We start from the raw sequence: 101,515 nt of genomic DNA, 5'->3' as shown, positions 1-101,515 counted from the left end.
GGGGGTGCCGCCGCCCCGCTTTGCTGTTTCATTATTCCGCTTCTTTGGCGTAGTTGTCAAAGTAGCCCTGAATGAAGATGATGGGCGTGCCCTTGTCGCCGGAACCGGAGGTCAAATCGCACAGACTGCCAATCAGGTCCGTCAGGCGGCGGGGCGTGGTGCCCTGGCTGGCCATCTGGCCCTTCAGGTCCGCCTCTTTGTGAGAGATGCTCTCTTTGATGGCGCTGGTCAGCGCTTCACCGGATAGATCCGCAAAGTCGTTGTCCGCCAGATATTTCAGTTTCAGCTCATTGGGCTGGCCTTCCAAACCACTGGTATAGGCGGGGCTGACCACGGGGTCCGCCAGCTCCCAGATTTTGCCCACGGGATCCTTGAAGGCGCCGTCGCCGTAAATCATGGCTTCGATGTGTTTGCCGGTGGCCTTGTACAGGCTTTCGGCCAGGGCGTTCACAAAGCTCTGGCAGTCGCGGGGGAACAATTTTACGCTGTCCTCGGTGGCTTTGTTGGAACCCAGCAGACCATACTGCTCGTTGCAGCCGGAACCATCCACCGGAGCATTCATAATATCGCTCAGCAGCAGCACTTTCTCCGCACCGGCTGCCAACAGGCGGCGTTTGGAGCGCTCGCGGCTGTGGATGTCGCAGCAGAGCACATTCTTGGTGTAGGGCAGAATGGCGCGCACGTCATTGGCGAACACAAACTCCACTTCGCAGCCCTCGGCACGGAACAGCTCACCGTAATACTCCACATAATCCACACCGGTAAAGGGATGCTTCACATAGCCGAACAGTTCACGGTACTTTTTCTCGTCCAGCACGTCGCTCCAGGGATTGACGCCCTTCTCGTCCAGCAGATCCTCATCGAACAGGTGATTGCCCACCTCATCAGAGGGATAGCTCATCAAAATGTATGCCTTTTTAAACGCTTTGGCGATGCCCTTCAGGCAGATGGCAATGCGGTTGCGGCTCAAAATCGGGAAAGTCAGGCCGATGGTGTCCGTGCCGAATTTGGCGCGGCAGTCCTTGGCGATGGCCTCAGTGGTAGCGTAGTTGCCCTGGGAGCGCGCCACGACCGCCTCGGTCACAGCAACGATGTCCCGGTCGTTGAACGCAATGTTCTGCTCTTTTCCGCACGCAACAATAGCGTCCGTCACGATTTTTACCAGATCGTCGCCCTCGCGGATGACCGGGCAGCGCACACCTCTGGACACAGTACCGACAGTTCTCATGATGCACAATCTCCTGTTCTGTTCATTGTGATAAAATGTTCGCGCGCCCTTGCGCGCAGAATCCTTCTCTATTATAATGGGCCTATATCCATAAGTAAAATTATTATTTATTATATTTTACATAAGTGAGGTTTATATTATGACAACCGACCTGGAACTTTACAAGATTTTTGTGACGGTGGCACAGGCTGGAAGTTTCAGCGCAGGTGCCAAAGAGCTGTTTCTGACCCAGCCTGCCGTCTCCCAGGCGGTGCAAAAGCTGGAACAGCAGCTGGGCGCGCGGCTGTTTGTGCGCGGCCGGAAAGGCGTGACTCTGACGCAGGAAGGGCAAATGCTGTTCCAGCATGCGCTGAGCGCTTTGCAGCTTCTGGATGCGGGGGAAGAAAAATTGCGGCGTGTGCAGACCCTGAAGGACGGGCAGCTGCGCCTGGGGGCAGCCGACACCATCACCAAAGAATTTCTGCTGCCTTATCTGAGTGCGTTCCGCCAGCTGCATCCGGGCATTCAGCTGAAGGTGACCAACCGCACTTCCCGCCAGCTGACCGAACTTTTAAAACAGGGACAGCTGGACATTGCCATTGTCAACCTGCCCATTCTGGACGAACGGCTGATCGTACAGCCCATTTTGGAAGTGCACGACATTTTCGTGGCCGGTCACCTTTTTGCCGAATTGGAAGGTCAGTTTCTCACCCTGCGTGAGCTGGCCGGATATCCTCTGGTGATGCTGGAACGGGAAGCCAACAGCCGGCGTTATGTGGATGACTGGTTCGCCGAACAGGGCGTGCGTCTGGCTCCGGAGATCGAATTGGGCGCGCACGAACTGCTGCCCAGTTTTGCCGCGATCGGCTTCGGGCTTGCCTGTGTGGTGCAGGAGTTCTGCCAGAAAGAGCTGGCGGAGGGCGTGGTCTTCCCCCTTCACCTGGTGCCGCCGGTTCCCGCCCGCAGCATAGGCGCCTGCTGGGTGAGAGACCTGCCCCTCTCCAGCGCCGCCGGAGAGCTGATGCGCCTTCTGCACAGCGAGCGAAACTGAGTCATTAAGCCTGGTTTAAACTTACACTGATAAAGTAGAAACAGAAAATGAGGTGTATGGGAATGCGGTTATTACTTGCGGAAGATGAAAAAGCGCTCTCACGGGCTTTGGTGGCCATTCTGGAGCGCAGCAGTTACTCTGTGGACGCTGTTTTCGACGGGCAAACTGCGCTGGAATATCTGGAGAGCGAAGAATACGACGGTGTGATTCTGGACGTAATGATGCCCCGCCTGGACGGGTTTGAAGTTTTGAAAGCCCTTCGGCAGGCAGGCAATCTGGTCCCGGTTTTAATGCTGACCGCCAAAAGCGAAGTGGATGACAAAGTATTGGGGCTGGACCTGGGCGCCAACGATTATCAGACCAAACCCTTTCACACCCGGGAACTGCTGGCGCGGGTGCGTGCCATGACCCGTACACAAATTGCCCGGCCTGACACCCGCCTGTGCATGGGAAACCTTACACTGGACCAAGCGACGATGGAACTTTCTTCCCCCTTCGGCAGTTTTCGGCTGGCCAACAAAGAGTATCAGGTTCTGGAGCTGCTGATGAGCAATCCTCGCCGCCTGATTCCCACCGAACGCTTTCTGGAGAAAATCTGGGGATATGACAGTGACGCGGAATTAAACGTGGTCTGGGTCTATATCTCTTATCTGCGCAAGAAGCTGGCGGCGCTGCACGCTACCGTTCAAATCAAAGCCACCCGGAATGCGGGTTACACTCTGGAGGAAACCACATGATTCGAAAGCTGCGTTTCAAGCTGATCGGAGTTTCCATGCTGTCGATTTTTCTTGTGTTTTCGTTGATTCTGGGAACCATTGCTCTGATCAGCTTTCAAAAGGTAACGGCCGACGCCGACAGCACCCTTTCCATTCTGGCTGCCAACGACGGACTTTTTCCAAAGCCGGAAGACGAGGAAGCGCCGCCTTCATTGGATGCGCATCCAGGCGGCGGGCACAAAATGTCACCGGAACTCCCCTACGAGTCCCGCTTTTTTTCTGTTCTGTTTGACTCGGACGGAAATCTGATTTCCGTCAACACCGCCCGGATCGCCGCAGTGGACACCGATGAAGCCATTGTTTTCGGGCAGGAAGTATTGGCATCGGGGAGTACGAAAGGCTATCAGCACGCATATCGGTATGTGGTCACACAAAGCGCGGAAGGCATTCGCGTGATTTTTCTGGATTGCGGACGAAGCCTTTCCAATCTGCGCTTTTTTGTGGGAATCGGTCTGCTTGTATTCTTTCTGGGATTACTGGCGGTCTGGCTGCTGACCATTGTGCTTTCCCGCTACATCGTTCGCCCCATTGCGCAAAGCTACGAGAAGCAGAAGCGTTTCATCACCGACGCCGGTCATGAAATCAAAACCCCGCTGACCATCATTGACGCTGACGCCGAGGTGCTGGCCATGGACCTGGGCGAAAATGAGTGGATCAACGATATTCAGGAGCAATCCCGCCGTCTGGCTGCGCTGACCAACGATTTGATCCTTCTCTCCCGTCTGGAAGAGGACAACACACAAATGCAGCTGCTGGATTTTCCCATCTCGGATGTGGCGGAAGAGGTTGCCCATTCGTTTCAGGCCCTTGCCATTACACAGAAAAAAGAATTTTCTGTTTCCATTCAGCCCATGCTGACATTGTGCGGCGACGAAAAGATGATTCGCCAGCTTTTGATGATCCTTCTGGATAACGCGCTGAAATATGCTCAGACCGGCGGGCGCATTTCTCTGACGTTGGAAAAAGCAGGAAAAGCCTTGAATCTTTCCGTCTTCAACACCACAGAGCACATTGAAAAAGCGCAGCTTCCCTGCTTATTCGACCGTTTTTACCGCACCGACCGGTCCCGCAATTCCCAGACCGGCGGCCACGGACTGGGCCTTTCCATTGCCGCAGCGATCACGGCTGCTCACAAGGGAAAAATCACAGCTTCCACAGAGGATGAGAAGTCGCTGCGCATTCAGGTGAGCCTGCCCGCCTGATTTTTAAGTTCGTTTAAAGTGACGGTTTAAGTTCTGTTAAGTTTGGTCCTGTAAGATAGCAAACATAAAATTGCACACAAAGGATGACTGCCATGAACTATCAAACCACCTTTAAGCGATATGAACTGAAATATTTGCTGACGCCTGCGCAAAAGGCGCTGATCCTGCAGGTGATGCAGCCCCATATGGCGCTGGACCGGTACGGCCGCACCGCCATTCGGAACATTTATTTTGACACAGAGAATTTCCGGCTGATCCGCCGCTCGCTGGAAAAGCCCGCTTACAAAGAAAAGCTGCGCATTCGCAGCTACCGTGCCGTAGGCCCCTGCGACGATGTCTTTGTGGAATTGAAGAAAAAATACCGGTCGGTGGTGTACAAACGCCGGCTGGTCCTGCCGCAGAACACAGCGATCTCCTGCTTTCGCACCGGAACCTCTCTGCCCGTACACTCGCAGATCGCCTCGGAAATCGACTATTTCCGCAGCTATTATCAGCCGCTGTTCCCCACTGTGTTTCTGTCTTACGAACGCGAGGCCTACGCCCCGCTGGAAGACGGTGATTTTCGGGTTACATTTGACGAAAACATCTTATACCGCACTCATCACTTTTCCCTGAGCTCCGAATTGCGGGGCACCCCGCTGCTTTCGCCGGGCCAGACGCTGATGGAGCTGAAAACATCCGGCGGCATTCCCCTTTGGATGAGTCACGCACTGACCGTGGGAAAAATCTATCAGACTTCCTTTTCCAAGTACGGTTCGGCCTATCAAAATCTTTTGGCGCAAGGAGGAATTCAGTATGCTTGAATCACTGTTTCGGGGACTGTTTGACACCGAGATGACCACGGTGATCCCGGTTGCAGATTTTCTTCTGTGCGTTGCCAGCGCACTGGTCATCGGCCTGCTGCTGGCCTGGATGTATATGTATAAAACCCGCTACACCAAAAGCTTTGTGGCCACGCTGGCCCTGCTGCCCGCAGTGGTGTGCGTGGTCATCATGATGGTAAACGGCAATGTGGGCACCGGCGTTGCCGTAGCAGGCACCTTCAGCCTGGTGCGATTTCGTTCCATTCCCGGCACTGCCCGTGAGATCGGTGCTATTTTCCTCGCCATGGGGGCCGGTCTGGTAGCGGGCATGGGCTATCTGGCCTACGCTTTTCTGGTGGCAATCGTGCTGGGTGGTGCCGGCGTCCTGTTCACCCGTCTGGATCTGGATCGAGGCAAAAAAGCCGCCCGCTACAAAACACTGCACATTACCATTCCGGAGGATTTGGACTACGAAGGTGTGTTTGACGATTTACTGAAACAATACGCCGCGGAATATGAACTGACCCAGGTGAAAACCACCAACATGGGCAGCCTGTTCCGTCTGACATACGACTTGACTTTGCGCCGCACCGGCACGGAAAAAGATTTGATCGATCAGCTTCAGTGCCGAAACGGGGACCTGGAAATTACGCTTTCCAAACAGGAAACCGTAGTGGGCGCGCTTTAACAGGAAGGAAGAACCATTATGAAACGAGCCATTGCGGCCATTGTACTCTCAATGGCCATTCTGCTCACCGGGTGCTCACAAACCACCGCCTCCAGCGAAATTTCCGAACCGTCTTCGGGAGCCACCCTCTCGGTCGACGACGGAATGTTTACTTCCAGAGACATGGAGATCGGATACGATGAAAGCACCTGCGTGCACATTGAATTGAACGGCGACGCTGTTTCCTGCAATTCCGACGCAGTGACTGTTTCCGACGGTACCGTCACCATTGCCGACGAGGGAACCTACCTTCTCACGGGCACACTGAACGACGGCATGATCCTTGTAGACGCGGAAGACAGCGATGACGTGCAGCTGGTGCTGGACAATGTCAGCATTGCCAATGAGGACGGCGCTGCCCTCTATGTGCGCAGCGCCGACAAAGTCGTGGTGACAACCGCAGCCGACTCGGAAAATACATTGTCCAACGGCGGCAGCTACACCGCCATCGATGACAACAACATTGACGCGGTTGTATTCGCTAAATCCGATCTGACGCTGAACGGCGCCGGCACGCTGAATATTCAGGCTGCAGCCGGGCACGGGATCGTCTCCAAAGACGATTTGGCCCTCACCAGCGGAACATACAGAATCACAGCTGCCAGCCACGGACTTTCCGGGAAAGACAGCGTGCGCATCGCCAGCGGCACCTATACCATCACCTGCGGAAAAGACGGCATTCATGCCGAAAACACCGATGACGCCTCTTTGGGCTTTGTCTACATTGCGGACGGCACTTTCTCCATTGTCGCCGATGGAGACGGCATCAGCAGCGGTGCTGATCAGCAGATTTTAAACGGAACCTTCTCCATTACAGCCGGCGGCGGAAGCGGCGAGGCCGCAACGGCTTCTTTCCCGACTGAAGCCGAACCGTCCGCATCCTCTTCGGAAGAGGATGCCACCAGCACGAAAGGCATCAAGGCCAGTGGAAACCTCACCATTCAGAGCGGGACTTTCACCATTGACAGCGCAGACGACGCCATCCATTCCAACAGCGATATTGTCCTTTCTTCCGGTACCTATCAAATCACAACCGGAGATGACGGCGTACACGCAGACGGAGCCGTGCAAATCACAGGCGGTACTCTTGCCATTGCACAAAGCTATGAGGGCATTGAAGGACTGACCGTCGAAATCTCTGGCGGTGAAATCTCCATTGTCTCCAGCGATGACGGGTTGAATGCAGCCGGCGGAACAGATGGCAGTGGCACCGGATTCCGGGGCGACAGCTTTTCCGCAAACGCAGACGCCTGGATCACTCTTTCCGGCGGTGTGATCTCCATTGATGCCGAGGGAGATGGCATTGATTCCAACGACTCGCTGACCGTGAGTGGCGGCGAGATCTATGTCTACGGACCTGAGCGCAGCGGCAACGGTGCGCTGGATTATAACGGAGAGGCTTCCATTACCGGCGGCCTGGTGGTTGCCTTCGGACCATCCGGAATGGCACAAAACTTCGGCACTTCTTCCACGCAGGGGGCCATGCTGGTATCCATCAGCGGCAGTGCCGGAGATACAGTCACACTGGCCGCATCCGACGGTACAGAACTTGTCTCCTGCCAAAGCCAAAAAGCTTATTCCAGCGTGGTGATCAGCTGCCCTGAGCTGGTGCAGGGTGAAACCTATACCCTGAACGCAGGCGGAACATCCACGCAAATCACGATGGACAGTCTGATCTACGGTGAGACAGGCGGGTTCGGCGGTGGCCGGGGCGGAATGATGCCTGACGGAACATCCCCCAATGGGACCCCGCCCGACGGGACAGCGCCGAACACCGCCCCCGATGCAATGCGGGGTGGACAGCGTCAGCCCGCTTGAGCACTTGAAATAAAAAAACCGCCCGGCAGTACCGGGCGGTTTTCGTTTGTATTTTACTTGTTGTAAGTGCGCAGTGCAAACTCGGTCAGATCGTTGTTGTCTGCAAAGTTCTCTTTATACAGCGCACCTGCAATGCCGATGTCCGTGGAGCCCATGCCGATGATGCAGGCGCAGATGATTTCGTCATGGCTCTCACGGCCAGCCTTTTTGCCCACGACAATGTCGGGCATTTCCGCATGCACATTTGCCTCGGTCAGACGGCCGGCCTTCACCAGTTTCAACAGTTCGCCGCGATGAGCGTTCTGCGCCCAGCTGTCCACCACCAGTTTATCGCAGCTCAGCGGGATCTGCTCATCCAGCTCCTGGAAGGAACCCAGGCTCATCACGGTGCAGCCGGGTTTCAGCCACTCGTTCATCACCAGCGGCTCATCCGCGATGGTGACCGTGATGATCACATCCGCGCCGCGGCAGGCCTCTTCATTGGTGGCGCAGGACACTACGCGAATTCCCAGCTCCTCGCTCATCTCGCGGGCATATTCTTCCGCAGCGCCGGGGCGGATATCGGTAATGCGCAGCTCTTCAATGTCCAGTTCTTCCAGAATGGCTCTCGCGTTCATACGGCCCTGTACACCGGCGCCGATGATTGCAAGCACCTTGGAGTCCTTATTGGCCAGATAGCGCGCCGCCACGCCTGCGGATGCGCCGGTGCGGATGTCGGTGATGTAGCTTCCATCCATGATGGAGAGCACTTCGCCTGTGCGCGCCTCATTCAAAATGATCACGCCGCCGATATAGGGAATTCCCTTTGCACGGTTGTCGTTGAAGCCCCAAACCCATTTGATGCCGGAGATATCAATGTCGCCGCCGATGTACGCAGGCATGGCATTGTACGATCCGCCATAGGGGGGCCAGTCGTTGCTCTCGCCGGTATCCAATGTAATTTTTGCCGGCATCAGCACCTGATCCTTGCCGTGGAGCTCGTACACTTTCTCCACCATATCAATGGTGCGCTTCATATCCAGAATTTTTTCAATTTGCTCTTTTGCGATCATCTTCACATGATCCATGAACCAGTTCCTCCTCATGTCAAAAAAACGAACCGGCGCCGCCGGCCGTCTGATCTATAAAAATTCGCGAGCATTTAGCCGCTAAATATAGTTTAGTGAAAAACGCCGTCCCTGTCAACCGCCCGGCCGATAAAATTTCAATTTTATGAATATTTATTCATAACCAACAAAAAGACCCGCCGAAGCGGGTCTTTTTTCAGTGGTCTTCTTCCGGCACAATGTTGTTCCAGCGCAAATCAGGCCGGGCCTGCAGTGCATCGGTATAGTGGCCCATCACTTTGTAGAAGGCCTCCATCTCTTCCTTGGTGCATCCGCGGTCCAGCAGTTCCTGATACAGCATGGCATGATACTCGCCTTCATTGTCCTCCATGACCTGACGAAGCTGCATGCCCTTCACCGTGGGATACAACAGCTGCATGCGGTCATGATCCTCGCATTTTTCCCGGCAGATGAAGCCTTTTTGCTCCAGTTTTTTCACGAGCTGCGACAGCGCGCCCCGAGTTCGATTCCACTTTTTGCAAAGCTGTGCGGCCGTCACGCCCGGATGCTCGGCAATCTCCTCAACGGTGCTTGCCTCGGTCATGGTCAGCGTCACGCCCGGCGCATACTGTTTTGGGATGGCGTTCATCGAGCTGCACACCGTGACGAAATCGTACACCAGACCAGGCCGGTGCGTGGACAGCTTGATCGAACTGGCGGAACGTTTTTGTTCCATAGGCACATTTCCCCCCCTTGTCCTTTTAATGCGACATGTTTATTATCTATTATAACGATACATGGGGCGAAAGTCAAAGAAAATGCGCATTTGTATGCACTGTTTGCTTGTTTTTTGTCGTTGACGCAGTGCGGACGCACGTGCTATCATGGCAGCAGCAATGTTTAACAACATAACACAATACAATCGGAGGCTTTTTCATGCAGGATTACAGCAAATTGTACCAGTACATTGATGACCACGCCGAAGAATACATTGCGCTTTTGCAGCAGTTCTGCCGCCAGCCCAGCATTTCCGCACAAAACATGGGCCTGCGGGAAATGGCTCAGCTGATCATGCAGACGCTTCAGAACATGCATGCGCAGACAGACCTTGTGGAAACCGGCGGAGCCCCCATTGTATATGCCGAATGGGCCGGGCGCAATCCGTCGCGCACGGTAACCTTCTACAATCACTACGATGTGCAGCCTGTGGAACCGCTGGATGAATGGGAAAGCGACCCTTTCGGCGCGCAGATTCGAAACGGCAAGCTGTATGCCAGGGGTGCCACCGACAACAAGGGAAGCCTTCTGAGCCGCCTGTGTGCCGTAATGGCCTGTCAGGCCGTTTACGGGCAGCCGGCGCTGAACGTCAAGCTGATTTATGAAGGAGAAGAAGAGATCGGCAGCCCGCATCTTGCCGAATTCGCCCGGCGCTATCCTCAGCGCCTTCAAACCGACGGGTTCGCCTGGGAGGGCGGGTCCAAACAGCTGGGCGGACCGTTGGAAGTGTGTTTCGGCACCAAAGGCATGCTGTTTGTGGAGCTGCGTTGCCGCACTGCATCAGCAGACCAGCATTCCTCCAAAGCCGCCATTGTGAAGAATCCTGCCTGGCGGCTGGTGCAGGCGCTTGCCACCATGAAGGATGCGCAGGACCACATTACCATCGACGGTTTTTATGATTCCGTGCGCCCGCTGACCGACTACGAGCGGGAATGCCTGAAAACGCTTTGTTTTGACGAGGCCGCCAACCGGGAACGCATGGGCCTGGACGAATACATCAACGGTTTGACCGGCCTGCCCTTGCTGGAAAAATTTTATTATGAGCCCACCGCCAACATTGCGGGCTTCCGCGCGGGAGAAACAGGCCCGTCTGCCAAAACCGTTCTGCCCGCCTCGGCATCCGTTGCCATGGATTTCCGTCTGGTGCCCGATCAGATGCCACAGGAGATTTTCCAGCGCATCCGTGAACACCTGGACCGCCGGGGCTTCACCGATGTGGAGCTGGTCCTTCGCTCCGGCGAACCGCCCTACCGGGCTGACCCGCTGAGCCTGTTTGGCCGAACTGTCATCCGGTGTGTAAAACCCGTCTACGGCATGGAGCCGGAAGTGTTCGCCGGTGCGGCAGACACCACCGCCCTGTATCAGTTCTGCCACGGAACCGGGCTGGATGCGGTGCTGTTCGGCGCAGGCAACGATGGCGCCAACATTCACGCACCCAATGAAAATATTATTCTGGAAGATTACATCCACGCCATCAAGCTGGCCGCCACGGTGATGGAAGAATTCGCTCTGGCAGACACAGAAGCCGCAGCGCGCATTTAACAACGCAAAAAATACCCGGATGAAACCATCCGGGTATTTTTGTTTTACTTCGCCGCATTGATAAAAGAGCGGTTGTCCCACAGGTACTTGGCGCCGGAGATCAGCGTCACGGCCGCCACGATCCAGCAGAGAACGAAAGAGATCACCTGGGTGGTGTACACGCTGGTGGCACCGGTGCTCACCGCCTGTTCGATTGCATAACCGAAATAGTAGAAAATAATGGTCAGCATTTGCAGTACGGTTTTCACCTTACCCCACATATTGGCTGCGATGACCTTGCCGCCGGGCGCGCCCGCGGCCACCATGCGCAGGCCGGACACGGCAAACTCCCGGGCCAGGATCAGCACAATGACCACCGGGTGGCACACGCCGTCCGCCATCATATACACAAAAGCGGTAGTGGTCAGCAATTTATCGGCCAGCGGGTCGGCAAACTTTCCGAAATCGGTGACCAAGTGATATTTCCGGGCCAGATTGCCATCCAGAAAATCGGTAAAACTGGCCACCGCGAACACCACGCCCGCAGCCAGCATCCAGTGATAAGCAGCGCAAACCATAAACACCGGCACCAAAACAATGCGCAGCATGGTCAATTTATTCGGCAGATTCATCTTTTGGTCCTCCCTTTACTCTTCCACAACTTCCGCGTACAGATCGTACACATCGCTGTCTGTCACCCGCACACGCAGCATGGTACCCGGCTCAATGGGCGTCTCGCTTGCCACGCACACCACTGCATCGATATCCGGTGCATCCGCTTCGCTGCGGCACAGATACAAATCATTTTCATCATCATATTCATCGCACATGACCGTGAGCACACGCCCCACTTTTTCGGCCTGTTTCTGAGCCATGATCTCGGCCTGAATGCGCATGATGATGTCCGCGCGCTGCTGACGCAGCTCCTGCGGCAGCTGCTCCATACGGGCTGCCACCGTTCCCTCTTCCTCGCTGTATGCAAAACAACCCAGACGGTCAAAGCGATACTGGCGGACAAACTCACACAGCTCCTCAAACTGCGCTTCGGTCTCTCCGGGATACCCGGCAATCAGCGTTGTGCGCAAAGTGAGGTCCGGCATGGCGGCGCGCAAACGATCCAGCGCGTCCAGAACCGTCTGCCGGTCGCCCTGACGGTTCATGTTTTTCAAAACCTGAGAATTGATGTGCTGAATGGGAACATCCAGATAAGGAAGAACTTTTTCGTTGCGCACCATGGCATCGATAAACTCATCGGTGATGCGCTCGGGATATGCATACAGCAGACGGATCCACTGGATGCCTTCCACGCGGTTCAATTCGTCCAGCAGACGCCCGATCTCCACCTGTCCGCGATCCGCGCCAAATGCCGTTACATCCTGCGCCACCACGATCAGTTCCCGAACACCTTCGGATGCGAGGAAGCGCGCCTCCGCCGTCAGGTCTTCCACGGTGCGGCTGCGCAGCCTTCCACGGATCATGGGAATGGCACAGTAATAGCAGCCGTTGGAGCACCCCTCGGCAATCTTTAAGTACGCGTAATGATGAGGCGTGGAGATGACGCGCCGGCCGCCCAGGGGCAGAGCCTCTTTGGCGCCGTAGCTTTCAATGTGCTCTTCCCCGGCCAGACGCTCCAGAATCTGCACGATGGCTGCGTTGGAGCCGATGCCCACCACCGCGTCTACTTCCGGAATCTCCTTGAGGATCTCCGACCGGTACCGCTCGGCCAGGCAGCCGGTGACCACGACCTTCAAAGCCGGATTGTACTGCTTGAAGCTGCAGGCTTCCAGAATGTTTTCAATGGCCTCCTGCTTGGCGCTTTCAATGAATCCGCAGGTGTTGACCAGAATCACGTCCGCCTCGCTCAGGTCCGCTGTGGTGGTGTGCCCGGCACTGATCAGCGCGTGGCACATCACATCCGCGTCCACCTGATTTTTGGGGCATCCCAGTGAAATCATGGCAATTGTCATTCAAAATCCTCTCTTTCCTCTTCCAGTTCCAGCAGACAGCGCTCCACTGCCTCTTTTGCTGCTCCGTACCCGAAGCCCCGGCGTGCCAAAGCCGCCAGAACCTTCTCCCGTTCACCGCCGGCCAGCTTGCGCAGGTAACTTTTCCGCACAAGCGCACAGCAGGCTTCGGTCTCATCCGGCGCAAGCTCGTCCATCACCCGGTCCACAATGTCCCGGTCCACGCCTTTGCGCTCCAGCTGAAACCGAATCTCCCGCTCGGATTTGTTTTGGCCGGCCAGCCACACGGCACGGCTGCGGGCAAAACGCTCGTCGTCCAGCAAACCCAGCCGCCGCATTTCCGCCACAGCCGCCGCAGCGGAAGGCGCGTCAAAGGTACGGCACAGCTTTTCGTACAGTTCTCCCGAAGAATGATCACGCAAAGAAAGATACCCCAGGGCCTTTTCCTTGGCCCTGCGGGTATCACTTTGCCGCTGCAGTTCCGCCAGAGCGGACGCGTCCAGCGTCAGCCCTTCCCGGAGATGATTTTTTACAAAAGTCTCATCGTCCACGGAGAACAGGAACTGATCCGATTCATCGAACAGTGCATACCGTCCCCGTTTTGTTTCGCTGATGCGGCCAATGGTCATGCGTCGTCGTCCTCAACCATGATGTCGATGTCCGCTTTGCCGGCGCGTTTTGCCGCAGGCTTGACCTCAATTTTGTCATCGGCCGGTGCGGCAGCCGCAGGGGCCGCTTTGGCAGGCGCATCATCCAGATTGGCCGGCCGTTTGAGCACCTCGCCTTTTTTCAGGGTATACAGCTTGTCGGCGTTGTCGCGCACCAGCTTTTCAATCTCTGCGAACAGTTCGGGATGCTCATCCAGATAGACCTTGGTATTGTCCCGGCCCTGTCCCAGACGGGTGTCCCCGTAAGAGAACCAGGCGCCGCTCTTCTGGATAAAGCCCAGTTTGACCGCCAGATCCAGCAGTTCGCCGGTTTTGGAAATGCCCTGCCCGAACATGATGTCGAATTCCGCCTCTTTAAACGGAGGCGCCACTTTGTTTTTGACCACCTTGGCGCGGGTGCGGTTGCCGATAAATGCGCCGGTGGAATCTTTCAACCCTTCGATCCGGCGCACGTCGATACGCACAGAAGAGTAGTATTTCAGCGCGCGGCCGCCGGGCGTCGTCTCCGGGTTGCCATACATCACGCCCACTTTTTCACGCAGCTGGTTGATGAAAATGGCAATGGTGCCGGTCTTGCCGATGACGCCGGTCAGCTTGCGCAGAGCCTGGCTCATCAGGCGCGCCTGCAGACCCACGTGGGAATCGCCCATCTCGCCCTCGATCTCCGCACGGGGCACCATGGCCGCCACCGAGTCGATGACAATGGCGTCAATGGCACCGGAGCGCACCAGCGCCTCGCAAATCTCCATAGCCTGCTCGCCGGTATCCGGCTGGCTGACCAGCAGAGAGTCGATGTCCACGCCCAAGGCCTTGGCGTACACCGGGTCCAGCGCATGCTCTACGTCAATGAAAGCCACTTCGCCGCCGTTTTTCTGTGCCTCGGCAATGCAGTGCAGAGCCAGCGTGGTTTTACCGGAAGACTCCGGGCCATAAATCTCTACCACACGGCCGCGGGGCAGGCCGCCGATGCCCAGCGCCAGGTCCAGCGACAGACTGCCGGTGGAAATGGCGTCCACGTTCATGGTCACGTTCTGGCCCAGCTTCATCACCGCGCCTTTACCGAACTGTTTTTCAATTTGAGAAAGCGCCGTCTCCAGCGCCGTTTTTTTATCGCCCGCCGCCTTTTTGGTGGGGGACACGATCGCTTTTTTCTCTGCCATTGTTTCCTCCAAATCGATTACTGTAACTTCAGTATATCATCTCATCCGTCCCATAAACCGGACTTTCGCAAAAATCCGGCAGAGAACGAAAATAGTATACCCCAAACCGCCGAAAAATGCAATTTTTCAGGGGCGCCGGGCACGCACGCAGCGGTCCCGTCCCTCCAGATCCTGCACCAGTTTCACGTTCGCATAGCCTGCCTGCCGGCAGATTTCGGCCACCGCCTGCCCCTGCCGCCATCCAATTTCGAACACAAGTTCTCCGCCGGGAGAAAGCTTTGAAAAATAGGCCGGTGCAATGTGCCGGTAAAAGGCCAGGCCGTTTTCCGGTGCTTCCAGAGCCATGCGCGGCTCAAAATCAAGTTCCGGGGCGAGCGTTTCCATCTCCGAAGCGGTAATGTAGGGCGGGTTGGACACGATCACGTCAAAACTTTCGTCCCGCACGGCTTCCTGCCAGCAGAACACGTCAGCCTGAACCACCGCCAAAGGAGAGCCGCAGCGCCGATTGTTCTCCTGAAGGTAGGCCAGTGCCTGCGGCGAGAGTTCCACCGCCGTGACCTGCGCCCCCGGCACATGACGCGCCACGCCCAGCGCAATGGCGCCGCTGCCGCTGCACAAATCGGCCACGCGGGGCGCTTCAAACGCACCGGCCGCTTCCATGGCCTGCTGTGCCACCAGTTCTGTATCCGCCCGCGGGATCAATACGCCCGGGCCTACCGTCAATGTCAGATCCAGAAAATCCCATTCACCCAACAGATACTGAAGCGGCTCTCTGGCACAGCGGCGGTCAACCAGCTTCTCCAGCGCCGTCAGCTGTTCCGACGTCACTTCCGCCTCGCTTCGCCCGTCAAAACCGGTGACAAAACGCACCAGCTGAACCGCGTCAAAATCAGCGTCCTCCACGCCCGCTGCCCGCATACGCTGCGCCGCGGCGCGCCAGGCCTCGCGTGCGGTCACCACTTGCCCTCGTCCGGGTCTTCCGGCAAAACCGGCAGAACTGCCGCAATGGCACACTCGATCATGCTGTCGTCCGGCTCGTTGGTGGTGATGTGCTGCAGCCACAAACCCGGCGCACTCACCGCACGGGTAAGTGCATTGTCGTGCCGGCCGCAGAACTTGATGATCTCATAACCTACGCCCATGACCACCGGCAGCAAAAGCAGCTTCAATACAATGCGCAGCAGCGTATTGGTACTGGTGATCAGCGCACCCACCAGAATGCTCAGCAAAACCACGATCAGCAAAAAGCTGGTGCCGCAGCGCGGATGGAACCGGGAGCACGGACGCACGTTTTCCACCGTCAGCTCCAGCCCGGCTTCATAACAGGCAATGGTTTTGTGTTCCGCCCCGTGATAGGCGAACATACGCTGGATGTCCTTCATGCGGCTGACCAGCGCCATGTAGCCCACCAGCATAACGATTTTCAGAACGCCTTCAATGAGCGCGCGCCAGAGCCCCAGCTCCACGAAACGTCCCAGCAAGCCGGTCATCGCCGTGGGAATGACCAGAAACAGCACCAGCGCCAGTGCACCGCCGGCCACTGCGGCCAGCGCCATTACAAAATTGCCCGCCTTCTCGCCGAATGTATCGTTGATCCATTTGTCAAACTTGCTCTCTTCCTGCTCAAAGGCCTCTTCCCCCATGGAGACTTCCGCGCTCTTCATCAGGCAGTGATAGCCGGTGACCAGACTGTCTACAAACGAACACACGCCGCGCACCAGTGGCCATTTCTGCCACGAATGGGTCGTAAGTTCTTTGGTTTCGATGTACATTTCTCCGTCGGGCTGACGCACTGCCATGGCCATTTTTTTCGGGCCGCGCATCATGACCCCCTCAATGAGCGCCTGACCGCCCACACTGGTTTTAAATTTTTCTTTGGGTGTTTGTTGTTTCAAATTGAAGTTCCTTTCCCTTCCTCTGTTTCTTTTTCCCTGTGATAGATTGGCAGGCGAAGTGTTACGGTCGTGCCGTGGCCCACTTCGCTTTGAATGTCCAGCGCGCCGCCATGGGCCTGCATGATCTCATCCACCACTGCCAGACCGATGCCGGAACCGCGCACAGCCCCCTTGCCCTTGTAAAACTTGATGCGCACATTTTCCAGATCTTCCGGCGAGATACCCGGGCCCCGGTCCGTGATGCTCACATAGGCGTTGCTGGCGTCGGTCAGCAGTTCGATGGTGATGACACCGCCCTTGGGAGAATACTTGATGGCATTGTCCAATACGTTGACGAACACCTGGCGAAGCCGCGCCGGGTCACCTGATACCGGCACCGGCTGGGCCGGTTCTTCCCAGACAAGGCGCAACCCTTCCAGCTCGACCCGCCGCTCCACCATGATGGCCGCATCGGTGAGTTCCGCCGCCAGATCCAGCAGCTGCGGCTTCAACGTCAGGCCGTTCTGCATACGGGAAAAGTCCAGCAGCTCTTCCACCATGGCGTACAGCCGGTCTGTCTCCTCCGCGATGACCTGCACACCGCGCTTGTAAACCGGATCTTTGGGATCCTCCACCGCGGCAATGGTCTCCACCCATCCTTTGATGGACGTCAGCGGCGTGCGAAGTTCATGCGAGACCGAAGAAATGAAATCGTTTTTCATGCGCTCGGTCTTGTCCAGCTCACCTGCCATATGGTTGATGGCCGCGGACAATTTGCCGATTTCGTCGTCGGATTTCTGCTCCAGGCGAATGGACAGATCGCCCAAAGCAATTTTTGCAGCAGTGGCCTCGATTTCATTCAGCGGACGCACGATGCTTCGAATGAAGAACATGCCGGACCACACACTGAACAGAATGATGGCCGTGACCAGTGCCAGACTGATCACCACCATTGTTTCAATGCTGCGGTCCACCAGCGCCAGACTGGTGACCAGCCGGATCGCCAGCAGATCTCCGGACGGGTACGGCAGCAAAGCTGTCATGGCCATCACTTTTTCGCCCATTTCGCTTTGATAAACCGAATACCCCGTGCCGTCTTCACTGGACAGCGCTTTCACCAGATCGTTGCCTGCAACCGTTTCCCTGGAAAAGCCTGTGGTGGAAACGGCAACGCGGCCGCTGTTGTCCACCAGCATCAGTTCAAATTTATCTTTTTCGGAGAACTGCTCCACCATGCGGCGAAGCACATTTTCGCGGCTTTCGCCCGTCTGGCTGCCCGAAGCGGACAGCTGCGTTAAAATTGTGCTGCTGCGCGAAGAAAGCGCGCGGCGCGCGCCTTCGTAATAATTGGAGATGGAAAAATAGAGAAACACAGCCTCTGCCATCAAAAGTACCACAATGGTGATGAGAAGGCTGCCGCGCACCCAGCGCTTTGTGATGCTGTTCAACTCCGGGCTGCCTCCTTCTTTGTTCTTTGCTTCAGCTGTTCCAGCGGTAACCGTACCCCCACACCGTCATGATGTGCTTGGGAGCCGACGGCTCGTCCTCGATTTTCATGCGCAAACGCCGGATGTTCACGTCCACGATCTTCACATCGCCAAAATAATTTTCGCCCCACACGCCTTCCAGGATTTTCTCCCGGACCAGCGCCACACCAGGATTGGCGAAGAACAATTCCATGATTTGAAATTCCACCTGTGTCAAATCAATGGGCTGCCCGTTCTTGTACAAAACACGGCTTTTCTGGTCCAGTACGAATACGCCGGATACCATGCGGCCGTCGTCTTCGGCCTGCTCTTCAGGCGCGTTGTGCGTCACCCGGCGCACCAGAGCGTCCACTCGGGCCAAAAACTCGCTGATGCTGAAAGGCTTTGTCATATAATCGTCCGCGCCGATGGAAAGGCCGCGGATCTTATCGGTTTCCTGGCTTTTTGCACTGAGCATGATGATTCCCACCGTGGCGGAATCCCGGCGAATGTTTTCGCACAGAGAAAAACCGTTCATGCCCGGCAGCATAATGTCCAGCACCGCCACATCAAAGGGTTTGCACTCCTTGAACACCGTCAGCGCTTCTTCCGCGCTGGCCGCTTCGTACACCTCATATCCCGCCATCCGCAGATTCAGGCCGACGACCTCGCGGATTGCTTCTTCGTCTTCCACTACCAGTATTTTTCTCATACCGTTTCGCCTTCCTCTTCATTCAATCACACACACGCCCCGCTGAATCGTGCGGGCGTCCTGCGCAGAACAATCATCGCCGAAATAAAGCATCACGTACTGATCACCGACCCGCGCCCCCTGGACATAGGCATCGGTCAGAGCGCTGGGACTCTCCACCACCCGCACGCTCACCAGCAGCTGCTGCGTCTCTTTGCTGATCACGTTCCACGCATCATCCGTGGCATTGCTGATGGAAACATCCACCGTATCTTTCCAGGTGTCCGGCAGGCGCACAAAATAGCTGTATTCTGAATCGTAAACGCCATACTGAAGCGCCGGCTCCATGGCCAGATAGTTGTTCCACTGCACGTAATACAGCTGACTGACCAGCTGTTCCGTGGCAGCGCTGCCCAGCACCTGCGGCACCAGAACCAAGCCGTTGTTGCCCAGGTCCGTCGAGTTCAAAGACGCCATATACCGAACGGACTGGCGCGGTATATCATCGGTTGTATCGCTGGCGCATTCCACCAGCCCCTTGCCCATCACACGCCAGACCTGGCTGGCATGTGCACCGGAAGAAAACGTTCCATCCACCACCAGGCCGCGCACTTTTCCGTAAATGGAAAGCATCAGCCCGGTGCAGGCGGTGAACCGCTCGTCCATCTGCGCCGTATGCCATGTTTCCAGCTGGCCGCTGCTGACGCCAATCAGTTGAACTCCCAGAGCTCCGGATTCGGCCACAGTGGGGACCAAAACCAGTTCCGGAACACCGCTGCCTGTAAAATCCGCAATGACATAAGAGTCATACGCCTGGGTATACATGGTGCTTACCGTCTGGCCGTCGTAGGAGTAAACAGCCAGGTACTTGTCCGCCAGGTTGGAGTTGGCATATCCCACTGCGAACTGCACGCCTGTTTCCAAAAAAGAGACACGCTCCACGCTTGCCACTTCACTGGACAGGCCGCTGACCTGCTGGGTGACCACCCACTCGCCATCCTGCTGTTCCAGCAGGGCAAAATCCACATTCTGGCTTTTATTTTTCAGCGTATAAAACACCAGTGCCTCGGTTTCACCGTCGCCATCGAAATCATCCAAAAGCAGAGGCGCCATTTCGTCGCCGCCGCGGGGATATTTCAGCTGAAGGGTGTCGCCCATGGTGGCGGTGAGCGCCTTCTGTACGGCGCTTTGCTGCTGCGTGGCCTGAGGCGCGCGCAGCATTTCTTCCACGTCGTCTCCGGGCGGGAAGCCCCCACACCCGGTCAGAAGCGCCATTGCCGACACCAGAGCGGCCAGCCGCTTCCAAACAGCCATCGCGGCCCCTCCTTTTCTGAGTATGGAATTATGAAAAAATAATTACAATTAGTATACCACACACCGTGTTTTTAAACAAGATGAATGCCAATGCTCATGACCAAAATCCCCACGCACAGGCCGGCTGCCGCGCCGCCATGCCGCGAGGCGGAAAACCCCTGCGGGATCAATTCGCTGACGGAGACGTACAGCATCACACCGGCGATCAGTGCAATCAGACCATTCAGAAACAAGGGCGACAAAAAGCCCCGCAGAAGGGAGAAGGCCAGCACCGCCCCCGCCGGTTCCGCCAGCCCGGACGCCAGCGCATACCACACGCCCCGCGCTCTGCTGCCGGTTGCATAGTAAACGGGAACCGAGATGGCAAATCCCTCCGGGATATTGTGCAATGCAACTGCCGCAGCCAATGTGAGCCCCAGCGAAGGGTCCGCATAACTGGTGAACAGCGTGAGAATGCCCTCCGGAAGATTGTGCATAACGATCGCCGCCGTCGTCACCATGGCACTGCGCAAAGCGCCGGCCGGCACACCGTCCCTCCCGGTTGCCATCTCACTCTCCGACGGAATGCAGCGTTCCAGCAGCATCGCCGCCACCATTCCCATCAGGCACAGACTGGTCGAGCACAGCGCCGCAGTGGTGACCGGCATGGTCTGACAATACGTTTCCACCGTATGAGGCAGCATATCCGACAGAGAGACCGTCATCATCACACCCGCGGCAAACCCCATGGAAAAAGACATCATTCTTTCGCCCGGACGGCGAAAGAATAAAACAGCCAGACCGCCGATTCCTGTGGACAGGCCCGCCAGACCGCTGATCAGCAAAGCAAACAGCATTTCCATTCCCTCCTCGGAAAATAGATATGCCGCTGTCCGGCCGGGTTATGAAAAAGGGCGCGCCGGGCGGGCTTTCAACCCGTCCGGCGCGCCGAACCATGCTTATTCGGGAGCTTTCATACTTTCCACCATGCTGATGGACCGCAATTTGCGGTGCATCACCAGGTTTACCAAACAGCTGAATACCATGGTCAGCAGCGCACTGTAAACGTAGCTCATGGTCTTGATGGTGCGGCCGAACATGACCGCGTCCACCTCAGCGGTTCGGATGACGAACATGTGCAGGAAAATGCCCAGCACAAGCCCTACCAGAGTGCCGATGATGCTCAGCGCGATGGACTCGCGGTAAACATAGGCCGAAACCTCTTTGTCGTAGAAGCCCAGCACCTTGATGGTGGCGATCTCCTTAACGCGTTCCGTAATGTTGATGTTGGTCAGGTTGTACAAAACCACAAAGGCAAGCACGCCCGCCGACACGATCAGTACCACTACAATGGTATCGATCTTTTCCAGCATATTGGAGAACGTCTCCTTCAAGTCTTCGGTGAAGCTGACGGAAGAAACACCATCCACGCTCAAAAGAGCCTCGCTCAGCGCGTCCCGGCCTTCCTGGCTGGCATCGGCCGAACGCGCATAAACCGTGTTGAATTCCGGTTCCTGGCCAAAGCCGTCCCGATAGGTGTTGGCGGTCATATACACGTAGTTCTCCACGTAGTTTTCCACTACGCCGCTGACGGTAAAGCTGCCCTTTTGTCCGTCGCTGTTTTCCAGTTCCACCGTGTCGCCCACATCCACGTTCATCCGCTGAGACATTTTCTCGGTGATAACCACCTCGCCGTCGGCAGGCACATCCACGGGTTCACCGCTCTTGCGGGTGTGCAGATCGACAAAGTTCGGCAAATCTTCCATGGTCTGGGGCACCAGCAGATACGTTGTAAAGCTGTCGGAACCCATGGAATTGGTGCTTTGCTCCTGATGAATGGGCAGGTAATCTTCCACCAGTTCCGAATCGTTTAGAATGTCCTGCATCTCTGCTTCGTTCAGCGAGCTTTCGTTTTTCAGCGAAATGGACACATCGTAGGTGAACACCTCGCCGAACTGTTTATAGACGATGTCGCTGATGGAATCATGCAGGCCGAAGCCCGTCACCAGAAGAGCCGTGCAACCCGCAATGCCCACCACGGTCATGAAAAACCGCTTTTTGTAGCGGAACAGATTGCGCGCCGTCACTTTGTAAGTGAATTTCATTCGTTTCCACACGAAGGTCACACGCTCTAAAAGAATGCGTTTTCCCGCTTTGGGTGCCTTGGGCAGCATCAGCTGTGCCGGTGTTTCCTTCAGGGTGGCCCATCCGGCGTTCAACGTGGCCAGCAGCGTACAGGCAATGGCTGCCACAGACGAGATGACGGCGTATTTCACATTGAATTGACAATACAAATCCGGCAGGTTATACATCATGGAATAAGCGTTCCAGATCACCGTGGGGAACAGCCGGAAGCCCACTGTCAGGCCCACAATGCAGCCCACGATCGATGCGGTCATCGCATACAGAACGTATTTGAGCATGATGGCGCGCTTGGTATATCCCAAGGCTTTCATCGTGCCGATCTCCAGCCGCTCTTCCTCCACCATACGGGTCATGGTGGTCAGTGCCACCAGTGCGGCCACCAGGAAGAAGAATACCGGGAACACTTTGGCGATGGCGTCCACCTTCTGCACGTTGGACTCAAAGGAAGCAAAGCTGACGTTTTCATTGCGCGTGAGCACATACCACTCCGGCATTTCGATTTCGTCAATCTCCGCCTGGGCATCGTTCAGTTCCTGCTCGGCATCGGCCAGTTCCTCTTCCGCATCCTGCTTCTTTTCCGCGTACTCGGCCTCACCCTCTTCCAGTTCCTGCCGGGCGTCTTCCAGCTCGGCAACCCCTGTTCGATATTCTTCCCAGGCCTCATCCAGCTGCCGGCGTGCCTCATCAAATTCCTTCTGGGCCAGACCCGGAGCAGCCTGCAAATCAGCTTCGCCGGCCGCGATCTGTGCCTGCGCGCTGTCAATCTGGGCTTTCGCCTGCGCAAGCTGCGCCTTACCTGCCTCCAGCTGCGCTTCACCGTCCGTCAGCTTCTGTTCTTCCTGCTCCAGCAGTTCACGGGCTGCCTCCAGCTGCGGACGCCCCGTGGTTACTTTTTCGGACGTCTCTTCATACAGCTTTTGGGCGCTGTCCGCTTTTGCTCTTGCTGTGGCAGCAGCCTCGTCCAAACCGTCCAGCCGCGCCTGCTCATCGGACAGCTGCTGCGAAGCCGTTTCCCAGGCGGACTTTTTCTCAGACTCTTCGTTTTGCGCCTGCTCCAGCTGCTGCTGCACCGTGCTGTAGTCCGGGTCGCTGGGGTCCATGCCCGCCAGCTGCTCTTCCAGTCCGGCGCGAACGTTCTGCGCCTCTTGGTAGGCAGCCAAAGCATCGCTTTCAGCCGTCTTCAAATCCTCAATGGGGCTGGTGTCATGCGCGTCCTGCGCAGCTTGTTCCGCAGCCTGCGCGGCACTTTCCAGCATCTGGCTCTGTTTTTCCAGCAAAGGCAGCATCTGTTCGGCCTGTTCCAGCTGTTCTTCTTTCTCCGCAAGCTGGGCCTTGCTCTCTTCCAGAAGCACCTTGCCGTCTTCCAGTTCCTGTTCCTTGGCGTCCAGCTCTGCCACGCCGGCCTCATACTGGCTGACAGCGTCCGCCAGGCTGGCCTTTGCCTGATCCAGCTTGGCCTGCGCCGCACTCAGCGTGCCCGGAAGATTTGCCTGGTTTTCTGCCAGTTCCTGCTCTCCGCTTTCAAGCTCGCTTTTGGCATCGGCCAGTTCTTTTTCACCGTCTTCCAGTTCTGCGCGCCCGTCGTCCAGCTCCTGCTGTGCATCGGCCAGCTGCTGTTCCGCATCCGCTTTTTTCTCTTCGTATTCTGCCCAGGCGTCATCCAGTTCCTGCTGCGCCTCACCGTGAATCTCATCGTACCGGATCTGGCAGCGTTCCCCGCTGATGTCTTCCAGCCGGTCCACCACCACGTCCACCACATCGTCGTATTCATCCAGCAGAGAATCTTTTTCAGCCGCACCTTCCACGGTCAGATACGCTACTGAGTAGGCATCCTGAACAAAGTTCTCACTGCCCACATACATGATGAGCGACAGCGTTCCGTTTCCCACCGAGGCAGGTTCCCGCTCCAGAGAGAAATAATAGCTGGAACGCACCACGCCCACCACTTCAAATTCCCGGCGGGCCAGCGTATCGTCCACATCTTCGTTGTCCGCCGAAACCGTCAGAACCGACCCTACGGAAACCGATTCAGAAGTGAGCGTTCCCTGCTCCACCACGCATTCGTTTGCCGCTTCGGGCAGGCGGCCTTCCACCACCTCCAGCCGGTTCAGGTAATTTTCCGGTTCTTCCTGATCCAGCTGATCCAGCTGATCCAGCGGAAGGCTGTGGATCCGTGTGACCAGACTGTCTCCGTTCGGAGTGTCCACCATCACGTCCGTGGACCAGGCCGCCATGACCTCTTCCACGCCTTCTGTGTTGCGAAGCGTTTCAATATCGTCATCCGACAGGCCTAAATCACTCATCAGGCGAATGTCGAACAGCTTCGTCTCATCAAAATATTTGTCGCCGGAATAGCGCATATCCGGTGTGGTTGCCAACAGACCGGCCAAAAAACCCACGCCCAGCGCCACAATAGCAAATATGGCCAGAAACCGGCTCATGGTCTGCCGCACAGTGCGCAGCACGACCTTGCGATATGTTCTGCGCATTTACCACTCGATCCTTTCCACGGGAATCGGCTCGGCGTTCATCTCTACGGACTGCACCATGCCGCTTTTGATCCGGATGACCCGGTCGGCCATGGCGGCCAGAGCCGAGTTGTGCGTGATGACGATCACCGTTCTGCCCATTTGGCGGCAAGTGGCCTGAAGCAGTTTCAGCACCTGCTTGCCGGTGTTGTAGTCCAGCGCGCCGGTGGGTTCATCGCACAAAAGAATTTTCGGGTTTTTGGCCAGTGCCCTTGCGATGGAAACACGCTGCTGCTCGCCGCCCGAAAGCTGTGCCGGAAAGTTGTCCATGCGGTGTTCCAGGCCCACCAGCCGCAGTGTTTCGTCCGCGGGAAGCGGGTCCTTGCAGATCTCGCTGGCCAGCTCCACATTCTCCAGCGCCGTCAGATTCTGCACCAGGTTGTAAAACTGGAACACAAATCCCACGTCGTACCGCCGGTAGGTGGTCAGCTGTTTGCTGCTGTATGCGCTGATTTCCTGGCCGTCCAGATAAATGCGGCCCTCGTCGCAGGTATCCATGCCGCCCAGCATGTTCAGAACCGTCGTTTTGCCTGCGCCGGACGGTCCCAAAATCACGCAGAATTCCCCTTTCTCAATGGTGAAACTGATATGGTCCGCCGCCGCGATCCGCGTTTCGCCCATCTGGTAATACTTGCAAACGCCATCAAACTCCACAAAATGGCCTGACATATTTCTCTCTCCTTAAAAAAACAGTACGTTAATTAATAAACGTACTGTTGATTAATCAACCGCAATTCTATTATAATGGTATCAGTGAAATGGAGCAATCGTCAAAGACAAGGTTTTTGTGGAAAAATAGACAGTAGTATGCTCTTTTGTCGATTTTCTCTGTGAAGAGTTTGTGAAGTTTTTTTGTACAGGGAGGCGACCTTTCATGCCGCAAAAAAATGACCGTCGTGTGCGCAAAACACGCAGCCTTCTGCGCCAGGCGCTGGTGCGTCTGATGAATGAAAAAAGCATTCAGGAAATTACGGTGACGCAGCTGTGCGAAGCCTGTGACATCAACCGGGGAACGTTCTATTTGCATTATACGGATGTGTACGATCTGCTGTCGCGCATCGAAGAAGAAATGCTCACCGACTTTGAAAATGTTCTTGGGAAGCTGGTGCCGGAAGAGATCGTGGGCCAGCAGTCCCCCAGCTCTGCCATGTGCCGCCTGTTTGAGTTTCTGGCAGACAATGCGGACATGTGCAAAGTGCTCTTGTGCAACAACGGCGACATGGCCTTTGTGGAAAAGGTCAAGGGAATCGTCGAAGCGCGCATTATGAACAAATGGAGCACCCAGTTCGAGCGCGCCGGCTACGCAGACAAAGAATATGTGTTTGCCTTCATTGTTTCCGGCTGCATGGGAATGCTTCAGTACTGGCTGGAAAACGACATGCCCCTGTCCCCGTTGGAAATGGCCGGGATGATGGAGAGCATTCTCGTCCGCGGCCTGACCGCCCTGCAATGACGCACTGAAAAGGGAAATCCCTTGTCAGATAAAAAAGCGGCGTCCCGAATCCGGACGCCGCTTTTTTATTTAAACTTCGAACTGAACTGTAAAAAGATCGCCTTCTCCGCTGTTTCCGTCTTCATCAGTATACTGCTCCAGATAGACGATTGCGAAAGAACTCAAATCCGCAGGCACCTCAAACACCAAATCATAGGTGGCACTCTCATCCGTTGCCAGCTCCCATTCCAGCGGCATCATTTTGTCGCTGTAGGCATCCAGGGACCAGGCAAAATCTTCCTCTCCATCGCCCCACTGCACCTGAAAATCCGAATCATACATCGGCAATGCTTCCCCAAACGTATTGTCCACGGTCACATTGCACACCAACAGCTGATACCCATCGGCCGCCGTGTAGCCTTCATATTCTCCGACACTCTCCGCGCTGTTGACCGTCCAGTCAAAAAACATATTGGACAGGGTTTCCCCCACCACGCCATCCAGCTTCTTTTCCGCCAGAGGATTGACTCCCACGCAGGCGCTCAGACAAACCAATGCCAGTACGACCGCAAACAGTTTCCAGCTTTTTTTCATACTACATTCCTCCTGCAGCAATGCTTTACTTTGCTGCTATCAGCATATCAAAAAAACTCGAAAAACGCAAGATAATAAACAAATAGTATTATTCTTACAAAATTATACAAATTTTGAGCTATTTCCCCGTTGACAATTGGAAATTCTTCGCGTATAATGCGATTGTTTGAAATTCAAACTAAAAGGAGGCAGAGCATGACATCGCAGCAGGAAATGCTAAACCGTTTTTTGGTAGACGTGTTTGGCGACATTCTCCGTCTGGAAGAGGCCAGCCTTCGCAAGCATTGTCCCAATCTGTCTGTCACCGAACTGCACGTACTGGAGGCCGTAGCCGCCTGTGCAGGCGAAAACGGCGCCGGCATGGCCGTGATTGCCTCTTCCCTGGGCGTGACGGCGGGTACTGCAACGGTGTCTGTAAAAACACTGGAGCAGAAAGGCTACCTGGCGCGCACCCGTGCCATGACCGACCGGCGGCGGGTTTTTGTCACACTGACGGAAAAAGCCTATCCCGTACTGCGCCAGCACGCATTGTTTCACCAGCGCATGGTGGAACAGGTATCGAACACCCTGCCGAACGACCAATTGGACACCCTTTGTCAGGCGCTGGAAACTCTGCATAGCTATTTCCTGTCCAGCCGCTGACATCTGATCTGAAAGGAGAAGCTGTTTATGATTCGCATTTTGACTGATTCCACTGCTGATTTTCCCGCAAGTGAAGCCGCCGCCCTGGGGCTGCGTGTTGTCCCCTTGCAGGTGAACTTCGGCGACGAGCATTACCGTGACGGCATTGACCTGACACCCGAAGCCTTTTTTGAAATGCTGGAACAAGCGCCCAAACTTCCCACCACAAGCCAGCCCAGCCCGGAATTGTTCCTGAACGAATTTGAGGATGCCAAGGCAGCGGGCGACGAGGTGATCTGTGTCCTTCTGGCAGGCTTTTTGTCCGGCACGGTGCAAAGTGCGCAAATTGCCAAAGCCGAAGCCGAATACGACGGCATTTACATCGTGGACAGCAAAACGGCCACCCTGGCGGAACAGCTTCTTGTGCGCCGTGCCATTCAGCGAGTCCAGCAGGGGTTCACCGCACCGGAAATCGTTGCGGACCTGGAGCAGGCCCGGGAAAACCTGCACCTCTTTGCACTGGTGGACACACTGAAATATCTTCATAAGGGCGGCCGTTTGCCCACCGCGGCTGCGATTGCCGGCGGTTTGCTGGGCATCAAACCCGTCATCGGTCTGCAGAACGAAAAGCTGGGAATGGCGGACAAAGCGCGCGGCCTGCCGGGCGCCTATGTGGCCATCTTCAAGCAGATCGACAAAGTGGGCGGCATTGACGAGGAGTGGCCCGTCTGCGTGGGCTACACCGGAAAGAAGCAAGGTGTGGAGCCCTTTATGCGCTATGTGACCAACAATCTGCATCTGCAGAAACCGCTTCTGTTCCCCATCGGTCCGGTCATCGGCACCCACGCCGGTCCCGGCGCCTGCGGCATTGCGTTTTTTGCTCATCCGGAACAGTAAATCAAAAAACGGGAGAGGCTCTCGCCTCTCCCGTTTTTTTACTTATTTCTTGATCTTCGTCAACAGGCTGTTGATGTATCCCTTTGCATTGGCAGGCACTTTGTTGCCCATCAGAGTGAGAATGTTCTCCAGAGTCATGCCCTTGATCATTCCCATCATGTTTTTCATGCTCTTGCCCATTCCGCTGCCGGCGCCCAGTTTCTCAAAGAGCTCCATCAGAACCTTGGCACCTTCCTCATTGGCCATAATGGTACCCAGCTTCTCTTTGATGGACAGGTAGCCTTCCGGGAACTCCATCTTCACTTCGTTGCCCAGCTCGTCGAACCAGTTGCCCGCTTCGGTCTCCTCCTGCGGCAGGACATAGCTCTCATTGGGTTTGTCCACACCGTTCAGAGAAATGGTGTCATCCGGTGCACCGGCGGCCTTGGCCGTCACCGTGTTGGCACCGTTCTGCAGCGCGACCTCATGGAACACGCACATGTGGTCCACCGCCTGCTGCGTGCCGACCTCAGCGCCATTCACAAACAGGGTGACCTCCGGGCAGTTGGTGTACACGATCACGTCGCGCTGGCCCGGCGCACGGTCCACAAAGCGGGAACCGCACACATGCACCATGGGCTCTGTGGTCCAGTATGCCTTGTAAATGAAGAACGCGTCTTTCTTGATCTTGCGGTCGTAAGTGACCAGACCTTTGTTGTTCCGGCCTTTGCAGCCGCCCTCATCACGGGCATCCGCCGCAAAGTCGAACATATTCCAAACGTGCGTGCTCCACAAATACGGACGGGTGGCAAAGGTCTTCAGCATTTCGTGATGATAATATGCCTGATACTCCTCGGTATAATCGTGGCTCTCCGGCTTGGCAGTATGCCAGGTCAGAATGGCCTCGGCGCCGTACTCGGAAACGCCCACGGGACGGTCCGGATTCTTTCTGTGGAACTCATCCAGCCAGGGGCCATTTTCGGATACATCGCCCACATACCAGCCGAAATAGTGGTTGTAGCTCTGCACATCGGTGATGTACACATGCTCGGAGTCCATCGGCACCATGGAAACCTGCGCCATCGTGGTCAGGCGGCTGGGGTCCAGCTTTTTGGCCAGCGCATTCAGCTCGCACAGGTTCTGATACAGCGCCTCGCTCTCACCGGCGATGGTGATCTCGTTGGAGATGCCCCAGAAGAAAATGGAAGGATGGTTGTAGTTCTGCGAAATCAGCTCCGTCATCTGGCTGAGCGTATTGGCTTTGGCGTCTTCGCCTTCGCGGAACACGCTGATGAAGGGGATTTCCGCCCACAGCACCAGACCATTCTTATCGCACAGATCATAGAAAGGCTGTGCGTGCTGATAATGCGCCAGGCGAATGGTGTTGGCGCCCACTTCCTTGATCAGCGCCACATCTTCCGCGTGCTCTGCTTCGCTGATGGCCCAGCCCATGTCCAGACGGTCCTGATGACGGGCAACACCGTGCAGAGGATAGCTTTTTCCGTTCAGGAAGAAGCCGTTTTCCGGGTCCACGTGGAAGCCGCGGTAACCGTAGTTGACAACGATCTCATCGCTGACTTCGCCGTCCTTCAGCAGGCTGACATGCGCAGTATACAGATAGGGATCGGGCAGGCCGTTCCACAGATGCGGATTCTCCACATCCAGAACCACCACCGTATGCTCTTCCGCCGCCGCGGTCTCGCGGGCAACCTCATTGCCTTCGGCATCTTTCAAAACGCACTGCACCAGGCAGCCGTCTGCGTTCACGGGGAACGCGTCAATGCGGGTCTTGCCTGCTGCATGGGGCGTTACAAATACGCCGTTGGTGCCGCATTTCATCAAATCGAAGTGCGCGGGCTCTGCCTCGATAAAGCTCACGTTACGGTACAGGCCGCCGAAGAAGGTGAAGTCCGCCTGCTGCGGATACACGTCGCACTCCTCATTGGTCACGTCCACAACCAGCTCATTGCCGTCCGCCTTCAAAACGTCGGTCAGGTCAAAACGGAAGGTGGAAAAACCGCCTTTGTGGGTGCCCAGCTCTTTTCCGTTGCAGCTGACGGTGGCCACGTGGTTGGCGCCGTCAAACTGAATGTACTGGCGTTTTCCCGCGGTGGGCGCAGGCAGCTGCAGCTTATAGATTCCGTGGCCGCGCCAGTAATCGCTGCCGCCGTCCTGTCCGTCCAGATTGTTCCAGGTGTGCGGCAGGGTCACTGCAGCAAATTCCTCTCCCTGTTTTGCGAACAGGGCTTTGTTCAAAATAGTCTGTGTGCGCATAAATTTTTTCCTTTCTTTCATCGTGAAGACTCACACCGCAGAAAGCTCCGCGGTGTGAGGAGGTGTCTTACATGTGTGTATCCCACATGCCGCAGAACGCATCCACGGGGTCGGTGCCGGTAAACTCGCTTTCACCGCACAGTTTTTCCACCAGCGCATCCAGCGTGTCGTCTTTGGCGTCGTAGGCGTTGACATAGGTGCGGGCCTGCGGCACGTCCGCCAGCAGGAAGGGATGGCCCACGCTGGCCACCACCACCGGCAGTTCGTGCACATACCAGGGAATCTCTCCGCCGCCTTTGCTCATGGCCCAGGCCACGCGCTCGCAGGTCTGGCCCATGCCGTTCACTTCGCCCAGCGTCAGCACCAGGTCCTGTTTTGCCACGAAGTCTTTGATGGGCGTTTTGCCGGCAAAATACACCATCAGGGCACGCATCATCTCGGCGCCCGGGTCTTCGGCCTTCTCGCCGTCTTTCGCAGCCTGCGCCGCCTTGGCTGCCGCTTCTTTCTGCAGTTTCGACACGGGATCTTCATAGATCTCCACTTCAAATCCGCGCTGTTTCAGGCGTTCCGCCACTTTTTCAGCCGTCGTGGGGCCCTTGCCGCCTTTCATCAAAGCGAAAATTCCGCCGCCGGAAGCGCCCTTGGCCGGCACGATCATGATGCGTTTGTATTTTTCCGGAGTAATCGGGAACACATTGTCCTTGTTTTTCACCAGTGTCACAGCCCGCTCGCTGACCTCGCGCGCCATGGCCTTGTGCTCGTCACAGCCCACGATGCGTGCCACATCCTCACGGGGCGGCATGATCTCCGTGGGAGCTTTTTTGTGCAGTCCTAGACGGGCTTTCAGGCCCAGAATGCGCTCCAGAGCCTCCTGCAAACGCTCTTCGGTGATGATGCCTTTCTTGTATCCGTCCATCATATAGCCGAAATCTTCGTCCATATCGTTGAAGAACAGGAACATGTCGCAGCCCGCAGCAATGGCACGCGGCAGAACGTCGCAGCGCTTCATCATGCAGGTCAGGCCCACCATGTGAGAAGCGTCGGTCAGGATCATACCATTGAAGCCCAGTTCCTTGCGGAGCAGGCCCTGCAGCAGTTCCGGGCTGAGAGTGGCGGGCATGATGTCTTCGTCTTTGATGGAAGGATTGATTTTACGGGTCCAGGCGGGCTGCATGATGTGGCCTGCCATCACGGCCTCCAAACCGCAGTCGATCAGGCCTTTGTACACTTTTCCGTAAGTGGCCATCCAGGTATCGCAGTCCGCGCTGTTAACACTGGGGGACAGGTGCTGGTCACGCTCGTCAATGCCGTCGCCGGGGAAGTGCTTGGCCGCACAGCCGAAGCCGGCATTCTCGTGTGTGCCTTTAAAGTAAGCCTGCGTCATGCGCGCCACCACATCCGGGTCATTGGAGAAGCAGCGTTTCGAGATAACGGGGTTGCGCCAGTTCTGGTTGATGTCCGACAGCGGAGCAAAGCTCAGGTTGCAGCCGATGGCCGCAGCCTCTTTGTTGGCGATCCGGCCCATCTCATAGGCATATTTTTCATCGCCGGTCGCGCCGATCTTCACCGGCATACCGATTTCCGTGCCATCGGTGCAGGCGCCGTTTCCGCCGCCCTCGGTGTTGCAGGCAATGATCAGAGGAATTTTCGCATTCTCCTGCAAAATGCGGTTCTGCTCATAAATCTCGTCCGATTTTCTCTTCCAGCGTCATGCCGGCGATCGTGTTCTTTACCCACGCTACGCCTTCGTCATCCAGAAAAAACGGATTTGCTCTCAAATCTACCATGTGAACATCCTCCTTTAATCAACCAGTTTCACTCCGTCCGGGTGTCGCCCCCGGTTTCCTACACTTTAATAATATCGGATTTTTCAAAGAGCAATGAGAAAATTATTTGCAACATCCGTAATTTTTTTGCTATTTTTTAAAAAAGCGAAAATTTTATCTTCATAATCTCTGGAAATTCCAGTAAAAGGCGGGTATAGTAAGCATAGAAAAAGCTGTCTGAGGTGAAATTATGCTTAAAATGCAGCAGCATGTGCTCAATTCCTTTGCGGAACTGGTTCAGGTGATGCTGGACACCAGTTTTATCTATGTAGACCGGCAGTTGGTGCCCGATGAGATCTATGAGCCCAACTATATGCCTCCTCTTCTGAAAGAGCGTTTTCGCGACCTTCTGTTCGGCGGCCTTCTGTTTGAATGTGAACCCGCCAGCAGCACTACCGGTCCTTTTTTCATTTATGAAGTTGGCCTTGCCTGTGATACGCGCATCGCCGTTTTATGTCTACCGGAACGGGAAGGTTTTGTGCTGATCGGCCCCTATCTGCCCGATGCTGCCAGCACTTCTTCTCTGGAAGAACTTTTGACCGACGCCGGGATTCCCCTTTCTCAGAAAAGTGCTTACAGTACTTATCTGAACACGCTGCCTGTTTTGGATCACTCGCGGCTTTACGTCGTGTTTTCCGCGCTGGTTTCCAGCGCGTACCAAAAGGATCTGGAGCACACGTTCCGGGGATTTGACATCTCACCGGAACATCCGGCCCCCTGCCCTGTATTCGAAGAGGATACTTTGCAGCTGCGGGCCGAAACCCTGGAAAAGCGTTATGCGGATGAGCAAAAGCTGCTGAACCTGGTCATCAAAGGCGATTTGGACGCCGTCTACAGTCTCGGAGTGAAGAATTTCTCTCTGGAGCGCGTTTCCAACAAGCTGCGCAACGAAAAAAACCTGATGATTATTTTAAATACTCTGCTGCGTAAAAGCCTGGAAACCGCTCACGTTCACCCGCTTTATATCGACGCCATCAGCGGTAAATGGGCTGTCCGAATTGAGAACACCGACAAAATCAGCCAGCTGGACACGCTCTCCCGTGACATGATTCGGGATTACTGCCGGGAGGTGCAGCACCACAGCCTGGCCAATTATACGCCCAATGTGCGCGCCATGATCAACTACGTGAATTTTAATCTGAATGATCCGGAATTGAGTTTAAAGAAAATTTCCGAGCATCTGGGCGTAAACGCCAGCTATTTATCGCAGCACTTCAACAAAGAAGTAGGCTGCAGCCTTCCGGAATACATCACCGACAAACGCATCAGCCAGGCCAAGCAGCTGCTGTCCGGCAATTCCAATCTGAGCATTAACCAGATTGCATCCGCCACCGGCTTCACAGATGTAAACTACTTCACCAAGGTATTTAAAAAGCAAATGGGATGTACCCCTACCATGTTCCGCAAGCAATAAAATAGTAAATTTGCCCATTTAATTCTAAAAATAGCAAAGAATTTACCCGTTCAATAAAATAAGTCCTCACGCTTATGATTCAAAAATGGTATTCTGAACTCGTTCGGTAAGCGCACCAGACAGGTGCACCCAAAAATTGAATCTTGGGAGAAGGAGACAACATTATGGCACACAATACCAATGCTTCTGTGCGGCCGTTCGGCATCCGCGACAAGATCGGATACATGTTCGGCGACTTCGGAAATGACTTTACTTTCATTCTTTCCTCCACGTTCCTCATGAAATTCTACACGGACGTCATGGGTGTGGAAGGTTGGATCGTGGGCGTCGTCTATGATGGTTGCGCGCATTGTCGACGCTTTCACCGACGTTACGATGGGCCGCATTTGCGATTCCAGCAAGATGACTCCCGTCGGCAAATTCAAACCGTGGATCCACCGTATGTGCGGCCCTGTGGCGATCGTCTCATTCCTGATTTACCAGAGCGCTTTCGCCGGCATGCCCATGAACTTCAAAATCGGCTGGCTGTTTGTTACATACATTCTGTGGGGATCCATTTTCTACACTTCTATCAATATCCCCTACGGCTCGATGGCGTCTGCTATCTCGGCTGATCCGGGCGACCGCCAGTCTCTGTCCACGTTCCGCACCATGGGTGCGACGCTTGCAGGCGTTGTCATTGGCGCGGGCGTACCGATGATCGCATACGATAAAGTTGACGGCAACAGTGTGCTGAACGGCGGCCGGTTCACCCTTATTGCAGGTGTGTTCTCCATCGGTGCGGTCATCTGCTAGCTGCTGTGCTATTCGCTCACCACCGAGCGCGTGCGCCCCGAGATCGATCCGAACGCTCAGAAAGCCTCCATCGGTCACATGCTGCGCAGCATCATTACCAACCGCGCGCTGGTTTCCATCATCGCTGCCGCTATTCTGATGCTTCTGTCCCAGCTCACGCTCACCGGAATGGCTAACTACGTATTCCCGAACTACTATTCTGCGCCGGACGTTCAGTCTCTGTCCTCTCTGCTTACAATGGCTCTCACCTTTGTGATTGCGGCTGTGGCCAAACCCATCGCCGTTAAGATCGGCAAACGCGAGATGAGCATCATCGCCAGCTTCATTTCTGTCATCGGTCTGGTGGCCGCGTTCATTGTGCGTCCCCAGAACGTATGGGTTTTCGTTGTGTTCTACATGTTCGCCTATCTGGGCATTGCCATGTTCAGCATGTTCTGCTGGGCGCTCATCACCGACGTTATCGACTACTCCGAGCTGAAGAACGGCGTGCGCGAGGACGGCACAGTGTATGCTGTTTACTCCTTTGCCCGTAAACTCGGCCAGGCCGCTTTCTCCGGTCTCACCGGCGCCCTGCTGTCCCTCGTCGGTTACACCGCCGCCACTGCTTATGAGCCGGATGTGCTCGAAGGCGTATTCAACATCTCCACCATCGTTCCTGCTGTTGGCTTCTTGCTGCTGGGCCTGGTTCTGCTGCTCTGGTATCCGCTTGATAAGAAAACAGTTGACGCCAACGTAATCGCTCTGAAGAAAAAACACGGCGAACTGTAATCGGAGGGTTTCTCATGGCTGAGATCTTTGATACCTTTGAAAAAAGACATGATTTTCTGATTTGTGTTGATTCGGACGGCTGCGCCATGGACACCATGGACATCAAACACTTCCGTTGTTTTGGCCCCTGCATGGTACACGAGTGGGAGCTGGAGCAATGGCAGGAGCCGATTCTCGCCCGCTGGAACGAGATCAATCTGTACAGCATGACCCGCGGTGTCAACCGATTCAAGGGTCTGGCCATCGCCCTGGCCGAAATCGACCAGCAATACAAAACCATTCCGGGCCTTTCCGATCTGACCGGATGGGTGGACCAGACCAAAGCGCTGTCCAACAGCGCTTTGGAACAGGCAATCCGTGAAACCGGCAGCGAATGCCTGCAAAAGGCTTTGCATTGGTCTCAGCAAGTCAACGCCAGCATCAATCAGCTGGACGAATCCCTGAAAAAGCCGTTTGACGGTGCCAGCCAGGGACTGGCCGCAGCAGCGGAATTTGCCGATGTGGCCGTCGTCTCCAGCGCCAACCGGGATGCCGTGCTGGAAGAGTGGGGCAAATATGGCCTTCTGGATCACGTGGATCTGGTTTTGGCACAGGATGCCGGTTCCAAACAACACTGCATTGCCATGCTTCTGGAAAAAGGGTATGCGCCGGACCACGTTCTGATGGTGGGCGACGCTCCCGGCGACCGTGCAGCCGCACAGACCAACGGAGTGTACTTCTACCCCATTCTGGTCAAAAAAGAAGCCGCTTCCTGGCAGGAGTTCTGCGAGAAAGCGACGGACCATCTGCGCAGCGAAAGCTACGCAGCTTATGGTGAAAAAAAGCTGGATGAATTCTTAAAAAATCTGGGTGGCTGATGCCGCCCGCCCAAAGCGCCTGATTTCAGGCGCTTTTTTCATGCCTGCGGGTCGGTTCCGAAATATTGACAGATGGCCTGATAATACGCCTGCGCCGCACGCTGGCATCCCTCTGGCGAAGCCCAGTTCTCCACGTCCTGTCCATTGGTGACAAAGCCCTGCTCCACCAATACAGCAGGACAGGGTGCCTTTTCCAACACGCCAAAGCTTTTCAGTTCCCGCACGCGATCATCGGAACTGTCCACCAGAATTTTCCGCTTTCCCTCATAGTAGGCAAAGCGGATCCCGTTGGTACCGCGCAGCCGGTGCCCGGCGGTTTCCATCTGCTGTGCAATGCACTGGGCAAACGCCATGGATTCCTGTGCCCACACGCGCCCCGGCGGCGGCGGGAAACACTCAAAGCCGTGCGAATCACTGTCTCCGTCGCTGTTTCCATGAATGCTTAAAAACAGGCATGCCTTGTTTTCCGCCGCGTTTTGTACGCGCTGGTCCACCGTATATTTTTCACCGTTGGGGCGAGTGCGCACCGGAATATAGTTCCCGTCCAATGCCAGCAGGTTGTACAAAGCATCCACCGTTTGCTCGCACAGCACCACCTCGTCCAGATATCCCTCTGCACCGGTATCCATTCCCCCGTGGCCCGCATCCAGTGCAATGGTATAGGGCGGTTGTGTGGGCATCTCATAATCCGCATTTACCTCCACGCTGCGGCGGGTGCCGGCCCAAAGCAGCATCAAAAGGAGGACGGCTACCGCCATTCCCCACGCCCAAAGCGGCGGTTTTGCACGCCGATGATGACGGCGCTGAAATGAACCCATTCTCATATCCGGCCTCATTGTGCGGCAGCCATACCAAGTTCCGTCAGGCTGCCAAAAGTATATCCCATCTCTTCCCATTTGCTCAAAAGCTCATCCAAAATCTGTGCATTGGTCGCACTGGTCGAGTGCAGCAGAACAATGGCGCCGTCGTGGGTGCGGGGCAGCAGCTTTTCGAACGCAGTCTCCCGGTCCGGCTGACTGTCTGTGTTCCAATCCACATAAGCCAGGCTCCACAAAACGGTTTTATAGCCCATTTCTTTGGCCCACACCAGATTTTCATCGCTGAATTTTCCTTCGGGCGGACGGTAAAAACGCTGCATAGCCTGCCCGGTCACCTGCTGAAAGATCTGTTCCACGTCCTGCAATTCCTTTTCAAAGGTGGCTCGGTCGGTTTGCGACAAATCGGGATGGTGCCAGGTGTGATTTCCCACCAGGTGCCCCTCTTCCACCATGCGTTTTACCAGATCCGGATTTTCCTGAATATAGGTTCCCACCACAAAAAAGGCCGCCGGCGCATTGTGTTTCTTCAGCGCATCCAAAATCGGGGCCGTGTTTCCATTTTCATACCCTGCGTCAAAGGTGATATACAGACGATTTTCACCCTGCGGCGCACAATAATATGCGTCATAAGGCGCCAATTCTTCCGGTGTCAGTTCCGCACTGGGCGGCTGATGTTCCTCCTGAAAGGACAGCCCCCAGGCGTGGCTTTCCACCGCAGTCGCCTGTGGTTCTGCTCCCCACGCGAGGCCGCCCGCCGCCGACGCCAGAATCAATGCCAACATCCCGGTCAAAACCCGATGCGTGGTCTGTTTTTTCATGCAGTAAAACATGGTGTATCCCCCCCTCATGCAAGCATATGAGGCGATGGATGCACGGTATGCCGCCGCGCTGGGAAAAAGCTCCTGTTTTATTCGAAGCTTCTGTGCGCACAATAAGCGCATGGAGGTGTTTTGCATGCAACCCGAAAAAAGAGCAAGCCATCATTTTTCCAAAAACAGCCACTATGCAAACCACTTTGGCGGTGCGCAAAACGCTCGCGTGGACCCGGCCAGGAACATGCGGGATTTGGGATACGAAGACGACATGCCCGCAGAGTGGCTTCCGGCCACGTATGAAAGCGGCTGCTTTCCCGGATGGAATGACGAACTGCCCGGAGATCCTGACTGAAAGGCTCCCTGTGCGAAATGAAAAAAGGACGGCGCTGTGCGCCGTCCTTTTTTCATTTCTTATTGGGCCGGTTGCAAAGGTCCAGCACCCGCCCGGCCTGCTTTACGTTCAACAGGAACCAGGCATTGCGCTGAATGTTCCGGAAAGGCAGATCGCCCACCATTGCATGTGCAACCTTTTGATTCACCTGTGCATGCGGCGAAAAATGCAGCGTTTTCCGGGTCATGACTCGAGCGGCTGATGCCAGCATCCGTGCCAGTTTTGACTCGTTCATCTGCCGCAGCGGTGTATTGCGGTCGTACTCGCCCGGGTGCGGCAGCGCATTGTTCTGCGGCGGACGGCTGTGCACCCCGTAAAAGGCAGCGTCCGAAAAGCGATTGTCGGAAAACGCGCCGTAAGGTCCATCCGCACTTTGGGCATACAGCGGCATGACCGCTTCTCCCGATACCAGTACCGCTTTGCGCAGAGGCAGATCCCGGCTGGAAGCGCCGGCACAGATTTCGTACTGCCCGGCCTCCACCACGAAACGATGCTGAACCGGATCGTAAAACGCCAGACGATCCCGCGGCACGGAGATCTCCACCTGCCGCTCCTCGCCCGGCTTCAGGCTTACCCGTGCAAAGCCCACCAGGACCCGCACCGGCCGGTGCACCGACGAATGCGGACAGCCCGCATAGATCTGTACGATTTCATCGCCTGCCCGGTCACCGACATTGGCGAGGCGGACTTTCACCAGAAGCTCGCCGTTCTTTCCAGTGTCCACATGCAGATCCCGGTAAACAAACCGTGTATAAGACAAGCCGTATCCAAAGGGGAACCGCACCGCCTGCCCTGCTTTATCATAATAGCGATATCCTACATAAATGCTCTCATTGTATGTGACGACCCGGGGGCCCATGGGGAAATAACGGGCACTGGGGTTATCCTCCAGCCGAAGCGGCCAGGTTTCGGACAATTTGCCCGAAGGGCACGCTTCCCCGAACAAAAGGCGGTACGTCGCCTCGCCCAGTCCTTCGCCGCCCAGAACGGTATAGAGAACTGCACGCACCTGATCCAGCCAGGGAACTTCCATGGGGCTTCCCCCTGCCAGGACCACCACCAGATTGGGGTTTGCCTCCGCCAGTTTTTCCAGAAGGTGCGTCTGATTTTCCGGCAAACGCATATGGGTACGGTCAAAGCCTTCGCTTTCGTACAAATCGGTCAGGCCCATGAAGTAAACCACGGTCTGCGCCGTGCGGGCATAGCGGACCGCCTGCTCCTCCAGCTCTGCGTCCGGCCGGGTGTGCTCGGTGCGATAGCCGGGCGCATAGTTGATATAGGCCCAGCCCCGCTGCGCCATAGCGCCGGTGAATCCCATCGGAGCGTGCGCATTGACCACACTGGAACCACCGCCCTGATAGCGGCCCGTACCGGCAGCCAGCGCCCCGATCACTGCCAGATTACTCTGTTTTTCCAGCGGCAGAATGCCGTCGTTCTTCAGCAGCACCGCAGATTTTTCACAGGCTTTTTCCGCCAAACTTCGATGAGCCGCCTGATGATAGGGCGTGCGGGGTTTGTGCGCATAAGCTGCCACCAGGCGCAGTACGTTTTTCACCGCCGCATCCAGTGCCTGCTCCGAAAGGCGGCCCTCCTGCACAGCCCGTACCACGTCTTCATCGGTGGCTCCGCCCGAATACGGCATCTCCAGATCCAGCCCTGCAGCCACGCCGGCAGCACGGTCGTCCACCGCTCCCCAGTCGCTCATCACAAGGCCTTCAAATCCCCACTCCCGGCGCAAAATGTCTGTCAGCAGCATTTTGTTCTGGCTGGCATACACTCCGTTGATCCGGTTGTAACTGCACATCACGGTGGCGGGTTTTCCCTCTTTCACCGCGATCTCAAAGGGCTTGAGATAAATTTCCCGCAGCGCGCGCTCATCCACTTCCGCCGAAATGGTCATGCGCAGTGTCTCCTGATTGTTGACCGCAAAGTGCTTCAGGCTGGCGCCCACGCCCCGCTTCTGGATGCCGCGGATCATGGCCGCGCCCATCTTGCCTGCGGCCAGCGGATCTTCGGAAAAGTATTCAAAATTGCGGCCGCCCAGCGGGCTGCGTTTGATATTGACGCCGGGCCCCAGCAGAACGCCCACGCCGTGCGAACGGCATTCCTCGGCAATGGCCGCACCCACCTGTTCGGCCAGTTCCTCGTCCCAGGAACAGGCCAGCGCCGCGGCCGTGGGAAAACAAGTGGCTTTCACACTGTGGCCGCCGTTTTCCTTTGCATTTTTCAAATCTTCCTTACGCAGGCCGTGCGGGCCGTCGCTCAAACGCAGCGGCCACACGCCTTTGTCCGGAAGCGGTTTTGTCTGCCAGAAATCCCGCCCGCTCATCAGGCTCGCCTTCTCTTTCAGGGTCAGGCGCTTTACAAAGGCATCCAATTGACGTTCCGTCATTGTGCAGTTCCTCCCAAATGGTTTCGGGTCATCGGCCCTTGATCTTCTCCCAGTAAGCTTTGGCCGCCTGCTCGGTCTTATTCTCGCCGTACTCATAATACTTTGTGCCCACCAGGGCGTCAGGCAGATACTGCTGCGCCACCCAGTGGTTGGGGTAGTCGTGCGGATAAAGATAATGCTGTCCCTTGTTCTGGTTGTCTTCCCCGTCAAAATGACAGTTCTGCAGCTGCCGCGGAACCGGACCGCCCCGCCCTTTCCGCAAGTCTTCCATCGCAGCCAGAATGGCATTGTGGGCCGAGTTGGACTTGGGTGCGGTCGCCAGCAGGATCGCCGCGTCCGCCAGAGGCAGCCTTGCCTCCGGCAGCCCCAGCTGCAGCGCACTGTCCACGCAGGCTTTTACAATGGGGATCGCCTGCGGATAAGCCAGGCCCACATCCTCCGCCGCGATCACCAAAAGCCGCCGGCAGGCCGACAGCATGTCGCCACCCTCCAGAATCCGCGCCAGATAGTGGACCGCCGCATCCGGGTCAGAGCCGCGAATGCTCTTCTGCAAGGCGGAGATGCAGTCGTAATGCATATCATCACTTTTGTCGTACCGCTGCGCCGCGCGCTGGGTCACCTGCTGCACCACCTGTTCGGTCAGCGTGCGCACACCGTCTTTTTCCGGCAGAGCTGCAGCGGCAAATTCCAAACAGCCCAGCGCTTTGCGCATATCGCCGCCGCAGGCCGAAGCCAGCAATTCCAGCGCGCCCTCCTGGGGCAGGATGGGAACGCCATCCTCTTCTCCCAGACGGTGCAGCGCATTTCGCAGCCCCTGCTGAACATCCTCCGGAGAAAGCGGTTTAAACTCAAACACGGTACAGCGTGACAAAAGCGCGTTATAAATGTAAAAATAAGGATTTTCCGTCGTGGAGGCGATCAGCGTAACCGAACCGTCCTCCAAACATTCCAGCAGACTCTGCTGCTGTTTTTTGTTCAGATACTGGATCTCGTCCAGATACAGAAGAATACCGCCCTGCGCTGCCAGCGTGCCCACATCCCCCAGCACAGCTTTGATATCCGCTGTGCCGGCGGTAGTCCCGTTGAGCTTGTGCAGGTGCATGCCGCTGTTTTCCGCAATGATGCGGGCCACCGTGGTCTTGCCCACCCCCGGCGGCCCGTAAAAAATCATATTGGGTACACGGCCCTGTTCCAGCGCACTGCGAAACACCCTGCCCGGCGCCAGCAAATGCTGCTGCCCGCACACTTCTGCCAGAGTGCGGGGACGCAGGCGGTCCGCCAACGGAGCGGCCATGGCCGTCCTCACTGGTGAATGACTGCGCTGGAGCGCCAGTCATTCATTTTCTTGGCCGCGTAGCCGTTGCCCAGGAAATAGTCGATGGCATAGACCAGACTGCGGTCCCAGAAATTCCATTCATGGACACCGTCCCACTGAATTCTGCGGTAGTACGCCAAATTCAGCTTATGCAGTGTGGCATGCAAAGAATCGTTCTGCTCTACGATGTGGTAGGGTTCAAAGTCCTGCAGGCCATTGGTCAACAAAATTTTCGGCTGGCGCTGCGGCGGAAGTTCTGCCGCCTTCTGTGCCACATAATGCAGGTTGCTCGCCTTGGGCAGCGCCAGGCTGTCGCCGAAAATAGGTGCAAACACTTCGCGCAGGCCGGGCACATTGGGGTCACGCAGCATCAGCGACAAATCCACCGCGCCGGAAAAACTGGCGCATCCGCCCCAGATATCCGGCCGCGACATGCCCAGATACAAGGCACCGTATCCGCCCATGGACAGGCCCGCGATAAAATTGCGGTCGCGCTGCATGGGGATAAAGCGGAAAATGTTGTGCAGAAGCACCGGCATCTCATCCACCAGGAACGTGCGGTAAGCGCCGCCGTACATCATGTTCTGGTAAAAAGAATTCCCGCAGTCCGGCACAATCAGCATCAGGCCATTGTCCGCAGCATACCGCGCCGCACTGGTCATCTGAAACCAGTCTTCTGCACAGTTGGTATATCCGTGCAGCAGCGTCAGACAGCCTTTGATCTGATTTCCCACTTCCGCAGGCAAGTCCGTGGGGAAATACAGTTTCACAGTGACGGTTGTCTGCAAAATCTGAGATTTCAGCTTGCAATCGATATAAGCCATTTTTGACTCCTCTTTTCCTTATTTCGAACGCGCATTCACCAGCGCGTTTATGTCATTGATTCTGTCTTTTATTATATAAGAAAGCGGGCGGATTGACAATCCGCCCGGCATGCGTTTTTTCCTTTTCGCTGTGTGTCCAAAGCCTATGTCCTGCTTTTTTCCGCACGGCAGTTGCGCACAAAAATTTCAAGGATCTGTTCCGCATCGCTCAATTGCTGTGGTGTCAGCCCGCGCAACAGCTCGGTGACCGGTGTCTGTGCCGCCAGAGAGGGGTCCGCCAGTAAAACATAGTTCGGCGTCACCTCCAGAATATCGCACAACACAAGCAAAGTCTGTACCGACAGACCCGCCTTTCCGCATTCGATCTGGCTCAAAAACTTTTCACCGATTTCTGCTTTGGCGGAAACATAGTCCTGTGTGTAATGCTTCGCCTTTCTGGCCGCTTGCAGGCGCTTTCCTATTAATTGCAGATCGTATTCCAAAAAACCACCCCTGTTCTTGAGTTTATCGTTAAAAAACGGTTTTTTAACTGTATAAAAACACGAAAGTATTGTTTTAAACAGGGATTGTTATGCAAATCACTTCGGAAATTTTTTCGGCGGTGAGAACCCGGTCAAAAAAGCCCTCTGCGCATGGCAGAATGCGCAGAGGGCTTAAAACTTGATTTATTCGTACAGGGGGAAACGCTCCGCCAGGCGCGCCACAGCCGCGCGGGTAGCCTCTTTTGTCTCTTCAAAACGGAAGGTGCAATCCGCGATGCAGTCTGCGATCACCTGCATCTCCTCACGGCCGAAGCCGCGGGTCGTCACAGCCGGTGTGCCAATCCGCACACCTGAAGTAACAAAAGGCTTCTCCGGGTCGTTGGGCACTGTGTTTTTATTGGCGGTGATATTCACCTCGTCCAGGCGAGCTTCCAGCTCCTTGCCGGTGACGCCGGTGCCGCGCAGGTCCACTGTCATCAAGTGGTTGTCCGTTCCGCCGGACACCAGTTTGACGCCCCGCGCCTGCAGCGCCTGCGCCAGAGCGCGGGCATTGTCCACAATGGCCTGCTGATAGGCCTTGAACTCCGGTTTCAGCGCTTCACCGAAGCACACCGCTTTGGCCGCGATCACATGCTCCAGCGGGCCGCCCTGCGTGCCCGGGAAAATCGCCTTGTCAATGGCTTTCGCATACTCCTGACGGCACAGGATCAAACCGCCGCGGGGGCCGCGCAAGGTCTTGTGTGTGGTGGTTGTGACCACGTCCGCCCAGGGAACCGGATTGGGATGAAGCCCTGCCGCCACCAGACCGGCAATGTGCGCCATATCCACCATAAACAGCGCGCCCACTTCCTTGGCGATGCCGGCAATGCGCTCGAAGTCAATGACGCGGGCATAGGCAGAAGCACCTGCCACGATCATTTTCGGATGATTTTCCCGCGCTTTCCGCGCCAATTCCTCATAATCCAGATAACCGTTTTCATCCACGCCATAAGAGATGAAGTGATAATTTTTGCCGCTCATATTCACCGGGCTGCCGTGGGTCAGATGACCGCCATTGGACAAATCCATGCCAAGCACCGTATCGCCTACATTCAGCAGTGCAAAATACACCGCCAGGTTGGCCTGTGCACCGGAGTGCGGCTGTACATTGGCGTGCTCGGCTCCGAACAGCTGGCAGGCGCGCTGGCGGGCGATCTCTTCCACCACGTCCACGCACTGGCATCCGCCGTAATACCGATGAGCGGGATACCCCTCCGCATATTTGTTGGTCAGAACACTTCCCATGGCCGCCATGACCGCAGGCGAGACAATGTTCTCGGACGCAATCAGCTCAATATTTCGTTTCTGGCGCTCCAGTTCCCGGCGCATGGCTGCGCCCACTTCCGGATCGCGCTGTTCCACAAATCCAATGGTATCCATCATATCCGCATACATCTGCAAAACCCCTCTCTTTGGCTGTATTGGCTTCATTATACCTTTTTTGCGGCGCGTGCACAACGCTTTTCTTGCGCGGTCAGGGCTTTTGTGCTATATTGTTCATACATTCAACGAAAGGGGAACCCCCATGCGCACAAAGGCTGATACCCGTGAGATCGTGGAGCGCCTGAAACAGGAGTATCCGGTCAGCGAATGCTCGCTGACGTATGAGGATGCCTGGCAATTGCTGGTCAGCGTCCGCCTGTCCGCTCAGTGCACGGATGCCCGGGTGAACATCGTCACAAAAGAACTGTTTGCAAAATATCCTACGCTGGAGAGCCTTGCGGCTGCCGGGCCGGACGCCATTGAGGCCATCGTGAAGCCCTGCGGTCTCGGGAAAAGCAAAGCGCGGGATTTGTACGGCATGACCAACATGCTGCTGCGTGAATACGGCGGAAAAGTTCCCAGCGAAATGGAGGAACTTTTAAAGCTGCCCGGCGTGGGCCGCAAAAGTGCCAATCTGATCCGGGGCGATATCTTCCATCTGCCTGCGGTGGTGGCGGACACACACTGCATCCGCATGGCCAACCGCATCGGCTTTGTGAACGACGACACCGATCCCGTCCATGTGGAAAAGGCGCTGGTCAAGGTCCTTCCCCCCGAGGAATCCAACGATTTCTGCCACCGCTGTGTGATGCACGGCCGTGTGGTATGCACGGCGCGCAAAGCCTATTGCGAGGCATGCTGCCTGCAGGACATCTGCCGCACCGGGCGCAAAACACTTTCTGCGAAAAATGCGAAAAAGGAGAAATCCGTATGAAACGGCTTTTATTTGCAATTCTGACGTTGGTGTTGTGCCTGGGGCTGGCCGGCTGCGGTGCTTCCTTACCGGACGGAATGGACGAAGAAAGCGTGCAGCAGGCCGCCGAGACCACCATCAGCCAGTTGGTGAACGAAGAGTATGACGCCCTGACCGATTCCATGGATGACACCATGAAAGAGGCGATTTCCGCAGAAGAATGGCCGGAAATCTGGCAGCCTCTGGCGCAGCAGCTGGGCACCTTTGTGGAAGTGGAAAAGCACACCATCGTCGGGAAGGACGGCATGGCGGTGGATGTGGCACAGGCTGCCTTTGAAAACGGCAAGCTCACCTTCACGCTGAGTTACGATTCCTCTTACCGGCTGGCCGGTCTTTACATGAAATGATGCGTTCGCCCGCGGCCCCGCCGCGGGCGTGCTTATGTGCCAAAATCGCTTAATAAAGAGGTATTTTTCTTTGGAACATACAAAATCCTTTCAAAATTCCTTTGCGGCCGGTCTGCGGGACGGAGTTCCCATCGGGCTGGGCTATTTTTCCGTCTCCATGACTTTCGGCATTCTGTGCGTGCTGGATGGCCTGCCCGTGTGGGCGGCAGTGGCCATCAGCATGACCAACCTGACCAGTGCGGGACAGTTTGCGGGACTTTCCCTGATCTGTGCCCACAGTTCTCTGTTTGAAATGGCGCTGACGCAGCTGGTCATCAACCTGCGCTATGCGCTGATGAGCCTGTCTCTGTCGCAAAAGCTGCCGCGCACCGTTCGGCTTCCCGGGCGGCTGGGTATCAGCTATTTCATTACCGATGAGATTTTTGCGGTGGCTGCCAGCCAACCCGGCGAAGTGGGCGGCCGCTATTTCAGCGGTCTGGCCATCATGCCCTATCTGGGCTGGACGCTGGGCACCCTGTGCGGCGCGGTGGCCAGTGGGCTCCTGCCCGACAGTGTGCGCAGCGCCTTCGGCATTGCGCTGTACGGCATGTTTTTGGCCATCGTCATTCCGGTGGCCCGCAAAAGCCGGGCTGTTCTGGGTGTGGTGTGTCTGGCGGTGGCGCTGAGCTGCGCGATGCGGTTCGTGCCGCTGCTGAACAGCATTTCCAGCGGATTCGCCATCATTCTGTGCACGGTGATCGCCGCCGGACTGGGTGCGGTTTTGGCACCCGTACCCGACCGAGAGGAGGAAGAGGACCATGCCGACGCATGAACTGATCGTTTACATCGCCGTCATGGCCGGCGTGACTTATTTGATCCGGATGCTCCCTATGGCGCTTCTGCGAAAAAAAATTTACAGCCGCTTTGTAAAGAGCTTTCTGTTTTACGTTCCCTATGCGGTACTGGCAGCCATGACAGTGCCCGCCATTTTTGAGAGCACGGGCAGCTTCTTCAGCGCGCTGGCCGGGTTTGCCGTGGCCGCTGTGCTGGCCTGGTGCGGCGGAAACCTGCTGGCGGTAGCACTGGCCGCCTGCGCTGCGGTATATGCGGTGGAATGGCTGCAGGGACTTTGGCGGTAAAGTGCTTGACAAGCCGCGACCCGGTGTCTATAATGATACGCGGACATAAAAACAGGGGTGCTGTGAAAGGCTGAGATGCGGTATTCCGCGAACCCTTTACCTGATCCGGATAATGCCGGCGTAGGAAGTTTCTTCTTCATAAAAGAGTGCTTTTGCGCCTGCGGTTTGACCGTGGGTGCCTTTGTTTTTATGTACTAAAAACGAGGGGGTCTTTCCATGACCAAAACCTATTCCAAAACGCGTGTTCTGGTGGAATGCGCGCTGATGATCGCCGTGGGTACCGTATTGGCGAACATCAAAATTTACACACTCCCCAACGGCGGCAGCGTCACGCTGTTCAGCATGCTTCCCTTTGTGCTGATCTCGTTCCGGCATGGCGTTAAATGGGGCCTGTTCACCGGCTTTGTCAACAGCCTTCTGCAGATGCTGCTGGGCTTCTGGGCGCCGCCTTCCCCCACCTTCTGGGCGTTTGCCGGCATGATCCTGCTGGATTATGTCATCGCCTTCACCGCCTTGGGACTTGCCTGCGTATTTGCCAAGCCCTTCTCCAACCGGATGGTGGGCGTGGGCGTCGGAACCGCGGCTGTCTGCGTCATCCGCTTCTTGTGCAGCTTTTTGTCCGGCGTGCTCATCTGGGGCAACTTGTCCGACGGCCTGCCCGCCTGGACGTACAGCCTTGGATACAACGCCAGCTACATGCTGCCGGAAACCATTCTGACTACGGTGGCCGCCGTGCTTCTTGCCCGGTTTGCCCCCAAACTCTTCACAGCAGAATAACCAAAAACAACGCCGCAAAATTTTCACGCCTTGCGGCGTTGTTTTGTGGTAAAATAAGGATAGGAAAAGGGCAGACCGCCTTTTTCAAAACCGTGTCAAGGGAGGCTGACAGGTATGAGTAAACGCATTGTAATTTGCATCGGCAGAGAATTTGGCAGCGGCGGCCGCGAGATCGGCTGCGCGGTGGCAGAAAAGCTGGGGATCCCTTTCTATGACAAGGAAATTTTGAAAAAAGCGGCCAAAGACAGCGGCATTGTGGAAGAGCTGTTTGAAAATGCCGACGAAAAGCCTACCAACAGCTTTTTGTATACGCTGGCCATCGGCGCGCATGGCCAGGCGGTGAACAGCTTTACCAACTACAACGATTACCTTACCAACGACAAACTGTTTCTGTTCCAGACGGACGCCATCCGCAAAATGGCCGACGAGGGCTCCTGTGTGTTCATCGGGCGCTGCGCCGACTACATTCTGCGCGGCCGCAAGGACATGTTCTCCGTATTTATCCACGCGCCTCTGGAACTGCGCATCCAGCGCATCTGCCGGCTGTACAATCTGGAGGAAGACGCGGCCCGTTCCCTGATTCGAAAAACCGACCGCAGCCGCGCCAATTATCACAACTTCTATGCCGATCGGGACTGGGGTGCGGCCGGCAGCTATGATATGAGCATCAATTCCGGAAAATTCGGGGTGGATGGCGCCGTGCAGCTGATTGTCTCCGCCGCTGAAACCTTCCGTGCGCAAAACAGCCAGTAACATTTTGCAGCCGCCTGCCGGGGCGGCTGTTTTTTTGCGTTCAAGTTGTCATATTGCATAATAAAACAACTAAAACTCTATGTTTATAAAACGAAAATTGTGCATAATGCCCATTTTCACCTTGACGTGCTCTGAAATGCTTTCTATAATGCAAATGAGAGAGCAAGGCAGGTTTTGACGATGAAAAAAGACGTTACCATTCACGATGTGGCCGCGGCGGCCGGTGTGTCGGCCGGCACGGTGCACCGGGCACTTTACGGAAAGCCCGGTGTAAGCGCCGCGCTGCGCCAGGAGATTCTTCATCTGGCAGACGAAATGAACTATCAGCCCGGCCCGACCCCGGCTATGCGAAGCCGTCGAACGCACCGCATTGTCGTGGCGCTGCCCGGCTGTACGCGGGAGAATCATTTTTTCTTCTCCCGCATGTGGGACGGCTGCCGTCAGCAGCTGGAAGACCTGGCCGCTTATCATCTGGACGTGGTGGAGGCACCTTTTGACGACACGCCTGAAAACGGGTTTGCCGCCCAGCTGGCCCGGATCTTCCGCCAGTATCGCGGCGAGATCGACGGACTTCTGACCGGCGGGCGAATCTTCGAAGATTCGCTGGAAGCCTTGACGAGAGTTCTTTCCAGCGGAATTCCCACGGTACTGGTCAACGAGACTTTTCCCGGCGTTCACCCTTTGTGCACCGTGCGCACGGACTGCTTTACCGAAGGCCGCCTGGCCGCTGAATTGCTGGACGCCAGCCTCGCCCCGGGCGACAAAGTGCTGCTCTGTGCAGGCGACAGCCGCCTGTCCTCCAACCGGAACACCGTGGCAGGATTTGAGAGTCTTCTGCGGGCACGGCGTCCGCAAGTCCCCATCATCCGCATCCACGGATACAGCGGCGTGGACGGAACGTACGAGACCATCCTCCGCGCACTGGAATCAGACCCGCACATTCGCGGACTGTTCTCCGTCAATCTTCGATGCACGCTGATGCTGGCCGAAGCAGTCCGCACCTTGGGGCTTCAGCGCCGGGTGTTTGCTGTGGGCAGCGACCTTTGCGACGAAAGCGCGCAGGCCCTGCGTCAGGGCGAGCTGTTCTGCCTGATCTCCAAAAACCCGGTCGAGCAGGGACGTCTGGCCGTCAAACGGCTGACCGGCTATCTTCTTCACGGTCACAGGCCGGAATCCGAAACGGAATTCCTTCGGTCGGAGCTGATTTTCCAAAGCAATCTGGAACAATTTCTGTAAAAGGAGCATGCGATTATGAGCAGGATTTTTTACGGTTGTCAAACGTATCCCTGGAAGATGAACCAGGAAAAATTCGCGGGGGATCTGCCCCACATTGCCAGCGTCACCGCACAGGCCGGATTTCAGGGGCTTGAGGCGGAAATCTGCATGCTGGGCGATTATTTCAACGACCCGCAGCGCACCCGGGAAGTTTTGGAAGAAAACGGGTTGGAGCTTGCCGCGCTGGTTCTTCATCAGCCCTGGTGCGGCGAGGAGGAGACCCCCGAAGAAGCTGCACTTTCCGACCGTGCCATTGACTTTCTGACGCATTTTCCCCGGGCACGGCTGATGGTTTCTCACCACGCCGGCAAAGATCCCCGGCCGGAAGGCGCCGCACTGCTGCAGCGCCGCAAAAACCTGATCCGCTGCATGTCATCGGTAGCGGATCGCGCTGCAGAACGCGGCATCGTCACAGGTTATCATCCCAACTCCGCGCGCAACTCCCTGTTCCGCACCCGGGAAGATTACGACGTGCTGTTTGAACTGCTGGAAGAGACAGACGTCGGCTACATCCCGGACATCGGGCACATCGTGAACGGCGGCATGGACGCGCTGGAAATTCTGAAACTCAGCCGCCACAAGATCCGCCACGTCCATTTCAAAGACCGCATCGCGCAGGATCAGTGGGCGGTCATGGGCGAAGGCTGCATCGATTACCCCGCCATCATCCGCTATCTGGAGCAGACGGGATACGGCGGCTGGATCATGGTCGAGGACGAATCGCCCAAGGCTCTGACCGATTCGGACGCCGTGGTGCGGGCCGATGGCGCTTACATTACACCATACAAATGCGCTGATTAAAAAGGAGGAATCAACCATGCATCGATACACAGTCGCCGTCATGGGCCTGGGGGTCCGCGGCAAAATTCACATTCACGGTCTGCTGGAAAACCCGGACCGCTTTTCCATTGTGGGACTTTGCGACATTGACCCCGCCGTTCTGAAAAAAGTTGCAGATGACAACGGGCTTTCGGATGTGCCGCAGTTTACCGACGCAGAGGAAATGCTGGCCAAAACCCGGCCTGAAGTATTTGTGTTCGTAGTGGCGCCCAATATGCGCCTTTCCCTGATGGAACTGGGTGCCAAATACGGCGTGAAAGGCATCTCCCTGGAAAAGCCCATGGCGGAGTCTCTGCAGGAGGCAAAAGCCATGGTGGATCTGTGCAAAGAGCACCACATCAAAGCCGTTGTGTGCCACCAGCAGAAATATCTTTCTCAAATGCGCAGCCTGAAAAAGCGCATTGAGGACGGAGAAATCGGCGAGATCCGCAAGATCCATGTGGAGACGCAGGCCTGGTTCAGCCAACTGGGCACGCACTATGTGGATTACACACTGTGGGCCAACGGCGGGCACCGTGCCAAATGGGTGTGCGGACATGTGCACGGCCCCATCTGCCTGGATGACAACCACCCTGCCCCGGACTATCTGCTGGGCACCATGGAACTGGAAAACGGCGTGCACGCCTACATTGAATGCGGTTACCTCAGCGAGGCACACAATCCGCCGGAATACGGAAGCAGCGACAACCGATTGACGGTGTACGGCACCGACGGCTACGTCTACGCTGAAACCGACGGATTCTGGGGTGCCTGCACCAAGGCGACCAACGGCCGTCTGATCACCGGCAAGGACCCCGGCTGGCGCAATCATCAGCAGGTGCCCATTCAGACGCCTTACTACACCGAATATGCCGACTGGCTGGACGATGACAGCAAAGTACACTCCTGCGACATCGAAACGGCCTATCACGGCTATGAAATTCTGGAAGGCATGTGTCTGTCCGCACTGCGCAACGTGCGCGTGGACCTGCCCATCACCGACCTAAACTATGAACCGGTGATCGAAACCATGCGGCGTGAACTGCCCGAATGCGGCAGCCGCAAAATGTACATTTACGACGGCAAAACACCCCGAAAGGAGCGGGATTGACATGGAAGGAGCCTTTGAACAGGATCTTCCCATCAATGGTCATCATCTGCATGTACAGACCATCGGCAGAGGCACTCCGCTGCTTCTTCTGATGGGGCTGGGCGCTGCGGGTGACAAATGGGCGCCCAACGTGGCGGTCTATCAGGAGCATTTCCGCTGCATTCTGGTGGACAATCTGGGCGCAGGGCGCTCAGACAAGCCGCAGCAGGAGGCCTATTCCGTTGCGGAAATGGCCCGGGACGCAGCCGCCGTGCTGGATGCGCTGGGCGTCGAAAAGGCGCATGTAAACGGTATTTCCATGGGCGGCGCCATCGCGCAGGAACTGGCCATCGCCCATCCGCAGAGAGTCAAGTCCCTGATTCTGACCAGCACCTTTGCCAGTGTGTCCAACTCCTTTCGCACCGCCATTGAGACGCTGCGTGACAACATCGATGTGATGGACAAAAAAGCCTTCAAGCGGCTGAACCAATGGATGACCTTTGCACAAAAAACGCAGAACACCCGCCCTGATTTTCTTTTGGAGATGGCACAAAGCGACGCGGAATACCCCTACCCCATGCCCAGTTATGCCTACAAAGCGCAGTGCAACGCCTGCCTTGGCCACAATGCCGCCGACCGGCTGAAGAAAATCACTGCGCCTACGCTGGTGGCAGCGGGCGCCTGCGATTTGTTCGTCCCCTATGAAAAAACCATGGAGTTGTGCGAGAAAATCCCCAATGCCACGCTGTACCTGTGCAAGGATGGCGGCCATGTGCACGAATGGGAGCACCTGGAAGATTACAACCGGGTCACACTGGAATTTCTTTTGGCGCAAAACGAATAAAAAAGAGGGACTTCCCGCGGGAAGTCCCTCTTTTCAGTTGTCCCCGCCTTCACAGCAAAAGCCGGAACATTCCTCTTTGTGAAACTTCACCAAGCCGCTTTTGTCCTTTTGTCAAAACCATGCTATAATGACAAAAAGAACGAAACGGGAGGATCTCGATCGATGTAAAAGATCTACCAAACAAAGCAATCCGCTGAACGCCAGCGCCACATTGTGGACTGCCTGTTTGAAATGCTGAAGTCCATCCCATTTCAAGATGTGACCGTACAGGCGCTGTGCCAGAAATCCGAAGTTCCGCGAAAGACGTTTTATCGCTATTTTGACGGAAAAGAAGGCGTATTTGACGCCATGGTGGATTACATCATGCTGGATTACGAGCGCTTTCCCGGTCCCTACCGCGAAGGGGAACGGCGCACTTCGGAAAAGGATATGGAAAAGATGTTTCTTTTCTGGCACGAACACGACGATTTTCTGACAGCGGTCAGCCGCAGCGGCCTGAGCGGACGGTTTATCGAGCGCTCAATTTACACGAGTTTTCAGGAAAAACTGGGCATGACGATGGTCGCGCAGCAGGAAAGTCTGGACTGGTTCCGCATCACCACCTGTTTTTCCATGTGCGGGCTGTTCGCCCTGATTTGGGACTGGCGCCGCCGCGGTTACCCGCAGACGCCGCAGGAAATGGCGCACATCGCAGTGAAGCTGCTCACGCAGCCGCTGTATCGCTCCTTGCCATAAAAATGCCAAAGTGTTTCACAAAAGTTTGGAACGGGGTGTCACACTTGTCTGTCTCTGTTTTGCCCGTGATGCAGGGATTATAATAGGATCAGATGAAATCGCGCCGGGCTTCCGGCGCACAACACTGATGCAGAGGAGTGCAGACAATGGCACAACAAGTCAAATTGCAGGCAGACGGCCTGCGCGAGCTGCGCCGTGTGGATGAGCGGCTCATGTCTTACAACGTGGAAATGACCGAGGTGACCGGCGGTACTTTCTGGAAGGAATACACCCCCGGCCAGATTGCAGGAACTGAAGGTTTTCCGCCTTCCAAGGGGCTGGAGGATATCGCCAACGCCATGCAGGTCTATCCCCCGGTAAACCTGTACGATGAGAAGCTGCGTGCTTTGGCCAAGGAGTTCGGTCCCGTTTGGGTGCGTGTTTCCGGCACCTGGGCCAGCAAAACCTACTACGATTTTGACGGTACGACCGGCGGCAAGGCTCCCGAAGGATACCAGAGCGTTTTGACCAAAGAACAGTGGATCGGCGTATTGGATTTCGTAAAAGAAATTGGAGCAAAACTGCTGATCTCCGTGGCCAACTGTGCCGGCTTGCACAGCGCCGACGAGCCCTGGAACCCCAGCGAAGCGGAAAAGATCTTCGCGCTGAGCAAGGAGTACGGTGTACCCATCGACGCAGCGGAATTCATGAACGAGCCGAACATGCTGCAGTTCAGCGGCGCGCCCGCCGGTTACACGGCTGCGGACTACGCCCGCGATCAGGATCTGTTCTTTGCCTGGGTGCGCGAGAACTATCCGGACACCCTGCTGGTCGACCCCTGCAACACCGGCAGCGCCGACGAGGACGAAACGCTGGGCGCCATAAGCAACAACAACAGCGACAAACAGGGCGGCGGCATTGCGGATTTGATGGGTGAGGTTGCCTCGCTGCACGATTTGATGCGCGGCACCAAGGAAAAGCTGGATGTATACAGCTATCACTACTACAACGGCATCTCCGAGCGTTTGGCTTCCGTCATGCCCGGCGCCCATTGGGACCCGTCCAAGGCTCATACCGAGGCCTATCTGGCAGTGGCCGGCAGCAGTGCCCGTGCCAATGTCCCCGGCCGTGATCAATACTGCCCCGGCGGCCAGATGTGGGTAACGGAGAGCGGCGACGCCGGCGGCGGCGGAGACACCTGGGCTTCCACCTATCTGGACGTTCTGCGCACGCTGAACGAGCTGGGTGAGTTTGCCACCATCACCGACGGTATCATCTTCCACAACACTCTGGCCTCTTCCGATTACGGCTTCCTGGATCATCGTACTCATGACCCCCGCCCCAACTATTTCGCAGTATTGCTGTGGAATCGTCTGATGGGCACCACGGTCTACGAATCCGGCGAGCCTCTGCGTGAAGGTGCGCACGTCTATGCCCACAGCCGCCGTGACGGCAAGCCGGGTGTTGCGTATCTCATCATCAACAACTCTCTGACCGATACCACCACCGTGGAACTGCCGCGGGACGCACAGCGCTACACCCTTTCCGCGCCCACGCTGCGCAGCCCGGTGATGTACCTGAACGATCGGCCGCTGGAGCTTTCGGGTGAGTTTGATCTGCCCGATTTGAGCCCTGTCGCACAGCCCGCCGGCACGGTGGAGCTTGCGCCCGCCAGCGTCACCTTCCTGGTTCTTTAAAAAACACGAAAACGCCCGAAGCAGACGCTTCGGGCGTTTTTTACATTCCTGCCGCTGCACAGGCCGGTTCGCAGGGACGAAGGGTCAGTTCTCCGGCGGCTGCGTCCAGCAGAAAGGCGTCTCCCTCCTGCGAGAGCATCTGCGAAGCCAGGCACTGCTCCACCTTGCGCGTAATCACGTGCCGCAAACTGCGCGCCCCGCAGGCGGGGTCGTACCCGCTCTCCACCAGCAGGCGCAGCGCGGCCGGCGTATGCTCCAGCACAATGCCCTGCCCGGCTGCACGCTCTTCCAGCTGCGCCAGCATCTGACTCCCGATGATCTGCAGGCTCTCCTTGTCCAGAGGCTGAAATACCAGCAGCTCATCCATGCGGCCCAGCAGCTCCGGACTGAAAAATGCCTTTGCTTCTCCCAAAACCTGCATGCGCACTGCCTGATCGGGTGCGGCTGCGCCAAAGCCCAGCGCGCCCTTCTGCCCCACCAGATGTTTGGCGCCCAGATTGGAAGTGAGAATGATCAGCGTATGGCGAAAATCCACCACGCGGCCTTCGCTGTCGGTCAAACGGCCATCTTCCAGAATCTGCAAAAGCAGGTTGGACACATCCGGATGCGCCTTTTCAATTTCATCAAACAACACCACGCTGTACGGCCTGCGCCGCACCGCTTCCGTCAGTTGACCGCCCTCGCCGTATCCCACATAACCCGGCGGCGCACCGATCAGCCGGGCTGCCGTATGCTTTTCCATATACTCGGACATATCAAAACGGATCAGCGCTTTTCCGCTTCCCATGCAGCATTCTGCCAGGGCTCTGGCCAGTGCGGTTTTTCCCACGCCGGTCGGACCAAGGAACAAAAATGCTCCCATGGGGCGGGTCTCACTGGCCAGGCCCAAACGTGCACAACGCAGAGCGGAAGCCACCGCTCGCACAGCCGGCTGTTGCCCCACTACACATCGTTCCAGTTCCTCTTCCAGATGTGCCATGCGCGCCGACTCGGACTGCGACAGCCGTTCTGCCGGTACGCCGCTTTGCCGCGACACTACTTCCTCCACCAATTCCGCCGTGATGCGTCCATCCGATTTCTCGGAGATACAGGCGGCGCTGCAGGCTTCATCCAATAAGTCGATGGCCTTGTCCGGCAAATTTCGCTCCGGAAGATAGCGCACCGACAGCTGCACCGCCGCGCGAATCGCCTCCGGTTCGATCGTCACATTGTGGTGGCTTTCGTAACAGGGGGCCACCCCCTGTAAAATTTTCAAAGCAGTTTCGGGAGTGGGCTCCGCTACGTCGATGGTGCCAAAGCGCCGGGCCAGGGCCGCGTCTTTCTCAATTTTTCGGTATTCGCTGCTTGTGGTGGCGCCGATGATCTGAATCTCACCGCGCGCCAGCATGGGCTTCAAAATGCTGGACGCATCGATGCCGCCTTCGGCTGCGCCCGCACCAATGATGGCATGCACCTCATCAATGAACAAAATGGTATCGCCCGCCCGCTGTACATCGGACAACACATTTTTGAACCTGTCTTCAAAATCTCCCCGGTATTTGGTTCCTGCCACCAAACTGGCGATATCCAGCGCCAAAATCCGCTTTTCCCGCAGAATGGCCGGCGCCTTTCCCTGGGCGATGCGCAAAGCCAGCCCTTCCACCACAGCGGTTTTTCCCACGCCCGGCGCACCGATCAGGCAGGGATTGTTTTTGCGGCGGCGCGCCAGGATCTGCTCCATGCGAAGAATCTCATCGTCCCGCCCCAGCACCGGATCGATCTCTCCATGCAGCGCCAGAAGCGTCAGGTCGCGGCTGTATTTTTCCGCCACACGGCCGGCAGGCCTTCCCTGGGGCCGGGGCGGCGGCGCATTGTACAACGGCAGCTTGCCGCTTCGTCTTCCATATTCTTTGGCGGCCAGGGCCGGTTCCAGCCCCAGCTGTGCCAGCACCTCGCCCGCACCGCACGGCACCTCCAGCAAAGCTGTCAGCAAATGCGTGGGAGTCGCTTTTCCGCCCTCTGTCGCCTTGGCTTCCAGCACTGCATAGTCCAGACAGCCCGACAGATGCTGGGTAAAATCCCGGGCGGAAAGATGCGTTCGTTTGCCCTGTCCCACACGCTGCGTCAGCACACGCCCCACCCGATAACCGTAAATTTGTTTTTCCACCAGATAGCAGGCCGCGTCCGTCGTATCCGTTCGCAGAAGCGCCATCAGAAGATGTTCCGTTCCCACGTAAGTATGCCCCATCTCCTGTGCCACGCGAATGGCGTCATGAATCACCGCGCCGGCCTGTCTTGCAAATCCTTTGTACCAGAACAATAAAATCGCCCGCCTTTCCTGCTGCTTGTCCCGCTTGAAAGTATGGGCTGCCCCGGCGGCCTTAAATCCGCCAAAATATGGTTTGTGCAAAAGAAAAAAGAGAGGGGCGAAACCCTCTCTTTTTCGTTTGGCGCGCTTATTGCTCCAGCGCTTCCCGCAGCGTCTTTGCAATCTGGTCCGGGCAGGATGTACTCTTGCTGCCGCAGGTCAGACCTTCCATCCGCTGGATGGCCTCCTGCGCGGGCATCCCCTTCAGCAGTGATGCAATCCCTTTCAGGTTGCCGCTGCATCCGCCCAACACCGTCACGTCCTCAATGGTCCCGTCATCCGCCAGCGTAACGGTGGTGGATACCGAACAAACACCTCTGTTTTTGCGTGTATAGGTCATCTTTGCTGCGCCTCCAACGTGCAATTGTCGTTTTTCATTCTAGCACAGCACGCTTTCAGATACAACATAGACAAAAGCTTTCCTGAAAATTTGGCAAAACTCCCGGAAGAGCTGATTTTTCTCTTTAAAATTCGTCAGATTTTCCATAATGCGGAACGACCTTCGCCTGCTTCTTTTGTTCTGCCAGCTTCCAAATGCGCTCGATCATCTCATCGCTGGTGGTAAACGCTCCCAGTGGCGTAGGTTTGGACATGTGCATGCCATGGAAGTCCGTTCCGCCTGTCACGATCAGATTCCAGCGCTCCGCCAGCACGTGCAGCGCCTGCCGGTCCTCGGGTGTGTTGCGGGGATGATCAATTTCCACGCCATCGATCCGCCCTTCGCTGGCCAGTTCTTCCGCCAGCTCCATGCTCTGGTACACACTCGGATGAGCCAAAACAGCCACGCCGCCCGCTTCATGAATCAGATCCAGCACTTTCTCCAGCGGCTCATACGCGGGGTCGTGAAGCACTTTTCCCCCGCGGCCAAACAACTCACGGTAAAGGTCTTTATAAATGCCGTCCGTATAACCATATTCATACAGCAGCCGGATCAAATGTGTTTTGTAGGTAACGCCGCTGCGCCTGGAAAACGCTTTGGCCGCGGCGCGGGTAAACTGCGGGTACATCTTTTCCAGCTCATCAATGCTCAGGCTGGTGACGGCATTTCGCCGGTCCTTCATCAGTTGAAAAAAAGCAAGCAGGCCGGGCGTCAGCTCCGGGCAATAGCAAAGCATGTGGACCCGCCGGCCTCTGCGAGTATCAAAACCCGTCATCTCCACAGCCGGAATCAGGCGCACGCCCTGATCCACCGGATGCTGCTGTGCGTATTGGATGCACAGCTCCGTATCGTGATCGGACACGGCCAGACTGGTCAGGCCGGCACGCCGGGCCAGCAGCGGGAGCAATTCAATATCAGATGATCCATCGGAAAAATTGGTATGTGTATGTAAATCGCCGGGCATGAAAAGGCCTCCTTTTCAGCACACAATGTGCCTGCCCTTATCTTACACCCACGCCGGATTCTTGACAAGTCTGCCCCGGCTGATAGGGCAGCGGCTCCCCGTCCAGAAAATCCTCAACAATGTCCCACACATGACACGGCTCCACATCGTACGCATTCAAAGCAGCCACCACCGCGCGCACAAAGTCCGGATCTGTTCCCACATCATGCACCACGACACCACCGCCCTGCACTCCGTACGTCTGATAGGTCCCCAGCGCGGGATCGCTGATCGTTTCCTCAAACAGATGATACAACATTTTTTGTCTCCTCTTTTGCAGGCCCCGGCCCGCGTTCCATGTTTGATTTCCAGTATACTCGGTTCAAATGGTAAATTTTGGCAAAACATGTAAAACCAACCCGTCTTCAAGGCCCGTGTGAAAAAAGATTGACAAGACGGAGAAAAGAGGCTAAAATAAACCATACGGCATGCAGATGTAGTTTAGTGGTAGAACTCCAGCTTCCCAAGCTGGCCGTGTGGGTTCGATTCCCATCATCTGCTCCAACAAAAAGCTCGGGTATGACCCGGGCTTTTTTACTTTCCCATCCCCACACTTTTTTAGCAGCACCTCCCTTTGAAAGGGCGGTTGACAAACAAGCGAAAACCCTCCATACTCAAAAAGGAGCTCATCCTTTCAAACGGCTTGGAGAACAGGAGATGTCTATGAATCGTGCACAAACCGTCCGGCGATACGCTATTACGCTCATCGCCGTTATTTTCTCTGCATTTTTGCAGGCCTTTACCCTTCAGGTCTTTTTCACGCCGATGCAAATTCTTTCCAGCGGGTTCACCGGTGTGGCCGTGCTGATCGAAAAAATCACCTCTCTGTTTGGAATCCACTTTTCCACCTCGCTGGGCATGATCGCGCTGAATCTTCCGGTGGCTGCCTTTTGTTTCAAGCACATTGGAAAAAAATTCGTGATTTTCTCTCTGCTTCAGGTGTTTCTGGCCAGTACCATTTTAAAATACGCGCATTTTCAGGCGCTCTTTGACAACGTCCTTTTGAACATCTGTTTTGGCGGGTTCCTGTACGGGATCGCCATTGTAACCGCTTTGAAAGGCAACGCTTCCACCGGTGGAACGGACTTTATCGCCCTCTATGTTTCCAATAAAACCGGGCACGCCATCTGGCAGTATGTTTTCGTCTTCAACGCCTGCATGCTGTGTCTGTTCGGCTATCTGTTCGGCTGGGAATACGCGGGGTATTCCATCATGTGTCAGTTTATCTCCACCAAAACCATCGACACATTTTATCACCGCTACAAACGGGTCACGCTCCAAATCACCACCCATGACGCGGAATCCGTGGTCCGTGAGTACATCGCGCATTTCCGCCACGGGATTTCCGTTTTGGACGGACACGGCGGCTACAGCGGCCAGAAAATCAGCTTGCTGCACACGGTGGTCTCTTCTTACGAGGTGCAGGACATCGTTCATCTGATGAAGCAGGTGGACCCGAAAATCATTATCAATGTACTTCCCACCGAAACCTTCTTCGGCGGCTTTTACCAAAAGCCCATCGAATAACACAGGAAAAGCCAGGGCGTTTTCGCCCTGGCTTTTTTCAATGCAGCGTCTTTTAAAAAGACATCATCTTATCGATCCCATTCATGGCCTTCTGCGCGGTGTGCGCCGCTTTTTTCATGGCTTTTTTCACTTCACGGGGATGTTTCTGTGCGGCATATGCCCCTACAGCCCCCAGCGCACTGCCGGCCAGCATACCCATCGCGGCACCGCTCATCATGCTTTTTGTGTTTTTATACATGGTCGTTCGTCCTCCTTTGCTTGGATGCTTGTTGGCATCTGCTGTTAGTTTGCCCCCTGCTTTTTTGTATTTGCAGGGAAAAATTTCCCTTTTCGCATATTTTTCATCCTCCGCACTCCCGGAATGTGGTATACTAACAGTATCTGTGGAGCGAGCAAGGAGGCTTTTTGTGGAACAGATGAAGCGTGTTCTGTGCATACATGACCTTTCCTGTGTGGGAAGATGCAGTCTGACGGTAATTCTCCCGGTTCTTTCCGCCATGGGAGTACAGGCCTGCCCACTGCCCACAGCTCTGCTGAGCACGCACACCGGCGGTCTTGGCACTCCGGCCGTGATTCGCACCGAAGCCTTCTGTCGGGACGCGCTGGCCCATTGGGAACGCCTTTCACTCTCGTTTGACTGCGTTTATTCCGGCTATCTGGCTGACGCAGCCGACGCGGAACTGGTGCGGCGCGCCTTTGCGCAAAACCCGGACGCCTGCAAACTGGTGGACCCGGTGCTGGCCGACCACGGAAAACTGTATCGCGGCGTGACGCCTGCGTTGTGCAGTGCCATGACGGACCTGTGCAAAATGGCCGATATTTTGTGCCCCAATGTCACAGAAAGCGCCGTGTTGCTTGGCCTGGAGCCCGATGATTCCCCGTTTGACCGCGCACAGCTGGCAGAACGGATTGAGCGGCTTCATGCGGCGTTTCCCCGTGCCCGCGGGCTGGTCATTACCGGCGCGCGCCTGAGCGACGGAACGCACGGCAACGCCTTTTGGCAGGAAGACAATTCGTTCTGTTTCCTGCCTTTTGACCCGGTGCCGCAGTCCTATCCGGGCACCGGCGATTTATTTGCGTCTGTTCTTGCCGGCGCGCTGACCCGCGGCCTCCGCCTGGCCGACAGCGTGGAACTGGCGGCCGGCTTTGTGGCCAGAGCAGCAGCCGAGACACTGCGCATGGGGGCAGACCCGCGTTTCGGCACTGCCTTCGAGCGTGTGCTGAGTGATTTGACAAAACCAAAAGAGGGATGATTCTACTTGCCAACTTTGAACATTGTACTGGTGGAGCCTCAAATTCCGCAAAACACCGGAAACGTGGCGCGCACCTGCGCCTGCACCGGCGCGCGGCTGCATCTGGTGGGACCCATGGGATTTGTAGTGGATGACCGAAAGCTGAAACGTGCCGGCCTTGACTATTGGCACATGCTTGATATAACATACTATCAGGATTTGAAGGATTTTTTTGCCAAAAACAACGGTCCTTTTTATTATTTTACCACCAAGGCGCCCCAGCGCTACACCGACGTGCGCTATCCCGACGGAGCATATCTTGTGTTTGGCCGCGAAGATGCAGGGCTGCCGGAACAATTGCTGTTTGAAAACCAGCCCTGGTGCGTGCGCCTGCCCATGCGCAACGACGCGCGGAGCCTGAACCTGTCCAATACGGTGGCCATCGGCGTATACGAAACGCTGCGCCAATGGGACTTTGACGGTCTTCTGGACCAGGGGCATTTAAGAAACTACGATTGGAAGTGAATGTATGAGAAAAGTTGCAGTTTTTACGGATTCCGCCTGTGACATTTCACCGGAATTGCAGCAGAAATACGGCATTGACATCCTTCCCTTTTACATTGCGGTGGACGGAAAAAGCTACACCGAGCGGGAGGATTTTACCAACGAAGAATATTACGAAATGCTGACCAAGTGCGAAGGCATTCCCGTCACATCCCAGATCACGCCCATGCGCTTTCTGGAGCAGTTTGCCCATTACGACGAACAGGGATACACGGACGTTTTGTATGTGGCCATCAACTCCACCGGTTCCAATACCTATCAGAACGCGGTTTTTGCCAGCCGTCAGTATCGGGAAGAGCACCCGGACAGCCAACTAAAATTTCACATTGTGGACAGCCACACCTATTCCATGACGTATGGCTGGCATGTGTGCCAGGCGGCCCGCAAGCTGCAAAACGGCGCGGATGTGCGGGATGTAGTGGAATATCTGGAAGAGCAGTTTGCCTCCATGGAAGTGGCGCTTTCGGTGTATACCCTGCGCTTCATTAAAAAGAGCGGACGCATTTCCGCGGCTGCTGCCTTTGCGGGCGAGCTGCTCGGCCTTCGCCCCATCATTTCCATCATTGACGGCGAGACTGCCACGCCCGCCAAAGTCCGGGGAGATCTGGCGGTGATGCCGGGCCTTGTGAAATACGTAAAAGGGCGCATTCAGCCCGGAACGCCTTATCTTGTGGGCGGCACCGATGAGGAAAACTGCAAAATGCTGGCCAAGCTGTGTAAAAAAGAACTGGGTTACGGCCCTGAAACGCTGTTTTCTTTGGGTGCGGCTGTGGCCACCAATACCGGTCCCGACGCGGTGGCCGTGGTGTTCAACGGCCCGAAGCGCCGCTGATCGATCGTAGGAGAAAAGGGGGTTTTCAAGTTGCAAAAACCGATTTTATACATTGTGATTCCCTGTTACAATGAACAGGAAGTTTTGCCCGTGACCAGCGGCATGTTTCTCAAGAAAATTCAGGACCTGACCGCACAGGGCAAAATCGCTGAAAAGAGCCGCGTGATGTTTGTAAACGACGGGTCCAAGGACAAAACCTGGGAAATTATTCAGGAACTGGCGCGGCAGGATGAACACTATGTGGGCGTGTGCCTGTCCCGCAACCGCGGTCACCAGAACGCCCTTCTGGCCGGACTGATGACCGCCAAGGATCTGGCAGACATCACCATCTCCATTGACTGCGACGGCCAGGATGACATCAACGCCATGGACAGTATGGTGGACGAGTACCTGGCGGGCTGCGACGTGGTTTACGGCGTGCGCTCCAAGCGGGAGACGGACACCTGGTTCAAACGCACCACCGCAGAGGGCTTCTATAAAGTCATGAACGCCCTGGGTGCCAACACCGTGTACAATCACGCAGACTACCGCCTGATGAGCCGCCGCGCTCTGGAAGGGCTGGCCCAGTTCCAGGAAGTAAACCTGTTCCTGCGCGGCCTTGTGCCGCTGGTCGGCTACCGCTCCACCAGCGTGTATTACGAACGCGCCGAGCGTATTGCCGGCGAGAGCCATTATCCGCTGAAGAAAATGCTGAACTTTGCCTTTGACGGCATCACCAGCCTTTCGGTGAAACCCATCCGGCTGATCACCGGACTTGGTTTTCTCATCAGTCTGGCCAGTTTCCTGGGCATCTTGTGGGTGCTGCTGACCAAGCTGTTCGGCGTCACCGTTTCCGGCTGGGCCAGCATGGCCTGCGCCATCTTCTTTATGGGCGGCGTCCAGCTTCTGTGCCTGGGTGTGATCGGCGAGTACATCGGCAAAATCTACAACGAAACCAAGGCCCGGCCCCGTTACATCATCAGTGAAACCACCTTTGACCATCAGAAGAGCGAGGATAACTAAACTCATGGAAAAACAAATGTGGAAAGGTTCCACGCTGCTGGCCCCGGTGCCGCCTGCGCTGGTAAGCTGCGGCGCACTGGAAGCCCCCAATGCTTTGACCATCGCATGGACAGGCATTCTCAACAGCCAGCCTCCCAAAACCTACATCTCCGTGCGGCCGGAACGATACAGCTACGATCTGATCAAAGAGAGCGGAGAGTTTGTCATCAACCTTCCCACGGCGGCGCTGGTGCGCGCCATTGACTACTGTGGTGTTCGCAGCGGCCGGAACGAGAACAAGCTGGCAGCGATGCACCTGTCTGTGCAGCCGGTGGAAGGCTTTTCCTGCCCGATGATTGCCGAAAGTCCCCTGAGCATTGCCTGCCGGGTGACCGACGTGGTCCCGCTGGGCAGTCATGACATGTTCCTGGCAGACATTGTGTCCATTCACGTGGCCAGTGACCTGATTGATGAAAACGGCCGCTTGCGTCTGGCCAAGGCCGGTCTGTGCGCCTATGCACACGGTGAATATTTCGCATTGGGACGAAAAATTGGAGATTTCGGTTTCTCTGTAAAGAAGAAAAAGAAAAAACCGCAATACGACCGCCGAAAGGCAAAATGAGAAAAGCCTCCCCTTGGGGAGGCTTTTTCAGCAAGGAGAGAACAGAAATGACGGAACGTGAAAAAATGCTTGCCGGGGAATTATACGACTGCGGCGACGCAGAACTTTTGGCACAGTGGCATCTGGCCAAGGACCTGATGCGGGAATACAACTGCACCCGCTCAGACGATTTATCCGCCAAAGAACGCATTCTGGACCGACTTTTGGGCGGGCACGGCCGGTCGGTGTGGATTACACCGCCATTCTACGTGGATTACGGCTGCAACATCTTCCTGGGCGATCACTGCGAAATCAATATGAATTGCACGTTTCAGGATGATAACCGCATTGTCATCGGCGACCGCGCCCTGATCGCGCCCAACGTGCAGATTTACACCGCGTTTCATCCTACTTCCGCCCGCGAACGCTTTGGGCCGGTGCGGGAAGACGGCACGTTTTCTTTCTGCAAAACCCGCACAGCACCTGTAGTGATTGGCAATGATGTCTGGATTGGCGGCGGGGCGATCTTGCTTCCGGGCGTCACCATCGGAAACAACGTGGTCATCGGGGCGGGAAGCGTGGTGACCCGAAGCCTGCCGGACAACGTGATCGCATTCGGGTCGCCCTGCCGTGTCGTGCGGCCCAATGCATAAACACGCAACGCAAACGAACCTTTTTTGTTCGCTTGCGTTGGTTGCCGCCAACGTTCTGACCGGGTATTCTTAAGGAAAGAAAGGAGTTCGAAAAAAATGAATCTTCTGATTTCTCAGAATCTGGCCGCCCTTCGGCGGATGCACGGCTACACATTGGAACTGACCGCTGAAAAAAATCGGCGTAACTCTCGCCGTTTTAAACAAGTGGACCTGTAAAAGGACAAGGGGGCATGGCCGATGGACATGCCCCCTTGTTCCAATGAAAACCCACCCGTCAAATCTCTCGTGCCAACCGATACGCTGCTCGATTGGCTTCCAACACACGGCCGCCTGCAAAGCTGTCGCCGATGTTGTACATTTCCGGCGCCACCTGTGCGGCCAGCGCCTGATAATAAGGTGCGTCATCCGGCCGGCCGCCCATGGCCAGCACGACCAGATCCGCCTCCAGCGTAATGCTGGCTGTCTCCGGCCCCAGTTTCGGCGCCAGAGGATTGGGAATGTTTTCCGGAAGCAGCGGCTGCCAGGTATTGTACGGATTGGGCGCACCCTTGGACACATTGCGTTCAATGTGCACCTTGCCCGGCTCAAAGCCTGTCACCTTGGCACAGTTGTACAGCTCCACGCCGGCCTTTTCCATGTAATGCAACAAATGGCCCCGGTTGGCGGTACACACGCCCTGCATAAAGTGCGGCAGCATTTCCACCACTTTGACGTCCCGGTTCAGCTCATACCGCAGCCAATAGGCGGTTTCACAACCGACCACACCGCCGCCGGCGACCACAATTTTTTTCGCATCGCCCAGCAGGGACGGATTTTCCAGAAGCGCCACCGCCTGCACATACCGCACCTGGTCCAGCCCGGGAATGGGCGGGCAGGCATCTTTTGTGCCCACAGCGAACACGATCGAATCGTATTTCTGCTGAGCCAGCCATTCCGTGGTGGCCGCGGTATTCATCCGCAGCGTGAAATTGGGAAGTTTCTGCGCACTTTGCAGCTGCACATTCAGCCATTCCAGATAGTTTTTGATGTCAAACTTTACCGCCGGCACGCTGCCGGACACGATGCGCCCGCCAATACGGTCGGTCTTTTCGATCAGTTCCACTGTGTGCCCGCGCCGCGCGGCTTCCACTGCAAAAATCACGCCGGCCGGGCCGCCGCCCACCACGCCGATTTTCTTTTTGCGAAGAGCCGGCGAAGCCTGTTCGGGAATGCTGTCTTCAAAGCCGGTGCGGGCATTGACTGCGCACTGGATGTGGCCGCCTTCCACAAACTCGTTGACACAGCCTTCCTGACAGCCGATGCAGGGGCAGATGTCCTCGACTCTTCCCTCAAACGCTTTGTTGCACCACTCCGGGTCTGCCAGCAGGGGGCGCCCCAGCATGATCATATCGCACTGGCCGTCCCGCAGCGCTTTTTCCGCCACGTCGGGATATCCCAGTTTGCCGACGGCCACCACCGGAACTTCTACCCCCGCATTGGAGACAATGCCCTTTTTGGCAAAGTGCTCCTTCACGATTTGGGACACATTCAAAAAACAGCCCGCAGGCATGCCGGAAGGCGGATGAGGCAGCCACCAGTTGTCGTAGCAGCCGATGTCCACGTCAAACAGATCCACGCCTGCTTTCACCAGATTTTCCATGTACTCCAGCGTTTCCGCCACGCTGCGCCCGTTTTTAAACTTTTTCAGCGAAGAGACCTGATCCATTCGCTCTCCGTAGGTTTCGTTCAGCGCCAGTGTCAGGTCGATCCGGTACATAATGGGGTAGTTCGGCCCCACGCGGCGGCGAATTTCCCGCACCATATCCAAGCCAAAGCGCTGCCAGTCAGCATACTTGCCCAGGGAGCGGCGGTTGAAGGCCCGGTTGGTCATCTGCTCCAGCAGATAGCCTTCGTGGCCGTGCAGATACACGCCGTCGATCAGACACGCTTTTGCGTCTGCCGCGGCCTGACCTGCGTTATGGATGATTTTGGTCAGCTTATGATCGGACAGACGCAGGCACGGCAGTTCGGGAATGTAAAAGTTGGGATTAAAGGATGCGGACACCGGGAATTTCGTCTGCTGCACCAGGCACGTAGGCGGGCCCACACGGCCCAGGCCCGGCGTCAGCTGAATGAAAAAGCGACTGCCGTATCCATGGCACTGCTGAGCCAGATCGCGCCAGCCGGACATCAGCGTGCGCGCCGGGCTGATGCGCGGCATCATCACTTTTCCGCCCACCTCGGTGACAGTGGGGTCGATTTTGTCGCTGATGGGCACCAGACCGGACGTGATCAGACCCACACCGCCTTTTGCCCGGGCCACAAAATAGCGAATCATCTTTTCACTGGGGCGGCCGTACTCCTCGCACATCATCAGGTTTCCCATGGGAGCCATGACCACACGGTTTTTGATGGTCATGCGGTTCACACGGATGGGCGAGAACAGCGAGGTATACGGATACAGTTCCCTGGTCATACGGGCCGCATTGCCCGCCTGATTTTTCACCCCATCGCGGAACCAGTCGCCAAAATGGTCGCACAGCTCCTGAATGGGGGCGTCGGTTCTCAAATCGCTCAAGACAAACTCCTTCCTGCGCGGGTTTAATGTCCCCTGCGTCTGATTTTTCCATGCATTTCTTTCATGCCTTCCACCTCGTCGCAGACCACTTTCCACTCGCAGGCATTGCAGTCCATATTCACGTCATCCAGAATATGGTCCAGCGCCTTGGTGATGGCCTGTGCTTTGGTGGCCAGTGTGTCCAGCTCGCCATAGGGTGCTTCCGGCAGCGTGACAAACATCAACTTCACCGCCTGGACGTGGCGATTCTGCTTGTACTGCCGGATGAACAGATTTCCGATCTGTTCAAAATTCAGCCCTGCTTTTAAAGCCTTTTTCGAAACGCGGGCCTGCTCCCGGTTGGAAAACGCCGCGGCCCGGATCATATAGCCTTCCGGATACACACCATATTTGCGGGTTTCGATCTCCCGGAGAATGGCGAAAGCCGCCTGCTCACCGTTTTGTGCAATGTTGTCGGTTCGCAGAATCGCAATGCGGGCAAAGCTGCAGTCCTGCCGAATGTCCGCAAGATCCGGCCCATAAACCAGGATTTCGTCCTGCGGGACAGCGGTCTCGCTCTCCGTGACCAAAAGTGTGCTGACACTGTCACAGGAAAGCGCCCCCAGTTCATAAGCGGCTTCGCTTCCCAGAATCAGCTGATTTTTGCCCGTTTCCCGGGCCGCGCGGGCCGGATTGCCCGGATAAATACGCGGCGTATACGGTGCCAGGCAGGCCTGCGTCTGGTCGATCACCGTGTCAAAAAAATTCATCACAGCTTTTCTTCCACATCCTTCTGGTCATGATAGGCCAAAAGCCGATTGTACAGCTTCTCTGCCATCTTCATATCCGCATTGGTAATGTACACCAGGAAGGTCAGCGCAAACAGCGCCACAATCACAATCAAAACGATCCAATACCAGGCCATCTATCTCACTCCTGTTCCATACCTTTCTGACGGGCGTATTCCGCCGCGCCCAAAGCACCCATGAGCTGCGGGTCCACAGGCAGTTCTGTCACCTTGATACGCAGCACATTTTCGATCGCCGCCTTCAGACCTTTGTTTTTGGCGCATCCGCCAGTCAACGTAATGTGATCTTTCGCACCGGCTTTTTTCGCCATGACAAAGCAGCGCTTGGCCACAGACTGCTGGATGCCCGCTGCGATCTCATCGCGGGGCTTGCCCTCGCCCACCAGCGTGATGACCTCGCTCTCGGCAAACACCGTGCACTGCGCCGTAATGGGAATCACGTTCTTGGCCGACAGCGACAATTCGGAAAATTCATCCAGCGTGCATTCAAACGCACGGGCCATGGCCTCGAAGAAACGGCCTGTGCCTGCGGCGCATTTATCGTTCATGGCAAAGTTCAAAACTGTGCCGTCCTGATCGATGGCAATACCTTTTACGTCCTGCCCGCCAATATCGATGATCGCCTTCACCGTGGGGTCCACCACGTGCACGCCCATGGCGTGGCAGGAAATCTCAGAAATGTTCTCCTGCGCCTGAGGCACCTTGTTGCGGCCGTAGCCGGTACCGATGAGGTATGCCAGATCGCCGATGCCGGACAAGCCGTCCACCTTGGCCACTGCCTGATCCAGCGCTTCCTTGGCGCTGATCTCGGAATTGATGCGGCTGCGGATGGTCACATCACTGACCATTTTCCCAGCCTCGTCCAGAATGACGCATTTCGTGTAGGTAGAACCCACATCGCACCCGCCGAAATATTTCATATTCACTCTCTCCTTTACCAAGTCAGGTCATCGTCGTAATCCACCAGCGTGGGGTCCAAAGGTTCGGCCCGGAACACGGTGGTCATATAGCGGTTCACACGGTCGCGCATGGCTTTGCGGGATACGGTCCGCGGGTCCATCAGATCGTGCTCGATCCAGATCAGGTGAATGCCGCGTTCACGCGCCTGCTCTTCGAACAGACCCTGCAGGCCGGCAAAGTTTTTGCACGAAACATGGTTATACATGAACACGATGTTCGCGTTGAACTTTTCGCACATCTTCCAGCATTCGTCCAGCGCATTCACATAGCCGCCGTTGGAATGAGAGCGCATGGTCATACGCTCGTAGCCACGGGCCATATCTACCAGAACTTTCTTTTTGTCGTGCTCGTCATAGTGGTGATAGGCCAGCATACATTCCATATCCACCAGGGTTTTGATGCCCCAGCAGTTCTGCGCCCAGTAGGTAAAGTTGGAATAGTAATGGGCCGGGCAGCTCCATACAATGGCCCGGTAACGGGGTTTGTCGTCGGTTTCCACCGAATGGGCATAGCCCTTTTTCATCAGCTTGTTTACCTTGGCGTCGTACTTGCACATTTTCGGGTCCAGCGAACTGGCGATCTGCATCTCGTATTCCCGGTGCAGTGCCAGCGCCGCGCCGCAAATCTGCGGATAATCGGTGCAGTTCACGTCCCACTTTTCGATCATGTAGTCGGATTCTTTGTTGTAGCGTTTCACGCCTTCAAAGAACGCGTCCCAGTCAAACTTGACGTTGAACTGCTTTTCAATGAACTCCACGCAGCCCCACAGATTCTTGACTGCGTATTCCTGCACTTCCGGCTCATTGAAGCGCTGCGGCGGCGTGATCTGATAGTTGGGCAGTTTGAAGTAGCGGTTGCTGTACATGGTGCTTGCCACCGAACCGTCGCAGGGCATGGAGCTGGAGACATAAGCCGCGCCCACCTTGGGATAATCATCCACCACGCAGCAGCCTGCCTCAGCTGCCGGCAAGGGGCACACGTCCGATGCAAGGCCATAGTGCTCAATGGCGTCGATGTAGTAGATGTTGGCCTGCTGGTCCACCTCACCGACCACAAAGATAGGCGCCATCTGAATGGGAATGCCCTTCAGCGTGGGGAATCCGTTCATGATCTGAATGGGCATCATCTCGTCAAAAATAACGGTTTTCGAGCGAAGTTCCGCAGCCTTCTTGGAATTGGGATTCAGGTTTTCATCCCGCTCCAGCAAATCGCGGATCATCCCTGCGGAATTCTGCAGAACAGCGTAAAACTGCTGATGGGTGTAGCGCAGTTCATACCCGCGCAGGCCGATGGTGTGACGGTCCAGAAACGCGGGGGTGGTGATGTAGGACACAAGCCACCGGTAGCGTTTCAAGCCGCGGAAGAACTGCGGCAGAACCGGCCCCAGCTTGCAGCCCAGCATTCCCAGAAGCCGCAGCCAGCATCCGTAATCATAAAGTGTGTCTTTCAGGCCTTTCCACTCGCGGCGCTTGGTGCAGCGGTGCTCGGCGGAATACAAATCGCCCAGGCCTTTTCCGGTTTTGGGATCATAGGCCATGTCACTTCACCTCCCGGTTTTTCTTCGCTTTGATCTTCTTGATCTCGATGCTCTCCACAAAGGCCTGCACGCGGGTGCGCAGCTGCCCGCTGGTGCGGGACATATACGGCCGGTCAATGGACAATGTGGGGATATTGTACTCGTTGTGCATCACATGGCTGGCCAGCGCGCGCTCGTAAGACCAGTAGGTGCAGAATTTGATCTGCTCGTAGATGATGCCGTCGGCGTGGTAATCCCGCGCCAATTCCGCCGCGAAATCCAATCGTTTCTGCACCTTGTGCTGCGCGCAGTGCCGCACGCACAAAGTTGTCTGCAGATAATTGCGGCAAACCTGCGTCAGGGCGTCCTCGTCCTCGGTCAGAACGATTTCCTGCCGTCCGGGGAAACTGCCGTAGCAGAACCGGTCAGCCACCACCAGAGCACCGCTGTCTTCGATCAGACTGATGAGCTCCGGGTCGTCGATCTCGGAACCTACGACCACCACTTTTGCACGGAACTTCTTTTTGGGGTCCGGCTCCCGCGTTTTCAATTCCTCCAGCGTCTCACGCAGCTTTTCCACCACCAGATCCTTGGGGCAGACATAGGTGGCCAGCGTCAAAATGTGGAATTCATATCCCGTGATGGTGGGGTTATTCAGCTTGCGGAAATTTCCGATCTCCGTGATGAGACGACAGATCTCGTTGTGGCGTTCAACCGCTTTGCGGATGGCCGCGTCCGACACGTCGATTCCATAATTTTCATGAAGCGGCTTCAAAATCTTGCGGGAAAGCTGCTCCCGCAGATGCGCCACGCAGTCTTCGTCGTCCGAACAGGGCGAGTCCAGATTGCACCAGAAAAAGCCTTTTTTCTCCGGATCACTCACGCCCAGAAGCTCCATGTTCTCCATGCCGCGGTTCATGCACTCGCACACGTCCACGCCGGCCATGGCGTCCAGGAATTTGTAGCCGCCCTCCAAACCGCGTTCCAGCAGTGCCCGCGCATATTCGCAGGTCGCGTTGGACATGTAGTACGTCGCAATCTCCATGGAGCCGGTGCGCGGCGCACGCAGCCGCACGGAAAAACATCCGTCCAGGTTCAGCAGCACTTCGGGCATATGATAGCAGGTATACCCCAGCGCCAGCCGCCCCTCGGCTTTGGCCTGCCGCACCAGATCGTTGTTTGCATCTTCCAGCAACTTTTCAAAATAATACAGATGTTTCAGATCTTTCATACCGCACCTTCTTTCCCTGTCAACTTATTGGATGCCCATGGCGGTCAGCGCCTTGCGCACACCCGTTACCAAATTGGAATCATCCGGCAGTTCCATCACGCTCTTGCCCTGCACATCACACATGGCCAGACGCGAATCGTCCGCGATCTGTGCCAGCACCGGTATGCCGCCCGTATCCACAAACTGTTCCAGCGCCGGGTCGTTAAAGCGGTTGATGATGACGCCGATCTCCTTGTACATCACCAGCTCATCCGCCACCTGCTTGATGGTGCGGATCACCTGTGTGCCCTTGCGGCTGGGATCCGTGACCAGAATCAAATGCGTCACGTTTTCCATCACACGGCGGTTCACCTGCTCGATGCCGGCTTCTCCGTCGATCACCACATAATCGAACTCGCCCGACACCATGCTGATCACAGCCTTCAGGTAGGAGTTGATGCTGCAGTAACAGCCAGCCGCCTCCGGCCGTCCCACCGCCAGGAAAACAAAGCCGTCTTTTTCCACCATGGCGTCAAAAATGCGGAACTTGGATTCGCCCAACAGTTCAATGGCTTTCTTCTTGCTTTTGTCCTCTTCTCCGGACGCGGTGATTGCTTTTCGAATGTCGTCAATGGTCTGAGTGACCTGCACATTCAACGCGGTCGCCAGCCCCACGGCAGGGTCTGCGTCAATGGCTAAAATGCGCGCCCCCGGATGATCGTGCACCAGCTGACGCACGATGGCCGCGGAAATGGACGTTTTTCCAACGCCGCCCTTTCCAGCGACCGTGATGATCACGTTCTCCATACTCTTCCTCCTTTATGCCGAAGAACCGGCTTCTAAATGTCAGTCATTATGACATTTAAGACCACAAAAAAACACGGCATCTATTTTTGGCCGTTTTTTAAACAATCGCCGCGGAAAGCTGCCACAAACAAATCACACAACTGGTCCATGCGCGCTTTCGCATCCTGCCGAAGGCTCCGGCGATCATAACTCATTTTCTCCATCACGCCTAAAATGGAATCGTAGGCGTTATAATACAGCGAAGCAACATCAATTTCGGAACTGATGGTTCCATCTTCCAGCCCGCAGCGAATCGCCCGCACCAAAGGGCTGTCGGAAATTTCAAACCGCTCCGGCGGCCAGTTCACATCCTCTTTCTCCCGGCCGGCAGAGCTGAGCGCCATCTCGGCATCCGCGCAAAAACGAATTTGCGCGGGATACTCTAAATACATATGCGAATAGAACATCAAAATTTGCCGAACCTGCTCGATGCCGGGCACCCCGCTGGCACATACTTTCTGTGCGCGCAGATTTGCTTCCTGCGTCATCCGGTCGTAATACAAATAGGCGGCCGCCTGCACCAAGTCCAGTTTTGTTTTATAATACCGGTAAACCGATCGTTCCGTAACACCTGCGGCCCGGGCAATGTCCGCCACGGTGGTTCCGGCGATGCCCTGGCACACAAAAACGTCCAACGCAGCCTGTACCACCCGCTGTTTGTTCTGCTCCCGAATTTCTTCCAGTGACATACTTCTGCCCGTTCCTTTCTTTATCCTCATTGAACCACAGTTTTTGTGCAAAGGCAATTTCTTTTTGCATAAAAGTTATTTTTTTGTCAATGTGCATTTGAAAAAATGCTCTTTTTTGTACACATTTTCCTGCAAAAAAGCACAAAGGCCCGTGCGGCAACGCCGCACAGGCTCTTGTCAGAACTTCAATATTCGCTTTACGCAATGCCCCCGGCCTCTTATCCCATCGCCGGAATCGGGAGTACCTTTCGATAAAATTTGACGATCATGCCCACCAGCACAGCGGACACCACTGTCCCCACGCCAATGCCGCGCAGCTCGTGAAAAAAGCACAGCGACAGCACGATTGCCAACGCCACTGTGGTCACATCAAAGCAGACTTTCACCGTTCCAAAGTCGCGGTTCGACACATGTGCAATGGCCTTCACCACTCCTTCACCCGGTACCAGCAGTGCGTTGGCCGCCACTTCCAGCGTAATGCCCAGTGCGAGAATCGCACAGCCGGCCAGCAGTGAAATGGTTTTGGCCACAACTGTTTCGGGCTGCATCCTGCTCAGCAGCAGCATACTGACGTCGATGACACCGCTGAAAATCAGGTTGACCAAAATTTGCAGATACTGGATTTTGGGGAATTTGCGGCGCAGCAAAAGTGCCTGTGTCAAAATGAACAGACAATTCAGAACGAACGTAAACTGTCCCAGCGTAGGTGAAAATTTCAAGCTTGCCACATACGGCAGACTCGAAATAGGGGACGTTCCCAAAGCGGCTTTCGTGATAAAGCTGATTCCGAAAGAGTTGATCACAAGCCCCAGAACGAACAGCGCATACCGCTGCACCCATTTTGATTGTTTCATGAAAAAAATCGATCTCTTTTCTTTTCAAAAATCACATAACATCTTTATTTTACCGCTTTTGGGCGGTAAGTACAAGCACACTGTGACGCCTCAGGGCTTGACAAACATCTCCTAAAAAGGTATAGTTTAAACAGTCTTTTTCAGGGAGGAACAACGATGCAGACAGCACTTCTTTATGCGGCTGCCGGAACCGGATTCACATTTTTGATGACGACTCTTGGTTCCTCGCTTGTATTTTTCTTTCGCAAACAGGCCGGCCACAATATTCAGCGCATCTTTCTTGGATTTGCGGCAGGCGTTATGATCGCCGCCAGCGTTTGGAGCCTTTTGATGCCGGCCATTGAGCAGGCGGAAGAATCCGGCATTCCCGGCTGGCTGCCTGCGGCAGGCGGACTGGTGCTGGGCGTAGCATTTTTGATGCTGATGGATTCGCTTCTGCCCCATTTGCATCCGGGTGCTTCGGAACCGGAAGGTGTACCTTCGTCCTGGCGGCGTACCACATTGATGGTTCTGGCCGTCACACTGCACAACATTCCGGAAGGCATGGCTGTGGGTCTGTCCTTTGCGCTGGCCGCACAGGCTTCCCAGGGCGGAACAGCTGCCCTCTCGGCCGCCGCGGCGCTGGCGCTGGGAATCGGCATTCAGAACTTTCCGGAGGGCGCCGCGATCTCGCTTCCCCTGCGGCAGGAGGGCATGAGCCGGGGCCGCGCTTTTCTGTACGGCAGCCTCTCGGGAATCGTCGAACCGATTTTCGGAATTCTCATTGTTCTGATTGCCGGTTCCATCCAGCCGCTGATGCCTTGGATGCTGAGTTTTGCAGCAGGCGCCATGCTGTACGTAGTGGTGGAAGAACTGATTCCCGAAGCGCATCTGGGCGAACATTCCAACACCGGAACGCTGGGTGTAATGGCAGGTTTTCTGATTATGATGATTTTGGACGTGGCACTTGGCTGAACGTTCAAAAACGGCATGACCCGATGGTCATGCCGTTTTTTGTAGCATTTCTGCAAAGCAGCTTTTTACCGTGTCTTTCGCGACCTGCACCCCAACGGCCGGAACAAAGCCCCCGGCAATGCCAGCACCAGCACAATGCCAATGGCAATGGCTGCAGCGATTTTCAGTGTTTCCACACCTTTTGCCAGGCACTGGCCTTCTTCCCCCATAATGAAATAATACACCGTATAATAGATTCCCGCACCGGGCACCAGAGGAAAAATGCCGCCCATAATAAAAACTGTCATGGGGCAGCGGCGCACCACTGCCAAAATGCGTGACAGCAGCGCCAAAACCACCGCCGCAACCAGCGATGCGGTCACCACGCCCTGCTCCATCTGAACCAGCAGCCAATAGGCGGCCCATCCCGCCATACCGGTCAAGCCGCACCAGGCCCACTCCTGCCGCGGCGCATGAAACAGCACCGCAAAAGCGACCACCGATACAAAGGAAACCGCGCACTGTATCAGAAACGCAAAAATCATAACACTACCCCCGGAATCAGCGCACACAGTTTCAATACAAAACCGACTCCCAGCGCGATGGATACCGCAATCAGCAGCGCCTCCGCCGCTCGAATGGTCCCGGACACATAATCGCTGTTGGCCACATCCCGAATGGCATTGGTCAGCGCGATGCCGGGGACCAGCGGGATAATTCCGCCGATGATGATCTTATCCAAACTGCATGTAACTCCCACCAAACGCATCATCTGCATCATGAGCACGCTTGCCATTGCCACCAGCACCGCACAAAGCGTATTGGAAATGAACTGACCGGCTCCGTTCTTTCCCAAAAACAGAACAAACGGCTGCAGCACGAGCCCCACCCAAAAGGCCGCAAAAGCGTCCCAGGCGGTACCGCCGAACAAATAGGCAAAGCAGGCCGTGCCCACACCGCAGGCAAACACCTGCAGCCAGACGGCGCTCGCCGGCAGGCTGCGCACATCTTCCAGCTCTTTTTGCGCCTGTTCCAGAGAAACTGCGCCGCCCGCAATGCGCCGCGACAATGCGTTGACCGCCATCACTCTGGACAAATGCACACTGCGGGTACGCACATAGCGCATTTCATTGACGCTGCCGCCCTCGCTTTTTTCCAGGGATACGAAAATCGCATTGGTCACTACGTATGCATGAATGTCGGGTGCACCATAGGCCCGACCAATGTGTTCAATGGTTTGCTGGACCCGGTAGATCTCGCCGCCGCTTTCCAAAAGAAGCTGGGCTGCGTCGGCGGCCAGGCGAGCCACCTGTTCCTGCTGTGCCAAACTGATCTCTCCTTCAAAAAAGGGAAAGCTTTCGGCTTCCCCTGAAAAACGCTTACTTTTTATCGCCCGGTGTGATCAAAGAGCGCCGCATTCCGGGCGTGATGGTCAGGCTGGCCAGATGAGGGAACGCCGCCCGAAAGTCCAGTTTTTCCTTATCCAAAACTTTCCGGCATCCCAGATCCAGAGTGCGGATTTCAGAAAGGCCGCGCAAAGGCACCAGACTTTTCAGCTGCACATTGTCCCAGGGACGGTTTTCCACAAGCAGATGCTCCAGCCCGTGCGCACCGGCCAGCGCCGAAAAATCGTTCACCCGCTTACAGCCTGTAAATGCGATGCCGCGCACCGCAGGCGTCGCAGACATCTGCCACAGCTCGCACAGATTCGGGCACTTCCACACACCCACCCACTGCAAATCATGTAGCATGGCCAGCGGGGCAAGTGTGCGCAGCTGCAAGCTGTCCCGCACGATCACGCAGACAGCATCCAGCCGTCCGCGCACCGCATTGGCCAGCGTGTCATCATCGACATTTTCCACGATCAAAGCCGGTTCCGCCGGAACATTACCGCCCAGTGCAAAGGGATAAAAATCCGGAAAACGCTCAATCAAATCCGGACTGACATGCAACGACATCTATTCACCCTCCCTGCATTCAGCGGGAACAGCGCTCCACAAACGCCGCACACCGCCGCGGAATCCCGCTTTTTCAAACAGGCGCTGCGCCTGTTCATCCCGGACATAAACAAAAATATCTTCATAGCCCCTGTCCGGCTGGGCCGCAAACTCCACCGCGGCCGACAAAACCGCCGCGCCGTAACCCTTTTGTCTCTGATTGGGCGCTGTGTACAGGCCCCACAGGCGAAATGCCGCGCCGTAACCCATGCCGAAACAGCAGCTGACCGGAATTTCCGCCCGGTTCAATGCAAAAAACACCCGTGCACCGGATTTGATCTGACGGTTTGCCACCAGAAGGCCATCCTCTCCGCCCCATTCGCGCACAAGCACTTCCCAGTTTCCTTCAAGGCGGGTCGTTATCATCTGCACCTTGCATTTCCGGCGCACCAGAAAAGGGCTGGGCTCCAGGCACTGCGTCAGCCTTCTGCATTCGTACTCTTTCACCGAGTAGCCCCGCTGTTCCAGCAAACCGCGGCACTCGTCCAGAGAGACGCTGTCGGGCGCACTGCACACCCGGCAAACCGCCCCTGCGCTTTTCAGCTTTGCCTCGATGGCGTCCAGGCTCTTGCCCGCGCCGTTCATTTGTTTCAGCACGCCGTAATTCGCCGCGGCAAATCCAGCCGCGCCCTCTGCCCAGAATACACGATATCCTTCTTTTTCATCATAAGAAAGATATTTTTTCGGGCAATGGATCTCATAGCGTTCGCCGTCCGTCATGTTCTGTCCTGCTTTCTGATGTTCGCCTGCACGATGCCAAAGGCCGGATACGTCCCATACAGGTAGTGGGCGATGGCTTCCATCAGGCGATAATCCTCTTCCGAATCGATGTCGATGATGCCGGTGTCGAACATCTCGTACATGCCGATCTTTCCATCCCACAAAAAGCCCGTTTCATTCTCCAGAAGGAACTTGCGGCCGAATACGTAGATGGAAGCATTCAAATCAAACACCGGCGGGGTCTGCTGCCGCGCCGTAAAATGATGATCGATCACACGCTTGGCATAGCCGTTCTCCAGTTTTGCCATGTTGAAATAAGGCGTGCGCCGGGCCGGGCATACGCTGAACACAAGGTCCAGTTCCGGGCGGCTTTTCTTCATCTCATACGCGCCGGACACATCCTTTTCCTGGCGCAAAGGACTGGTGATATCCAAATCAATCAGGTTCTCATACTGCCGGCCGGTCAACGCCTCCATCTGACGCAGGCTGTGCTGATACACCATCATTTTGGGCACCACGTCTCCGCAAAGTTCCTCAGGGCGGTGAAGCACCGTCACTTCCGGATAGCGTTTGGTAACCACGTCGATGAGCAGATCGCTGTCGGTGTTGAGACACACGTCCACGTGCAGCTCCGGGTGCTGCTCGATAAACAGCTGTGCCGCGGACAGACTGTAATAGCTCAGCGGCTGACCGTCGAAAATTTTCAAATTTTTGTTTTTAAAGCCCTTGCTGCCTGCCCGGCCGCAAATGGTAATGAGTACATTTTCCATGGTCAGATCTCTCCCAATGTCAATTTCAAAACATCCAGTGCCGTGGCGGGCGTATTTACGCTTTCGCCCGTGCCGTTCTGCGCATAATCAAGAAAATATGCCATCTCCCGCAAATACCGCTGATTGACCGGCTCGTCCCAATGCTCCACCGTGCCGTCAGCCAGGGTCAGCGTGCCCGCGCCGAAATCCGCGACGACTGTTCCTTCTTTGCAGAACAATTCAATGCTCCGCCGATACTGCCGGCCGAAATAATCCAAATGGACCTCTGCCAGCATGGTGGGATACCGCGCAATGTACACGGACAAATCATCGGAATCAATTTCCAGATCGCTGTAGGTGCCTTTGAAATGATGCATTTCCAGCGGCTTTCCAAACAGTTCCACCAGATAATCCCACTCGTGGATCAGATCGATGGTCACGCCGCCGCCCATCTCCCGGTGAGCAGAATATACCGTGCGGTAATCCACACCGGGGCGCCAGTCCGGCAGGTACGACGAGCAGATCACCCGGACCGAATAGGGCCGAAGTTCCGGAAGGCGGCGTTTCAGCGCCAGCATCACACCGCACCAGCGCATGGGCGCGGCCACATACGCCTTTTGTCCGGGCGCAAGGCATTGTTCCAGGTCAGCCTCTGTGCGGTCGAAAATCGGTTTTTCAATGAACAGCGCATCGGCCTTGCCCCGCAGCATGCGCAGCGATTCAAAATGCAGGCTGGTGGGATTGGTGATAAACGCCGCGTCAAAATGCTCCTGCCCGCTGAGGGCGCGCATCTCACCGGCCAGCAGCGCCTGTGTGGCGACGGGGAGTTCCCGCCCGGAAGACCGAAGCGCCCATGCTTCCACCGGAATGCCCTTCTCCGCGGCCACCGTGTGCAAATTCTGCAAATGCCTGGTCCCAATGGAACCAAGGCCCACAAACAAAACTTTCATACTCCGCCTCTTTTTATGCGTTTTCGATGCGCTCGATCAGCTCCAGCACCGCTTTGTCTTTTTCAAAGCTCCAGCGCGGCTGCTGGGTGCCGTCCAGCACCCCGAAGAAATTCACGATCTCGTCGCCGTAAGCATTCTCCACAATGTTATCGGAATAGCGGGCGTCATGCTCGAAGCTTTCATAGGTCTGCACGGGCACTTTGTCCTTGGCCGCAGCATCGTAACGGGCCAGTGTTTTGGGGTTGCCCTCCCAGAACAGGTGCAAACCTTCGCCGAACACCTCAAAATTGCGCACCGCTTTCGGGCTGACCACGTCTACCGCCAGAATTCCCTTGACACCGTTCTCATGGCGCAGCGTTACAAAATACGTATCGGGGTAATCAATTTCCAGCTCGCTGAGCTTGTCCTTTTCCACATACACATGTTTCACCGGGCCGAAAGCATCCAACAGCCAGGGAAGATCAATGGCAAAAATCTCCCGCACGCCGCCGGTGCGCTTATCGCCCACGAAAAAGTTTTTGTAATTTTCCCAGGGGTGCCAGTCCGGCAAATACTGACCGATGTGGTAAATGTAATTGACCGGCTTTTCAAATGCCTGAACCTGTGCCTTGATGTACTGGGTCTCCGCGCGATAAAGCATGGTGGATGAAAGGAACAGCGGCACGCCCTTTTCAGCCGCCTTGGCCGTGAGAGCGTCATAGCCGTCACTGACCAGATTCAGCTCGGTGAACACCGGCAGGCCCGCATCCAGCAACTCGTCAATGATTTTTGCATGAGTGATGGGAGCGGTGCACACAAAGGCACAGTCCGGATGTTCCGCGGCCAGCGCCCCGGAAATGGAATCGTATGCCCGGATTCCCAGGTTCTCGGCCTCTTTGCGGCGGGATTCGGTCAAATCCACACCGCACAGTTCTGCGTCCGGCTTCACGCTGCGCAGAATGCGGCCCCGGCGCTTGCCCATACTGCCCAATCCAACGATCAATACTTTCATCTTTCTGTTCCCCGCTTTCCCGTGATTGTCAAAGGGTACCAAGCGCCTTGTAAAAGTTGCCGTACCCCACAATGGTATAAATCAGGCCGGTCTCGGTCTCGGTATACAGGCACCCGGTCTCCGGTGCAGCCAGGATGCGCACTTCGCCCGCATCTGTCAAAAGCGTGATGCGAAACATCTGCCCATAGCCTGCATACGGCAAATCCGTCTGCCAGCTTGGAACGCACGACGTGTTCTGCAAAAGTTCCAGAAGCTTGTCGGTCTGGCTTTCGGTGAGCTCCACCGGCTTTTCCTTTTTGCCCGGCACACGGCTGGACAATGTCACGCTTTGCACCTGGTCGGTCTGTGCCAGCGACGCGGGCCAGTAGGCCCAGGCACACAACCCCAGAACGACCGCAAAGGCTCCGCCCAGACTGATCACGCGGCGCAGCAGAGATTTCCGGCGTTCCTCATCGGGCTCGCGGCGCCGCTTGATCTCCGACAGAATCAGCGTAACAAGCAGGACTACAGCAAGTCCCAGCAGCGCCAGCAGGCACAGACGCAGCGCCGTGGTGATCATGCCATCAAAAAACTCCGGTGCCTCCAACTTCTGGCGGCCCCACACCTTCCACACCGTGCTCCAAATTTCCTTGCATTTTGCAAGCAACGCTTCCATGGGTCATTCTCCGTCGTAAAAAATTTTGGGTTTTCCGCAGCGCGGACCGGTCAAAAAGCACTCCATTCCCCGCACCATGCGCAGGCTGGTCTCGCCGCCGTTGTAGGGGCTGACCGTGGTTTTCGCCAGTTGTGCAAACTCCGGCGTAAGCGCTTTTTCCACCGCAGCGCGGATTGACGCGGCGTCCGCTTCACAGCAGATCACATTGGGGCACAAAATGCGCCCTTCCTGCCGGCGGCCGATGTTCACCGCAGGCACACCCAACGTAGGCGTTTCCACCACGCCGGAAGAAGAATTTCCAATAACCGCCGCACAATACTTCATGGCGGACAGGTACCGCAGCACCCCCAGACTGGTGAACGCCTTATATCTCTGCGGATGAAGCGCACAGATCTCATCAATGCGCCGGTTGATGTCCGCTCCGCCCGCATCTGCATTGGCCTTGGTAAAAATTACGTGCAGCGGCACATTTTCCAAAGCGTGCAGCAGTTCGTCAAACTGCCCGACCGGAGATGCACCGCCCGCGGTTTCCGGATGATACGTCACCAGCGCATAGGGTTGCTCCAACGAAAAGTCAATGCTCTTTTCCAAATCCGCCCGGCTCAGCAGCTTCATATTGCGCAGATTTTCATCGCCCAGACCGCCCACGTTCTCCACCGTGGCGGGGTCCTCTCCCATCCGGATGACCCGGCGGGCATACTCCTCGCAGGCTGGAAAGTGCAGGCTGGCCATTTTGGTCAGACAATGCCGGAAATAATCATCCGCCGCGCCGTGCGTAACGTCGCCGCCGCTGATGTGGATCAGCGGAATCTCCAGAAGAGCCGCCGCCTGCCCCACAGCAAAAATCTCGTACCGGTCACCCAATACCAGCACCGCGTCGGGCCGTGCCTGAGAAAAATAGTCCACAAAACGATCCAGCGTGTAAGCAACGGTCTTTGCCGTGGAGAGCGCACTGCCCGTACCGAACTTCAAAATGTCGATGCGCGCATCGATGGGGGCTTCATCCGCCTCCACCTCCGCCACGGTATGGCCAAATGCATCGCTCAGATGAGCGCCCGTGACCACCACGCTGGGGCGCAAAATCTCGCTCTGTTCCATCTTTTTTACAACGCCCCGCAGCAGGCCCCACTCCGCGCGGGTGCCTGTTACCACACAGACCGTTTTTTTCATGGTCATTCCCTCACAACTCAATTTTCTCGTCCTCGGCAAAATCCCGCTTGGCCGTTTTGCCCAGAACTTCGTGCCAGCGCATGGGGCTGACTCCGTCGCCCGGACGCTTGGTGGTGATGTTCTCCTCGGTGAACACCTCACCCTTTTGGATGGGTTTCGCTGCTACGATACTTTTGCGGGCAATGGCTTTGTTTTTTGCCTCGCTGGGGCTGACGTGCTTTTTGCCGTCGCCCAAGGCCTTTTCCACATTGCGTACAGCACGCACCATGGCGGCCAGCTCATCCGGCTCCAGGCTCGCCTTGTGATCCGGACCTTCCATATTGCGGTCCAGCGTGAAATGTTTTTCAATCACACAAGCGCCCAGCGCCGCAGCCGCAATATCCGCCTCGTAACCCGTGGTGTGGTCGGAATATCCCACCGGCAGGCCGAACTGCTCCTGCAGGTCATACATGGCGGTCAGGTTGGCGTCCTCAAAGGGCGTCGGATACTCCGTGTTGCAGTGCAGCAGGGTAATCTGCTCGGTACCGCCCTCTTCCAAAACGCTCAGCGCGTCTTCAATCTCGCTCAGCGTGCTCATGCCGGTGGACAAGATCACCGGCTTTTTGGTGGCGGCGATTTTTTCCAGATACGGCAGATTGGTGATCTCACCGGACGGAATTTTCCACACGGAGAGGCCCAGTGTATTCAGGAAATCAATGCTGGGCAGATCAAAAGGCGTAGAGAGGTATTCAATGCCGATCTCATCGCAATAGCGTTTCAGCTCCGCATGGCCGTCAAACCCGAAATGGATGCGGCGGCACATGTCCAGCTGACTCTCCTGCGCGCCGGTCTGTTCCTTCTGATACTCGGCCTTCTCGGCAAATTTGCTGATGACCAGCTCCGGAATAGCCGTTTGAAATTTTACGATGTCCGCGCCGGCCTTTTTTGCCGCCAGCGCCATTTTTTTCGCCAGTTCCAGGCTTCCGTTATGATTCACGCCCGCCTCAGCGATGATGCAGATGGACATGAGATTCTCCTCCTTTATTTTTCTTTCTGCCAAAGAGCCACAGAGCCGCCAGCATTGCGGCTGCTGCAGCCGAAAGGCACAGTCCCCAGGTTGCGCCGGGCACCGTCCAGCCCAATTCCAGGCTTTGTTCTCCGGCGGTCAGCTCCACGGCACACAACCCGTCGGCCAGCCGGTGCACAGAAACAGGCTGACCATCTACCGTACAGCGCAACGCCTGAGACCAGGGCACGCTGATCACATACAGGCTCTGGCCGTCCGCCTGCACCTGCGCGCGAAACGTGCCGATTTCCAGCTGTGTCTGCTGCACGTTTTGCGACGCACGGTCGCAAAATGCCTTCAAACGTCCGGTATCCAGCACACAGAAGCGAACACCGGTCAGCTCCATCTCCTCGTACACGGCCTGTACCTGCGCACGCACTGTGTCACCGGCACTGTATTCTCCCAGGCACACCACGCCCCAAGTATACCAGATACCCGGCTGCGCGCCCACCGCGTCTGGAATTTCCACCGGGAGTGCTTCATCGCCTTCCCACACGGCATAGACAATTCCATCCTTTGGCACCGAAGCGGTATACTCCTGCTGCCCGGTCAAACGCCCCGTAGGACCTGAAACCGAAAGGTCTTCCAGCAGCAGCGCGTCCTCTCCGCTGAGAGCCCGGAACAATGCATTCTGCACGTCGAACACATCCTGTCCCTCTTCACAGACGGGAATCGTCTGTTCCAGTGCCTGCACGTCTGCGAAAAAGCCAACCGGAAGAGCATACGGATTCTGCCACAACTGCAGAGATGTCTCTCCCGCCTGCCCTGCAAATACATAGTGAGGCTGAAGCGAATCGCCCTCCCGCGCAAGCAGGTATTTCAAACCGATCAGCGCCTCGCCAAAGGCGGTCCCGCCGGACCGGTAACCGTTCAAATCCGAAAAGCCCATGGCGGACAGCCAGTCGGTGTTGGCAGAGTCCTGTGTGGAACCAAAATGGGAAACACCGTGATATCCCAGCAGCATGGGGTCGTTGTAGCTGCGCTGAAACGTCTTTTCCATGCGCGCGCCTTCGTCCAGGTGCTCGGTATATTCCACGGCTGCAGACGTCTCATCGTAAAAATCCAGATAATCCTGACGGGGATACTGCTCAAACCGGCTCAGCACATCAGCGCTGTTCCAGGTCAGTTCCAGCACACACAAAACGCCGCACACGACAAGCGCACCCGCGCGCACCGCACGCCGGGAAGCACGCAGGCACACAACGCAAACCGCACCGACCGCACACAGTGCCCCGCCTGCCACAAACAACGTGGCAGTGTACCACTCGTGGCGCACCAGAAAGCAAACCGCCAGAAAGCCCAGGCCCGCGCCGCCCGCACACGCAAGGCGCCACGCATTGAGACAAGGGCTGACCAGCGCACGTCCCGCCAAAAAACACAGCCAAAAAGAAAACAAAAAAGAATTGCGGTAAGGGAACCACACCGGCGGCGTCAGCCCGTGGAACAACAGCATTAAATCCCTGCTGTACAGCGAGGCAAACAAAATGCCCAGCACTGCGGCACTGGCCAGCTTCTCCCGAAGTGAAATTCCTCTGGCGCAGAAATACACAATGACCAGCACCACCACCAGCGTGCCGCAATACACGTTGGGCAGCCCTGCCTCCACATTGCTCCAGTCAAAATTGCCCGGCATCAGCCGATAGAAAAATTCACTGGCCTTGAAGCTGGTTTCTCCGGTGATGGAAAAACCGCCCGACATGCCTTTGTTCTGCTGCACATCCAGCAGCGCCGGAACCAAGAGGAAGGCAGGCAGTCCTCCGCCGCACAGCGCGCCGAACCCGAAGCCAACACAGCGCCGAACACAGGTGCGCCCATCCAGTTCATGGCCGCCGGCCCACAGTTCCCAAAAAAAGTACAGCACGCAAAAAATGCAGGCCATGTAGGCAATGTAAAAGTTGGAAAAAATCGCCAGTGCCAGACTGACGGCGAACACAAACGGCCGCCCTGTGCGGCACAGCGTCCAGATACCGTAACACACCAGCGGAAGCAGCAGCCACACGTCGTGCCACATGATGTTCTGGGAATACACAAATGCCCAGGCGCAAAAGGCATAACCCAGCGCAGACAGAATCGCCCGATGGCGAAGCTGCGGAAAGCGGCGTTCCAGGAAAAAAGCCATCGCCGTACCGGCCGCAGTCACCTTGCACAACAGAACCAGCGCCGCGATCTCGGTGTAATACCGGGGATCAAAGAAAAAATACAGCACATGGAAAGGGCTGGCGCAATAATAGGCCAGAATGCCCATCAAATTTCCGCCCAGGCCCTTTTCAAAGGTATAGCCCCAGCCGGAGAACCCATCCAGAAGAGAACGGCGCATGTGGGCGAAATAGTTCAGATACTGACCGCCCAGATCGCCGGTCACTACCGTATTGGGGCCGAAGGGCCATACACCCAGCGCCACATACACCGCGCATACCATTCCCGCGCACAGCAGCGCCGTCACAGCCAGAATCCTTTTTTCACTCCAGCCCTGCTTCATCGAATCCGCTTCGCTCCCTTTGGGCATCGCCCGTTTGTTCATTGCTGCTCCAGACGGCGCCGCATGTTGTCCAGCTCTTCCAGCTGGCCCATATCCATCCAGCTCTGCTCGCTGACGGGGTAAACGCCCACCCGGCCGCCGCCCTGACGCACACGGTCGATCAGGTCTGTGAACGGCGTCGGCGTATCCGGCTCGATCATGTCGATCACCTGGGGCTCCACCACATACACGCCCGTGTTGGTGAGGAAGTTCATCTCCGGCTTTTCCTGAATGCGCTCGATCACACCGTCAGCGCCCAGCTCCACCACTCCGTACGGAATGGTAAAGTGCTTTACCGCGCACACCATGGTGATGGCATTTCCGCCTTCCTTGTGGAACTTGTAAATATCACCGAAATCCGCGTCCACCAGAATGTCGCAGTTGGTGAGGAAAAAGGTGGAATCGATGCGCCCCTTCAGCAGGCTCAATCCGCCGCCGGTGCCCAAAGGTTTGTCCTCATCCACATAGTCCACTTCGTAATCTTTCTGCAAATCGTTGAAGTAAGACTTAATCATGTTTTTCTTGTAGTTGACCACCAGATAAAAGCGGCTGCAGCCCACGTCGGTAAACCGATGAATGATATGTTCCGCAATGGGCAGCTCTCCCACCGGGATCAGGGGCTTTGGGAGAATTTTTGTGTACGGATACAGCCGGGTTCCAAGGCCGCCGGCCATCATCACCACCGGCACGTCGGTGCGCTCCGGGGTTTCAATGTCCAGCCCGTCGGCAAACACCACGTCCTGAATGCGGCCGGCCCGGTCCAGCAAAGGCAGCGCGCTGATGGCGTTTTCCTTCAAAATCCGGCGCGCCTGACTGCGCTGCTCCATGGGAAGCGCTTTGGGGTGATAATTCGCCATGCCGCTGACCGGTGCCTCCAGCTTGCCGCTGGCCAAAATATACCGGCGCACATCGCCGTCTGTCAGGGCTGCCTGCAAAACGCCGCGGTCCGCCACAAACAGCACCCGCAGACCCGTCTCGTCCAGACGGCGCATTGCCTCCAGCACACTGATGGACCCCTCAATGAGAATATCCTCGATTTTCATAAAAAATCCCCCGTGCATTTATTCGGTGCTCAGCCCTGGGACAGCTCCAGCAGCACATCCACCACGCGCTGGGCATCCTCTTCGGTGAGGCTGGTGGAACAGGGCAGGTTCACGATGCGGTCCAGATAATGACGCGCCAGATCCGTGCCGTAGCTCTCGTTGCGCGGATAATCCGCCTGATCCTGAATCAGTCCCCAGATAGGACGGGTCTGGATCTTGCGCTCAGCCAGCCGGCGGATGATCTCATCCCGCTTCAGAGGATGCTCGTCGTAGACATACAGACTGTAGAACCACTTGTTGGAACGCACACCCTCACGGAACGGCATGATGCCGTAGTGACCTTTGCCGTTCAAACGCTGGAAATAGAAATCATACATCCGGTTCTTGTGCTCAATGAAGCCCTCCAGCTGTTCCAGCTGCGCCAGGCCCATGGCCGCCTGCACGTTGGTCAGTCGGTAGTTGTAACCCACCTCATCGTGCTTATAATTCAACTCGTCGGATTTTGCCTGCGTCGACAGGTGCTTCATATGCGCCAGATACTCCGGATTGTTGGAAACCACCATTCCGCCTGCGCCGGTGGTGATGATTTTGTTTCCATTGAAGCTGTAAACGCCGATGTCACCCATGGTGCCGGCGTATTTTCCCTTGAAGGGGCCGTCGGTATAATACGTGCCGAGGGCTTCGGTGGCATCCTCAATCACAATCAGATTGTACTTTTTGGCAATCTCCAGCAGACCGGGCATGCTGGCCATGTTTCCGAACACATGTACGACCACCATGGCCTTGATGTGCGCTCCGGTGCGCTTGTTGATGCAGCGGCCATCCCGCATTTCCGCGTTGGCTTCCAGATACTCCCGCACCAGCGTGGGGCAGATGCACAGGCTGTCGCCGCAGCCAATGAAGATGGGCTGCGCGCCCGCATAACGGATGGGGTTCACTGCCGCGATGAACGTCAGCGTGGGGGCGATCACCTCATCGCCCGGTCCCACACCCGCGGCCAGCATTGCCAGATGCAGTCCGGACGTGCCGGAGTTACAGGCCACGGCGCCCGCGGCACCTACGTATTCGGCAATGGCCTTTTCAAATTCGGGCACCTTGCTGCCGCCGGTGGACACCCACTCGCTGACCACAGCGTCGTTGACATACTCCTTTTCGTTGCCGCAGAAATTGGGCACAGACAAGGGAATAAATTTCGGTTCCATGTTTATTTTCCTCCCTCTCGCCGGGCGGCGCTGTGCAAACGCAGGGCCAGGGCGGCGGCATATTTCAAAATTGCGGCGCTCAAAGCGGGCACCACCAAAAAGCTCAGCGCCCACGTGCGCGTAGGCGTAAACCAACTCAGAAAACTGCGGGGTTCGTTGAAGGTAATGCTCTCCACATCAAACCGCAGGCCGTAATAAATCCCCGGATCGATGCGCAGGCCATAGATATCTCCGTAAGGCAGTGTGAACGTATAGCTTCCGTCATCTTCCACGTGCGCCCACACCCGGCACCGGGCGTCAAAATCCTCCATGCCCTCGCGCGGTTTGTAGAACAGGCAGAACTCTCCCGGCTCCATGTTGGTGAAGTTGAAGCGAACCGTCACCGTCCGAACCGTTTTAGGCGGATCCTTCATGACCATGCGCGGGTCCACGCTGATGCTCACATAGCTGTCCGGTCCGGTCTGCTCCAGGTCCGTCAGTTCAAAATCGCTCATGGAAACTTCCATGGGGGTCACATTGCCCAGCGCCCGCTGCACCCGGTCTTCCACATATCCGAACAGCGGCCAAAGCAGGCTTCCAGCCAGAAACACCGCATAACAGAACGCCAGCAGCCGTTTATCGTTTCGGAACAAGGATGCGCCCCATTGTCTCAGCTTTTTCAATCGCGGTATCCTCCTCCCTCGACCGGCTCAAAGCGCATCGCATCGCCTGTACCCACAATGCGGTACAGCCGAGCCTCGCTCTCCAGCCCGTCAGTGAACAGGTCCGCATACGTATCGATGAAGACCTCGTCAATGTCATCCAGGTAAAGCGCCGTGCACCCGGTGGCCTCCAGATAGGCACACAAAACATCAGGCGTCAGTGTCTTGCCGATGAATGCCTCCCGATCTTCCGCGGGATAATCCGAGGAAAAGGCGCCTTCACGAATCTCGAAATCCGCGGAAAGCTGACCGCCGCCGAAGCTGTAATCCAACTGCACGTCCGGATAAAACTCATAGTAATGAATGAACCAGTTCTTGCCGTCGTCGCTCTGGCTGACATAGAACACCCGGTCGTCTGAAGTCAGGAACTGTTTGGCCTGCTCCACCATGGCAATATCCCGTTTGCGCCCGGCAAAATATCCGTCGGAATAATCCACCACCGACAGCTGCGGCTGTACAAAACTGGTCACGCGCCAACCGCAGCCCAGCGTCAGCGCCAGCAGAAATCCCGCGCCCACACTGGCCGGCTTCGCCTGTTTCAGGCTGCGCAGCAAAAACGCCAGCGCCGCGATGAACCAGCCGATGTAATAGGGATAGATGTACCGGTTGTAGCTGCTCAGCGCCGCGGCCTCGGCCTCCTTGAACACATACACATAGGTGAAGCCCGTAAAAATATAGAACGCCGCGAATCCCAGCACGCTCCACAGGGCGAACCAGCCCACCGCTTTGCGGCCCCGCTTGTCCTCATAGACAAAGGCCACTGCCAGAACCAGCAGGATCACCAATGTCACGATGAGACCCGAGCCGTTGAGATAGCGGCCCACGGTCCCGTCCTGCGAACCGACGCTGAACATGGTCAGCTTGGTGGAGTAAAAAGCCTGGGCCATATTGCCCATGACCTGCACAAACTTTTCGCTCTTGTTGGGACTGAAAAGCTCCACTATGCCTGTGACCACCATCTGCACCATGCCCATGTTCTGCTCACCGCCGATGTCAAAGCGGTTGGCCCCGGTGACAGCGCTCATATGGGCCGCCCATCCGAAGAACGCAGCAACAGGCGCTGCCACCATGGATACGATCCAGCACCATTTGGCTCCGGTGCCCCGCAGGCGTGCAAAACGCACCTCGCCCTTTTCCAAAAACAGCAAATCAAAGCAGATCAGTGCTGCAGCAATCAGGCACAGCGCAAAGCCCATGTCCTTGGAAATACATTCCACGGTCACCCCCATCACCGCGCACAGCAGCACAACAGGCGTCTTCTCCTTTGCCAGGAAATACACCACCAGCGGTGCGCCGAACAGCAGTCCCATGGGAATATCCGCATAGCTGCACATGTAAAGCGGCGACACGTTGATGTCCCGCTGATACATGGTCATCAAATAAGGCACCATGCACAGCAGCAGTGCCGCGGGCACCGCCAGGTTCCAGCGCCGCCGTTCCAGCGTATACAGTCCTGCTGCAAAAATGGCAAACATCAGAATATCGTACGCCGCAAACACCTTCCACGGCGCAAAGGACGTTCCCAAAAACTGAAACGCCTCATCCAGCATCACAAGGCCGGGCACGTAACTGGTGACCCGCAGGCCCTGGGGCTGGAAGGTATACAGCTGACCGGTGGACTTAACCACCTTGGGCGCAATGCCCCAGAAGCTGAATTCATCCCACTCCATAAACAGCGGCTGACGCACGGCAAACACCGCGATCACCGCCACACTGGCCACCAGGAAAAACGCCGTGGATGGCGTGATCAGCTCTTTCCAGCGAATCTCGCCGCGCTTGCGGACCAGCCACACCAGGGCCAGAACCGCTGCCGCAAACCACAGGATTCCCGCGGGAAACAGCAGGTTGACACTGGCCAGCACGCTATACCACAGAATGGTGGCATACAGCACGAACAGCGGGCTGATGCCCGCCGGAACATTCCATTTTTTCGTGCAGAAAATGCAAAGGCAAACGAGCGCCCCAAAGGTGACCATGCACCCGGCGCCCTGCAAAAAAGCTTCCAAAAAAGCAACTCTCCTTCTCTTCGGCAGCGCCCGCTCAGGGCACGATGCAGACCGGACCGATGAAATAGTGCTGCGCCAGCAGCACCGCGCTGAGCACCGCGAAAAAGGCGCAGACGCTCAGTCCCAGATGAAACGCCTTTTTTCCGCCGGCGCGGGTCGTTTCAAACACATGGCTCAAAAGCGCCGCCAGCAGCACAAACAGCATCAGGAATGCAGGCAGCAGATAACGCGCCTGCACCCCCAGCACCCGCACCATGGCCACCGGCGTGTATGTGATATACTGAGCGGCCAGCACACCGCCCGTATACAGCACCGCCAGGCCGAACAACCCCAGCGAAGGCCGCAGCGTCAAACTGCTTTTTTCGTGTACCGACAGGGCCGACGCAAAGGCCAGCACCACCGGTGACAGCATGGACACCAGACCAATGTTCAAATCCATTGCGCCGAAGCTGCCCAGCAGCCCCAGGAACAAATTATTTTCGTACAAAGTGCCCAGGAACACCATGGCTGTGCGAGGCAGATTCTGCAGCACAAAGCGAAGCTGCTCACCCATGTTCACTGTCTCACCCAGCATGCGGGCTTCCTCGTAATTGGTGCGGAAGGCCTGTCCATACCATTCCACGCCCACGGTCACCAGCACCGCACACACCAGAACGACCACCGCCACCTGCCATTTTTTCCAGCGGGCCTTCCACACCCGGGTGGGCAGGATCAGCGGAATGACTACCCAGAGCAGATTGATCCAGGGCTTGACGGCGTTCATCAGCGCAAACGATGCCAGGAATACCGCCAGATCTTTGTTTCGGATCTCGTCCACACAGAAATAGCTGGCAGTTAAATAATAGCAGCCCAGCATCAGGGCGTCGTAGTTGCAGGAAGCGCCGATATACAAACTCAGCGGAAGCAGCATCACCGCCAGGAACACCGGCTTGTAGCGCCGGCAATTGCGCAGGGCCAGCCAGCACAACAGCGCATACACCGCCAGATTGGCCAGGCGTCCGGCATAAAAGCAGCCCAATGCCCCAAAGCCCACAACCCGCGCCAGCACCATGGCCAGCGCCTGCGGCAGATACGGCAGTACCTGCTTGATTTGAGACTCCCGCACCACAGGTGCGCTCGCCTCTGTTTTCATTTGCTCGTACAGCGAAAAATGGTCTGCCAGACTCACTGTCTGTCCGTTTTGCTGTTTGATGGCATAGTTTTCGCTGGACCCGCCGCCGTTTACATTTCCGGCGGCATCATGCTCCAGCCAATAGGTCGTATTGCCATTGGCCCACGCACCGGGGAACGCCGCCAGCAGCGCATCCACATCCGGGCTGAACGTCCGTTCGCCGTCAAAATCAAACCGGCCCAGGCTCACCGCATAGGCACGCAGAAAATGTTCGCTCTCATCCGGCGCCTGCATGGGCGGATTGGCAAAGCAGAAACACAAGCCGCACAAAAACACAGCCAACGCGGCGCGGGTGTCGAAGTTTTTCACAAACCGAACCACCAGCCAGGCCGCCAGCACCACTGCCAGCGCCAGCGCACACACAGCCAGCGTCATGGGAACCGGCGCCACCGCGTCAAAGCCGTAAAATACGCGCCAATAATAGACCACACCAATCCCGCACACCACGGCGGCCAGCGCCGCCAGGCCCCAGCCCAGTGTGCCGTTCAGGTGCAGCATCTTCGGTTTTTCACCGTTTTGCTTCATCAAATTCTCCAAAAAGTATTTTTAAAGTAAATATTACAAACTGTAAACGCCTGTGCGAAACGAATCCATATGCTCCCGAATCCAGGCAATGGTCTCAGCCAGGCCCTGTTCAAAGGTATAGGCCGGTTTCCAGCCCGTCATCTGACGCAACTTGGTGGCATCGCCCAGCAAACGGTTGACCTCACTCTTTTCCGGGCGCAGGCGCTCGGATTCGCACACGATCTTCGCCTGGGGATTGATCTGACGGATCAGCTCATTGGCCAGATCGCCAATGGAGATCTCCTGACCGGTGGCAATGTTGATCTCCTGACCGACAGCAGCCTCGCAGTCGGCAATGGCCATGAAGCCGGCCGCCGTGTCCTTCACATAGTTGAAATCCCGGGTGGGGGTCAGGCTTCCCAGCTTCAGCTCCTGTGCACCGGAGAGCAGCTGTGTAATGATCGTGGGGATAACAGCCCGTCCCGACTGACGGGGACCATAGGTGTTGAAGGGCCGCACAATGGTGACCGGCAGTTCAAAAGAGCGGTAGAAGCTCTCGGCCAGCCGGTCCGCGCCGATTTTCGTGGCAGAGTAAGGGCTCTGGCCCTGGAAGGGATGGTGCTCGTCGATGGGCACATACTGAGCAGTCCCGTACACCTCGCTGGTGGATGTCACCAGAAGGCGGCGGGTGCCCACATCCCGGGCCGCGTTCAGCACGTTCAGCGTGCCTTTGATGTTGGTGTCCACATAGCTGTCCGGGGAATGATAGCTGAAGGGAATGGCGATCAGAGCCGCCAGATGATAGACGATCTCCTGTCCTTTCATGGCCGTGCGCACGCCGTTGGGATCACGAATATCCCCCATAAATACTTCGATCTCGTTTTTGATTTCGGGCGGCAGCGTGTCCAGCCAGCCCCATTTTCCAAAGGAATTATAATAACAAAAGGCCTTTACCTTTTCGCCCTTGCGAACCAGTTCTTCCGTCAGATGGCTGCCGATGAAACCGTCGGCGCCCGTCACCATTACGGTATGTGCCATACTACCTCTCCTTATCGTGCATGGTGCAACATGCAATACTCGGTTATTAGTATACTATAAATGAGGCGCCAATTCAATAAAAGTTCGTCTGCGGGACAAAAGACGCCCCCCTTTGCTTTACAAACAGAGTCTTTACATCTATAATAGTAAATTGGTCTTGTGTGGCCAAACCAGACAAAGGAGAGCTTTCATGACCCTGACAAGCGTGGGCTACGCGCTGTTTTTCGCGCTGGTAGCCATTCTCTATTTTGCCCTGCCCAGGCGGTTTCAAAACGGTGTTCTGCTGGCAGCGAGCGTGGTATTCTACTGTTTCAACCTGCCCGGTGCCGAATTAGCGGATGGTTCCGCCCGCCCGCTGTGGCTTCGGCTTCTGCCGCTGGCAGTGCTGGCATTCAATGTTGTGTTCACTTTTTTTGTTGCGCGTGCCATCGGGGCAGCCAAAGACGCACGCCGCAAACAGCTTCTGGCCCTTGGTGTGTGCGTCAGTGTGGCGGTGCTGTGCTTTTTCAAGTACTGCAACTTCTTTCTGCCCACACTGTTCGGCTTTACGGCGGTTTCCTTCCCGCTGCCGCTGGGCATCAGCTTCTACACCTTCGCGGTGATCAGCTATCTGGTGGACGTGTATTACAAAGCAACGGAACCGGAGACCAACTTCCTCAACTGGGCGTTGTTCGTCTCTTTCTTCGCCACCATTACATCCGGCCCCATCTGCCGGGCCCAAAAGGTCCTTCCGCAGCTGCGGGAGCCCCGCCGCTTTGACGCGCAGCGCACCTGCGACGCCTTCCGGCTGATTCTGGCGGGTCTGTTCAAGCAGATTGCCGTGGCCAATGTGCTGGGGCTGTTTGTCAATCAGGTATTTGAAAACAGCGCCGATTACTCCGGCCTGATCCTGCCTTTGGCGGCCGCCCTGTATGTCATTCAGCTGTATTTCGAGTTCTCGGGCTACTCCGACATTGCCCGGGGCTGCGCCATGCTGCTGGGCATCGATATCCCGGTCAACTTCAAAACGCCCCTGTTCTCCACCAACTTTTCCACGCTGTGGAAACGCTGGCACATCAGTCTGTCCAGCTGGCTGCAGGATTATCTGTTCACCCCCATTGTGTGGAGCCGCTGGGGCGATCACCTGCCCCGCGTAACCCAGAAAAACGGCAAAAAAGAGGCCAAGCCCTTTGTGGCCACTGTGGGAATCGTGTTCTTCATCAGCGGCTTCTGGCACGGGAACACCTGGCCTTTTGTGATTTGGGGCCTGCTGCAGGGCCTGTACCGCGTGGGAGAGGATCTGCTGCACAGCTGGTACCGCAAACCGCCCAAGCGCCCTTCTCTGCCTGTGCGAATGGGAAAAATCGCCGTGGTATTTGTGCTGTGGGCTGCCAGCCATGTGTTCTTCCGAATCGGCCTTGTGTCCGGCGGGACCGTGGGTGATTGCCTGCACTATTTTGCCAACAGCTTCACCGATTTGTCTTTGTCGCACTTTGTGAGCAGCTTTGTGACGGCGGTGGAAAACGGATTCTATACCCGCCCCATCATGGTGGTCGGCTGGTGCGTATACATGGCGGCTGTTCTGGCCATCGGTGTGTACGCCGATTGGCGCCAATGCTTTAAAATGAAGGATGCGCACTGGTCCACCGGCCTTGCTAAACTGCCTCTGGCAGCGCGCTGGTTGTGCTATTATGTGCTGATCGGCTGCATTCTGGTCGGCTTTATCATGCAAAGCGGCGGCTTCGGAACCGTCAGCTTTGCCTATGCAAACTTTTAAGGAGGAGCGCCGTGAAAAAAATCATTCCCAAACTGGCGCTGGCGCTGGCGCCCATCGTCCTGTATCTGGCAGTTTTTGTGGCCTTTGAGCCCAACAATTATTTCGGCCTGCGGGCAACGGGCAGCGACAACAGCCCTATCTCCCGCATCCGCGCCTTTGAAAAAGACCCGCATGACAGCATCATTCTTGGCGATTCCCGCATGGCGCATTTTGACATGGATCTGGTGGACGAAGTCTCCGGCACCCAGTGGTCCAACCTGGCTTACGGCGGCGCCAGCCTGGAAGAGAGCATCGATGAATTTTATTATGTCTATGAACAGCATCCCGAAATCCAACGCGTTCTGATGAGTATTTCCTTTTATACACTCAACGCCAACTACCGCACGGCCAACCGCATGGCCACGGTCAAAACGCAGCTGGCCAACCCCGTGGCGTACATTTCCAATCTGGAGTATAACATCAATACGCTGACCGTCATCGGCGATAAGCTGCGCGGCCTGCCCGACGCCGAGGAGACCGCCGAACACACCCCCGAGGATTATCTGCCCAACGGCCAGCGAAAAGACTTAGTCGCCTATGCGGCAATTTTGTACCAGAACTGCGCCAAGGCCGGCACCCTGCCCATGGTGGAAGGCTATTCCAGCACCCAGAGCATCGTGGAGGCCATGGACGCGGGCGAGCTGGACGGCGAAGCCCTCGCCGCAGCCATGGAAAGCTGTACGGTGGAGGACTCCAAATACGCCATCAACGAGGCCGGTCTGGAGCGGCTTTTGGAACTGGTGGAATTCTGCCGGGAAAACAACGTGGAGCTGACGCTGCTGGTGCCGCCCATGGATGACAGCCTGTACCGCTATGTGTGCGAACCGTTGGGCATTGATGATGCCATGCGCGGCGCACTGGATACCATTCGTGCCAGCGGCGCCCGCGTGCTGGATTACGAGTGGACCGAAATGCCCCACTGGGATGACACCGCTTACTTTGACGGATTCCACCTGGATACGCGCCACGGGCTGCCCCAGTTCACGCAGGAACTGTTTACCCGTGTGATGGAGGATTGAAGCGTCCTCACTTTTTGAAAAGGAGTTTTTCCATGTCTTTGGATTTTCTGATTTTGTATGAGCATGTGGTGCGGGAATACGAGAGCCTTTTGCTGCTGAAGCTGGAACTGGAACGCCGCGGCTATACCGTGGCCATTCATCAGCTGCTGGACCGCAAAAAGCTGAAATATTTCACCTGGAAAAAGCCCCGTGTGCTGGTGTCCAGCTGCATGTACGACGACGAAGCCATCAACAGTCACGTGTACAACAATGTGGGCGTGTGCAACCGCGTGGTCAATCTGCATTGGGAACAGATGCTGTCGGACACCCAGGAGGCCGCCCCCTGGTTCAACTTCAACGGGAACGCCAAGAAATGCGTGCAGACCTGCTGGGGCGAACTGACCCGCCAGCGTCTGATCGCCCACGATGTGCCGGAGCGCAACTGCCCGGTGACCGGCGCGGTGATGATGGATTTTCTCCGCCCGGAATTTCAGGGCTATTTTAAGACCAAAGAACAGCTTTGCCGGGATTTCGGGCTGGACCCCGACAAAAAACTGATGCTGTACATCTCCTCTTTCGGCTACGGCAGCATGAGCGAGCAGGAAGTACAGGAGCTGAGTAAAATGGCGGGCGAAGATTTTACACAGTTCGCCCGCACCAATCGCGAGAGCATGGCCGAGACGCTGCGCTGGTTTGATGAATACCTGACCGGACACCCCGAGGTGGAGCTGGTGTACCGGCGGCACCCGTCGGAATGGAACAGCCCGGCGCTGGACGCTCTGCAGAAAAAACATGCCAATTTCCATGTGATTTTTGCCGACAGCGTCAAGCAGTGGATCGTGGCCGCAGATCAGATTTTCATCTGGATGAGCACCGCCATTGCCGAGGTGTACTTTGCGGGAAAGAGCTGCCACATTCTGCGGCCCCAGCCCATTGAGCACGAATATGATCCGGTGATCTACAAAGGCGGACGGTACGTGGAGACCTATGAGGAGTTCTGCGCCGCCGCCGAACAGGAAGATGCCCCCTTCCCCATTGACAAGGACCTGATCGAAGGTTATTTTGACAAAAACGAAACCCCCAGCTACATCCGCATGGCGGACCTGCTGGAGGATGTCTACAAAAATGAGCCGCGGGATCTTCCCTTCTCGCCGCCCTACAAACCTCATTTCAATCTTTTAAAGTTCTGTGCGCTGGTCGGCATTCACATGATGTACGCCGTGAAGCTGAACCCCAAGGTTTTCCGCCGCATCTGTCCGCCCTTCGCCGATTTTGCCGGGCGCATTTACGGCTATGTGGATAAGGCCCACATTTCCAAGGCGGAAATTGCCCGTATGGAAGAAAAAATCCGCCCCTTCGTGCACTGATCACAATAAAAAAGAGGAAGGTCCCGCGCCTTCCTCTTTTTATTTTTCCTGAATAAACCGAATCAGTTCGGCTCTCGCCTGTTCCTGTGTGGAAAAGAATTTCCGCGTTCCCGTTAAATACTCATAAAGATCGTACCACTGCGTCAGCGGGAAATCTTCCGGGCGCAGGATGCTGATGCATCCCAGCAGCGGTTCCGGCACGCTGAAACGCAGGTCCGAATGCTCATGTACGGTAAGGAAGCAAGCAACCGAAAACAAGAGATAGACCGCCAGCACTACACTATTCCGAACCAAAGACCAAAAGATAAGCATTGTGGGAAAATCTAAACTTTTGGATTTTCCTACAATGCCGACTACGGCGGAATCCTTCCCACTCCTTATATCTTTATTTCCGTATACATTGAATTTGTATTTAGTAAATGCTATAATGTCCCTATTCAAATTATAAATGTGTTGAATTAGTTACATGTACATATTTTTTGTGCCGCATAAATACCCTGTTGAGGTTGTCGTTCTTTGTCCAGATGTGGAAACAATAAAAGGAAGGGAACGATACAGGGAGAAAACAGGCTATTCCGGCTTTACGGTTGAAACCTTATACGATACATTTATGCAGACAACACCACGGATCGGCTTTTGGCTGGACAATTCCAACCAAACACCACAGCAGACAGCAGAAACCATTCTGAACGCCAGAAAGTCGGTATGATTGTTACATATAAGGGGAAGAAAAATTTCTTTTAGGTACTTTCTTTCCTAAAACTAATGTGATATAATAGCATCATTCCAAAAAAGGAGTAAAAAATATGCGGCAAGGTATTCTTAAATAAAACTATAATCAAATAGTGGGAACAAAGGATTATGATAGTCCCTTTTGTGGGGGCTTGGTTTTTTGTACCCAATTTAATAATACTTTTGCCTTATCAATTTTGACATATCCGAAAAACAGCAATCACAAACAGGTGTATGCTGTATATGTGTATGTCCGCAAATTATAATCCCCAGTGGTAAAAGTATTTTACTGCTGGGGATTTTTATGCCCTTTTGGGGCTGTAAAAGGAGGACAATCACATGAAAATAATCAATATTGGAATTCTCGCCCATGTAGACGCAGGAAAAACAACATTGACGGAAAGCCTGCTGTACACCAGTGGAGCGATTGCGGAACAAGGAAACGTGGATAAAGGAACTACAAGAACAGACACTATGATTTTGGAACGGCAGCGCGGAATTACCATTCAGACAGCGGTTACTTCTTTTTGCTGGAATGATTATAAAATCAATATCGTGGACACTCCCGGTCATATGGATTTTTTAACCGAAGCATACCGCTCTTTATCTGTCCTTGACGGAGCTGTTTTAGTCATTTCGGCAAAAGACGGCGTACAGGCACAAACCCGTATATTATTCCATGCGCTTCAGAAAATGGACATTCCGACAATTATCTTTATAAATAAGATAGACCAAAATGGGATCGACCTGCGGCGTGTTTACCAAAGCATTAAAGATAAACTTACCAGTGATATGATTGTCATGCAGGAGGTTTCCCTGTCGCCAAAGATAACCATGACCGATATTTCTGATTTGGACAAATGGGATATGATTATTTCCGGAAGCGATGAACTATTAGAACGATATGTTGCAGAGGATTCTTTGGATATACAGGAATTACAATATGAAAAGTGCAAAAGAACCAGATGCTGCTCTTTGTTTCCTGTTTATCATGGGAGTGCAAAAGACAATTTAGGAACAGAAAAACTGATTGAAGCGATTACAGAAACTTTCATTACAGAAACAGACGATATTCAGTCTGAATTATGTGGATATGTTTTTAAGGTTGAGTATACAGAGCGGAAAAAACGGCTTTCTTATTTACGCCTGTATCATGGGACGCTCCATTTACGGGATACCCTGCTGCTGTCAAAAAAGGAAAAAATAAAGATTACAGAAATGTGTATTCCGTCAAATGGTGAAATCGTCCCGGTTGACCATGCCTGTCCGGGAGAAATTGTTATTTTAGCTGATGATACTTTGAAACTGAACGACATTCTGGGAAATGAAAAACTCCTGCCTCACAAAACACGGATTGATAATCCCATGCCATTACTTCGGACAACGGTAGAGCCGCAAAAGCCGGAGCAAAGGGAAGCCCTGTTAAATGCCCTCACAGAGATTGCTGATACAGACCCTCTTTTGCATTTTGACATTGATACTGTTACACATGAGATTATATTATCTTTTTTGGGAAAAGTACAGTTAGAAGTTATTTGTTCGCTATTAGAAGAAAAATATCATGTGGGCGTGGCTATGAAAGAGCCTTCGGTTATTTATCTGGAAAGACCGCAAAAAAAAGCGAGCTACACGATTCATATTGAAGTGCCGCCGAATCCGTTTTGGGCATCTATTGGTTTGACTGTAACACCGCTTCCTGTTGGAAGCGGAACACAATATAAAAGCGAGGTATCTCTCGGCTATTTAAACCAAAGTTTTCAAAATGCCGTCATGGAGGGTGTGCGTTATGGAATGGAGCAGGGCTTATATGGCTGGGGAGTGACAGACTGCCAAATTTGTTTTGATTATGGAGTTTATTACAGCCCGGTCAGCACCCCCGCTGATTTTCGTTTTCTTGCGCCTGTCGTGTTGGAGCAGGCATTGAAAAAAGCAGGAACACAACTGTTGGAACCATACCTTTCCTTTACCCTTTTTGCACCGCAGGAATATCTTTCACGGGCTTATAATGACGCACCAAAGTATTGCGCAATCATTGAATCAACCAGACTTGAAAAAGATGAAGTTATTTTTAAGGGGGAAATCCCTGCCCGTTGTATTGGTGAATATAGAAATGATTTGAATTTTTATACAAATGGAAGAAGTGTCTGCATTACAGAATTAAAAGGGTATCAGGAAACTTCCGGCGAGCCTGTGTTTCAGCCACGCCGCCCGAACAGCCGTTTAGACAAGATCCGGCATATGTTTCAGAAGATAATGTAACATCTTGCGCAATGCAAACGTTCATTGCTGGCTATTGCGAAATATCATTGATAAAATCAGCATCAGAGAGGAGGAACCATTTTGAACCAGAAACAGACGGATATTACAACAGGAAAGCAAATACGTCATCTGCGAACACAATCGGGAATGACACAGGAAGAACTGGCTGGGAAATTGAATGTTACCCGGCAGGCGCTATCGAATTGGGAGAGAGATGTTAATGAACCCGATTTAAATACGTTGAAAAAAATTTGTTTTCTTTTTGGAGTCCACATGGACGATTTTGCGAAGGAGGTAATAACAAAAATGGAAACATGTGAAAAAAAGAGAAACGACAATTTAATAAGTATGATATGGCAATTGGACTTTTTTATGGTGTCGGGATATTTCTTGGCATTGGTATTTTCTTTGTTGGCGGTTTTATGACAATGTCGGGTGCAGGGTGGGGAGCATCACTATTTGGCGGTGGCTGTTTTTCTCTTGTATTTGGCTTGATATGCCATGCAGTTATTA

General features: G+C 55.7%; 95 protein-coding genes, 1 tRNA gene, 1 pseudogene and 1 riboswitch. Of the genes and pseudogenes, 40 read left to right on the top strand and 57 right to left on the bottom strand.

Annotated elements, in window-relative coordinates:
• Positions 1–31 precede the first annotated feature (31 nt).
• Positions 32–1,231: a coenzyme F420-0:L-glutamate ligase gene (locus tag WMO24_RS07635; protein WP_349215785.1), complete on the bottom strand. Its 1,200-nt coding sequence runs from the start codon at positions 1,229–1,231 to the stop codon at positions 32–34.
• Between the two features lie 136 nt (positions 1,232–1,367).
• Here WMO24_RS07635 and WMO24_RS07630 point away from each other — a divergent pair, with 136 nt between their 5' ends.
• The 6 genes from WMO24_RS07630 to WMO24_RS07605 all read left to right on the top strand — a co-directional run bounded on the left by WMO24_RS07630 (position 1,368) and on the right by WMO24_RS07605 (position 7,584).
• Positions 1,368–2,258, top strand: coding sequence for a LysR family transcriptional regulator (locus tag WMO24_RS07630; RefSeq protein ID WP_349215780.1), 891 nt, complete (start codon positions 1,368–1,370; stop codon positions 2,256–2,258).
• 62 nt (positions 2,259–2,320) lie between these two features.
• Positions 2,321–2,995: a response regulator transcription factor gene (locus WMO24_RS07625; RefSeq protein ID WP_349215779.1), complete on the top strand. Its 675-nt coding sequence runs from the start codon at positions 2,321–2,323 to the stop codon at positions 2,993–2,995.
• Positions 2,992–4,236: a sensor histidine kinase gene (locus WMO24_RS07620; RefSeq protein ID WP_349215778.1), complete on the top strand. Its 1,245-nt coding sequence runs from the start codon at positions 2,992–2,994 to the stop codon at positions 4,234–4,236. The genes WMO24_RS07625 and WMO24_RS07620 overlap by 4 nt, the downstream gene beginning before the upstream one ends.
• A gap of 92 nt (positions 4,237–4,328) precedes the next feature.
• Entirely contained in the window at positions 4,329–5,039 is a 711-nt protein-coding gene (locus tag WMO24_RS07615) for a polyphosphate polymerase domain-containing protein (protein ID WP_349215777.1), read from the top strand.
• Positions 5,032–5,727: a DUF4956 domain-containing protein gene (locus tag WMO24_RS07610; RefSeq protein ID WP_349215775.1), complete on the top strand. Its 696-nt coding sequence runs from the start codon at positions 5,032–5,034 to the stop codon at positions 5,725–5,727. The genes WMO24_RS07615 and WMO24_RS07610 overlap by 8 nt, the downstream gene beginning before the upstream one ends.
• Positions 5,728–5,745: 18 nt before the next feature.
• A complete protein-coding gene (locus WMO24_RS07605) occupies positions 5,746–7,584 on the top strand; it encodes a carbohydrate-binding domain-containing protein (RefSeq protein WP_349215774.1) in 1,839 nt (612 codons plus the stop codon).
• 53 nt (positions 7,585–7,637) lie between these two features.
• Here WMO24_RS07605 and WMO24_RS07600 read toward each other — a convergent pair whose 3' ends face one another.
• Both WMO24_RS07600 and WMO24_RS07595 read right to left on the bottom strand, forming a co-directional pair.
• Entirely contained in the window at positions 7,638–8,651 is a 1,014-nt protein-coding gene (locus WMO24_RS07600; protein ID WP_349215773.1) for an ornithine cyclodeaminase family protein, read from the bottom strand.
• A gap of 196 nt (positions 8,652–8,847) precedes the next feature.
• Complete coding sequence (locus WMO24_RS07595; protein ID WP_349215772.1) at positions 8,848–9,366, bottom strand: MarR family winged helix-turn-helix transcriptional regulator; 519 nt, start codon at positions 9,364–9,366, stop codon at positions 8,848–8,850.
• A 200-nt stretch (positions 9,367–9,566) separates the two neighbouring features.
• On the opposite strand from WMO24_RS07595, the gene WMO24_RS07590 reads away from it, so the two are divergent.
• Positions 9,567–10,949, top strand: a complete 1,383-nt coding sequence (locus tag WMO24_RS07590) for a M20/M25/M40 family metallo-hydrolase (protein WP_349215771.1) — start codon at positions 9,567–9,569, stop codon at positions 10,947–10,949.
• A gap of 44 nt (positions 10,950–10,993) precedes the next feature.
• On the opposite strand, the gene pgsA is transcribed toward WMO24_RS07590, so the two are convergent.
• The 12 genes from pgsA to WMO24_RS07530 form a co-directional block, all read right to left on the bottom strand.
• A complete protein-coding gene (gene pgsA / locus WMO24_RS07585; protein ID WP_349215770.1) occupies positions 10,994–11,560 on the bottom strand; it encodes a CDP-diacylglycerol--glycerol-3-phosphate 3-phosphatidyltransferase in 567 nt (188 codons plus the stop codon).
• A gap of 15 nt (positions 11,561–11,575) precedes the next feature.
• Positions 11,576–12,895, bottom strand: a complete 1,320-nt coding sequence (gene rimO, locus WMO24_RS07580; RefSeq protein WP_349215769.1) for a 30S ribosomal protein S12 methylthiotransferase RimO — start codon at positions 12,893–12,895, stop codon at positions 11,576–11,578.
• Complete coding sequence (locus WMO24_RS07575; RefSeq protein WP_349215768.1) at positions 12,892–13,521, bottom strand: regulatory protein RecX; 630 nt, start codon at positions 13,519–13,521, stop codon at positions 12,892–12,894. Before WMO24_RS07575 ends, rimO begins: the two co-directional genes overlap by 4 nt.
• Complete coding sequence (gene recA, locus WMO24_RS07570) at positions 13,518–14,720, bottom strand: recombinase RecA (protein WP_349215767.1); 1,203 nt, start codon at positions 14,718–14,720, stop codon at positions 13,518–13,520. The genes WMO24_RS07575 and recA overlap by 4 nt, the downstream gene beginning before the upstream one ends.
• A 126-nt stretch (positions 14,721–14,846) precedes the next feature.
• Positions 14,847–15,677: a peptide chain release factor N(5)-glutamine methyltransferase gene (prmC, locus tag WMO24_RS07565; RefSeq protein WP_349215766.1), complete on the bottom strand. Its 831-nt coding sequence runs from the start codon at positions 15,675–15,677 to the stop codon at positions 14,847–14,849.
• Positions 15,674–16,615 (bottom strand): DUF1385 domain-containing protein, encoded by a 942-nt coding sequence (locus tag WMO24_RS07560; RefSeq protein ID WP_407879394.1) that lies wholly within the window; start codon positions 16,613–16,615, stop codon positions 15,674–15,676. The genes prmC and WMO24_RS07560 overlap by 4 nt, the downstream gene beginning before the upstream one ends.
• The gene (locus WMO24_RS07555; protein ID WP_349215765.1) at positions 16,612–18,042 is read right to left on the bottom strand and encodes a sensor histidine kinase; all 1,431 of its coding nucleotides are present in this window, start codon (positions 18,040–18,042) and stop codon (positions 16,612–16,614) included. Before WMO24_RS07555 ends, WMO24_RS07560 begins: the two co-directional genes overlap by 4 nt.
• A 31-nt stretch (positions 18,043–18,073) precedes the next feature.
• Entirely contained in the window at positions 18,074–18,772 is a 699-nt protein-coding gene (locus WMO24_RS07550; RefSeq protein WP_349215763.1) for a response regulator transcription factor, read from the bottom strand.
• Positions 18,773–18,790: 18 nt separating this feature from the next.
• The gene (locus tag WMO24_RS07545; protein ID WP_349215762.1) at positions 18,791–20,065 is read right to left on the bottom strand and encodes a hypothetical protein; all 1,275 of its coding nucleotides are present in this window, start codon (positions 20,063–20,065) and stop codon (positions 18,791–18,793) included.
• A 71-nt stretch (positions 20,066–20,136) separates the two neighbouring features.
• Positions 20,137–20,901 carry a ZIP family metal transporter gene (locus WMO24_RS07540; protein WP_349215761.1) on the bottom strand — a complete coding sequence of 255 codons (765 nt, stop codon included), beginning with the start codon at positions 20,899–20,901 and terminating at the stop codon, positions 20,137–20,139.
• 102 nt (positions 20,902–21,003) lie between these two features.
• Positions 21,004–24,678 carry an FtsX-like permease family protein gene (locus WMO24_RS07535; protein WP_349215760.1) on the bottom strand — a complete coding sequence of 1,225 codons (3,675 nt, stop codon included), beginning with the start codon at positions 24,676–24,678 and terminating at the stop codon, positions 21,004–21,006.
• A complete protein-coding gene (locus WMO24_RS07530) occupies positions 24,679–25,386 on the bottom strand; it encodes an ABC transporter ATP-binding protein (RefSeq protein ID WP_349215759.1) in 708 nt (235 codons plus the stop codon).
• Between the two features lie 205 nt (positions 25,387–25,591).
• On the opposite strand from WMO24_RS07530, the gene WMO24_RS07525 reads away from it, so the two are divergent.
• Positions 25,592–26,170, top strand: coding sequence for a TetR/AcrR family transcriptional regulator (locus WMO24_RS07525; RefSeq protein ID WP_349215758.1), 579 nt, complete (start codon positions 25,592–25,594; stop codon positions 26,168–26,170).
• Between the two features lie 69 nt (positions 26,171–26,239).
• On the opposite strand, the gene WMO24_RS07520 is transcribed toward WMO24_RS07525, so the two are convergent.
• Positions 26,240–26,743, bottom strand: coding sequence for a DUF4352 domain-containing protein (locus WMO24_RS07520; protein WP_349215757.1), 504 nt, complete (start codon positions 26,741–26,743; stop codon positions 26,240–26,242).
• 195 nt (positions 26,744–26,938) lie between these two features.
• On the opposite strand from WMO24_RS07520, the gene WMO24_RS07515 reads away from it, so the two are divergent.
• Both WMO24_RS07515 and WMO24_RS07510 read left to right on the top strand, forming a co-directional pair.
• Positions 26,939–27,385 (top strand): MarR family winged helix-turn-helix transcriptional regulator, encoded by a 447-nt coding sequence (locus WMO24_RS07515; RefSeq protein WP_349215756.1) that lies wholly within the window; start codon positions 26,939–26,941, stop codon positions 27,383–27,385.
• Positions 27,386–27,412: 27 nt separating this feature from the next.
• Positions 27,413–28,261, top strand: coding sequence for a DegV family protein (locus tag WMO24_RS07510; protein WP_349215754.1), 849 nt, complete (start codon positions 27,413–27,415; stop codon positions 28,259–28,261).
• A 42-nt stretch (positions 28,262–28,303) separates the two neighbouring features.
• Here the strand turns inward: WMO24_RS07510 and WMO24_RS07505 are convergent, their stop codons facing one another.
• Both WMO24_RS07505 and WMO24_RS07500 read right to left on the bottom strand, forming a co-directional pair.
• Positions 28,304–30,514 carry a glycoside hydrolase family 2 protein gene (locus tag WMO24_RS07505; RefSeq protein ID WP_349215752.1) on the bottom strand — a complete coding sequence of 737 codons (2,211 nt, stop codon included), beginning with the start codon at positions 30,512–30,514 and terminating at the stop codon, positions 28,304–28,306.
• A 67-nt stretch (positions 30,515–30,581) separates the two neighbouring features.
• Complete coding sequence (locus WMO24_RS07500) at positions 30,582–32,177, bottom strand: glycoside hydrolase family 3 protein (protein WP_349215750.1); 1,596 nt, start codon at positions 32,175–32,177, stop codon at positions 30,582–30,584.
• Positions 32,178–32,530: 353 nt separating this feature from the next.
• On the opposite strand from WMO24_RS07500, the gene WMO24_RS07495 reads away from it, so the two are divergent.
• From WMO24_RS07495 to WMO24_RS07485, 3 genes and pseudogenes are all read left to right on the top strand, one after another.
• Entirely contained in the window at positions 32,531–33,754 is a 1,224-nt protein-coding gene (locus WMO24_RS07495; RefSeq protein ID WP_349215748.1) for a helix-turn-helix transcriptional regulator, read from the top strand.
• Positions 33,755–34,087: 333 nt separating this feature from the next.
• Positions 34,088–35,317 (top strand): annotated as a pseudogene (locus tag WMO24_RS07490) (MFS transporter).
• 14 nt (positions 35,318–35,331) lie between these two features.
• Positions 35,332–36,174, top strand: coding sequence for an HAD family hydrolase (locus WMO24_RS07485; RefSeq protein WP_349215747.1), 843 nt, complete (start codon positions 35,332–35,334; stop codon positions 36,172–36,174).
• Positions 36,175–36,212: 38 nt separating this feature from the next.
• Here WMO24_RS07485 and WMO24_RS07480 read toward each other — a convergent pair whose 3' ends face one another.
• Both WMO24_RS07480 and WMO24_RS07475 read right to left on the bottom strand, forming a co-directional pair.
• Positions 36,213–36,998, bottom strand: coding sequence for an N-acetylmuramoyl-L-alanine amidase family protein (locus WMO24_RS07480; protein WP_349215746.1), 786 nt, complete (start codon positions 36,996–36,998; stop codon positions 36,213–36,215).
• A gap of 8 nt (positions 36,999–37,006) precedes the next feature.
• Complete coding sequence (locus WMO24_RS07475) at positions 37,007–37,822, bottom strand: polysaccharide deacetylase family protein (protein WP_349215745.1); 816 nt, start codon at positions 37,820–37,822, stop codon at positions 37,007–37,009.
• A gap of 124 nt (positions 37,823–37,946) precedes the next feature.
• Here WMO24_RS07475 and WMO24_RS07470 point away from each other — a divergent pair, with 124 nt between their 5' ends.
• The gene (locus tag WMO24_RS07470; protein ID WP_349215743.1) at positions 37,947–38,159 is read left to right on the top strand and encodes a hypothetical protein; all 213 of its coding nucleotides are present in this window, start codon (positions 37,947–37,949) and stop codon (positions 38,157–38,159) included.
• Positions 38,160–38,211: 52 nt separating this feature from the next.
• On the opposite strand, the gene WMO24_RS07465 is transcribed toward WMO24_RS07470, so the two are convergent.
• The 5 genes from WMO24_RS07465 to glyA all read right to left on the bottom strand — a co-directional run bounded on the left by WMO24_RS07465 (position 38,212) and on the right by glyA (position 44,645).
• Positions 38,212–40,590, bottom strand: a complete 2,379-nt coding sequence (locus WMO24_RS07465) for a glycoside hydrolase family 3 C-terminal domain-containing protein (RefSeq protein WP_349215741.1) — start codon at positions 40,588–40,590, stop codon at positions 38,212–38,214.
• 28 nt (positions 40,591–40,618) lie between these two features.
• A complete protein-coding gene (locus tag WMO24_RS07460; protein ID WP_349215740.1) occupies positions 40,619–41,884 on the bottom strand; it encodes a replication-associated recombination protein A in 1,266 nt (421 codons plus the stop codon).
• A gap of 8 nt (positions 41,885–41,892) precedes the next feature.
• A complete protein-coding gene (locus tag WMO24_RS07455; RefSeq protein WP_349215738.1) occupies positions 41,893–42,729 on the bottom strand; it encodes an alpha/beta hydrolase in 837 nt (278 codons plus the stop codon).
• A 143-nt stretch (positions 42,730–42,872) separates the two neighbouring features.
• Entirely contained in the window at positions 42,873–43,211 is a 339-nt protein-coding gene (locus WMO24_RS07450; protein WP_349215737.1) for a helix-turn-helix domain-containing protein, read from the bottom strand.
• Between the two features lie 183 nt (positions 43,212–43,394).
• Positions 43,395–44,645: a serine hydroxymethyltransferase gene (gene glyA, locus WMO24_RS07445; protein WP_349215782.1), complete on the bottom strand. Its 1,251-nt coding sequence runs from the start codon at positions 44,643–44,645 to the stop codon at positions 43,395–43,397.
• Positions 44,646–44,775: 130 nt separating this feature from the next.
• Here glyA and WMO24_RS07440 point away from each other — a divergent pair, with 130 nt between their 5' ends.
• The 12 genes from WMO24_RS07440 to WMO24_RS07385 all read left to right on the top strand — a co-directional run bounded on the left by WMO24_RS07440 (position 44,776) and on the right by WMO24_RS07385 (position 54,920).
• A complete protein-coding gene (locus tag WMO24_RS07440; RefSeq protein ID WP_349215736.1) occupies positions 44,776–45,447 on the top strand; it encodes an endonuclease III domain-containing protein in 672 nt (223 codons plus the stop codon).
• Positions 45,444–45,833: a DUF3887 domain-containing protein gene (locus WMO24_RS07435; RefSeq protein ID WP_349215735.1), complete on the top strand. Its 390-nt coding sequence runs from the start codon at positions 45,444–45,446 to the stop codon at positions 45,831–45,833. Before WMO24_RS07440 ends, WMO24_RS07435 begins: the two co-directional genes overlap by 4 nt.
• Positions 45,834–45,903: 70 nt before the next feature.
• Positions 45,904–46,644, top strand: a complete 741-nt coding sequence (locus tag WMO24_RS07430; RefSeq protein WP_349215734.1) for an AzlC family ABC transporter permease — start codon at positions 45,904–45,906, stop codon at positions 46,642–46,644.
• Positions 46,631–46,951: an AzlD domain-containing protein gene (locus WMO24_RS07425; protein WP_349215733.1), complete on the top strand. Its 321-nt coding sequence runs from the start codon at positions 46,631–46,633 to the stop codon at positions 46,949–46,951. Before WMO24_RS07430 ends, WMO24_RS07425 begins: the two co-directional genes overlap by 14 nt.
• A gap of 43 nt (positions 46,952–46,994) precedes the next feature.
• A riboswitch (TPP riboswitch) is annotated at positions 46,995–47,095 on the top strand.
• Positions 47,096–47,167: 72 nt separating this feature from the next.
• The gene (gene thiT, locus WMO24_RS07420) at positions 47,168–47,728 is read left to right on the top strand and encodes an energy-coupled thiamine transporter ThiT (protein WP_349215732.1); all 561 of its coding nucleotides are present in this window, start codon (positions 47,168–47,170) and stop codon (positions 47,726–47,728) included.
• Positions 47,729–47,842: 114 nt separating this feature from the next.
• Complete coding sequence (locus tag WMO24_RS07415; RefSeq protein WP_349215731.1) at positions 47,843–48,481, top strand: cytidylate kinase-like family protein; 639 nt, start codon at positions 47,843–47,845, stop codon at positions 48,479–48,481.
• Positions 48,482–48,661: 180 nt separating this feature from the next.
• Positions 48,662–49,717, top strand: coding sequence for a substrate-binding domain-containing protein (locus WMO24_RS07410; protein ID WP_349215729.1), 1,056 nt, complete (start codon positions 48,662–48,664; stop codon positions 49,715–49,717).
• 15 nt (positions 49,718–49,732) lie between these two features.
• A complete protein-coding gene (locus WMO24_RS07405; protein ID WP_349215728.1) occupies positions 49,733–50,557 on the top strand; it encodes a sugar phosphate isomerase/epimerase family protein in 825 nt (274 codons plus the stop codon).
• A gap of 16 nt (positions 50,558–50,573) precedes the next feature.
• Entirely contained in the window at positions 50,574–51,686 is a 1,113-nt protein-coding gene (locus tag WMO24_RS07400; RefSeq protein ID WP_349215726.1) for a Gfo/Idh/MocA family protein, read from the top strand.
• Between the two features lies 1 nt (position 51,687).
• Positions 51,688–52,509, top strand: a complete 822-nt coding sequence (locus WMO24_RS07395; protein ID WP_349215725.1) for an alpha/beta fold hydrolase — start codon at positions 51,688–51,690, stop codon at positions 52,507–52,509.
• Positions 52,510–52,722: 213 nt separating this feature from the next.
• Positions 52,723–53,244 (top strand): TetR/AcrR family transcriptional regulator, encoded by a 522-nt coding sequence (locus tag WMO24_RS07390; RefSeq protein WP_349215724.1) that lies wholly within the window; start codon positions 52,723–52,725, stop codon positions 53,242–53,244.
• 146 nt (positions 53,245–53,390) lie between these two features.
• Positions 53,391–54,920 carry a beta-glucuronidase gene (locus WMO24_RS07385; protein WP_349215723.1) on the top strand — a complete coding sequence of 510 codons (1,530 nt, stop codon included), beginning with the start codon at positions 53,391–53,393 and terminating at the stop codon, positions 54,918–54,920.
• Between the two features lie 40 nt (positions 54,921–54,960).
• On the opposite strand, the gene WMO24_RS07380 is transcribed toward WMO24_RS07385, so the two are convergent.
• The 4 genes from WMO24_RS07380 to WMO24_RS07365 form a co-directional block, all read right to left on the bottom strand.
• Positions 54,961–57,309 (bottom strand): ATP-dependent Clp protease ATP-binding subunit, encoded by a 2,349-nt coding sequence (locus WMO24_RS07380; RefSeq protein WP_349215722.1) that lies wholly within the window; start codon positions 57,307–57,309, stop codon positions 54,961–54,963.
• 46 nt (positions 57,310–57,355) lie between these two features.
• A complete protein-coding gene (locus WMO24_RS07375; protein ID WP_349215720.1) occupies positions 57,356–57,607 on the bottom strand; it encodes a TIGR03905 family TSCPD domain-containing protein in 252 nt (83 codons plus the stop codon).
• A 124-nt stretch (positions 57,608–57,731) separates the two neighbouring features.
• Entirely contained in the window at positions 57,732–58,610 is an 879-nt protein-coding gene (locus WMO24_RS07370) for a PHP domain-containing protein (RefSeq protein ID WP_349215719.1), read from the bottom strand.
• 37 nt (positions 58,611–58,647) lie between these two features.
• Complete coding sequence (locus WMO24_RS07365; protein WP_349215717.1) at positions 58,648–58,908, bottom strand: hypothetical protein; 261 nt, start codon at positions 58,906–58,908, stop codon at positions 58,648–58,650.
• A 171-nt stretch (positions 58,909–59,079) separates the two neighbouring features.
• Between WMO24_RS07365 and WMO24_RS07360 the strand changes: the two genes are divergently transcribed.
• Positions 59,080–59,153 (top strand) — tRNA-Gly (locus WMO24_RS07360).
• Between the two features lie 159 nt (positions 59,154–59,312).
• The gene (locus WMO24_RS07355) at positions 59,313–60,176 is read left to right on the top strand and encodes a YitT family protein (RefSeq protein ID WP_349215716.1); all 864 of its coding nucleotides are present in this window, start codon (positions 59,313–59,315) and stop codon (positions 60,174–60,176) included.
• 52 nt (positions 60,177–60,228) lie between these two features.
• Here WMO24_RS07355 and WMO24_RS07350 read toward each other — a convergent pair whose 3' ends face one another.
• Complete coding sequence (locus WMO24_RS07350; protein WP_349215714.1) at positions 60,229–60,414, bottom strand: hypothetical protein; 186 nt, start codon at positions 60,412–60,414, stop codon at positions 60,229–60,231.
• A 178-nt stretch (positions 60,415–60,592) separates the two neighbouring features.
• On the opposite strand from WMO24_RS07350, the gene WMO24_RS07345 reads away from it, so the two are divergent.
• From WMO24_RS07345 to WMO24_RS07320, 6 genes are read left to right on the top strand one after another with little or no spacing between them, the layout of a single operon-like run.
• Positions 60,593–61,429 carry a pyridoxamine kinase gene (locus WMO24_RS07345; protein WP_349215781.1) on the top strand — a complete coding sequence of 279 codons (837 nt, stop codon included), beginning with the start codon at positions 60,593–60,595 and terminating at the stop codon, positions 61,427–61,429.
• Between the two features lie 6 nt (positions 61,430–61,435).
• Positions 61,436–61,933 (top strand): tRNA (cytidine(34)-2'-O)-methyltransferase, encoded by a 498-nt coding sequence (locus WMO24_RS07340; RefSeq protein ID WP_349215713.1) that lies wholly within the window; start codon positions 61,436–61,438, stop codon positions 61,931–61,933.
• Between the two features lie 4 nt (positions 61,934–61,937).
• Positions 61,938–62,804: a DegV family protein gene (locus WMO24_RS07335; protein ID WP_349215712.1), complete on the top strand. Its 867-nt coding sequence runs from the start codon at positions 61,938–61,940 to the stop codon at positions 62,802–62,804.
• Between the two features lie 30 nt (positions 62,805–62,834).
• A complete protein-coding gene (locus WMO24_RS07330) occupies positions 62,835–63,806 on the top strand; it encodes a glycosyltransferase family 2 protein (protein ID WP_349215711.1) in 972 nt (323 codons plus the stop codon).
• A gap of 4 nt (positions 63,807–63,810) precedes the next feature.
• Positions 63,811–64,407 (top strand): flavin reductase family protein, encoded by a 597-nt coding sequence (locus WMO24_RS07325; RefSeq protein WP_349215710.1) that lies wholly within the window; start codon positions 63,811–63,813, stop codon positions 64,405–64,407.
• A gap of 47 nt (positions 64,408–64,454) precedes the next feature.
• Positions 64,455–65,039, top strand: coding sequence for a sugar O-acetyltransferase (locus tag WMO24_RS07320; RefSeq protein WP_349215709.1), 585 nt, complete (start codon positions 64,455–64,457; stop codon positions 65,037–65,039).
• Positions 65,040–65,313: 274 nt separating this feature from the next.
• Here the strand turns inward: WMO24_RS07320 and WMO24_RS07315 are convergent, their stop codons facing one another.
• The 9 genes from WMO24_RS07315 to WMO24_RS07275 all read right to left on the bottom strand — a co-directional run bounded on the left by WMO24_RS07315 (position 65,314) and on the right by WMO24_RS07275 (position 74,458).
• Positions 65,314–67,596 (bottom strand): oxidoreductase, encoded by a 2,283-nt coding sequence (locus WMO24_RS07315; protein ID WP_349215708.1) that lies wholly within the window; start codon positions 67,594–67,596, stop codon positions 65,314–65,316.
• A gap of 23 nt (positions 67,597–67,619) precedes the next feature.
• Positions 67,620–68,345 (bottom strand): hypothetical protein, encoded by a 726-nt coding sequence (locus WMO24_RS07310; protein WP_349215706.1) that lies wholly within the window; start codon positions 68,343–68,345, stop codon positions 67,620–67,622.
• Complete coding sequence (locus WMO24_RS07305; protein WP_349215705.1) at positions 68,345–68,500, bottom strand: hypothetical protein; 156 nt, start codon at positions 68,498–68,500, stop codon at positions 68,345–68,347. The genes WMO24_RS07310 and WMO24_RS07305 overlap by 1 nt, the downstream gene beginning before the upstream one ends.
• A 5-nt stretch (positions 68,501–68,505) precedes the next feature.
• Complete coding sequence (locus tag WMO24_RS07300; protein WP_349215703.1) at positions 68,506–69,303, bottom strand: acyl-CoA dehydratase activase; 798 nt, start codon at positions 69,301–69,303, stop codon at positions 68,506–68,508.
• Between the two features lie 14 nt (positions 69,304–69,317).
• Complete coding sequence (locus tag WMO24_RS07295; protein WP_349215702.1) at positions 69,318–70,880, bottom strand: 2-hydroxyacyl-CoA dehydratase family protein; 1,563 nt, start codon at positions 70,878–70,880, stop codon at positions 69,318–69,320.
• Between the two features lies 1 nt (position 70,881).
• Complete coding sequence (locus WMO24_RS07290; protein ID WP_349215701.1) at positions 70,882–72,090, bottom strand: 2-hydroxyacyl-CoA dehydratase family protein; 1,209 nt, start codon at positions 72,088–72,090, stop codon at positions 70,882–70,884.
• Positions 72,091–72,114: 24 nt separating this feature from the next.
• A complete protein-coding gene (locus WMO24_RS07285) occupies positions 72,115–72,876 on the bottom strand; it encodes an ATP-binding protein (protein ID WP_349215700.1) in 762 nt (253 codons plus the stop codon).
• Between the two features lie 80 nt (positions 72,877–72,956).
• On the bottom strand, positions 72,957–73,604 hold the full coding sequence (locus WMO24_RS07280) for a TetR/AcrR family transcriptional regulator (RefSeq protein WP_349215699.1): 648 nt from the start codon (positions 73,602–73,604) through the stop codon (positions 72,957–72,959).
• Between the two features lie 218 nt (positions 73,605–73,822).
• Positions 73,823–74,458, bottom strand: a complete 636-nt coding sequence (locus WMO24_RS07275) for a YczE/YyaS/YitT family protein (RefSeq protein ID WP_349215697.1) — start codon at positions 74,456–74,458, stop codon at positions 73,823–73,825.
• Positions 74,459–74,614: 156 nt separating this feature from the next.
• Between WMO24_RS07275 and WMO24_RS07270 the strand changes: the two genes are divergently transcribed.
• Positions 74,615–75,412, top strand: a complete 798-nt coding sequence (locus WMO24_RS07270; protein WP_349215695.1) for a ZIP family metal transporter — start codon at positions 74,615–74,617, stop codon at positions 75,410–75,412.
• A gap of 65 nt (positions 75,413–75,477) precedes the next feature.
• Here WMO24_RS07270 and WMO24_RS07265 read toward each other — a convergent pair whose 3' ends face one another.
• The 17 genes from WMO24_RS07265 to WMO24_RS07185 are packed head-to-tail and all read right to left on the bottom strand — an operon-like array spanning position 75,478 to position 93,851.
• Positions 75,478–75,936, bottom strand: coding sequence for a threonine/serine exporter family protein (locus WMO24_RS07265; protein WP_349215694.1), 459 nt, complete (start codon positions 75,934–75,936; stop codon positions 75,478–75,480).
• The gene (locus tag WMO24_RS07260; RefSeq protein WP_349215693.1) at positions 75,933–76,718 is read right to left on the bottom strand and encodes a threonine/serine exporter family protein; all 786 of its coding nucleotides are present in this window, start codon (positions 76,716–76,718) and stop codon (positions 75,933–75,935) included. Before WMO24_RS07260 ends, WMO24_RS07265 begins: the two co-directional genes overlap by 4 nt.
• Before the next feature lie 52 nt (positions 76,719–76,770).
• Complete coding sequence (locus WMO24_RS07255) at positions 76,771–77,349, bottom strand: hypothetical protein (protein ID WP_349215692.1); 579 nt, start codon at positions 77,347–77,349, stop codon at positions 76,771–76,773.
• Positions 77,350–78,108, bottom strand: a complete 759-nt coding sequence (locus WMO24_RS07250; protein ID WP_349215691.1) for a GNAT family N-acetyltransferase — start codon at positions 78,106–78,108, stop codon at positions 77,350–77,352.
• Positions 78,105–78,878, bottom strand: coding sequence for an acylneuraminate cytidylyltransferase family protein (locus WMO24_RS07245; protein WP_349215689.1), 774 nt, complete (start codon positions 78,876–78,878; stop codon positions 78,105–78,107). Before WMO24_RS07245 ends, WMO24_RS07250 begins: the two co-directional genes overlap by 4 nt.
• A 2-nt stretch (positions 78,879–78,880) precedes the next feature.
• Positions 78,881–79,807, bottom strand: a complete 927-nt coding sequence (locus tag WMO24_RS07240) for a Gfo/Idh/MocA family protein (RefSeq protein WP_349215688.1) — start codon at positions 79,805–79,807, stop codon at positions 78,881–78,883.
• 13 nt (positions 79,808–79,820) lie between these two features.
• Positions 79,821–80,798: a Gfo/Idh/MocA family protein gene (locus tag WMO24_RS07235; protein ID WP_349215687.1), complete on the bottom strand. Its 978-nt coding sequence runs from the start codon at positions 80,796–80,798 to the stop codon at positions 79,821–79,823.
• Positions 80,799–80,826: 28 nt separating this feature from the next.
• Positions 80,827–81,453, bottom strand: coding sequence for a hypothetical protein (locus WMO24_RS07230; protein WP_349215686.1), 627 nt, complete (start codon positions 81,451–81,453; stop codon positions 80,827–80,829).
• A 3-nt stretch (positions 81,454–81,456) separates the two neighbouring features.
• The gene (neuC, locus tag WMO24_RS07225) at positions 81,457–82,629 is read right to left on the bottom strand and encodes a UDP-N-acetylglucosamine 2-epimerase (protein WP_349215685.1); all 1,173 of its coding nucleotides are present in this window, start codon (positions 82,627–82,629) and stop codon (positions 81,457–81,459) included.
• Positions 82,630–82,633: 4 nt separating this feature from the next.
• On the bottom strand, positions 82,634–83,629 hold the full coding sequence (gene neuB / locus WMO24_RS07220; RefSeq protein ID WP_349215684.1) for an N-acetylneuraminate synthase: 996 nt from the start codon (positions 83,627–83,629) through the stop codon (positions 82,634–82,636).
• Positions 83,607–86,189 (bottom strand): YfhO family protein, encoded by a 2,583-nt coding sequence (locus WMO24_RS07215; RefSeq protein WP_349215683.1) that lies wholly within the window; start codon positions 86,187–86,189, stop codon positions 83,607–83,609. The genes neuB and WMO24_RS07215 overlap by 23 nt, the downstream gene beginning before the upstream one ends.
• Positions 86,186–87,229 (bottom strand): sugar phosphate nucleotidyltransferase, encoded by a 1,044-nt coding sequence (locus tag WMO24_RS07210; RefSeq protein ID WP_349215682.1) that lies wholly within the window; start codon positions 87,227–87,229, stop codon positions 86,186–86,188. The genes WMO24_RS07215 and WMO24_RS07210 overlap by 4 nt, the downstream gene beginning before the upstream one ends.
• Positions 87,230–87,258: 29 nt before the next feature.
• Positions 87,259–88,431 carry a LegC family aminotransferase gene (locus tag WMO24_RS07205; RefSeq protein WP_349215681.1) on the bottom strand — a complete coding sequence of 391 codons (1,173 nt, stop codon included), beginning with the start codon at positions 88,429–88,431 and terminating at the stop codon, positions 87,259–87,261.
• A 2-nt stretch (positions 88,432–88,433) separates the two neighbouring features.
• Positions 88,434–89,093, bottom strand: a complete 660-nt coding sequence (locus WMO24_RS07200; protein ID WP_349215680.1) for a hypothetical protein — start codon at positions 89,091–89,093, stop codon at positions 88,434–88,436.
• Positions 89,090–91,138, bottom strand: coding sequence for a hypothetical protein (locus WMO24_RS07195; protein WP_349215678.1), 2,049 nt, complete (start codon positions 91,136–91,138; stop codon positions 89,090–89,092). The genes WMO24_RS07200 and WMO24_RS07195 overlap by 4 nt, the downstream gene beginning before the upstream one ends.
• 34 nt (positions 91,139–91,172) lie before the next feature.
• A complete protein-coding gene (locus WMO24_RS07190) occupies positions 91,173–92,834 on the bottom strand; it encodes a DUF2142 domain-containing protein (protein ID WP_349215677.1) in 1,662 nt (553 codons plus the stop codon).
• A 33-nt stretch (positions 92,835–92,867) separates the two neighbouring features.
• Positions 92,868–93,851: an NAD-dependent 4,6-dehydratase LegB gene (locus tag WMO24_RS07185; protein WP_349215676.1), complete on the bottom strand. Its 984-nt coding sequence runs from the start codon at positions 93,849–93,851 to the stop codon at positions 92,868–92,870.
• Between the two features lie 190 nt (positions 93,852–94,041).
• Between WMO24_RS07185 and WMO24_RS07180 the strand changes: the two genes are divergently transcribed.
• The 3 genes from WMO24_RS07180 to WMO24_RS07170 are packed head-to-tail and all read left to right on the top strand — an operon-like array spanning position 94,042 to position 98,011.
• Positions 94,042–95,607, top strand: coding sequence for an MBOAT family O-acyltransferase (locus WMO24_RS07180; RefSeq protein WP_349215674.1), 1,566 nt, complete (start codon positions 94,042–94,044; stop codon positions 95,605–95,607).
• 11 nt (positions 95,608–95,618) lie between these two features.
• A complete protein-coding gene (locus tag WMO24_RS07175; protein ID WP_349215673.1) occupies positions 95,619–96,665 on the top strand; it encodes a hypothetical protein in 1,047 nt (348 codons plus the stop codon).
• A gap of 32 nt (positions 96,666–96,697) precedes the next feature.
• Complete coding sequence (locus WMO24_RS07170; protein ID WP_349215671.1) at positions 96,698–98,011, top strand: surface carbohydrate biosynthesis protein; 1,314 nt, start codon at positions 96,698–96,700, stop codon at positions 98,009–98,011.
• A 39-nt stretch (positions 98,012–98,050) separates the two neighbouring features.
• Here the strand turns inward: WMO24_RS07170 and WMO24_RS07165 are convergent, their stop codons facing one another.
• Positions 98,051–98,323, bottom strand: a complete 273-nt coding sequence (locus WMO24_RS07165) for a hypothetical protein (protein WP_349215670.1) — start codon at positions 98,321–98,323, stop codon at positions 98,051–98,053.
• 759 nt (positions 98,324–99,082) lie between these two features.
• On the opposite strand from WMO24_RS07165, the gene tet(32) reads away from it, so the two are divergent.
• Both tet(32) and WMO24_RS07150 read left to right on the top strand, forming a co-directional pair.
• The gene (gene tet(32) / locus WMO24_RS07155) at positions 99,083–101,002 is read left to right on the top strand and encodes a tetracycline resistance ribosomal protection protein Tet(32) (RefSeq protein WP_002602099.1); all 1,920 of its coding nucleotides are present in this window, start codon (positions 99,083–99,085) and stop codon (positions 101,000–101,002) included.
• 81 nt (positions 101,003–101,083) lie between these two features.
• Entirely contained in the window at positions 101,084–101,428 is a 345-nt protein-coding gene (locus WMO24_RS07150) for a helix-turn-helix domain-containing protein (RefSeq protein WP_002602098.1), read from the top strand.
• Positions 101,429–101,515 lie beyond the last annotated feature (87 nt).

The sequence above is a fragment of the Ruthenibacterium intestinale genome, assembly GCF_040096265.1.
Lineage (GTDB): Bacteria > Bacillota > Clostridia > Oscillospirales > Ruminococcaceae > Ruthenibacterium > Ruthenibacterium komagatae.
Note: the sequence above shows the minus strand (reverse complement) of the source record. Positions and strands in the feature narration are given on the sequence as shown.

Bases quoted from the DNA above. Each gene is read 5' to 3' on its own strand.
- WMO24_RS07630 (WP_349215780.1), top strand. From the start codon at position 1,368: ATGACAACCGACCTGGAACTTTACAAGATTTTTGTGACGGTGGCACAG.
- WMO24_RS07625 (WP_349215779.1), top strand. From the start codon at position 2,321: ATGCGGTTATTACTTGCGGAAGATGAAAAAGCGCTCTCACGGGCTTTG.
- WMO24_RS07620 (WP_349215778.1), top strand. From the start codon at position 2,992: ATGATTCGAAAGCTGCGTTTCAAGCTGATCGGAGTTTCCATGCTGTCG.
- WMO24_RS07615 (WP_349215777.1), top strand. From the start codon at position 4,329: ATGAACTATCAAACCACCTTTAAGCGATATGAACTGAAATATTTGCTG.
- WMO24_RS07610 (WP_349215775.1), top strand. From the start codon at position 5,032: ATGCTTGAATCACTGTTTCGGGGACTGTTTGACACCGAGATGACCACG.
- WMO24_RS07605 (WP_349215774.1), top strand. From the start codon at position 5,746: ATGAAACGAGCCATTGCGGCCATTGTACTCTCAATGGCCATTCTGCTC.
- WMO24_RS07600 (WP_349215773.1), bottom strand. From the start codon at position 8,651: ATGGATCATGTGAAGATGATCGCAAAAGAGCAAATTGAAAAAATTCTG.
- WMO24_RS07595 (WP_349215772.1), bottom strand. From the start codon at position 9,366: ATGGAACAAAAACGTTCCGCCAGTTCGATCAAGCTGTCCACGCACCGG.
- WMO24_RS07590 (WP_349215771.1), top strand. From the start codon at position 9,567: ATGCAGGATTACAGCAAATTGTACCAGTACATTGATGACCACGCCGAA.
- pgsA (WP_349215770.1), bottom strand. From the start codon at position 11,560: ATGAATCTGCCGAATAAATTGACCATGCTGCGCATTGTTTTGGTGCCG.
- rimO (WP_349215769.1), bottom strand. From the start codon at position 12,895: ATGACAATTGCCATGATTTCACTGGGATGCCCCAAAAATCAGGTGGAC.
- WMO24_RS07575 (WP_349215768.1), bottom strand. From the start codon at position 13,521: ATGACCATTGGCCGCATCAGCGAAACAAAACGGGGACGGTATGCACTG.
- recA (WP_349215767.1), bottom strand. From the start codon at position 14,720: ATGGCAGAGAAAAAAGCGATCGTGTCCCCCACCAAAAAGGCGGCGGGC.
- WMO24_RS07550 (WP_349215763.1), bottom strand. From the start codon at position 18,772: ATGAGAAAAATACTGGTAGTGGAAGACGAAGAAGCAATCCGCGAGGTC.
- WMO24_RS07545 (WP_349215762.1), bottom strand. From the start codon at position 20,065: ATGGCTGTTTGGAAGCGGCTGGCCGCTCTGGTGTCGGCAATGGCGCTT.
- WMO24_RS07540 (WP_349215761.1), bottom strand. From the start codon at position 20,901: ATGCTGTTTGCTTTGCTGATCAGCGGTCTGGCGGGCCTGTCCACAGGA.
- WMO24_RS07535 (WP_349215760.1), bottom strand. From the start codon at position 24,678: ATGCGCAGAACATATCGCAAGGTCGTGCTGCGCACTGTGCGGCAGACC.
- WMO24_RS07530 (WP_349215759.1), bottom strand. From the start codon at position 25,386: ATGTCAGGCCATTTTGTGGAGTTTGATGGCGTTTGCAAGTATTACCAG.
- WMO24_RS07525 (WP_349215758.1), top strand. From the start codon at position 25,592: ATGCCGCAAAAAAATGACCGTCGTGTGCGCAAAACACGCAGCCTTCTG.
- WMO24_RS07520 (WP_349215757.1), bottom strand. From the start codon at position 26,743: ATGAAAAAAAGCTGGAAACTGTTTGCGGTCGTACTGGCATTGGTTTGT.
- WMO24_RS07515 (WP_349215756.1), top strand. From the start codon at position 26,939: ATGACATCGCAGCAGGAAATGCTAAACCGTTTTTTGGTAGACGTGTTT.
- WMO24_RS07510 (WP_349215754.1), top strand. From the start codon at position 27,413: ATGATTCGCATTTTGACTGATTCCACTGCTGATTTTCCCGCAAGTGAA.
- WMO24_RS07505 (WP_349215752.1), bottom strand. From the start codon at position 30,514: ATGCGCACACAGACTATTTTGAACAAAGCCCTGTTCGCAAAACAGGGA.
- WMO24_RS07495 (WP_349215748.1), top strand. From the start codon at position 32,531: ATGCTTAAAATGCAGCAGCATGTGCTCAATTCCTTTGCGGAACTGGTT.
- WMO24_RS07485 (WP_349215747.1), top strand. From the start codon at position 35,332: ATGGCTGAGATCTTTGATACCTTTGAAAAAAGACATGATTTTCTGATT.
- WMO24_RS07480 (WP_349215746.1), bottom strand. From the start codon at position 36,998: ATGAGAATGGGTTCATTTCAGCGCCGTCATCATCGGCGTGCAAAACCG.
- WMO24_RS07475 (WP_349215745.1), bottom strand. From the start codon at position 37,822: ATGTTTTACTGCATGAAAAAACAGACCACGCATCGGGTTTTGACCGGG.
- WMO24_RS07470 (WP_349215743.1), top strand. From the start codon at position 37,947: ATGCAACCCGAAAAAAGAGCAAGCCATCATTTTTCCAAAAACAGCCAC.
- WMO24_RS07465 (WP_349215741.1), bottom strand. From the start codon at position 40,590: ATGACGGAACGTCAATTGGATGCCTTTGTAAAGCGCCTGACCCTGAAA.
- WMO24_RS07460 (WP_349215740.1), bottom strand. From the start codon at position 41,884: ATGGCCGCTCCGTTGGCGGACCGCCTGCGTCCCCGCACTCTGGCAGAA.
- WMO24_RS07455 (WP_349215738.1), bottom strand. From the start codon at position 42,729: ATGGCTTATATCGATTGCAAGCTGAAATCTCAGATTTTGCAGACAACC.
- glyA (WP_349215782.1), bottom strand. From the start codon at position 44,645: ATGTATGCGGATATGATGGATACCATTGGATTTGTGGAACAGCGCGAT.
- WMO24_RS07440 (WP_349215736.1), top strand. From the start codon at position 44,776: ATGCGCACAAAGGCTGATACCCGTGAGATCGTGGAGCGCCTGAAACAG.
- WMO24_RS07435 (WP_349215735.1), top strand. From the start codon at position 45,444: ATGAAACGGCTTTTATTTGCAATTCTGACGTTGGTGTTGTGCCTGGGG.
- WMO24_RS07425 (WP_349215733.1), top strand. From the start codon at position 46,631: ATGCCGACGCATGAACTGATCGTTTACATCGCCGTCATGGCCGGCGTG.
- thiT (WP_349215732.1), top strand. From the start codon at position 47,168: ATGACCAAAACCTATTCCAAAACGCGTGTTCTGGTGGAATGCGCGCTG.
- WMO24_RS07415 (WP_349215731.1), top strand. From the start codon at position 47,843: ATGAGTAAACGCATTGTAATTTGCATCGGCAGAGAATTTGGCAGCGGC.
- WMO24_RS07410 (WP_349215729.1), top strand. From the start codon at position 48,662: ATGAAAAAAGACGTTACCATTCACGATGTGGCCGCGGCGGCCGGTGTG.
- WMO24_RS07405 (WP_349215728.1), top strand. From the start codon at position 49,733: ATGAGCAGGATTTTTTACGGTTGTCAAACGTATCCCTGGAAGATGAAC.
- WMO24_RS07400 (WP_349215726.1), top strand. From the start codon at position 50,574: ATGCATCGATACACAGTCGCCGTCATGGGCCTGGGGGTCCGCGGCAAA.
- WMO24_RS07395 (WP_349215725.1), top strand. From the start codon at position 51,688: ATGGAAGGAGCCTTTGAACAGGATCTTCCCATCAATGGTCATCATCTG.
- WMO24_RS07385 (WP_349215723.1), top strand. From the start codon at position 53,391: ATGGCACAACAAGTCAAATTGCAGGCAGACGGCCTGCGCGAGCTGCGC.
- WMO24_RS07375 (WP_349215720.1), bottom strand. From the start codon at position 57,607: ATGACCTATACACGCAAAAACAGAGGTGTTTGTTCGGTATCCACCACC.
- WMO24_RS07370 (WP_349215719.1), bottom strand. From the start codon at position 58,610: ATGCCCGGCGATTTACATACACATACCAATTTTTCCGATGGATCATCT.
- WMO24_RS07365 (WP_349215717.1), bottom strand. From the start codon at position 58,908: ATGTTGTATCATCTGTTTGAGGAAACGATCAGCGATCCCGCGCTGGGG.
- WMO24_RS07355 (WP_349215716.1), top strand. From the start codon at position 59,313: ATGAATCGTGCACAAACCGTCCGGCGATACGCTATTACGCTCATCGCC.
- WMO24_RS07350 (WP_349215714.1), bottom strand. From the start codon at position 60,414: ATGTATAAAAACACAAAAAGCATGATGAGCGGTGCCGCGATGGGTATG.
- WMO24_RS07345 (WP_349215781.1), top strand. From the start codon at position 60,593: ATGAAGCGTGTTCTGTGCATACATGACCTTTCCTGTGTGGGAAGATGC.
- WMO24_RS07335 (WP_349215712.1), top strand. From the start codon at position 61,938: ATGAGAAAAGTTGCAGTTTTTACGGATTCCGCCTGTGACATTTCACCG.
- WMO24_RS07325 (WP_349215710.1), top strand. From the start codon at position 63,811: ATGGAAAAACAAATGTGGAAAGGTTCCACGCTGCTGGCCCCGGTGCCG.
- WMO24_RS07320 (WP_349215709.1), top strand. From the start codon at position 64,455: ATGACGGAACGTGAAAAAATGCTTGCCGGGGAATTATACGACTGCGGC.
- WMO24_RS07310 (WP_349215706.1), bottom strand. From the start codon at position 68,345: ATGAATTTTTTTGACACGGTGATCGACCAGACGCAGGCCTGCCTGGCA.
- WMO24_RS07305 (WP_349215705.1), bottom strand. From the start codon at position 68,500: ATGGCCTGGTATTGGATCGTTTTGATTGTGATTGTGGCGCTGTTTGCG.
- WMO24_RS07300 (WP_349215703.1), bottom strand. From the start codon at position 69,303: ATGAAATATTTCGGCGGGTGCGATGTGGGTTCTACCTACACGAAATGC.
- WMO24_RS07295 (WP_349215702.1), bottom strand. From the start codon at position 70,880: ATGGCCTATGATCCCAAAACCGGAAAAGGCCTGGGCGATTTGTATTCC.
- WMO24_RS07290 (WP_349215701.1), bottom strand. From the start codon at position 72,090: ATGAAAGATCTGAAACATCTGTATTATTTTGAAAAGTTGCTGGAAGAT.
- WMO24_RS07285 (WP_349215700.1), bottom strand. From the start codon at position 72,876: ATGGAGAACGTGATCATCACGGTCGCTGGAAAGGGCGGCGTTGGAAAA.
- WMO24_RS07280 (WP_349215699.1), bottom strand. From the start codon at position 73,604: ATGTCACTGGAAGAAATTCGGGAGCAGAACAAACAGCGGGTGGTACAG.
- WMO24_RS07275 (WP_349215697.1), bottom strand. From the start codon at position 74,458: ATGAAACAATCAAAATGGGTGCAGCGGTATGCGCTGTTCGTTCTGGGG.
- WMO24_RS07270 (WP_349215695.1), top strand. From the start codon at position 74,615: ATGCAGACAGCACTTCTTTATGCGGCTGCCGGAACCGGATTCACATTT.
- WMO24_RS07265 (WP_349215694.1), bottom strand. From the start codon at position 75,936: ATGATTTTTGCGTTTCTGATACAGTGCGCGGTTTCCTTTGTATCGGTG.
- WMO24_RS07255 (WP_349215692.1), bottom strand. From the start codon at position 77,349: ATGTCGTTGCATGTCAGTCCGGATTTGATTGAGCGTTTTCCGGATTTT.
- WMO24_RS07250 (WP_349215691.1), bottom strand. From the start codon at position 78,108: ATGACGGACGGCGAACGCTATGAGATCCATTGCCCGAAAAAATATCTT.
- WMO24_RS07245 (WP_349215689.1), bottom strand. From the start codon at position 78,878: ATGGAAAATGTACTCATTACCATTTGCGGCCGGGCAGGCAGCAAGGGC.
- WMO24_RS07240 (WP_349215688.1), bottom strand. From the start codon at position 79,807: ATGAAAGTTTTGTTTGTGGGCCTTGGTTCCATTGGGACCAGGCATTTG.
- WMO24_RS07235 (WP_349215687.1), bottom strand. From the start codon at position 80,798: ATGAAAGTATTGATCGTTGGATTGGGCAGTATGGGCAAGCGCCGGGGC.
- WMO24_RS07230 (WP_349215686.1), bottom strand. From the start codon at position 81,453: ATGGAAGCGTTGCTTGCAAAATGCAAGGAAATTTGGAGCACGGTGTGG.
- neuC (WP_349215685.1), bottom strand. From the start codon at position 82,629: ATGACCATGAAAAAAACGGTCTGTGTGGTAACAGGCACCCGCGCGGAG.
- neuB (WP_349215684.1), bottom strand. From the start codon at position 83,629: ATGTCCATCTGCATCATCGCTGAGGCGGGCGTGAATCATAACGGAAGC.
- WMO24_RS07215 (WP_349215683.1), bottom strand. From the start codon at position 86,189: ATGAACAAACGGGCGATGCCCAAAGGGAGCGAAGCGGATTCGATGAAG.
- WMO24_RS07210 (WP_349215682.1), bottom strand. From the start codon at position 87,229: ATGAAAATCGAGGATATTCTCATTGAGGGGTCCATCAGTGTGCTGGAG.
- WMO24_RS07205 (WP_349215681.1), bottom strand. From the start codon at position 88,431: ATGGAACCGAAATTTATTCCCTTGTCTGTGCCCAATTTCTGCGGCAAC.
- WMO24_RS07190 (WP_349215677.1), bottom strand. From the start codon at position 92,834: ATGAAGCAAAACGGTGAAAAACCGAAGATGCTGCACCTGAACGGCACA.
- WMO24_RS07185 (WP_349215676.1), bottom strand. From the start codon at position 93,851: ATGGCACATACCGTAATGGTGACGGGCGCCGACGGTTTCATCGGCAGC.
- WMO24_RS07180 (WP_349215674.1), top strand. From the start codon at position 94,042: ATGACCCTGACAAGCGTGGGCTACGCGCTGTTTTTCGCGCTGGTAGCC.
- WMO24_RS07170 (WP_349215671.1), top strand. From the start codon at position 96,698: ATGTCTTTGGATTTTCTGATTTTGTATGAGCATGTGGTGCGGGAATAC.
- WMO24_RS07165 (WP_349215670.1), bottom strand. From the start codon at position 98,323: ATGCTTATCTTTTGGTCTTTGGTTCGGAATAGTGTAGTGCTGGCGGTC.